Genomic DNA, 113,388 nt, shown 5'->3' with positions numbered 1-113,388 from the left:
GAGCCGTCAGCTGCAGGATGCCGACGGCTGGGCCGACCTGGAGCCGTTCCTGGTGCGGCTGCGGCGGTTCAGCCAGGCACCGCTGCCCACGCCGGAACGCTTCCTCGACGAGGTCGGCAGGCACATCGCCGACGAGATGCCACCGGGGTGGGTGCACAAGCGGCTGCGCAAGGGGTGGGCTGTCGTCCTCGTCGACGGAATCGACGAGCTGCCGGACGAGCGCCGCCGCGAGGTGCGCGAGTGGCTGCGCGAACTCGTCAGCACGTTTCCGAAGGCCCGGTTCGTCGTCACCACCCGGCCGGCGGCGGTGGCCCCCGACTGGCTGCGTGGCGAAGGGTTCACCGAGGTCCGCCTCCAGCCGATGACCCCGCGCGACGTCCGCACGTTCGTCAAGCGCTGGCACGCGGCGGTACCGGCCCTCGAAGACCGCGGGGACGCGTTGATCGCGGCCATCGGCGCCCGGAGCGCGTTGCGGCGGCTCGCCGAGAACCCGCTGATGTGCGCGTTGCTCTGCGCCCTGCACCAGGAGGGCAACGGACGCCTGCCCGACAACCGCATGGAGCTCTACGACGTCGCGCTGCGCATGCTGCTCGACAGCCGCGACATCGAGCGTCGGATCGAAACCACCGTGCGGCTTTCGCTGACCGAAAAGCTCGTGCTGCTGCGAAGTCTGGCTTACTGGCTGGTCCGCAACGGCCACACGGACGTCCCGCTGCCGGACGCCGAAGCCCGCGTCGCGGCGAAGCTGCGCTCGATGGGCCAGATCGACGTCACGCCGCACACGGTGTTCCGCCACCTCCTGGATCGTGGTGGCGTGCTGCGCGAACCGGTCCCGGGCCGGATCGACTTCGTGCACCGCACGTTCCAGGAGTACCTGGCCGCCCAGGCGGCGGTCGAAGAGGACGACATCGGCATCCTGACGGCGAACGCCCACCTCGACGAGTGGCGCGAAGTCGTGGTCCTGGCGGCGGGTCACGCCCATCCCGCGCAGCGCGAACGTCTGCTGGACGGCATCCTCCAGTGGGACGCGGATGAGAAACAGCGGCTGAAGCTGAACCTCGTGGCGTTGGCCTGTCTGGAGACGTCGCCGGTGCTGAGCGAGCGGCTGCGCAACGAGATCGAGGACCGGGCCAGCACCTTGATCCCACCGTCGAACTTCGAGGAGGCGGAGGCGCTGGCGGCAGCGGGCGAGTTCGTCCTCGACCTCCTGGCCGACAGTGCACCCGAGACCCCCGGGGCCGTGGCCGCGACCGTCCGCGCGATCGCGTTGATCGGCGGCCCGGGTGCCTTGGAGCTGCTGACCCGCTACCGCGACGCCCAGGACCAGCCGGTGGTGGACGAGCTGGCCGAGGCCCGGAAACGGTTCGATCCAGCCGAGTTCGCCGAACGCGTGCTGGCCGATCTGCCGATCGGATATCTGTTCGTCGGAGACCCGGCGGACCTGGTCGGCCTGGAACACCTGCGGCACCTCGAATACCTCGACTGCTGGTTCGAAGACGGACACGGCGATCTCAGCTTCGCCCGGAAGCTTCCCCGGCTGAAGGGGCTCGAAGTCGGCGACTCGAGCGGGTTCGACGTGCGGGCACTGGTGGGCACTTCGCTGGAACGCATCACGTTGACCGGCGACCTGTTCCCGGAGTCGACCGACATCGGGCCGCTCGCCGAGATCCCCACCCTGCGTACCATTCTCGCCGAGGTGACGACGCACGGCTGGGCGCGGCTTGCCGAGCTGCCGGACCTGCAGGACCTCAAGCTGAGCTACCTCGAGGACCTCGACCGGTTCGACGAGCTCGCCGCTTTGCCCTTTCTGCCCGGGCTGGCCCTCGACGGCGTTCCGGAGCTGACCGACCTGCGCCCACTGTCCTTTCTGGACCGGCCGTCCGGGCTGAGCTTCCGGAACTGTCCGCGCCTGCGGGACGTGCGCGCCCTCGCCGGCTGGGCCGGCAGCCTGACCCGGCTCGGCTTCGCGAACTGCCCCGAGGTCGAGCTGAGCGTGCTGCCTTCGCTGACCAAGCTCGAAGTCCTGCAGTTCTCGGACACCCCGTTCCCGGACTTCCGGGTCCTGTCCGGTCTCCCGGCGTTGCGGCACCTGGCCCTGACCGGTCCCGAAGAGATCGACCTCACGCCCCTCGCCGGCCGGACCGGCCTCGAGGTGCTCGTGGCCGCGGACGTCCGGCTCGCAGGCGAGGAACTGCTGGGCCCGGGGAGCCGAGTCGACCGGGCCGGGCGGCGGTAGATTCGGGCCGTGATCGACCACATCAGCATCCCCACCGAGGCCGGTTCCTTCGACGCCATCGCCGCCGGGCCCGAAGACGGGCGGCCCGTGCTGCTGCTGCACGGCTTTCCCGAGGCCGCCGTCGAGTGGGAGCACCAGGTCGCCACCCTCGGGGTGCTCGGGTACCGGGCCGTCGCGCCGGACCAGCGGGGCTACTCGCCCGGGGTGCGGCCCGAACGGGCCACCGACTACGCGATCGATCACCTCGTCGGCGACGTCGTCGCCATCACCGAACAGCTGGGCTGGCCGCAGTTCGACCTCGTCGGGCACGACTGGGGCGGGGCTGTCGCCTGGTGGACCGCCGACGCGCACCCCGGACGCCTGCGCAGCCTCACCGTCGTCTCCACGCCGCACCCCGCCGCGCTCGCCGACGCCATGAAGACCGACGAAGACCAGTACCTGCGGACTCAGTACATGACCGAGTGGCGGCAGACCCGCGTCACCGAGCGGCGGATGCTGGAGAACGACGCCCGCGCGCTGCGGGACATGTTCGAGCGGCGCGTCTCGCCGTCCAAGGTCGACGAGTACGTCCGGCGGCTCTCCGAGCCGGGCGCGCTCACCGCGGCCCTCAACTGGTACCGCGGGGGCCGGCCGGGCGGGAAGATCGGCAACATCTCCGTGCCGACGCTGTACATCTGGAGCACCGAGGACGTTTCGTTCGGCTCGACCGCCGCGCTCGACACGGCGAACCGGGTCACCGGGCCCTTCCGGTTCGAAATGGTCGAAGACGTCACGCACTGGCTGCCGGAAGAGGCGCCGGAGATCGTCACCTCACTCATCGTCGAGCACCTCGACGCGCGGTAGCGGTCCGTCACCCGCCCGGGCGGACCGCCCGTAACCCACCCGGCTCGCGGTACGAGGCACGCCCGCCCGTCGTGTTCACTGGGCCGGTGGATATCGCGACCGAACCCGAGACCGAGCAGGTCGTCTTCGTCACCGAGGACGGCGTGCCCACCGGCGAGACCGGCCCGAAGCTGGCCAGTCACCACGAGCACACCCGGTTGCACCTCGCCTTCTCCTGTTACGTCCTGCGACGCAGCGACAACGCCCTGCTGATCACCCAGCGCGCGCTGCACAAGAAGGTCTGGCCGGGGGTCTGGACGAACAGCGTCTGCGGCCACCCCGCTCCCGGCGAGTCCCTCGAAGACGCCGTCCGCCGGCGCGCGGCCTACGAGATCGGGCTGCCGTCGCTGTCCGGGCTGCGCTGCGTGCTGCCGAGCTACCGCTACCGGACGCCGCCGTTCCAGGGGATCGTCGAGAACGAGTTCTGCCCGGTCTTCGCCGCCTGGGCCGACGCCGAGCCCGAGCCGAACCCGGAAGAGGTCGGCGGCTGGCGCTGGGTTTCCTGGCCCGACTACCAGGAGCTACTGAACGACGAGACGGCTAATGTGAGTTACTGGGCCAAAGACCAGTTCTCCCAGCTCAAGGGCATCGAGCCGTTCTCCGGACTCTGACTGCACAACTCCGGAGAGTCACTTCCACAGTCTCGTTTGAGCGAAATTCACCTTCGTCCGCATCCGCGTCTCAAGGGCGGCCTCCGCTGCGACGACAACCAATGCGTGGTGGAGGTGGGCATGGTCGCCGGGGACGAAGGCGTGCTGCGCCGGAGCCCGCAGCCGCCGGACCTGCTGCGCCTCCACGAAGCCGTCGCGACCCTCTTCGCCACCCAGGGCGACTGGCGCCGCGCCTACCAGCACCTCCGCTCCGCGCTGGACATCGCCCGCGACGGCAGCCTGCGTGACGCGCTGACGTCGAGCTACAACCGCCGGTACCTCGACGAGCGCTTGTACGGACCGTTCACCGATCGGCCGCACGCCCGGCCGCGGCCGGCGCTGGGCATCGCGCTCGTCGATCTCGACCGCTTCAAGCGCGTGAACGACACGTACGGTCACCTCGTCGGCGATCGCGTCCTCCGACGGGTGGCCGATCTACTCCAGGAGGGGCTGCCGCCGGAGGGCTTCTGCGCCCGCTACGGCGGCGAGGAGTTCGTGCTGTGGCTGCCGGGTGTCGATGCCCGGCACGCGGTTCGCATCGTCGACGCCGCCCGCGTGCGCGTCGCCCGTCATCCCTGGTCAGAACTCCAGCCGGGACTGCACGTGACCATCAGCGCCGGACTGGCCCACGAGGGGCCCGACGCCCCCACGCCGCCCGAGCGCCAGCTGCGCAGCGCGGACGACCTGCTTTACGCGGCCAAACGGGCTGGACGGAACAAAGTCGCCTATCACGACGCGCAAAGCACGCAGTTAATAACCCACTCTGAGTAACGTAAACGGCCCATTACCCCAGAAAGCTGCGGGCACCCTTCACCCGTTAGGCGACGGCCAGCGGCCGTTCGTCGACTCAAGGTGAAGAAAATTCCGGGAGGGTGTCGTCACGAACGGGGGGTATCCGTACGATAACGAAAACCTCCGGGAGAACGATCACCTCTCGCGGGGGAAGACGGCCAAGTAACGAACCCGCTTTCGATCGTGCGAAAGGAGACCGAGTGCCGGACGAGCACGACAGCCCGGGGACCGGTCGCCGTTCGGACGGTCCCGCACGGCCCCGCACCGGTAGACGCCGGTCGATGGAGGACCAGGGCGGGATCAGCGTCTCGGACGTCGTCGCCAAGTCCACCGGCGTCCGCCCGCTCCCGTCGCGTGAGCCGCAGGACCGCACCGACCAGCCCGGACACCGGGCACGGGCCGCCGAACCGCCCGCTCAGCCGGCTCCGGCGCGGGGCGCACAGCCGCCGCGCTCGCGGGCCGCGCAGCCGCCCGCCGAGAACCCAGTACCCACGGACGCCACTCGTCAACCGCGCCCGCCGCGGCCGCGTCAGCCGCGCCGCACGACCGCCGCCGCCCCGCAGCCCGAGGCGCCGCTCCAGCGCCGCCCGCCGGCCGCGAACCCGGGCCCGCAGCAGACGTCGGCCGCACCGCAGCCGCCCCGGCGGCCCCGCCGTCCCGCGGCCACTCCCGACGGCGCCGCACCCCAGCGCCCCGCGGCCGATGAAGCGCCCCGCCGCCCGGAGAGCGCCGCTCGCCAGCGCCCCGCGGCCGATGGTGCCGCGCCCCGCCCGGACAGCGCCCGTCAGCGCCCGGCGGCCGATGCGGCTCGTCGCCCCGCGGCCGCCCCGGACAGCGCCGCACCCCAGCGCCCCGCGGCCGACGCACCTCGTCGACCTGGGGCCGACGGTGCCGCGGCCCGCCGCGCCGCCGACGCTCCCGCAGCCCGCCGGCTCGCGGCCGAGGGAGCGGCGGTACCCGAGGCCCCCGCACGCAAGCGGCCCACACCGGACTCGCCGACGCCCAAGCGCCCGGCCGCGGCCGGGCCACAGCGACCCGCGCCGGAAGCCGGCGCACCGGCTCCCGAAGCCGCGTCGAGCCGGTCCGCGGGCGACGCCCCGAAGCGCCGCCCGGGCGCGGTGCCGTCCCGCGCCGAGCTCGACCCGCTGACCATGACCGACGAGATGGAAGCGATCGACGAGGCGACGCAGTACCGCCGCAAGATCGACCACACGCTCGCCCGGTTCTCCGCCGCGCACGACGAAGGGAACGCCGAAGAGGCGAAGCGGCGCGAACGCCGTGAACGTCTCTCGCCGGCTTCGCTGATCGAGAGCACGCGGACGGCGCTTCAGCGCGTAGTCACGCCGGTCGGGGCCGACGAGCCCGAGGTGGACGCCGCCGAACTGGCCGCGCAGACCCGGCTGCAGGAGAAGAAGCAGCGGAAGAACGAGCGGGTGGGCCGGTTCGGGCGGGTCGCCGCCGCGGTCCTCGCCGCGCTCGTCTTCCTCGGCGTCGGCGGCGCGTGGGGCGCCCAGACCTACTTCGACGCGAAGTTCACGCAGATCTCGGCACTCGACGAGAACTCGGCCGACATCCAGGACGCCGCGGCGCAGGCCAACGACGAGAACTTCCTCATGGTCGGGTCCGACACCCGCGACGGCGCGGGGGCCGAGGAAGGCGTCGGCACCGCGGACAGCACGCCGGGCGCCCGCTCGGACACCGTGATGGTGGCGCACATCCCGGCCGACCGTAAGCGCGTCGTCGTCACGTCGTTCCCGCGCGACCTCGAGATCGACCGGCCCGACTGCCAGCGCTGGGACCCCGCGCAGAACAAGAACACCGACGAGAAGGTGTCCGGCCAGAAGATCGCGAAGCTCAACACCGCCTACGCGGTCGGCGGGCCGTCGTGCATCACCAAGGTGATCCAGCAGATCACCGGGCTGCGGATCAACCACTTCGTCGGGATCGACTTCAACGGCTTCAAGGAGATGGTCGACGCCGTGCACGGCGTCACGGTCCACAACGAGCTCCCGATCGACGACACCATCCTCGGCAAGGTGCTGCTGGAGACCGGCGACGTGACGATCTCCGGTGACCAGGCGCTGAACTTCGTCCGCGCGCGGCACGTCAAGGGTGACCCGACGTCCGACTACGGCCGGATCAAGCGGCAGCAGGCGTTCATCGGCGCGCTGCTGAAGAAGGTCATGTCGTCCGACGTCGTCCTCGACCCCGGCAAGCTGAGCGACTTCATCACGGCGTTCGCGAAGGCCACCTTCGGCGACAACCTCGGTGTCAAGCAGATGATGACGCTGGCGCAGTCGATGAAGGGCCTCGACCAGTCGAAGATCTCGTTCCTCACCGTGCCGACGGTCGGTCTGCCCAACAGCCGCGGCAACGAGGTTCTCGTCCGCAGCAAGACGAAGGCCCTCTTCGACGCGCTGCGCAACAACACCCAGCTGCCGGACCCGAACGCCGCCATCCCGGCGAGCGAGCAGGCCCCGCCGACCAGCACGTCGAAGTCGTCGTCGAAGACCTCCTCGAAGTCGACCACCAGCAAGAAATCCGGGACCACGGGCTGATCCGCGAGGATCGTTAGTCCGGGTTCACGTGCGGTTCACCCGGCGATGCGGTGTTTGGTCACGGTTGGCCGTAGGGTTGGGCCATGCGTGAGGCTTACCATGTCGAACTCGAACAGCTCGCCGTCAACCTGGCCGGCATGTCGGTCCAGGTCGCCGACGCCATGGAGCGCGCGACCCGGGCGCTGCTGGAGGTCGACCTCAGTCTCGCCGAGCAGGTGATCAGCGACGACGCCAAGGTCGACGACGCCCGCGCCCAGTGCGAGGAGCAGGCGTACGCCCTGCTCGCCCTGCAGGCGCCGGTGGCGACCGATCTGCGCACCGTGCTGGCGGCGATCCACGCCGCCGAAAGCCTGGAGCGGATGGGCGACCTGGCGCTGCACGTGGCGAAGGCCGCCCGGCGCCGTCACCCGGACCCGGTGCTGCCCGACGCGGTGCGGCCGTACTTCGCCGAGATGGGCGAGGTGGCGGTCAAGCTGGCCCGGTCGACCGAGCAGGTCATCAAGACGAAGGACGTCGAAGCGGCGAAGACGCTCGAAACCGACGACGACCAGGTGGACGACATCCACCGTCACCTGTTCACGGTCCTGATGGACCGCGAGTGGCCGCACGGCGTGGCCGCGGCGGTCGACGTGACGCTGCTGGGCCGCTTCTACGAGCGCTACGCCGACCACGCGGTGTCGGTCGCGAAGCGGATGATCTTCGTGGTGACCGGCAAGATGCCGGGCTACGGCTCCGACGACGACATCTGAGCCCTGATACGACGAAAGCCCCCGACTCCGGTCGGGGGCTTTCTTTGCGAGTCAATGAGTTCGACCTGTCCGGAGCGGAACTCCGAGCGCCCCAATGTGGCCTTCGGTGCGTTAGACGCACCGAAGGGCCCCTTGGGTGCGTTGAGCGCAACCAAGGCCACATTGGGGCGCTTCACATCCCCGGGCAACAGCTTTCGAATATCCACTTCGGACACTAAGCCGACACTGTGCCGACAAAAGAAAGAAGGCCTTTCCCGTCGACCCCGAGCACCGGCGGGAAAGGCCTTCCGACACAACGACGACTCAGCCGAAACGGCCGGAAATGTAGTCTTCCGTAGCCTTTTCGTCCGGGTTGGAGAAGATCTTCTCCGTGTCGTTGAGCTCCACCAGCCGGCCCGGCTGCCCCACGCCCGCCAGGTTGAAGAACGCCGTCTGGTCGGAAACCCGCGCCGCCTGCTGCATGTTGTGCGTGACGATGACGATCGTGTAGTCCTTCTTCAGCTCCCCGATCAGGTCCTCGATCGCCAGCGTCGAGATCGGGTCCAGGGCCGAGCACGGCTCGTCCATCAGCAGGACGTCCGGCTGGACCGCGATCGCGCGGGCGATGCAGAGACGCTGCTGCTGCCCGCCCGACAGCCCGCCGCCCGGCTTGTTGAGGCGGTCCTTGACCTCGTTCCACAGGTTCGCGCCGCGCAGGGCGCGCTCGGCGATGTCGTCGAGGGTCTTCTTGCCCTTGGTGCCGCCCAGTTTCAGGCCCGCGACGACGTTGTCCTTGATGGACATCGTCGGGAACGGGTTGGGGCGCTGGAACACCATGCCGATCGTGCGGCGCACCTGGACCGGGTCGACCGCCGAGGCGTAGATGTTCTCGCCGTCCAGCAGGACGTCGCCCTCGACACGGGCGCCGGGGATGACCTCGTGCATGCGGTTCAGCGTGCGGAGCACCGTCGACTTGCCGCAGCCGGACGGGCCGATGAACGCGGTGACGTTGCGCGGCGGCACGGAGAGAGTGACACCGTCCACGGCGTGGAACTTGCCGTAGTAGATGTCCACGTCCTTGACGTCGATTCGCTTTGCCATGGCTTACAGCTCACTTCTTCTTCGGGGCGACAAGGCGCGCGAACACGGTGGCGAGGAGGTTGATGATCGCGATGATGAGCACCAGCGTCAGTGCCGCGCCCCAGATCCGGTCGAAGCCGACCGAGCCGGGGTCCATCGAGTTGGTGACGCGCTCGTTGTTCATCAGCAGCGGGAGCGCCGCCTGCTCGCCGCTGAAGATGTCCCAGTTCGTGTAGGCGGAGTAGCCGACCAGGACCAGCAGCGGCGCGGTCTCGCCCATCACGCGGGCCAGCGCCATCATGATGCCGCCGATGATGCCGGACAGCGCCGTCGGCAGCACGATCTTCACGATCGTCTTCCACTTCGGCACGCCCAGCGCGTACGACGCCTCGCGCAGGTCGTCCGGGACGATCCGCAGCATCTCCTCCGACGAGCGGACGACGACCGGGATCATCAGCAGCACCAGGGCCAGCGACACGGCGAAACCGCTGCGCGGCAAGCCGAACGTGGTGATCCACAGCGCGTAGATGAACAGCGCCGCGACGATCGACGGGACGCCGGAAAGGATGTCGACCATGAAGGTGGTGGCCTTCATGAGCTTGCCCCGGCCGTACTCGACGAGGTAGATCGCGACGAGCATGCCTATCGGCACCGCGATGATCGCGCAGACGAGACCCTGCAGCAGGCTGCCGATGATGGCGTGCAGCACGCCGCCGCCGACCTCGTCGGACAGGTAGTTGCCCAGGTCCTGCGACCACCAGTTGGTGTACGGGATGCGCTTGATGCCGTTCGCGACGACCGTGTACAGCACCCACACCAGCGGGACGACGGCGATCAGGAACGACAGCCAGACCAGCGTGGTCGCCAAGCCGTTCTTGAACTTGCGAGCCAGGCTCACCTGCTGGAACGCCGGTGTCGTCGCGGGAGCTTCGAGCGTGGACGTGGACATGCTCAGTCCCCCTTCTTGCCGATGACGGACCGCGCCGCGAAGTTGACGAGGAACGTGAGCACGAACAGCACCAGGCCGGCCGCGATGTACGCGCCGGCCGAGATCTCGTTGTTGAACTCGCTGTAGTTGGCGGCGATCTTCGACGCGAAGGTGGAACCGCCGTCGAAGAGGCTCCAGTCGAAGTTGCGCCCCTGCGGGATGAGCAGGATGACGGCCAGCGCGATCGTCTCGCCGAGCGCGCGGCCGAGGCCGAGCATCGACGCGCCGATGTAGCCGGCCTTGCCGAACGGCAGCACCGTGGTGCGGATGACCTCCCAGCGCGTGGCGCCCAGCGCCAGCGCGCCTTCGAGGTGCGGGGTCGGCGTGCGCTCGAACACCTCGCGCGAGAGCGACGTGATGATCGGCAGGATCATCACGGCCAGCACGATGCCGGCGGTGAAGATCGTGCCGCGCACGCTCGGCGCGACGTTGCCGGGCGCCAGCAACGGGAACCACGAGAACGTGTCGTTGATCCACTGCGAGAACGGCTCGATCGCCGGGGCGAACACGAGGATGCCCCAGAGGCCGAAGATGATCGACGGCACCGCGGCGAGCAGGTCGATGACGTACGCGAACGACCGCGCGAGCTTCTTCGGCGCGTACTGGGTCAGGAACAGCGCGATGCCCAGCGACACCGGCATCGCGATGACCAGCGCGACCAGCGACGTCGCCACCGTGACCTCGAGGAGGTCGAGGATGCCGAACGACATGTTCGCGGGGTCGTTGGTCGACCAGCCGTGGTTGGTCAGGAAGTTGACGTTGTCGGCCCGCAGCGCCGGGATCGCCTGGATGAGCAGGAAGAGCCCGATCAGGCCGATCAGGGCGACGACGAAGATCCCGGCCCCGGTGGTCAGGTTCTGGAAGATGCGGTCACCGGGCCGCGCCTTCTTCGGTTTTTCACTCGCGGACGGCTCGGGTGCCGCCGGCGAGGCTGGTTGCTCCGAAATCGGACCCTCCGGGGGCGTCGTGGCGGACGACGAACGCCCACCGGGGTCGCCGGTGGGCGTTCGCGTCGAGGATGACTCGCTCATCAGCTAGTTCTGACCAGCCTCTATCAACTCGGGTGTCAGTCGCAACGCGGGTTAGGAGATCGCCTTGACGGCGGCCAGGACCTTGGTCTGCAGCGACTGCGGGATCGGCACGTAACCCTTGGCGGACAGCGGCTGCTGGCCGTCGGTGGCGGCCACCGTCAGGAACGCCTTGACGGCCTTCGAGACATCGGCGTTCGCGTACTTGGAGCAGACGATCTCGTAGGTCGTCAGCAGCAGCGGGTAGGCACCCGGGGTGTTGCTGGCGTAGATGCCGTTGAGGTCGAGCGCGAGGTCGTTCGTGCCGTCCTTGAGGAACTTGGCCGAGTCGAGGGACTTCGCCACGTTCTCCGACGTCAGCTCGACGCCGCCGGAACCGCTGTCGATCAGCGCCGGGGTCAGGCCGTCCTTGGCGAACGCGCCCTCGACGTAGGTGATGGCGCCGTCGGCGGCCTTCACCGCGGTCGCGACACCGTTGGAGCCCTGCGCACCGTTGCCGACGCCACCGTTGAACTTCTTGCCCGCACCCTTGGTCCAGTCGGCCTTCGCCGCCGCGCCCAGGTACTTCTGGAAGTTGTCGGTGGTGCCCGACTCGTCGGCGCGGGAGACGACCTGGATGGCCTTGTCCGGCAGGTTCGCGCTCTCGTTGCCCTTGACCGCCTTGATGGCCGGGTCGTTCCACTTGGTGACGGTGCCGCTGAAGATCTTGGCGATGACCGACGGGGTCAGCGTCAGCTTGTCCACACCGGACAGCTTGTAGGCGACGGCCACCGGGCCGACGACCATCGGGATGTTCCAGGCGGGGCTGGCGCAGCGCTTGGTGGCGCCATCGAGGTCCGCGCCGGTGGCCGGCGAGTCCGAGCCGCCGAAGTCGATCTGGTTGGCGTTGAACTGCTTGACGCCGGCGCCCGAACCACTGGGGTTGTAGTTGACCTGCTGGCCCGAGCACTTCTTGCTGTACTGCTGCGTGAAGATGTCGATGGCGTTCTTCTGGGCCGACGAGCCTTCGGCGGAGAGCGGGCTCTTGCCACCGCACGCCACGTCGGCCGTGCCGGTGGCGGCCGGGGCGGCAGCCGAGTTCGAGCTGCTGCTGTTGGACGCCGCGGGGTCGGAACCACAGGCGGCGAGCACGAGGGCGGCGCTCGCGACGATGCCCACCGCGCTCAGGGGCCGCATGATCTTCACTGCTGTTTCCTCCATCAGGAGCTTGACCGGGTCGTCGCGGCGTACTACCGCGCCGGATCCGGACATTAGGCAGCCCTGGTGGACGGTCGGCCGTGAACAAATGAACGCGAAGTGAACAAGGCCCAGGATGTGAGCAGTGCTACTAGCCCGATAGGGTGCCGTGTCCCGGCCGTGACCTGCGCGTTCGCACACCGTGACGAACCGTTCGCGCGGCGTCCATCGTGGTCACCGACCGTACTGGACGTCGGTTTCGTGACGTGTGAACCCGAGCTTGGTGTAGACGGCGAGCGCCGGGGCGTTGTCGCCCTCGACGTACAGGATGATCTGCCGCAGCCCGCGGCCCGCGAGGTACCGCAGCCCGGCGAGCGTCAGCGCCCGGCCGAGCCCGCCGCCCTGCGCCGCCGGATCGACGCCCACGACGTAGACCTCGCCGACGCGTTCGCCGTCGAAGCGCCCCGGTGTCGCCTCGTGGACCTTCGTCCAGTGGAAGCCGATGACTTCGCCGTCCCGCTCCGCGAGGAAGAAGCCGGCGGGGTCGAACCACGACCGGCGCTCGTCGGCGCGGACGTCGTCGGCGGTCAGCGCGCCCTGCTCGGGGTGCCAGTCGAAGGCCAGCGCGTTGACCCGGACGACGGCGTCCTCGTCTTGGCCGGGCACGAATGTCCGCAGGGAGACGCCTTCGCGCAGCACCGGCTCGGGCCAGTCCGCGCCCTCGACGTCCGTGTGCAGGATCAGCAGCTCGCGCTTGCGCTCCAGGCCGGTCTTCACAGCCAGCTGCAGCGCCGCGGGGTGGTCGCCGTGCGCCCAGACCCGGAAGCCGACCGCGGCGCGCTCGTCGAGGGCCTGAAGGAGCTTCGCGCCGTAGCCGCGGTTGCGGTGGGCGGGGTGCACGAACAGCTCGGCGACCTGGTGGCCGAAGGAGTCGCCCGTGGTGTCGAGGTGGGCGTAGCCGACGACATCGCCCTCGACGCAGGCGACGAGGTGCTCACCGCCGTCGAACTCACCGGGCAGCGGCCCCTCGGGCTCGACCTCGGGCCGGCCGTCGGCTTCGCGTACGGCCAACAGCAGCCCGCGCACGTCCTCGAGCTGCTGCTCGTCCAGTTCCTGGCGCCACTCGCCTTCTCCGCTCACCCCGTGACCGTACCCGCGCGACAAGCAACGCGACGGCTCTCGGAGCGTCCTGGAAGTGTGGCGGCGTCAGTGCGCGAGTTCAGGGGCCTCGGCCGGCACCTCGGCCTGCGCGGGCACGGCCGCCCGCGCCGCGCCGCCCTTGGCGGGCCGCTCGAACTTGTAGCCGACGTTGCGCACGGTGCCGATCATCTGCTCGTGCTCCGGGCCGAGCTTGGCGCGCAGCCGCCGCACGTGGACGTCGACCGTGCGGGTGCCCCCGAAGAAGTCGTAGCCCCAGACCTCCTGCAGCAGCTGGGCGCGGGTGAACACCCGGCCGGCGTGCTGGGCGAGGTACTTGAGCAGCTCGAACTCCTTGTAGGTCAGCTCGAGGGTGCGCTTGCGCAGGCGGGCGGTGTAGGTCGCCTCGTCGATGACCAGCTCGCCGACCCGCAGCTCGGCTTCGACCTGGGCGGAACCGCCGTCGCGGGTCGTGACCAGCCGCAGCCGCGCGTCGACCTCGGCCGGGCCCGCGGTGGGCAGCAGGATGTCGTCGGTGCGCCATTCGGCGCTCACGGCGACGAGCCCGCCCTCGCCGACGACGGCGATGATCGGGGTGGCCGCCTCGTCCTCGCCGGTGCCCTTGAGCAGCCGGCAAAGGCTCTTCGCCGAGGCCAGGTCGCTGCGGGCGTCGAGGACGATCACGTCCCGGTGGCCCGCGTCGAGCAAAGCGGTCACTTCGGGAGCGCGGACGCGTACGGTGTGCGGCAGCAGGTCCAGCGCGGGAAGCACCGAAGTGGCGTCGGCTTCCGCAGTCAGTACCAGAAGGTCCAGGCTCATCAGCCGCACCGCCTTCACAGATCGTCGCCTCAGAGGTGGCGTTCGCCGGTGCTAAGTGAGAATAGCGGCTGAACGGCCGGGCACCTAACCCTTGCTGGATCGATCACACCTGGAGAAACCCCCGGTGTCCCCGACGAACAGGAGTACGGACGCGATGGTGAGCAGGCCCGTGACCCGGGACGACCGACCCGCACCGAGGCCGGACGCGCGGCGCCGCGGACGCCGCGGACGGCGGTGGGTGATCGCTCTCGTCGTTCTGGTGCTGCTGCTGGTCGGCGCCGATTTCGGGGCCGCCGCGTACGCCGAGCACACGATCTCCCAGAAGGTCCGCACGCAGCTGCAGCTGACCGACGACCCCTCGGTGACGATCCACGGCTTCCCGTTCCTCACGCAGGCGCTGGGCGGTGACTACAGTCACATCAGCGTGTCCGCCGCCGGCGTGCCGGTCGGCGACAAGCTCCAGGACGTCGCGCTCAACGCCGAGCTCGAGGACGTCAACGCGCCGCTGTCGGACCTCACGAACGGCAACACGAAGGCGATCACCATCGGCAAGCTGACCGGCTCGGTCACCATCAAGGCCGCCGACCTGGCCCGCATCTCGCCGCTGGACAAGATCAAGGACCTGCGGATCGAGTCGGCGACGACGGACTACGTCGAGAACGGCGACTCCGGCCAGGCCGAGCCCACGCCGACGACCACCACGACGACCGACGGCCAGACCGTCGACGAGTCGAGCACGGGTGTCCGCATTTCGGGACACCTTCAGTTCGCGGGCAAGGATCTGGAAATCTTCTGCTTCGCGATGATCGAGGCCGACGCGAAGGGCGGGGCGATCAACTTCGTCCCGAAGCGGCTGCAGTTCGGGAATGACCAGGAGACCACGGTCGTTCCCCAGGCAGTGCAGAACGCGCTGCTGCCGAACTTCCGGGCGTCGATCACCACGAAGGACCTGCCGCTGTCGGTCACCCCGACCGGCGTGCGGGTGCAGAGCGGATCGGTGACGATCAAGGGTGAGGCGACGAAGGTCTCCTTCGCGGAGCTGAGCAAGTAAGGAGCGGCCGGTGACGGGGCTGTGGGTGCTCGTGGCGGTACTGGTGGCCGGGCTGGCCGCCGGTGCGCTGCTGAAGGCTCGCAACGGCCGCGTGCGGGAAGCCGATCTTTCGAAGACGCTGCCCGCCCGTGAGCTGCCCGGCCCCGTCGCCGACGCCCTCGACCCGGCGTCCGCCGTGACACTGGTCCAGATCTCCACCACCTTCTGCGCGCCGTGCCGGCACGCGAAGGCCGTGCTCGGCCCCCTCGCCGAACGGACCGACGGCCTGCACCACGTCGAGCTCGACGTGACGAACCAGCCGGAGGTCGCGCAGTCCCTCTCCGTGCTCCGGACGCCGACGACGATCGCGCTGACCCCGGACGGCCGGGAGCTACTGCGCGTCGGCGGCGTCCCCAAGGGCCCCGAGCTGCTGGACGCGCTGAGGCCTCATCTCACGACTCGGACGCCCTGACCAGGGCATGTCCCACGTGCCGGGAATCGTCCCAAGGTATGAACGTGGTTCCCACTCTGAGGGAGCTCTGGGTACCCTCGCACCCGTGACCGGGCTGACCACCTTCTTGACGCAGCGACGCGCAGTCGACCTCTGCCGCGTCCGCAGCAGCCTGTGTCGTGCCTGCTCCGACCGGCGCTGAAGCACGTCCGGTCCCATCCCAGCCCTGATGCCGCTGACGCGTGCCGTTCGCACGCACCCCCCTCTGCTCCAGCTGGAGGAATCATGTCCGCCGGACCGGCCGTCGACCCGCGGGGCCCGCGGTTCGCCGCCATCCTGACCACGATCGTGCTCGCGGTCGTCCTGGTCACCCAATGGTGGCCACTGCTGGCGATCCAGACCGTCGTGTTCGCCATCGGCGCGTTCATCGGGCTGAAGCCGGCGCCTTACTCGATCGTGTACCGCGCGCTCGTGGCCCCGCGCCTCGGCCCGACCGACGAGCGGGAGGACGCGGCCCCGCTGCGGTTCGCCCAGTCCGTCGGGTTCGTGTTCGCGCTCGTCGGCACGATCGGCTTCGCGCTCGACGTCACCACGCTCGGCATCGTCGCGACGGCGTTCGCGCTGTTCGCGGCCTTCCTCAACGCGGCCTTCGACTTCTGCCTCGGCTGCGAAATGTTCTTGCTGATCAAACGCTTCAGTCCCGCCCGCGCGTCGTCCTGAAGTCCAACCCCAGAAAGAGAGTTCGCTTCCCATGAGCCGTGAAGACGTCCTGGTCACCACCCAGTGGGCCGAGGAGAACCTGGACACCCCCGGCGTCGTGTTCGCCGAGGTCGACGAGGACACCACCGCGTACGACGGAGGCCACATCCGGGGCGCGGTGAAGTTCGACTGGCGCAAGGACCTGCAGGACGGGGTGCGCCGCGACTTCGTCTCCAAGGAGGGCTTCGAGAAGCTCCTGTCGGAGAAGGGCATCTCGAACGACGACCGCGTGATCCTCTACGGCGGCAACAACAACTGGTTCGCCGCCTACGCGTACTGGTACTTCAAGCTGTACGGCCACCAGAACGTCCAGCTGCTCGACGGCGGGCGCAAGAAGTGGGAGCTCGACGGCCGTGAGCTGAACTCCGACGAGGTCAAGCGCGAGGCCACCAGCTACAAGGCCCAGGACCAGGACCTGTCCCTGCGCGCGTTCCGCGACGAGGTCGTCCAGTCCATCGGCGCGAAGAACTTCGTCGACGTCCGGTCGCCGGACGAGTTCTCCGGCAAGCTGCTCGCCCCGGCGCACCTGCCGCAGGAGCAGTCCCAGGTCCCCGGCCACATCCCGGGCGCGCTGAACGTGCCGTGGGCGAAGGTCGCCAACGAGGACGGCACCTTCAAGACCGAGAGCGAGATCGACGAGCTCTACAAGGAGCAGGGCATCGACGCCGGCAAGGGCACCATCGCCTACTGCCGGATCGGCGAGCGTTCGTCCATCGCGTGGTTCGCGCTGCACGAGCTGCTCGGCCACGAGGACGTGAAGAACTACGACGGTTCGTGGACGGAATACGGCTCGCTGGTCGGCGTGCCGGTCGAGTTGGGAGCCAAGTGATGGCGGTTGACGACAGCTGCGGCGCACCGGTCCAGGAGGCCACGCCGGCGGACTACGACACCAAGGGCCAGGTCGTCCTGGCCGGCAAGGTGACCGGCACGGACGGGCCGGTCGGCGGCGCGTTCGTCCGGCTCCTGGACGGCGGCGGCGACTTCACCGGCGAGGTCGTCTCCTCGGCCGACGGTGACTTCCGCTTCTACGCGGCACCGGGCGCCTGGACGGTGCGCGCGCTGCACCGCACCGGCAACGGCGAAGCCTCCGTCACCGCGGAGGGACCGGGCCTGCACCAGCTGGCCATTTCGGTCGCCTGAGTTTCAAGTCCGTGAAGGCCTCCTTACCGGCTTTAAGAGCCGGGAAGGAGGCCTTCACGGTTTTTCGGCGGCGGCCAGGACGCGCTCCGTGTGGTCCCGTAGTGAGGGGCACGTCTCGATGGGGTGGTCGCGGGGGCAGCGCAGGAAGTGGTTGAGGAACGTTTCGGCGATCGCGAGCTTCCGCCGCTGCTCGGCCAGCTCCGCGATCCGGTCGCGGACCACTGCGCGCCAGTCGCCGTGGTCGGGGCCGCGCAGCACGGCGGCGATCTCGTCCAGGCTGCAGAGACCGGTGTCCTGCAGCATCTTCACGGCGGCGAGCCGGTGCAGCTCGTCCGGGCCGTAGACCCGTTTCCCGCCTCGGCGCGACGCCGGGGAGACGATCCCGCGCTCGTCCCAGTACCGCAACGCGGACACCGCGACGCCCACTGTCGAGGCCGCTTCACCGATGGAAAGCATGCGGTGAGTTGACCTCAAGCCGGGTTGAGGTCGCAAGCTGTTTAGGTGACCCTAACCGCTCCCGCGACCCGCGCGGGCCTGCTCACCGCCGTCTTCCTGGGCAGCTTCATGGCCCTCCTCGATGTCAGCGTGGTGAGCGTCGCGCTGCCGACCATGCAACGGACGCTGGGCACGAGCTTCAGCGGCCTGCAGTGGATCATCGACGGCTACACCGTGGCCCTCACCGCCGTGATCCTCTCCGGCGGCACCCTCGGCGACCGCTACGGCCGCAAGCTCGTCTACCTGACCGGGCTGACGCTGTTCACGGTCGCGTCGGTCGGCTGCGCGCTGGCGCCGACCCTCGAACTGCTGGTCACCGCCCGGATCGTCCAGGGCTTCGCTGCCTCCGCCGTCATCCCGGGCTCGGTCGCCCTGCTCGCGCACGCGTTCCCGGAGCCGGCCGAGCGGGCGCGGATGATGGGCTTGTGGGGCACGGTCGCGGGCTGCGCGCTGGTGCTCGGCCCGCTGATCGGCGGCCCGCTGACGGACGCCTTCGGCTGGCCCGCGATCTTCCTGCTCAACGTGCCGATCGGGCTCGTCGCCGTCGTCATGGGCCGCCGCGGGATCGCCGAGTCCCGCGACCCGGCGCACGGCGCGCTCGACCTGACCGGGCAAATCCTCGGCGCGCTGTGGATCGGCCTGCTGACGTTCGCCGTGATCGAAGCCGGCCGGCTCGGCCTGAGCCCGTCCGTGCTGGTCACCGGGGCCCTCGGGCTCGCCGCGCTGACCGCGTTCCTCGTGGTCGAGCTGCGGGTGCCGCACCCGATGCTGCCGGTGCGGCTGTTCGCCCGGACGCGGTTCTCGGTGGCCATCTTCGCCGCGTGGAGCCTCGGGTTCGCGGCCTATCCGGCGGTGTTCCTGATCGGCGTCTACCTGCAGCAGGCCCGCGGCGCGACGGCGACCGAGGCGGGCGTGCAGATGCTGCCGTACGTGCTGACGAACGTCGCCGCGGCTTTCACCGCCGGACGGCTCTCGGCGCGCTACGGCGCGGAACGGCTGCTGCCGATCAGCTACTTCGTCGCGGCCGTCGGCTCCTTCGCGTTCCTCCTGCTGGACGCCGCGAGCCCGTACTGGCTGGTGGCGCTCGCGTTCGCGCTGGCCGGCGCCGGGGTCGGGCTGTCGGTGACGCCGTCGAACATCGTCGGGCTGGCCGGGCTGCCGGGCAACCGCAGCGGGATCGCGTCGGCGACGGTCAACGCCGCCCGCCAGACCGGCACCGCGCTCGGCGTCGCCGCGCTGGGTGCCCTGCTGGCCCGCGGTTCGACGCTGCCGAGCGGCCTGCACGCGGCGATGGGCGTGGGCGGCGTGGTGCTGCTCGCGGTGACCGTGCTCACCGCGGTGACCCTGCGCCGGGCCGGGTGAGCGGCGGCGGACTATTCTGCTGGGCGTGGAAGCTCTGTTTACGACCTTGCTGGTGCTGGCGGGTGTCGCCATCACGTGGTTCGCCGTGTACGTCGTCTACCGGCTTTACGCGGACCAGCGCTGACCGATGGCCGACAGCGGCGACGACGCCATCGCAGCAGCGGAGATGCGCGCGGAGAGCACCCGCGTGCGCAACCTTCCGCTGTGGGACGACCTGCCCATCCCCAACGACACCGCGAACCTGCGCGAGGGGCCGAACCTCAACGACGCCTGCCTCGCGCTGCTGCCGCTCGTCGGTGTCTGGCGCGGTGAGGGCGAGGTCGACTACCCGACCATCGAAGGCCCGCGCAAGTTCGCGCAGCAGCTGACGATCTCGCACGACGGCCGCCCGTTCCTCGTCCACGAGGCGCGCGCGTGGCTGCTCGACGACGACGGCAACGTCATCCGCCCCGCCGCCCGCGAGTCCGGGTTCTGGCGGCCGCAGGAGGACGACACGCTCGAGCTGCTGCTCACGCACAACACCGGCATCGTCGAGCTGTACTACGGCAAGCCGCGCAACCAGACGTCCTGGGAGCTCGGCACCGACGCGGTGGTCCGCACGTCCACGGCGAAGGACGTCACCGCGGCCCAGCGGCTCTACGGCCTCATCGAAGGATCCCTCGGCTACGTCGAGGAACGCGCCATGATGGGCCAGGAGCTGCAGCCCCACACTTCGGCACTGCTGCGCCGCGTCGTCGGCTGACGCCGTGCGCTGGCGGCGGTGCGGCGAGGACGCCGCCCTGCTCGACTGCGACTCGCTCGAGCAGATGCGGGCCGCCCACGCGACAGTCTGCGCGTCCCGTCCCGACGGCGTCATCGACCTGGTGCCGGGCGCGCGCAGCCTGCTGGTCGTCGGCGGGGTCGCGGCCGTGCGGGCCCTGCTCGACGGCGCCGACCTGACGCACCCGCCCGCCGGTGAGCCGCGCGAAGTCACGCTCGACGTCCGCTACGACGGCGAAGACCTCGACCTGGTCGCCTCGGACGCCGGGGTTTCCCCGGAAGCTGTCGTCGCGCTCCACACGGAAGCCGTCTACACAGTGGCGTTCACCGGCTTCGCGCCCGGATTCGGCTACCTGACCGGACTTCCGGCGCAACTGCAGCAGCCGCGGCTGGAGTCCCCGCGCACCCGCGTCCCGGCCGGTTCGGTGGGATTGGCGGGCGAGTTCACCGGCGTCTACCCGCGCGAATCGCCGGGTGGCTGGCGGCTGCTCGGGCACACGTCGGCGACGCTGTTCGACCCGCACGCCGACCCTCCCGCCCTCTTCGCGCCGGGCGACCGCGTCCGCTTCCGGAGCGTCCGATGAGGGCCCTGGAGGTCTTCGACCCCGGGCGGTACGCGCTGGTCGAAGACCTGGGCCGGCCCGGCTACGCGCACCTCGGCGTGGCTCCTTCGGGCGCGCTGGACGTCTCGTCGCTGCGGCTCGCGAACCGGCTGGTGGGCAACTCCGAGGACGCCGCCGGCGTCGAAGCGCTGCTGGGCGGCCTGTCGGTGCGGTTCACGGCGTCGGCGACGGTGGCGGTGACCGGCCCGGCGGTCGACGTCCGGGTCGACGGCCGCTCCTACGGTTCCCACGTTCCCGTGCCGGTGCGGGCCGGGCAGACGCTGTCGGTCGGCACGCCGTCGACCGGATTGCGCTGCTACCTGGCGGTGTCCGGCGGGATCGCGGTCGAACCGGTGCTGGGCAGCCGCTCGCGCGACGTCCTGTCCGGCATCGGGCCCGCACCGCTGAAGGCCGGAGACGTGCTGCCGCTCGGCGAGCCCGGGATCCCGGCGGGCGCGGACGTCGTCGTCCCCGTCCCGGCACCGGACGAACTCGTGGTCCCGGTGACGCTCGGCCCCCGCGACGACTGGCTCGACGAGCCGGCCGGCGGGCTGTCGGCCTGGTGGACGGTCACGGCCGAATCGAACCGCGTCGGCCTGCGGCTCGACGGGACGCCGTTTCGCCGGGTCACCGAGGGCGAGCTGCCCAGCGAAGGCGTGGTCACCGGGGCGATCCAGGTGCCGCCGAGCGGGCTGCCGGTGGTGTTCCTCGCCGACCACCCGACGACCGGCGGCTACCCCGTCGCGGCCGTCGTCCGGGCCGGCGCGTTGAGCGCGCTGGCGCAGGCCCGGCCGGGCACCCGGGTGCGGTTCCGGATGTCCTGAAAGTCCTGTACCGCCACGCGAGTGAGACCCAGGTCACGCCGTGCACCCGTCCGCGTGAGGCCTGGAACCATGTCGCGCCGCCGCCCGTCCTCATAGGCGTGGAGAAGGTGACGATCAGCGGTGGCACGGGTTTCCTCGACGTGAACACGCGGGTGCGGGCCGAGCTGCCGCAGTCGTTGCGGATCGCGCTGGCCACCGGTCAGCTGCGCCGCCCGCTCGCCACCACGCTCGGCCCGGTCCTCGACCTGCTCGTCGACGGCGACTACCGCGTGAGCGGCCCGGAACGGCTGCCCGACGACCAGCTGCTCACCCCCACCGACGTCTGGCCGCCATCCGACGAAGCCCGCGTCGGCTACTACCGGACCGCCATCCGCACCGGCCACCGCCCGGTCGCGGTCCTGCTGGCCGACGTCGACCGCGAGCTGATCATCGACGGCCACCACAAGATCGCCGCCTACCGCGCCGAAGAGATCGCCCCGGCCGTCGTCCGGATCAGCCTGGGTCAGGCGTACTCGGCCTCGTAGGCCGCCACGAGCTCGCCGTACACCGCCGACGCGTCGGCCAGCCGCTCGCCGTCCAGCGTGTGCACCCGGGTCAGCCTGCGCACGCTCGAAGCCATGAAAACGCCGTCGCCCTCGACGAGGTCGCGCACGGTCAGCGGCTCCACCTTGACCGACCAGCCGGCCTTTTCGGCGCCGCGGAACAGCGCGGCCTGCGTGGTGCCCGGGAGGATGCCGATGCTCGACGGCGGCGTGTAGAGCGTCCGGCCCTTCGCCAGCACCACGGTCGACGTCGGCCCTTCGAACACCGAACCGTCGGCGGCGGTGAAAATCACATCTTCGGCGCCGCGGCGGCGGGCCTCGCGCACCGCGGCCATGTTCATCGCGTACGACAACGGCTTCGCGCCGAGCAGCAGCCAGGGCGCGCGCTCGGCGAGGTCCGGCGGGAAACCGCGGTCGAGGGTGACCGCGGCGACGCCTTCGGCGCGGGCCCGCAAGATCGACGGCGCGACCTCCGAACCGAGCGCGAACCCGGTCGGCACGGCGTCGGGGTCGCCGTCGGAACCCCTGGTGTAGACCAGTTTCAGCGCCATTTCGGCGCTGCCGGACCACCGTTCGAGGACCGCCGCGACAACGCGTTCCCAGGCACTCAGGTCGGGCTCGGGGAGGTCGAGCATGGCGGCCGAACGGGCGAGCCGCTCGAGGTGTGGCCGCAGTTCGCGAGGCTTGCCGTCGACGACCAGGATCGTCTCGAAGACGCCGTCGCCGCGCTGCAGACCGAGGTCGTCGACCTTGATCTGGGCGGTGCCGGGGTCGGCCGGGGTTCCGTCGAGGAAGACGAGCACGCGCATGCCGCCACGGTACTCACCTAGGCTGGGCGGTATGCCGTACCGCTCGCCGCTGCTGGACGTGCCCGGATCCATTCCGCCGCCTGACGACCACCCCGAAGGCGGCGTCCCCTGGCACTGGGGAGACCCGTTCGCGGAGCAGCGCACGGCGTCGCGCGGGGTGGTCGTGATCGACCGGTCGCACCGCGAGTTCATCGCCGTCACCGGGGACGAACGGCTGTCGTGGCTGCACCTGGTGATCTCGCAGCACGTGACCGAGCTCGCCGAGGGAACCGGCACCGAGGCGCTGGTGCTCGACAGCCAGGGCCGCGTCGAGACGCACATGGTGGTGGCGCACCTCGACGGCACCGTCTACCTCGACACCGACCCGGGCACGAGCGTCACCAGCGCGCTGCCCAAGGGCGGGCCCCAGACGCTGATCGAGTACCTCGAAGCCATGAAGTTCTGGTCCAAGGTGGACATCCGCGACGCGACCGGAGAGTTCGCGCTGCTCAGCGTGCTCGGCCCGGACTCCGAGCGCGTGCTGAGCGCGGCCGGCGTCGAAGTCGGCCCGGAGCCGTACGCGGTCGCGGCGCTGCCCGGGGGCGGCTTCGCCCGGCGCATGCCGTGGCCGGGCCGCTCCAGCGTCGACTTGGCGGTGCCGCGCTCCGAACTCGGCACCTGGTGGAAGCGGCTCACCGACGCGGGTGCCCGCGCGGCCGGCAGCTGGGTGTTCGACGCACTGCGCGTCGAGTCGCTGCGGCCGCGGCTGGGCGTCGACACCGACGAGCGCACGATCCCGCACGAGGTGAACTGGGTCGGCTCGGCCGCGCACGTCGCGAAGGGCTGCTACCGCGGCCAGGAGACGGTGTCGAAAGTCCACAACGTGGGCCGTCCGCCGCGGAACCTGCTCCTGCTGCACCTCGACGGTTCGCCCGAAATCCGGCCGGAGCCCGGCGATCCGGTGCTGCTCGACGGCCGGACGGTCGGCCGCGTCGGCACGGTGATCCAGCACCACGAGCTCGGCCCGATCGCGTTGGCGCTGGTCAAGCGCTCGACGCCGGTGGACGCGGAGCTGCTGACCGGCTCCGGCGACGCCCCCGCCGACCTCGTCCAAGCCGCGATCGACCCCGACTCCGTCCCGTCGGAGAAGCCCGCGCCGGGCCGCGCGGCGGCGGCGCAACTTCGTGGCTGAACAAAAGCCCCTGACGGCGAGATCACGCTCAACCGGGATAAACTGCGCTGTGATCGAAGTGCGGCCCGGCGGCAGGCGGCGAATCGACCGCGTGCTCGGCCCGGGGTACCTCAGCGGCCTGGGTGATCTGCCGCTGAAGGTGCTGCGCGAGCGGCGCGACGAAGCCGCGCAGGAAGAGACGGACCTGTCCTACCTGCGCCGTCTCCTGCACGCCCGGATCGACATCGTGCGCGCGGAGCAGGCGCGGCGCAGCTCCGGTGGCGAGTCGAGCATCGTCGACCAGCTGGCCACGATCCTGGCGGACAACGCGCTGGGCCCGGCCGCGGGTTCGGGACGCCACCAGCAGCTCGAGCCGTCGCGCGCCGGCGAGCACCGCCGGCACGCCGAAGCCCTGATCGGCGACACCGACCTCACCGACGTCGAGTCCCTGACGGACGAAAAGCTCGCCTCCGCTTTGGACACCTACGCCAGCGAAGAGCTGTCGGTGTCGTCCTTCCGGCGCGAGGTCCAGGGCGTGATGGACACGTTCAACGCGGAGATCGCGAAGCGCTACCAGCAGGGTTCGGCCACTGTGGACGAGCTGCTGGAGAACGAAGGCGGGCGCGGCGAGTGACGAACCCCGTCCTCGCCGAGGTCGTCCGTTCCGGGTTCGTCGAAAGCGTCCACCGCGGCGCGCTCGTGGTCACCGGCCCCGAAGGCGAGGCGCGCCTTGCCCTCGGCGACGTGGTCTCCCCGGTCTTCCCGCGCTCGTCGAACAAGCCGCTGCAGGCCGTCGGGATGCTGCGGGCGGGCCTGGACTTCACCGGCGAGGATTTGGCGCTGGCGTGCGCGTCGCACTCCGGCGAGCCGGGGCACGTCAAGCGGGTCCTCGAGCTGCTTGCGGCGGCCGGGCTGCACGAGAACGACCTCGCGTGCCCGCCCGACTTCCCGCTGCACGTGCCGAGCATGCGCGACGCCGCCGAGCCGCGGCGCGTGATGATGAACTGTTCGGGCAAGCACACGGCGATGCTGACGACGTGCGTCCGCGCCGGCTGGCCGACGTCCGGGTACGAGTCCCCGGACCACCCGCTGCAGCAGGCGATCGCGTCGACTGTCGAGGACCTGACGGGCGAGCCGATCGCCCACACGGGAGTCGACGGCTGCGGCGCGCCCCTGTTCGCGTTTTCGCTGACGGCGCTGGCCCGCGCGTTCGGCCGCGTGGCGCTCGCCCCATCCGGACCGTCAGAGGCGGTCCGCTCGGCGATGCGGACGCACCCGTGGCTGGTCGCGGGCACCGGCCGCGAGGACACGGAGCTGATGTCCGCCGTGGACGGTCTCATCGCGAAGGGTGGAGCGGAGGGCGTCCACGCGTTCGCCCTCCCGGACGGTTTCGCGGTGGCAATGAAGATCGACGACGGCAACAAGCGAGCGTGCGCACCGCTGGCGGTCGAGGCGTTGCGATACCTGGGTGCGGACGTTTCGGGCCTCGAGGGTCTGGCTCGCGGCTCGGTTCTCGGAGGCGGCCGCCCGGTGGGCGAAGTGCGGGTCCCGGAGCTGCGGGGCTGAACCCCCAGGTCGGCGCGGCTCGACTGCTCGGCGCAGCCCAGCCGTCGAGCGGCGAAGCCGGTCGGCGGCGTCAGTTCGAGCGTTCGCGGGACGCCAGGTCGCCCCAGAACTCGCGCAGGTCGGAGAACAGCTCGGCCAGCTCCTCGACGTTGCCCGAGCGCAGCGCGTCCAGGATGTCGTGCACCTCTTCGGCCGTGTTGTCGGACTCCAGGATCGGGTCCGCGAACAGCTGCACCAGCCCGCCGTAGTCGAGCTCGACCACCGAGTCCGCGTGGAAGTTGTCCAGCCACCGCCGCGTCTCGTACAGCACGCGCCCCGGTCCGGAGTCGCCGAACGTCTGCTCCAGCAGCTCACCGGCCTCGCGCGCGCGGTGCTGCGCGTCGGCGAGAGTCGTGCGCCAGGAGACCTCTCGCTTCGGGTCGTCGCGGCCGCTGCCGAGCACCAGCCGTCGCTCGTTCGGGTCGATCAGCACGAACCACGGCAGCGGGACGGTCCAGGTCGTCGACAGCGTGTGCGCCGCCGACGTGCTCAGGTCCACCATCGCCGACTTCGTCCGCGCGCGGATCGTCTCCTGGGTGAAGCCGCCCTCGTCGAGGACGACGTTCTTCAGCGCCGGGTGCGCGTCGCCGAGGAAGGTGACCAGCGCGGCGGCCGAGCGGGCCCGCAGCTCCAGCGGGCAGACGAACGGCCCGTGCTCGCCCTTGCCGTCCGGCACGTCCTCGGTGGAGAGCACCAGGACATCGGTCAGCAGGCTCGGCGCGGGACGCCCGTCGGCGAGCTCGGCGGGCAGCAGCCGCCGCGGCGCGGCGACCTGTGACTTGAGCCACATGGCCTGCTCGCGCGCCCCCGCGTCCGTCCTCTGCAGCTTGGCCGCCGCGACGGCCGCACGCAGCCGTTCGCCCGGCGGATCGCCGAGGGCGAGCAGCGGTTCGTACACCCGCAAGTAGGCCACGAAGGGACGGAGCACGAGTAGATCGTGGCACGCCTACCTGCGCGGATCGTCACCGACCGGCCGGTAACCGGCGTCCGGCGGACACTGTCACCACCGGCACACCGTGCCACGTCGCATCGAACCCCCCGGACACGGTACGGTGTGAGCAGGAAAGAATTGTCGAGACGATGCGGGGCCGCCGATTCCCCCGGCCGCCCCGCCCCTGTGCGAGGGGGTCGAGCCATGGGGCGCGGCCGGGCTAAGGCCAAGCAGACGAAGGTGGCGCGCGAGCTCAAGTACAGCTCGCACGAGACCGACTTCGATGCTTTGCAGCGCGAGCTGTCGACTGGTTCCTCTAGTGGTCACTATGAGGAGCCCGATAGCAATGATCAAGATCCGTACGACGACGGGTACGACGAGTACCGTCGTTGAGCACGCGTAACCGCGCGAGGGCGTAGCCGGGCACAACTCGGCGACCGCCCTCGTGCGCTGCGTGCTGCCCAAAAACCTGCGGGTGCCAAGCGGATGAAGGAGTGAACCGGTGGTAAGTCGGGTTGGAGTCGTCGGGGCGGGACTGATGGGTTCCGGCATCGCCGAGGTGCACGCGCGGTCCGGATTGGACGTCGTGGTCACCGAGGTGAACCAGCCGGCGCTCGACGCGGGCCAGGCCCGGATCGAGAAGTCGCTCCAGCGCGGCGTCAAGAACGGCAAGCTCTCTCCCGAAGACGCCGACGCGGCGCGGAGCCGCCTCCGCTTCACGACGGACATCGCCGAGTTCGCCGACCGCGAACTGGTCATCGAGGCGATCCTCGAGCAGGAGCAGGCGAAGGTCGACGTCTTCCGTCAGCTGGACAAGATCGTCGAGGCGGAGGACGCGCTGTTCGCGTCCAACACGTCGTCGATCCCGATCATGAAGCTGGGCATGGCGACGAGCCGGCCGCAGCAGGTGGTCGGCATCCACTTCTTCAACCCGGTGCCGGTGCTGCCGCTGGTCGAGCTGGTGCCCTCGCTGCTGACCAGCGAGGAGACGGCCCGCCGCGCGGAGGAGCACGCGACGACGGCGCTGGGCAAGACCGTCATCCGGTCGCAGGACCGCGCCGGGTTCATCGTGAACTCGCTGCTGGTGCCGTACCTGCTCTCGGCGATCCGCATGATCGAGTCGGGCTTCGCGTCGGCGGAGGACATCGACCGCGGCATGGAGCTGGGCACCGCCCACCCGATGGGCCCGCTGCGCCTGTCCGACCTGATCGGGCTGGACACGATCAAAGCCATCGCGGACTCGATGTACGCGGAGTTCAAGGAGCCGCTGTACTCGTCGCCGCCGCTGCTGCTGCGCATGGTGGACGCGGGCCTGCTGGGCAAGAAGACCGGCCGGGGCTTCTACTCCTACGGCTGATCGAAGGTCACGGGCGCGTCGAAGGCCGCCCGCCTCGCGGCGCGCCGCAGCACGGCCAGGACGGCCGGCCCCAGCAGCACGATCGCGACGGCGTTGGTGATCGCGCGGCCGGTGTCCCAGCCGAGGGTCGACGTCAGGACGGTGAACACCGCGAACCGGTGAAGGTTGTCCAGCAGCGGCGCGCCGGCGATGAACCCGAGGTCGCCGGTGGTGCCGGCGAGGAACGGCCACGACCAGAGGCTCATGAGGAGCCCGAAGAAGTAGGCCGCGAAGACGCCGTACGCCACGAGCAGGGCGATTTCGGCTTTCCCGCGCGCTTTCCGCGGCAGCAGCCCGGCGCCGAGCCCGATGAGTGACGACGCGAGCATCTGGAACGGCAGCCACGGCCCGACCCCGGCGGTGAGCAGCGCGCTCGTGAAGAGCGAAGTCGAACCGAGCACGAACCCGAACCCGGGCCCGAACACCCGCCCGGCGAGCACGAGCAGGAAGAACACCAGCTCGATGCCCCCGGTCCCGCCCCCGAGCGGCCGCAGCCCGGCATTGACCGCCGAGAGCACGCCGAGAAGGGCGAGCGCTTTGGCATCGATGCCCCCGCGGGAGAGTTCGGCGAGGACGACGAGGATCAGCACGGGCAGGGTCGCCATGAAGACGAACGGGGCATCCATGCTGTGCGCGGCCGCGCTCGGGTCGGGGTGCGCGAAGAGGGGCCAGCAGAACATGGCGAGGCCGAGGACGCTCGCGGTGCCGAGGACCAGCGCCGGCTGAAGGGTGACGCGGACGGCGCGGGCCGGGCCGAGGAAGTCGGTCATGCCGAGCCCTCCGCAGCTTCGACGCCGCAGTTGAGCGCCCCGGATGCTTCCGGGCACGGCCGCCGATCGAGCAAGCTCCTCATGCCAGCGCTTCCGCTACCTCGTCCACCGTCAGCCACCGCTCCGGCGCCAGGATCTTCGCCACCTGCGGCGCGAACGCCGGCGACGCGACGATCACCTCCTTCGTCGGGCCGTCCGCGACCACCTCTCCCTCGGCCATGACCACCACGCGATGCGCCACCGTGGCCACGAACTCGACGTCGTGGGTGGCCAGCAGCACCGCGTGGCCCTGCGAGGCCAGCTCTCGCAGGGTCGCCGCGAAGCGCCTTTTCGCGTGGTAGTCCAGGCCGCGGGTGGGCTCGTCGAGCAGCACGACCGGCGGGGCCGATGCCAGCTGGACCGCCAGCACCAGCGCCAGTCGCTGCCCTTCCGAGAGATCACCGGGGTGCGCTTCACCGGCGATCCCGGGGGCCAGCCGGTCCAGCAGGGCCCGGGCCGTTCCCGCCGCGACCTCCGATTCGGTGTCGGCCTGTGCGCACTCGGCGTCGACCGAATCGAGGTACAGCAGGTCGGCCGGGGTCTGCGGGACCAGCCCGACGCGCTGACGGGCCACTCGTGGCTTGAGCGACGCGGGATCCGCGCCACCGACGTCGACCTTCCCCGCCGACCTCGGTCCGCTGCCCTGCACCGCCCAGAGAAGCGACGACTTGCCGGAGCCGTTGCGTCCCATCAGCGCGACCACTTCCCCCTGCCCGACACGCAGGTCCACCCCGCGCACCGCCAGGACATCGCCGTAGCTGACCACCACCCCTCTCACATCCAGTGCTCGACCGGTCACCGAGAGAGTAGAACCCACCACCGACAATTTCTGATCAACCAACGAGAGGCGTGCTCGCAGCGGCCCCGCGACCCGCCGCGCGTCCCGCACCGACAACGGCAGCGGCGACCACCCCGCCAGCCGCCCCAGCTCGGCGATCGGCGGCGCGATCGACGACGTCGCCAAGATCTCCGAAGGCGGGCCGGACCGCACCGAACCGTCGCCCGGCAGGTACAGCACCCGGTCCGCGTACTGCGCCACCCGCTCCATCCGGTGCTCCGCGACGACCACCGTCGTCCCGAGGTCGTGCACCAGCCGGGTGATCGCCGCCAGCACGTCCTCGGCCGCCGTCGGGTCCAGTGCCGACGTCGGTTCGTCGAGCACGACGACCGAAGGGTGGGCCGTCAGCACCGAGCCGATCGCGACGCGCTGCTGCTGCCCGCCCGACAGAGTCCGAAGTGGACGGTTGCGCAGCTCCGCGATCCCCAGCAGGTCAAGGGTTTCCTCGACGCGCTTGCGCATGACGTCCGGCGCCACCGCGAGCTGCTCCATCGCGTACGCCAGCTCCTCCTCGACGGTATCCGTCACGAACCCCGAAAGCGGGTCCTGCCCCACGACCCCGACCACCGCGGCCAGCTCACGCGGCGGATGAGACGCGGTGTCCAGCCCGCCCACGAGCACCCGCCCGGCCAGCCGCCCGCCGGTGAAGTGCGGGACGAGCCCGTTGATCGCGCCGAGGAACGTCGACTTGCCGGCCCCGGTCGGCCCCGCGACCAGGCACAGCTCGCCCTCCTCGACCAGCAGCGAGACGTCCGAAAGCACCGGCCGCGAGGCGTCCGGGTAGGTCACCGTGACCCGCGAGAACTCGATCACCGGACGACCTCCGACGAGGGCGGGCGGGGCGCGGCGAACGCCGGCACCACCGCGATGAGCAGGGACACCACGTGGACCAAGGAGACCTCAGGCCACCGCAACGGGCTCAGCGACGGGTACAGGTTCGCCGGATCGACCTGAGCGGAGAGGAAGAGCGAAACGCACGACCCGATCCCGGCCAGCACGACCAGCGTCTCCGGCCACCGCCACGGGTCCGGCCGGTACGCCGTCCGCCGCACGCGCCGCCCGCCGACGACGAACCCCACCACCGCCACCACCAGCCCCGCGGCCAGCAGGGGCACGCCGAGCCACGACGACGTCCCGTCGAGCACGCCGTAGACGCCGACGCACACGCCGACCAGCCCGAACAGAACACAAGCGGCGATCACCGCCCGCACGCCGGGGCTCAGGTACGCCCGGCGCCCGTAGCCCCGGGAGTCCATCGCGGCCGCGAGCCGCAGCGACCGGTCCATCGCGTCCGCCAGCACCGGCACCACGATGCCCTTCACCGCCCGCAGCCCGCGAGTGCGCCCCGCCCGCAGCCGCCGGGCCCGGCGCACGCGCTGCACGCTCTCGACGAGCTGCGGCGCCACCGTCAGGGCCACCGTGACCGCCGTGCCCACCTCGTACAGCGCGCCGGGGACGGCCTTGAGCAGGCGTTTCGGGTTGGCCAGGGCGTTCGCCGCGCCGACGCAGACGACCATCGTCGCCAGCCGCAGGCCGTCGTAGAACCCGCCGAGCAGCGCCTCCGCCGACGTCGGACCGAGCAGGGACAGCCCGGCGGTCAGCGGGATCCGCGGCAGCGCGAGGAGCACGTGCCCGCCGTCCTCGCCGCCGACCAGGATTCGGAACAGCACGCGCGAAGCGACGATCAACGCGCCGACGTACGCGTACAGCCGGAACGCCAGCGCCCAGGGCGCGTCACTCCGCCGGTTCGCGACCACGAACCCCGCGACGGCGATGATCAGGCCGAGCAGCAGCGGGTTCGTCGTCCGGCTGGCGGCGACGGCCAGCGCGAGCGCCCAGACCCACCAGGCGCCGGGGTGCAGCGCCCTACTGCCCACGCTGACGCCGGCGCCGCGACGCGACGAACACACCCGCGCCGGCCAGCAGCAGGATCACGACGCCGCCGATCACGAAGCCCCACGGAAACTCGACGTCACCGGCCTTCGCAACGTCCGGAGCGGCCGTCGCGGCCTGACGCACCGGCGGCACGCGCGGCGGCGTCGGCATGTCGTTCGCCGTCTTCGGCCGCGCGAAGGCCCAGCCCTCGAAGCCACCGGGCACCGGCTTCGAAGTCTGCGCGCCCTCCTGGCTCGACTCCCAGGCGCCGCCCGCCGACGCGTGCCAGTAGCCCCAGTACGCCGTGGCCGAGGGCATTCCGGCGCACGACTCGACGTCCGGGCCCGGCTTGCCGTCGATCCGGCAGGCCACGGCGAGGCCGTACTTCTGCGAACCGGTGATGTCGATCCCGGCCTCCTGCAGCGCCGCGATGCCGTTCGCGGGCGCGCCGGGGGCGCAGCGGACGAGCGGCTGCGGGCCCAGGTCACCGAAGTCGACGACCACCGTGACCCCGCCACCCTCGGCGCACGAGCCCGCGGTCCCCGTCGCCGAAGCGGGCGCGGCCCCGGCGAGGCAGGCGGCCAGCAAGAAGCCGCAGGCAGCGGAGAACCGGGCGAAGCGCGAGGCGATCATGCAGGCACTTTATCCAGGACGGCACCCGCCGAAGGTGCGGTTCCGGCGCGACGAGCGACACACCTAGACTGCGATCCGTGGGACAGCTCATCGCGGACGGACAGCTGCGCGTCGGCCTGATCGGCGCCGGCCCGTGGGCGGCGACCATCCACGCGCCCGGCCTGGCGGATCACCCCGGCACGGCGCTCACCGCGGTCTGGGCCCGGCGCCCCGAGGCCGCGCAAACGCTTGCGGACACGCACTGCGCGGCCACCGCGAGCAGCGTCGAGGAGCTGTTCGAGCAGGTGGACGCGGTCGCGCTGGCGGTTCCGCCGTCGATCCAGGCCGAGCTGGGCGTGCGCGCGGCCGAAGCCGGGAAGCACCTGATCCTGGAGAAGCCGATCGCCGCCGACCTCGCCGGCGCGCGGCGGCTGGCCGACGCCGTCGCGGCCGCCGACGTCGCCGCGCTCGTCGTGCTGACCCTGCGGTACTCGGCGCAGACCCAGGAGTGGCTCGCCGGCCTCGCCCAGGCGGGCGGCTGGGCCGGGGGCGGCGCGCGCTGGCTGTCCGGCGCCCTGCTCGGCAGCCAGTACGCCGCGTCGGAGTGGCGCCAGGAGGACGGCGGCGCGCTGTTCGACGTCGGTCCGCACGCGCTCGACATGCTGGACGCCGCGCTCGGCCCGATCACCGAGGTGGTGGCCGCCCGGCAGAGCCCCGGCGACCTCTGGCACCTGATGCTGGCGCACGAAGACGGCGTGGTCAGCACCGCGACGCTGTCGCTGCGGCTGCCGGTGCAGCCGACCGTCGTCGAGGTCGCCGTCTGGGGACAGCACGGATATCGGACACTCGGGCGCAAACCGGGCTCGGCGCAGGAGTCCTACACCGCGCTGCTGGACGACTTCGCGGCGATGATCGCCAGCGGCACCACGACGCACCCCTGCGACGTCCGCCGTGGTCTGCACCTGCAGATCCTCCTCGAGCAGGCCCGGAAGCTGGCCGAGTAGTACACAGGCCCACATCGCGGGTTTACGTTGTGAAGTAAGGCTTCCTCACAAACTCCCCGAATTCATCCACAGGGTTGTCCACAGCCTCCACTGTGGACGGTTCGCCTCCCGACCGAACCACGGGAACCCCCGCCGCGCCACCGGAAAGATCACCGAATAGTGCGGTCCGCTCGGACTGCCGAGTCGATCTCGTGATGCGAAGGTGATCTTGGGAGGGCCAACGCGCATCGAAGTTTCTTGAGGGGTTCGAGAAGGGAGGCGCATGGAAGCCCTGCTGCGCGCCTTCTGGGGGATGATTCCGGTTTCGGCCATCGCGCTGCCGTACGCGCTGCTCGGCTGGCCACTGCTCGCCGCCCGCCGGCGGCGAAGACTTCCCGCCCGCTACGCGACCGCGACAGCCGGCGTAGACAGCGCGGCCTTCCTCGTCGCTTTTCTGGTGTTGTGCCTGGTCACGATGCCCGTCGGCAGTTCCGGCGTGAGCACGCTCGACCTCGTTCCCGGCGCCGACATCACCGCGGCGTTCGGCGACGACGGGTCACTCTGGCAGGTGATCGGCAACGTCCTGCTGCTGTGCCCCCTCGGGGCGTTGCTGCCCTTGCGGATGCGCCGCCTGCGCACCCTGCTGCGGATCGCGCTGGCCGCGCTGGTCGCGTCCGTGCTGGTGGAAGGTACGCAATATCTGATCCACACCGGCCGGGTGACCTCGACCGACGACGTCCTGCTGAACACGGCGGGCGCCACGCTCGGCGCGGCGCTGAGCCGCCGCGGCTGGCGCGCGCTCGACCTGCCGCCGCCGGTGCCCGTGGCCATCCCGGCGCAACGCCGGACGATCTGCGAGGCCCCGACGCTCAGGATGCGCGTTCCCCGATCGGTCTGGGACACGCGGTACGCGGCCATCGCGCACCGGGAACGTCAGTAAATCCGGTTGCGGGCCATGTCACGATGGCCCGGAAGAGCCCCTTCGAGTCAAGGAATGACCGCCTATGCCTGGCGCCGCCTCCGGCGTCGGCTCCCGCTAGGCCGACGCCCAGCGATCCGCCCGCAAGCCCGTTCTGGGGCTGCGGTCCCTTGGCATGCTCTCGAAAGGCTCAACCCAGCGATGTCCGCTATCCAGACGTATGTCCGCAAGACGGCCCCCCGCGGCCGGCACACCGAGCAGGTCGGCCCCTTCCTGGCCACCTACTCGCCGGGCACGGCCCACCCGATGCTCAACTACGCGATCCCGGACGACGGCGCGAAGCCGACGACGGCCGAGATCGACGCCCTGACCGAGGCGTTCCGGCAGCGGGGCCTGCTCCCGCGGCTGGAGTACTTCACCGACGTCGCCCCCGACCTGGAGAACCTGCTGGTCGGGGCCGGTTACGTGCTGGAGCGGCGGGTCGCGCTGATGACCTGCGTCCCGGCGAGGTTCGCCGACCGCCCCGCCCCGGGCGGTTACGCCATCCGCGAACCGGAGTCCGACGACGACTACCGGGGGATGCGCGCGGCGCAGAACCAGGCGTACGGCGAACCGGCCGGGGAAGTCACCGGCCAAGACCTCGAGAAGGCGAAGAAGAGCAAGGCGGCCGGCGTCGTGTCCGCGCTCGTCGAACACCTGGCCACCGGCGAGGTCGTCGGCGGCGGGGTCGCCCTCGAAATCGTCGACGGCACCACCGAGGTCGCCGGCATCGGCGTGCTCGACAGCCACCGCCGGCGCGGTCTGGCCGGGGCGCTCACGGCGTTCCTGACCAGGGACGCGTTCGCGAAGGGCGCGCAGAGCGCGTTCCTGACCCCCGGTGACGGCGAGATCCAGCGCATCTACGCCCGCGTCGGCTACCAGCCGGCCGGCGAGTGCGTGCACATCTCTCTGAGCTAATCCTCGAAGCGGCCGGAGCGGCCTCGTTTCACGTCGCTCCGGCGCTTCTTCGACGCCAGGCGGCGCTCCTTCGAACCGCGAGACGGCTTCGTCGGGCGCCGCTTGGCGGGCGGTGGCGCCGAGGCGTCCCGCAGGAGGTTCGCCAGGCGGCCGCGCGCCGCTTCCCGGTTCTGCAGCTGCGAGCGGTGTTCGCTGGCCGCGATCGTCAGGACGCCGTCGACCAGCCTCGGGCCGAGCTCGGCCAGGACCCGGTCACGCAGGTGCTCCGGGATCGACGGCGACGCCGCCACGTCGAAGGACAGCTCGACGCGCGAGTCGGTGGTGTTCACGCCTTGCCCGCCCGGGCCGGACGACCGCGAAAAGCGCTCGTTCAACTCGGCTCCCGGGATCGTGAACCGGGAGCCGATCACCACGTCTTCGGCTGCCACACCCTCAAGTGTGACAGCCCCGAGCAAGCACGTTTCAGAAGCGCGGGTGGTCGCCCGAGAGCACCGCGCGCGGGCCGTCGACGTCACCGGCCGGCTGAACGTCGCCCAGGATCCACGCCGGGACGTGCCGCGCGGTCAGCATGGCCAGCGCCCGGTCGACGTCCTCGGCCCCGACGATCGCGACCATGCCGACGCCCATGTTGAAGGTCTTCTCCAGCTCGGCCCGCTCGACCTTGCCGCGCTGGCCGATCAGCGCGAACACCGGCGCCGGCGTCCAGGTGCCGCGCTCGAGCCGGGCGACCAGGCCGCGCGGCATGACGCGGGCCAGGTTCGCCTCCAGGCCACCGCCGGTGATGTGCGCGAACGTCCGGACCTCGGTCTCGGCCGCGAGCGCGAGGCAGTCCTTGGCGTAGATCCGCGTCGGCTCCAGCATCTCCTCGCCGAGGGTGCGGCCGAACTCCTCGACGTGCCCGCCGAGCGGCATCCGCGCGATGTCCAGCAGCACGTGCCGGGCCAGCGAGTAGCCGTTCGAGTGCAGGCCGGACGAGCCGAGCGCGAGCACGACGTCACCCGGGCGGACCTTCTCCGGCGAGAGCAGCTGCGACGCCTCGACGACGCCGACGCCGGTGGCCGACATGTCGTAGTCGTGCTCGCCCATCAGGCCGGGGTGCTCGGCGGTCTCCCCGCCCAGCAGCGCGCAGCCGGCCTGGACGCAGCCCTCGGCGATGCCCCCGACCAGCGCGGCGATCTTCTCCGGGTGCACCTTGCCGACGGCGATGTAGTCCTGCAGGAACAGCGGCTCGGCGCCGGTCACGACGAGGTCGTCGACGACCATGGCGACCAGGTCGATGCCGACCGTGTCGTGCTTGTCCAGCGCCTGCGCGACCGCGATCTTGGTGCCGACGCCGTCGGTCGACGACGCGAGCACCGGCTCCTTCCACTTGTCGAGCTTCAGGGAGAAGAGCCCGGCGAAACCGCCGACGCCACCCATCACCTCGGGGCGCGTGGCCCGCTCGGCGTGCGGTTTGAGCAGCTCGACGGCTTGGTCACCGGCGTCGATGCTGACCCCGGCGGCGGCGTACGTGGCGCTCGTGGACTCGCTCACGGTGGAAGGACTCCCTACTGGAAGGACTGCTTTAGGGACGCCGGACGGCGTCTTCGGCACCGTACCCGGCGGAGCTGACCGGGGTCGCCGCGCCATTGACCGAGTCGAGGCTTTCGAGCAGGTGCTTCCCGATCAGCGCGTCCTCCGGCAGTGCGATCGGGTACTCGCCGGAGAAACACGCCGTGCACAGCCGCGACTTCGGCTGCTCCGTGGCCGCCACCAGGCCGTCCAGGGAAATGTAGCCCAGGGAGTCGGCTCCGATCGAGCGCCGGATGCCGTCGAGGTCGACGCCGTTCGCGACCAGCTCGGCCCGCGACGCGAAGTCGATGCCGTAGAAGCACGGCCAGCGCACCGGCGGCGACGCGATCCGGACGTGCACCTCGAGCGCACCGGCCTCCCGCAGCATCCGGACGAGCGCGCGCTGGGTGTTGCCGCGGACGATCGAGTCGTCCACCACGACCAGGCGCTTGCCGCGGATGACGTCGCGCAGCGGGTTCAGCTTGAGCCGGATGCCCAGCTGGCGGATGGTCTGCGACGGCTGGATGAACGTGCGCCCGACGTAGGCGTTCTTCACCAGGCCGGTGCCGTAGGGGATGCCGGAACCCTGCGCGTAGCCGATCGCGGCCGGGGTGCCCGACTCCGGCACCGGCATGACGAGGTCGCCCTCGACCGGCTGCTCGAGTGCGAGCCGGCGGCCGATCTCGACACGGGTGGCGTGCACGCCACGGCCGGCGATCGTGGTGTCGGGGCGGGCGAGGTAGACGTACTCGAAGACGCAGCCCTTGGGGTCCGGGCTCGCGAACCGGGAGGAGCGCAGGCCCTCGGCGTCGATCGCGATGAGCTCACCCGGCTCGACCTCGCGAACGAAGGACGCGCCGACGATGTCGAGGCCTGCCGTCTCGCTCGAGACGACCCAGCCGCGCTCGAGCCGGCCGAGCACCAACGGATGCACGCCGTGCGGGTCACGCGCCGCGTAAAGCGTGTTCTCGTCGGCGAAGACCAGGCAGAAAGCGCCCTTGAGGGTGGGCAGCAGCTCCATCGCAGCGGCTTCGATGCCCTTGTCGGCGGCGTTCGCCGCGAGCAGGCCGCAGATCAGGTCGGAGTCGCTCGACGAGCCGGTCAGGCCCGCGTGCGGCTTGAGCCCGGCGGCGATGGTGCGCTCCCGCAGCTCGGCCGTGTTGACGAGATTGCCGTTGTGCGCGAAGGAAAGTCCGCTGCCGGTCGCGGTGGTGCGGAAGATCGGCTGGGCGTTCTCCCAGATGGTCGCGCCGGTGGTCGAGTACCGGCAGTGCCCGACGGCGATGTGCCCCTGCAGCGACTGCAGGATCTGCTCGTCGAACACCTGGCTCACCAGGCCGAGGTCCTTGAAGACCACGATCTGCGAGCCGTCGGAGACGGAGATGCCGGCGGCCTCCTGGCCCCGGTGCTGCAGGGCGTAGAGGCCGTAGTAGGTCAGCTTCGCGACTTCTTCCCCGGGAGCCCAGACGCCGAAGACGCCACACTCCTCACGGGGTTCCGGTTCGGGCTGGTCGGACACGAGCTGCGGGTCGGAAACCACCGAAGGTGCTCCCAGGAAGACGTGGTCAGGCCGATTTCAGTGTAGACGGTGCGGACATGAGTCAGGCCCCGCCCGACGTGGTACTGACCACTTCGGACAGGGCCTGAAGCCTTCATGTCTAGCAAGCATCCGGTAGCGAGAGGATCTCCGTGAGCACCTGGGCGCCTTCGCCGCGGCGGCGCCACAGCCAGCGCTCCGGCTCGAAGATGTTCTCTTCGGTACCGGGCATCCGGGTCGCCTCGACGTCGTCCTCGGCGTTGAGCCGGACCACGTCCACCACGTCGTCGTGCACCCGCACGCCGACGACGGCGAGAACCTCGCCGCGCTCGTCGGCGGGGTGGACGAACTGGTAGCCGCGAGCCACCAGTTCCTGCAGTCCGGTTTCGATGTCGAAGACGGGAGCGACGGCCTCAGCCGAGGACATCGTCGAATTCACCGTCCTTCGCACCGGCCAGGAAGGCAGCCATCTCCGCGCGCGTGTAGACGAGCGCCGGACCGGTCGGGAACCGCGAGTTGCGCATCGCGATCTCGCCGCCGGTCAGCGGCGCGACCTCGACGCAGTTGCCCACAGCACCGCTGTAGCTCGCCTTGCGCCACTCGGCCCCGACCAGCCGATCGGCCGGGATGCCGTTCTCGAATCGCTCAGCCATGGTCCCACCTCTCGATGCGGAAAACCTTCGGGGCACTGCATCTGCATGTGCATTTGCCCGCGTATCGGAGGCTAGCACGTGTGCCTGCAACGGTAAATGCACGTGCAGAATTTCTTGCAAAGTTCGCGGACGGTGAAGAATCGCCAGGTCACGCTTCACCTATCGGGTGATAGATAGCAACTCGAACGGGTTAATAGCTACGAGTAGTTACCGCTCATCGGGGCATAGCTGAGGGCCGCCAGCGGGCCGTGGCGACTGTCGGTGACCACTCACCGGGCACACGTGGCCACCGGCGAACCGGTTCACCAGGGGTGTTCTCAGATCTCCGCGCGCCGCTTCGCGAGCAGGGCGCGGCTGCGCTCCGGCGTCTCGGAGTCGACCGCCAGCATGTCCAGCGCGCGGCTGTACTTTTCGATCTCTTCGCGCTTCTCGATGTAGTGCGCGCCGGTGAGGTACTCGACGTACGCGATGTTCGGCAGTTCCGGCTCGCCGAACCGCAGCAGCGAAAACGCGTGCTCCGCGGACAGCCCACTCCGGGAGAACGGCAGAATCTGCACCGACACGTGCGCCATCGCGCTCATCTCCAGCAGGTATTCGATCTGCTGCTTGAGCACCTTCATCCCGCCGATCGGCCGGTGCAGGACGGACTCGTCGAGCACCATCCACACCCGGGGCGCGTCCGGCCGGCTGAACATCTTCTGCCGCCGCATGCGCAGCGCGACCAGCTGGTCGACGCGCTCGTCGGCCATCTCCGGGCGGCCGTGGCTGAAGATCGCCCGCGCGTACCCCTCGATCTGCAGCAGCCCCGAGACGTACAGCGGCTCCCAGATCTGGATCCGGGCCGCGGCTTCTTCGAGGCCGACGAGGTCGGTGAACCAGTTGGGCATCGTGTCGCCGAAGCGCCGCCACCAGCCCGGTTCGTTCGACTGCTTGACCATGTCGAGGAACGTCTGGCGTTCCGTCGACTCCTCGACGCCGTACATCGTCAGCAGGTCGGTGACGTCGCGTTCCTTGAAGCCGACCCGGCCCAGTTCCAGGCGGCTGATCTTCGACTCGGACCCGCGGATGTTGTACCCGGCCTGCTGGCGGGTGATGCCGGCCTCTTCGCGGAGTCGGCGAAGCTGCGAGCCCAGGATCATCCGGCGCGCCGTGGGGCCGATGTTCTGTTCACCTGCGGACGCGTTCACCGCGTTCATTACCGGACCTTCCGCGCTCACGTCACCAGGGGGTTCTAGCCCGACTACCGAAAGTACACGCTAGGCCGTCCTGCGCAAAGAGGTGACCCGGTTTACCGCATGCGTGTGGAGTCCTACTGTACGTAGAGTACGAGACTTTCGACACAGAACTTGCGAGGTTCAAGATGCCCGACGCCGCGACCCGGACCGAACGAGTTCCTGTAGGAGTCGACCCGACCCGAGCGAGCATCGCGCGCGTCTACGACGCCTTCCTGCTGGGTAAGGACAACTACGAGATCGACCGGGAGGTCCTGCACAAGGTGCAGGAGGCCGCGCCGGAGGCACAGGACCTGGCGTTCGAAAACCGCGGTTTCCTTATTCGTGCCTGCCGGTTCCTCGCGAGCCAGACCGGGATCACCCAGTTCCTCGACCTCGGATCCGGCCTGCCGACGGCGGAGAACACCCACCAGGTCGTCCAGCGGATCAACCCGGAGACCAAGGTCGTCTACGTCGACAACGACCCGGTGGTCCTCGCGCACGGCCGCGCGCTGCTCGAAGAGAACGAGCACACCCACTTCGTCGCCGAAGACATCTTCGAGCCGCAGCGGATCCTCCAGAACGAGGTCGTCCGCGAGCACATCGACTTCACGCAGCCGCTCGTGCTGCTGCAGATGGGCACGCTGCACCACTTCAAGGGCGACCACGACCGGCCGGCCGAGATCATGAAGGAGTACGTCGACGCGCTGCCGTCCGGCTCCTTCGTCGGGCTCAGCCACTTCTCCGACCCCGAGAACGAGGACTCCGCGACCGCGCGCCGCATGGAGGACTTCTTCGTGCACAGCCCGATGGGCTCCGGCACGTTCCGGACGCGGAAGGAGATCGAGGCGCTGTTCGCCGGCCTCGAACTGGTCGATCCCGGTGTGACGCTGTGCGCCGACTGGTGGCCGGACGGCCCGCGGCTCAAGGAGCTCAACGTCGCGCAGCGGACCATCTCCGGCGGGGTCGGCCGCAAGCCGTAGCCCTCGCCCTCGCCCCCGCGTCCGTCAGATCCGGATCAGGGGGAGCCAGTGGGAAAGGTCGGCCCGGGTGCCCGATGCGGACACCCGGCCGTCCGCCACGGCCGTGGTCCAGTCCAGCCGGCCGGTAGCCAGTTCGAGCCACGTCCGCGGGTCCGTCTCGATCACGTTCGGCGGAGTGCCGCGGGTGTGCCGCGGGCCGTCCACGCACTGCACCGCCGCGAACGGCGGCACGCGGACCTCGACCGTGCGGCCCGGCGCGTCGGCCGCGAGCGCGCGCAGGCTGAGCCGGACCGCGGCGGCCAGCTCCGGCCGCGCCGGATCGGACGCGTCGCCTTGCAGCCACGGGGAAATCGCCAGCACCGCCGCACGTAACTGTCCGGGGTCGACCGAACGCGAAGAGGCCATGGGCAAACAGTAGAGTGGCGCACCAAGAGTTTTCAGGCACACCCGAGAACGTGGGGATTGACGATGGCGCAGCGGGACGAGGCAGATCGGATGGTTTCGCAGCAGCCCACCGGAAGCGGGGCCGATCGCCCCGGCAAGCACAGCAAGCACAACCGCGCCGCGCGGCGCGGCGGCCAGCAGGCCCGGCGCTCCGGCAAGCACGGCACGCCCGAGATCACCACGGAGATGCGCGCGAACGCCCGCGCCAACCCCGACAGCTGGCTCTACGTCATCGACGAGGCCTTCGACCCGAACGGTCCGGTGCCGTCGTGGGCGGTCGTCGGCGCCTACCCGGTGAACGGCGCGGGCGACGTCGTCGCCGACTTCCACCCGAACGACCGCTACCGGCCCTCGCCCAAGGCGCTCGGCTTCCCGGAGCCGTCGAACGACCTCGAGCAGCTGCTGCAGCTCGTCCGCACCGAGCACCGGCCGCCGTCGGACCTGCCGAAGGTCGTCCTCGACTCGACGCTGTTCGTCTACGCGATGTCGCCGGTGCAGCGCACGGTCATCGGCTTCCACAACACCGACGGCCGGGTCATGGTGCCGGCGTACACGCGCAAGGCCCTGGTGCCGCGCGAGTGGCCGCACGCCCGCGCCGTGGTCGGCCGCGACATCGTCGGCCTGCTCGGCGGTCACCCGGTCGCGATCAACCCGCACGACCTGATCACGGCCGTCGTCCCGGCCGAGCACCTGCTGAAGGCACTGGCCGACGAAACGCGCTGACCTGCGGGTTTAACTCCATCGGGTGACCACCCGAGTCGCCGATCCGGCGACTCGGGTGCATGGTGAGGCTGGAAAAGACTCACGAGACCGGTGGGGAGCATGAGGGTGAACCGTCTTTCGCTGCTACCCCTTGCCGCCGCCGTCCTGCTCGTCGCCGGACAGGCGCCGGCGACGGCCGCGGACATCTACGCCGACGCCGAGGACCACTACGCCGGTTCGCAGATCGCCAAGGTCGAAGGCGTCGACGCGGTGCCCGGCGTGCTGTACGCGACCGACGACCAGCAGCTCGGGCACGACGTCAGCGGCCACCAGGGCCCGGTCGACTGGTCCGGCGCGGCGCGGACGGGCGCGAAGTTCGTCTACGTCAAGGCGACCGAGGGCACCGGGTTCGTCAACCCGCAGTTCGCCCAGCAGTACAACGGGTCCTACGACGCCGGCCTGATCCGCGGCGCCTACCACTTCGCCCGGCCGGACATCTCCGACGGCGCGTCGCAGGCGCGGTACTTCCTCGCCCACGGCGGCGGCTGGTCGGCCGACGGCCGGACCCTGCCCGGCGCGCTCGACGCGGAGTACAACCCGTACGGCGAAACCTGCTACGGCAAGGACGCGGGCGGGATGGTCCGCTGGCTCAGCGACTTCTCCGAGACCTACCGCGCGGCCACCGGCCGGTACCCGACCATCTACACGTCGACGAGCTGGTGGAAGCGCTGCACCGCGAACAACGGCGGTTTCGGCGGCAACCCGTTGTGGATCGCCCGCTACAACACCTTCGTCGGCGAGCTGCCCGCCGGCTGGAGCATCCACACGATCTGGCAGTTCGCCGACCGCGGTTCCCTGCCCGGCGACCAGAACTGGTTCAACGGCCCGGCCGACCGGCTGCACGCACTGGCGCTGGGCTGAACGGCCCACCCATCGAGTAATAGGTGTTAACCAGTCACCAATTGAAGATCGACTTCCCGGGAAAATCACCCACACGTATACCCAATTTCACGGAACTGAGTGACAAACCCCTGGTTCGTCCTCAACAATCGTGCGCGGGCGGCTACCTGCAGTAAGCCGCCTTCAGCGAGGGTATCTGTGAAGGGATTCAACGATGTCCACTTCCCGAAGAGGGCGGTTGTTCGCCGCCCTGGTCGTCCCGGCCACGCTGCTCCTGCTCGGCAGCACGGCCCAGGCGACGACCTTCTCCCCCGAAGTCGACCCCGTGGCCGCGATCAACGCGGACATCGCACAGCACAACCACGAGCTGGGGTCGCAGATCCGGCGCGTCGAGGGCGACAAGTCGACCCCGGACACGCAGAAGGCGGCGCAGCAGCCGCAGCCCGCCCAGGCCATCCCCGGTCAGGTGCTGGCCACCGTCGCCGGCATGGACGTCGCCAGCTACCAGGGCAACGTCGACTGGGCGAACTGGTGGAACCAGGGCAAGCGGTTCGTCTGGACCAAGGCCACGGAGAGCACCAGCTACACGAACCCGTACTTCGCGCAGCAGTACAACGGCTCCTACAACCAGGGCTTCATCCGCGGCGCCTACCACTTCGCGACCCCGAACACCGCGAGCGGCGCGGCGCAGGCGAACTACTTCGTCGCCCACGGCGGCGGCTGGTCCAAGGACGGCAGGACGCTGCCGGGGGCCCTGGACATGGAGTACAACCCGTACGGCGCGACCTGCTACGGGCTGAGCAAGGCGGCGATGACGTCGTGGATCCTCGACTTCCACGACACCTACCACGCCAAGACCGGCCGCTACCCGGCGATCTACACGTCGACGAGCTGGTGGAACCAGTGCGTCAGCGGTGACTTCTCCAGCACCGCCCCGCTGTGGGTCGCGCGGTACGCGTCTTCGGTCGGCACCCTGCCCAACAACTGGAGCGTCTACACCGTCTGGCAGTACACCTCGAGCCCGCTCGACCAGGACACCTTCAACGGTGCCTACGACCGGCTCCAGGCCCTCGCCAACGGCTGACCCGCACCGCCGGCTCCCGGATCGTGTCGACTGTGACAACCGGGGCTCCGCCCCGGGCCGGGGGCTCCGCCACCCGGAACCCCCGAAACGCAGTTTCGCGTCGCCCGGCCCGGGAGCCGGTTTCATGCCGTACCGTCCGAGCTTGCACAATGCTGCTCACCACGTCCTGGGGGAACCACACGGGCCTTGCGGACGTCGGAAGCGCACGAACACCCAGCGCCCGGAAGGCACGAAAGATGACTTACCCGCCTCAGCCGGGCCAGCCCGGTCAGCCCGACCCGTACGGCCAGCAGCCCCAGTCCGGTGGCTTCCAGCCGTACCCGCAGCAGGGTGGGTGGGACCCCAACCAGCAGCAACAGCCTTACCCGACGCAGCAGTACCCGCAGGGCTGGGACCCGAACCAGCAGCAGCAGGGCTACCCGTCGGGCGGGTTCCCGGCGGGCCAGCAGCCGCAGTGGGGTGACCCGAACGCCCAGCAGCAGCAGGCGTGGGGCGACCCGAACGCGCAGCAGCAGTCGGCCTGGGCGGACCCGAACGCGCAGCAGTACGGCCAGCAGGCCTGGGACCCGAACCAGGGCCAGGGCGGCCAGATGGCGGGCTGGGACCAGTCCGGGGGCTACGGCCAGGGCTTCGGCGGGCCGCCGGCGCCGCCGAAGCAGGGCAAGACCGGGCTGTGGATCGCCATCGGCGCCGTGGTCGTCCTGCTCGCCGCCGTGGGGATCACCGGCTTCGTCGCGCCCGGCTTCTTCCTGTCCAAGGACGACAACAACACCGCGGCCCCGCCGGCGACGAGCACCTCCGCCAAGCCGACGACGCCGAAGACGACCCCCCGCAAGTCGACGACGCCGACCACGAAACCGTCGTCGCCGAGCGGTTCGGGCGCGGACGCCAAGGTGGTGCTGCAGGGCTTCATCGACAAGCTGAACGCGGGCGACACCCCCGGCGCGCTCGCGCTGGGCTGCTCTGACTCGAAGGACCTGCTCGACTCGTGGCTCAAGACGTTCCTCAAGCCGCCGCTGCAGCTGCAGCTCGGCGAGGTGCCGGACGACGAGTTCCTCGTCGAGGGCCAGGTCACCGGGACGTCGGCGGGCAAGAACGTCAAGGGCACGCTGAGCGCGACGAACTTCGACGACAAGGGCTTCTGCGTCAGCACCATGCTGGTGTCCTGAGCGGGTGAAGCTGTGGCGATCACCGCTGGCGTGGACGTTCTTCGCGTCGGTGGTCCTGCTGGTGGGGGTCGGCGGCTGGCTGCTGGCCGACCCCGCCACCAGCCGCAGTGACGCGCTGAAGACCGGCGGCCTGGCCGGCGGCGCGATCGTGGCGCTGTACGCGCTGTGGCTGAACGACCGGCGCCGCCGGGTCGAGGAGCGCCGCCAGGACATCGAGCGGCAGCGCCACGAGCTCGAGTCGCAGCGCGCGGAGCAGGACCGCGAACGGGTGGCCGACGAGCGGTTCGCGAAGGCGGTCGAGCTGCTCGGGCACGCGGCCGACCAGGTGCGCGTGGGGGCGCTGCACGCGTTGGCGGGGCTGGCGCGCAGCCGGCCGGAGTACACGCAGACGGTGCTGGACGTGCTGTGTTCCTACTTGCGGCGGCCATTTTTGTACACGCGACCCACGGGTGACGACAAACCGAATCCGGAAGAGGAGCGCGAACTCACGGTCCGGCTCACGGCGCAACGGCTGATCACCGACCTGCTGCCCGGGCGGGACGAAGAAGGCCCGGCGTACGACCTGGATCTCACCAGCGCGACGCTGGAGTACTTCGACCTGTCGGGCAAGCTGATCGGCGGCCTGCTGCTGCGGTACGCGTCCCTGCGCAGCAGCACGAACTTCAGCGGCTGCCGCTTCAAGCGCCGGGTGTACCTCACCGCCGCGGGCACCGAGGACGGCCGGCTGGTGGGCTACTTCCGTTGCCGTGGCGCGGTCTTCGAGAGCCACGCGTGGTTCAGCGGAACGGTGTTCACCGAGGACGCGGAATTCACGGAGACGAAGTTCGCCGGGAAGACCACGTTCAAGGACGCGAAGTTCGCCAAGGACGCGGTGTTCACCGACGTCGTCGCCACCGGCGAGCTCGACCTGCGGCGAACGCGGTTCGAGGGGCAGACCGACTTGCGGTTCGCTTCGCTGCCGGAATCGGTTTCGCTGTACAACACCCGGGTTCGGGCGGAGAAGGACGTTCAGTTGCCGGCGGCTTGGGCGCAAGAGGAACTGCGCGACGGAGACTCGCGGATCGTCTCGAAGGTGGGCAAGTGAAACGCTTCCCACCTTTGGCCGCCGCGTTCCTGCTCAGCGCCGTCGTGTTCGCTGGTGTGCTGGTGTGGCTGCTCGCCGATCGCGGAACCAGCCGGGGCGACGCGCTCAAGACGGCGGGGCTGGCCGGTGGTGCGGTCGCGGCGTTGTACGGGCTGTGGCTGAACGACCGGCGCCGGCGCACCGAAGAGGATCGGCACGAGCTCGAACGCGGCCGGATCACCGACGAGCGGTTCGCGAAGGCCGTCGAGCTGCTCGGGCACCAGGCCGACCAGGTCCGGGTCGGCGCGATCCACGCGCTGGGCGGAGTCGCGCGCACGCGGCCCGACACGTACACGCAGACCGTGCTCGACGTTCTGTGCGCGTACTTGCGGCGCCCGTTCGACCACCCCGAACTCGGCCAGGTCGACGATCCGGCCGCCGCCGAGCGGGAGTTGCAGGCCCGGCGCACTGCCCAGAGGGTGATCCGGTCGCTGCTGCCGGACGCCGGTGCGGCCGGGCCGGCTTACTCGCTCGACCTCTCCGGCGCCCAGCTCGACCGGTTCACCCTGTCGGAAAAGCTGGTGGGCTTGCTGGGCGCACAGCGGACGACAATCGTCCACGGCGCGTCGTTCACGGACACGTCGTTCTCGGGCTCGGTCTTCTTCACCGGGGCGAGCGTGCACGGGCCGGTGAAGTTCGTGCGGACGACGTTCGGTTCCGGGACGGGCTTCCGCGACTTCACGGTGCACGACGAGGTGGTCTTCGCCGACGTCGGCTTCGCGATAGCGCCGGACTTCGCCAAGGCGAACTTTCCCGCCGGGACCGAACTGCCCTGAGCAGCCCCCGTTTTCCACGCTAGCGGAGGGCACCGACAGTTCTCGGTGCCCTCCGTCAGCTGTCCACAGGCGTCAGTTGAACAGGGCCGGGAGCGTCTTCTCCCAGACTTCGCGCAGCTCGTCGAGCGTGAACTCCGTGATGCCCTGCAGCTCCAGCGTTCCCGAGTCCGGGTCCACCACGCCCGTCTTGCGCCACGGGAGGCCGCGCGCGGTGCACATCTCCGTGAACCGGAGCTCCTCCGTGCGCGGGACCGCCACCAGCACCCGGCCCGACGACTCGGAGAACAGCTGGACGAACGGGTCCTGGCCGTCGTCGAGGAACACGCGGGCGCCGCACTGTCCGATCAGGACGGTCTCGACCAGCGTCTGGATCAGGCCGCCGTCCGAAAGGTCGTGCGCCGCCGAGATCATGCCGTCGCGGGAGCCCGCCACCAGGATCTCGCCCAGCAGCTTTTCGCGGGCGAGGTCGACGCGCGGGGGCACGCCGCCGAGGTGGCCGTGGAGCTCGCGGGCCCACGCCGAGCCGTCCAGCTCGTCGTGCGTTTCGCCCAGCAGCAGCAGGGTTTCGCCCGCCTCCGCGCCGATGCCCGTCGGGATGCGGCGGGTCACGTCGTCGATCACGCCGAGGACGCCGATCACCGGCGTCGGCAGGATCGCCGTCGAACCCGTCTGGTTGAAGAAGCTCACGTTGCCGCCGGTGACCGGGATGCCGAGCTCGACGCAGCCGTCCGCGAGACCGTGCACGGCCTGCTCGAACTGCCACATCACGCCCGGGTCGGTCGGGGCGCCGAAGTTCAGGCAGTCCGACACCGCCACCGGCGTCGCGCCGCCCGTCGCCACGTTGCGGTACGCCTCCGCCAGCGCCAGCTGCGCGCCGCGGTACGGGTCGAGGTAGACGAACTTGCTGTTGCAGTCCGTCGCCACGGAAACACCGCGGCCGCTCGACTCGTCGATCCGGATCATGCCCGAGTCGGACGGCTGCGAGAGCACCGAATTACCGCGCACGTACCGGTCGTACTGCGAGGTCACCCATTCCTTCGACGCCTGGTTGGGCGAGGAAATGAGACGAAGCACGTCCGCCCGCAGTTCGTCCGAAGTGGACGGACGCGGCAGCGAAGCCGACGTGTCCGCGACCAGGGCGTCCTGAAAGGACGGACGCTCGATCGGCCGGTCGTACACCGGGCCCTGGTGCGCCACGGTGTGCGCCGGGACGTCGACGACGACCTCGTCGTTCCAGGTGATGACCAGGTGCTCGCCGTCGGTGACCTCGCCGATGTCGGTGGCGATGACGTCCCACTTGCGGCAGACGGCCATGAACGCCTCGACGTTCTCCGGCGAGACGACCGCGCACATGCGCTCCTGCGACTCGCTCGACAGCACCTCCGCCGGCGTCATCCCGGTGGCGCGCAACGGAACCCGGTCGAGGTAGATGTGCATGCCGCCGTCGCCGGCCGCGGCCAGCTCGGACGTCGCGCAGGACAGCCCGGCGCCGCCGAGGTCCTGGATGCCGACCACGAGGTCCGCGGCGAACAGCTCGAGACAGCACTCGATGAGCACCTTCTCGGTGAACGGGTCGCCGACCTGGACGCTCGGCAGCTTCTTGCGGCCGCCCGAGGATTCGTCACCCGAAAAGGTGTCACTCGCCAGGACGGAAACGCCGCCGATGCCGTCGAGGCCGGTGCGCGCGCCGAACAGGATGATCTTGTTGCCGGTGCCGGACGCGAACGCCAGGTGCAGGTCCTCGACGCGCATCGCGCCGACGCACAGCGCGTTCACCAGCGGGTTGCCGGCGTACGACGGGTCGAACACCAGCTCGCCGCCGATGTTCGGCAGGCCGAGGCAGTTGCCGTAGCCGCCGACCCCGGCGACGACGCCGGGCAGCACGCGCTTGGTGTCGGGGGCGTCGGCCGGGCCGAAGCGCAGCGCGTCCGAGACCGCGAGGGGGCGCGCGCCCATGGCCATGATGTCGCGGACGATGCCGCCGACGCCGGTCGCGGCGCCCTGGTACGGCTCCACATAGGACGGGTGGTTGTGGCTCTCCACCTTGAAGGTGACCGCCCAGCCCTCGCCGATGTCGACGACGCCCGCGTTCTCGCCGATGCCGGCCAGCATCTTGGCCTTCATCTCGTCGGTGGCGGTCTCCCCGAAGTACCGCAGGTGCTTCTTGGAGGACTTGTAGGAGCAGTGCTCGCTCCACATCACCGAGTACATGGCCAGCTCGGCGTCGGTGGGCCGGCGGCCGAGGATTTCCCGGATGCGGGCGTACTCGTCGTCGGCGAGCCCGAGCTCGCGATAAGGCTGGCTGTGGTCCGGGGTCGCCCCGGCGCGCTCGGTGGTGTCAACGGTGCTGGTCACGGTGTCCGTGTCAGGGTTCGCCACGGCCGCCAGGATACGGGGCGCACCCGGGCGCTCCGGACGGTGGGCCCGCCGGGATCGGGCGGACGCCGGCGGGTGTGACCGAGCCGACATCGCGGGTGGCCGAATGGCTTCGAGACACCTGGGGACAACTCGGCGACGCCGGGCGCGCCTGGGGACAACTCGGGTGCGCGGGCCCGGAACCGTCGGTCCCCGCGAGTAGCGTTGAAACCGGGGGTCCCCCCGAGAGGGCCGGGGTGCGCGCGCCGGAAAATCGGTCGCCTTCGGGTGGTCATCGGCTTACCGTCGGGAATCGTGCTTTCCGCCACGTATCCCTTTCCGCCGCTGCGGCTGCCCGCACGGCCGAGCGCGAGCCGCTTCCTGCTCGCCGTGTTCCGGGCCCGGCTCGGCACGGTGCTGGGCGCCGCCGCGCTCGGTGTCGTCTGGGCGCTGCCGGGTGCGCTGGTGCCGCTGGTGATCGGCCAGGGCATCGGCGCCGTCAGCGCGCACGACGGCGCCGCCGTCTGGCGCTGGGCGCTGGCCGCCGCCCTGCTCGGGGTGGTGCAGACGCTCACCGGAACCTGGCTGCACTTCCTCAACTACGGCCTCTGGCTGCACGGCGCGGGCTCGACGCAGCGCGCTGTGTCGGCGCACACCACGCGCGTCGGCGCCGGCCTGCGCGAGAAGACGACCACCGGCGACCTGGTCGCGATCTCCACGACCGACATCAACCACATCGGCAACACCGTCGAGATGACCGGCCGGGCGTTCGGCTCGCTGCTGGCGTTCGTCGTGGTCGCGGTGTGGCTGATCTCGACGTCACCGCTGCTCGGCGTGGTCGCGCTGGTCGGCGTGCCGGTCGCGGTGCTGGGCATCGGACCGCTGCTGGCGCCGCTGCAGAAGCGCAAGGCGAAGCAGCGCGAGAAGCGTGGAGACGTCAACGCGCTCGGCGCGGACATCGTGTCGGGCCTGCGGATCCTGCGCGGCATCGGCGGCGAGCGGCGGTTCTTCACCCGCTTCCGCGAGACGAGCCAGCGGGTGCGGCTGGCCGGCATCGAGGTCGGCAAGGCCGAGGCCTGGCTGGCCGCGGCCGAGATCGCGCTGCCCGGCCTGGTCACCGTGGTGATCACCTGGCTGGGCGCGCGGCTGGCCGTCGCGGGCTCGATCGACGTCGGGCAGCTGGTGGCGTTCTACGGCATTTCGGCGTTCCTCATCTGGCCGGTCTCCGCCGCGACGGAGGCGGTCGGGTCGATCACGTCCGGCCTGGTCGCGGCGCGGAAGGTGGTGGCGCTGCTGGCGCTGCACCCGAAGCTGGCCGACCCGGAGACGCCGGTCCGGCTGCCCGCGGGGCCGCTGGAACTGGCCGACACCGAGTCCGGCGTGCGGGCCACGGCCGGGCGGCTGACGGTCGTCGACTTCGGCGCCGGCGGCGAAGCGGTGGCCGACCGGCTGGCGCGGTTCGCCGACCCGGCCGAGGGCGAGGAGGTGCTGGTCGGCGACGTCCGGGCGGACCAGGTCGCGCTCGCGGAGCTGCGTCGGCGGGTCGTCTACGCGCACAACCAGGACATCTGGTTCTCGGGCGTGCTGCGCGAGCAGCTGGCGCCGGCGTGGCCGAGCGGCGTCAGCATCACCGAAGCGCTGTACGCGGCCGACGCCGACGACATCGTCGAGGCGCTGCCCGACGGCGTCGACGAGGTGATCGGCGAGCGCGGGCGCGAGGTGTCCGGCGGCCAGCGGCAGCGGCTGAACCTGGCTCGCGCGCTGGCGGTCGACGCCGACGTGCTGGTGCTGGACGAGCCGACGTCGGCGGTCGACGCGCACACGGAGGCACGCATCACCGAGCGCGTCGCGGCGCTGCGCCGCGGCAAGACGACGGTGGTGTTCAGCCAGAGTCCACTGTGGACACATGTGGCCGACGAGGTTTTCACGGCGAAGGTGGTGACGGTGTGAAACGGCTCCCCACGGCGTCCCGGCGGGACGTCCGGCGCTGGGCGCTGAAGACGGCGGCGGTGCACAAACGCGAGTTCGGGCTGCTGCTCGCCGCGCTGTGCGTGGCGACCCTGATCGGGCTGGCCGGGCCGCAGCTGCTCGGCTCGCTGGTCGACGCCGTCGCGGCCGGCACGACGACGGGCCACGTCGACGTGGTGGCGGCGGTGTTCGTCGGGATCCTGGTGCTGCAGGCCGTGGCGCGGAAGATCGCGCGGATGCGCGGCGCGGTGTTCGGTGAGCTGGTGCTGGCCGAGACGCGCGAGGAGTTCGTCGGGACGGCGCTGCAGCTGCCGCTCGGCACGGTCGAGGCGGCCGGCACCGGCGACCTGCTCAGCCGCGCCACCACCGACCTCGGCCGGATCGACCACGCGGCGCGGTTCGCGGCGCCGGAGATCCTGATCGCGGCGGTGACCGTGGTGTTCACGGTCGTCGCGATGGTGCTGACGTCACCACTGCTTTCGCTGGGGCTGCTGGTGGCGGTGCCGCTGCTGCTGTGCGTGAACATCTGGTACCAGCGAAGGATCCCGGCGCTGATGCAGTGGATGCTCGACCGCTGGGCGGATCTGACGACCAGCGTCCACGAGACGGCGGAGGGCGCGCGCACGGTCGAGGCGCTCGGGCTGACCGAGCGGCGGGTCGGCGCGGCGTACGAGGCGCTGGACCAGAGCATCCTCGGCGAGCGGCGGATGCGGGCGCTGCAGCTGCGGTGGCTGCCGTCGCTGGAGATCAGCTACGTGCTGCCGCTGGCGGTGATGCTGCCGCTCGGGCTGGTCGCGTACGCGCGCGGCTGGGCCGGGCTCGGCGAGATCACCACGATGCTGCTGTACGTGCAGGCGATGTCGGGCCCGCTGAACGAGGCGCTGTTCTGGCTGGAGGACCTGCAGGTCGCGGCGGCCGCGGCGCGCCGGATCCTGGGCATCCACTCGGTGTCCCTCGAGGAGTCGCCGAAGGTGACCGAGGTGCCGCGCGGGCGTGACATCGACGTGCACGGCGTCCGGTTCGCGTACACGGCCGACCGCGAGGTGCTGCACGGCATCGACCTGCGCGTGCCTCGCGGCGAGCGGCTGGCGATCGTCGGCCCGTCCGGCGCGGGCAAGTCGACGCTCGGCCGGCTGCTGGCGGGCATCGCGGCGCCGTCGTCGGGCTCGGTCCGGATCGGCGGCCAGGACGTCTCGGCGCTGGCCGACGACGTCCTGCGCGGCGAGGTCCTGCTGCTGACCCAGGAGCACCACGTGTTCTCGGGGACGCTGCGGCAGAACCTGGCGCTGCCGGCCCGGCGAGCGGGCGGCGACTGGACGGACGACGAGCTGCTGGCGGCGCTGACGTCGGCGGGCGCGTCGGACTGGGTGGCGACGCTGCCGTCCGGGCTCGACACGAAGCTGGGTTCGGGCGAGCACCCGGTGCCGGCGGCGATCGCGCAGCAGCTGGCGCTGGCCCGCGTGGTGCTGGCGGACCCGCACACGCTGGTGCTGGACGAGGCGACGTCGCTGCTGGACACGGGTTCGGCCCGTGACCTGGAGCGGTCTCTGAACAGCGTGCTGGCCGGCCGCACGGTGATCGCGATCGCCCACCGGTTGCACACGGCGGCGGCGGCCGACCGGGTGGCGGTGGTCGAGGGCGGCCGGATCACCGAGCTCGGACCGCACGACGCGCTACTGGCGGCCGGCGGTTCGTACGCACGCCTGGTGGCGGCGGCTTCGTAGTCCGGAATGTCCGGAGTGGGCGATGTGTTGCTCTCCGGGTAGAGGATCTTCTACCTGGGGAGCGACATGTCTTTCGTGATGACGGCGGCCGAACGCGAATCCTTCTTGAGCGGAGTGCACGTCGGGGTGCTGGCGGTGGAGCGCACCGGCCGCGCACCGCTGGCGGTCCCGGTTTGGTACGACTATTCGCCGGGTGGCGAGCTGCTGATCTGGATGGAACGCGACACGGTCAAGGACCGCGCGATCACGGCGGCGGGCCGGCTGAGCCTGGCCACCCAGGACGAGAACCCGCCGTACAGGTATGTGACGGTGGAGGGCCCGGTGATCGCGAACGACAAGCCGCCGACGCGCGAGCAGGCGTTGCGGATCGCCGGGCGGTATTGGCCGGCGGACCAGGCGAAGGCTTATGTCGATTCGGCTCTCGGGGAGCGGTCGGTGCTGGTGCGGGTCCGGCCGGAGAAGTGGCTGTCGAACGACCAGAGCAAGAGCTGATCCGAGTCCGGGGTTGTGGACAACTCGCGTCCGCAACCCCGGAACTGTCGGTGGGCGCCGATAAACTGGATACCGGGGGCCGAGGGCCGCCCTCCGCGTGGCGGGCTCGCGGTTTCGCGCCGGTCGGGTGTCCGCGAATTCCGGGCCCTTGGGCGGGGCGCCAACGGCCGGCGCCCGTGATCAGGAAGCCGACACGCGTGATTGGGCAGCCGACACGCGTGATTGAAGAGACGACACGCGTACCCAGAGGGTCGGCTCGCGTACCCGGAGGGTCGGCTCGCGCACCTGGAAGGTCGGTTCGCGTAGCTGGGTGGACGACACGCGGCCGGGAAGCCCGAAAGCTTCCCGGCCGCGGAAACTCAAGCCTTGATCAGCGCGTCCACCGCGCTGTAGAACATGCCCAGCCCGTCATCCGACGGACCGGTCAAAGCGTCGATCGCGTGCTCCGGGTGCGGCATCAGCCCCACGACCCGGCCGTTCTCGCTGCGAATCCCGGCGATGTCGTTGCGCGACCCGTTCGGGTTCCCGCCGACGTACCGGAACACGACGCGCCCCTCGGCCTCCAGCGAGTCCAAAGTGGACTGCTCGGCCACGTAGCACCCGTCGATGTTCTTCATCGGGATGAGGATCTCGGCGCCCGCCTCGTACCGCGACGTCCACGCCGTGTCGTTGTTCTCCACCCGCAGCCACTGGTCACGGCAGATGAAGTGCAGGCCCTGGTTGCGGATCATCGCGCCGGGCAGCAGCCCCGCCTCGCACAGGATCTGGAACCCGTTGCAGATGCCGAGCACCGGCATGCCCGCACGGGCCGCCTCGATCACCGGCGTCATCACCGGCGCGAACCGGGCGATCACGCCCGCGCGCAGGTAGTCGCCGTACGAAAAGCCACCCGGGACGACCACCGCGTCGACGTCGTGGAGGTTCTCGTCCGCGTGCCACAGGGGCACCGCCTCCGCGTCGGCGTAGCGGACCGCACGGGCCGCGTCGCCGTCGTCGAGCGTGCCCGGGAACGTGATGACGCCGATGCGCGCGCTCACGCGTCGACCCGCTTGATCGTCCACTGCTCGATCACCGGGTTCGCGAGGAAACCCTCGGCGATCTTCTCGAGCGTCGCGTCGTCGACCGTGTCGTCGACCTCGATCTCGAAGTGCTTGCCCTGGCGGATCTCCTTGATCCCGGTGAAGCCGAGGCGGCCGGCGGCGCCGAGCGCGGCCTGCCCCTGCGGGTCGAGGATTTCGGGCTTCGGCATGACGTCGACGACGACTCGGGCCACGGCAGGCTGCTCCTTATTCACGCAGGTCGTGGGTACCCCGCGAGCATAGTTCACCCAGATCCGCAGGCCGCGGGGGCCGCCGGGAAAACTAGACTGGCCGACGGCGCGCCGCTGCGCCATGATGAGTCGTTGACATCGCGCCAACAGCTGTGGAGGCACTGTGGACTCCTACGACTACGTGATCGTCGGCGCCGGGAGCGCCGGGTGCGTGCTGGCGAACCGGCTCACCGAAGATCCGTCGGCCCAGGTCTTGCTGCTCGAAGCGGGCGCGGAGGACACCGCGGACGAAATCCACATCCCCGCCGCGTTCCCGAACCTGTTCAAGACCCGGTGGGACTGGAACTACGAGACCGTCGAGCAGAAGCACACCGGCAAGTCCGCGTACTGGCCGCGCGGCAAGATGCTCGGCGGCTGCTCGTCGATCAACGCGATGATCTACATCCGCGGCAACCGCGCCGACTACGACGGCTGGCGCGATTCCCACGGCGCCGAAGGCTGGGGCTGGGACGACGTCCTCCCGTACTTCAAGCGCGCCGAGGGCAACCAGCGGCTCGGCGGGCCGCTGCACGGCACCGACGGCCCGCTGAACGTCGAGGACCGCCGGTTCACCCACGAGCTGTCGAGCGCCTGGGTCGACTCGGCCGTCGCGTGGGGCCTCAAGCGCACCGAAGACTTCAACGGCGAGAGCCAGGAAGGCGCCGGCGTCTACCAGGTCACCTGCAAGAAGGGCCGCCGCTGGTCGACGGCTGACGCGTACCTGCGCCCGGCGCTCGAGCGGCCGAACCTCACGGTGAAGACGTCTTCGCCGGCCACCCGGATCGTCTTCGAGGGCACGCGCGCGGTCGGTGTGTCCTATTTGGACGACGGCGTCGAGCGCACGGCCCGCGCGTCGACCGAGGTGCTGCTCAGCGGCGGCGCGGTCAACTCGCCGCAGCTGCTGATGGTCTCCGGCGTCGGCCCGGCCGAGCACCTGCGCGAGCACGGCATCGACGTCGTCGCGGCGCTGCCCGGCGTCGGCGAGAACCTGCACGACCACCCCGCGTGCGGGATCATCTGGTCCACGCGCGACACCACCGACCTGGTCGACGCGGCCACGCCGCGCGGTCTCGTCCGCTACCAGCTGACGAAGCGCGGGCCGCTGACGTCGAACATCGGCGAGGCGGGCGCGTTCTTCCCGACCACCGACGAGCTGCCGGCGCCGGACATGCAGATCCACGTCGCGCCGACGCTGTTCTACGACAACGGCATGCGCGAGCCGACGGTCCCCGGGTTCACGTCGGCGGCGACGCTGGTGGACGTCGCGAGCCGCGGCCGGCTGCGGCTGAAGTCGGCGAACCCGGCGTGGAAGCCGGAAATCGACCCGGCGTACTACGCGGAGTCGCGTGATCTGGACACGATGATCGCCGGGCTGCGCGCGCTGATCGAGATCGGTCGCACCGGCCCGTTGAAGCGGTTCCTGGACAAGCCGTTCCTGCCGGCGCGCCACGACCTGAGTGACACCGAGCTGGCCGAGCACATCCGCGAGAACACGCAGACGCTGTACCACCCGGTCGGGACGTGCGCGATGGGCAGTGGTGAGCAGGCGGTCGTCGATCCTCAGCTGCGGGTGCGCGGGATCGAGGGGCTGCGGGTGGTCGATGCTTCGGTGATGCCGGTGGTGCCGCGCGGGAACACCAACGCGCCGACGATCATGGTGGCGGAGAAGGCGGCCGATCTGATCCGGGGGCGTTGACGGGGTTGGGCCGCGGCCCCCGGTATCCAGGTTACCGGGGGCCACCGACAGTTCCGGGGCCGTGGACGCGACTTGTCCACAACCCCGGGCCGGCTCAGCGCTTGCCGTGGAGGATGGTCACCAGCTTGGCCACCATCGCGTCCGTCGAAGGCTTGCGGGTGAACGACGTCAGCGTCAACGGCGCCGTGAAGCGCTGGCGGGCGATCGCCTTCGTGCGGGCGAACTCGCGCAGCCCCTCGGGGCCGTGGATGCGGCCGAAGCCCGAGTCGCCCACGCCGCCGAACGGCAGGGACGCGATGCCCGCGAACGACAGCGGTGCGTTGATCGACGTCATGCCCGTGCGCAGCTTCTCCGCCAGCTCCACGCCGCGCGACTTCGAAAAGACCGTCGATCCCAGGCCGTACTTCGTGCTGTTCGCCTTCTCGACCGCTTCGTCCATGGTGCGGACCTTCGCGATCGTCACCGTCGGGCCGAACGTCTCCTCGGTGACCGCTTCGGAGTCCTCCGGGACGTCGATCAGCACCGTCGGCTGCGCGTAGCGGTCGCCGACCGCCTCCTCGCCGCCGAGGACGGCCTTGCCGCCGCGGGCCAGCGCGTCCTGGATGTGGCGCTTGATCACGCCCAGCTGCGAGGGCATCGTCACCGGGCCGTACTGCGCCGCCTCGTCCGAGCCCGCGCGCACGTCCTTCGACTTCTCGACGACCTTCGCGACGAACTCGTCGTGGACCTTCTCGTGGACGTACACCCGCTCGACGCCGATGCAGGTCTGGCCGGAGTTCGAGAACGCGCCCCAGACCGTCGCGTCGGCCGCCGCGTCGAGGTCGGCGTCCGCGTCGACCAGCACCGGGTCCTTGCCGCCCGCCTCGATGACCACCGGCGTCAGCGTCTCGGCGGCCGCGGCCATGATGCGCTTGCCCGTGGCGGTCGAGCCGGTGAACGCGATCTTGTCGACACCCGCGCCGACCAGCGCCGCGCCCGTCTCCCCGAAGCCCGTGATCAGCTGCAGCACCGGCTGCTCCGGCACGATCTCGGCGAACGCGTCGACCAGCCACTTCCCCACGCCCGGCGTGTACTCGCTGGGCTTGAACACCACGGCGTTGCCCGCCGCGAGCGCGTACGCGATGGAGCCGAGCGGCGTGAAGACCGGGTAGTTCCACGGGCCGATCACGCCGACGACGCCCAGCGGCTGGTACTCGACGGTCGCCGCCTGGTTCGACATCAGCAGCCCGGCCGAGCGCTTCTGCTTGCCGAGGATCTTCTTCGCGTGCTTGCCCGCCCACGCGATGTGCTCGATGGCCAGGACGCTCTCGAGCTGCGCGTCCGCGATCGGCTTGCCGGTCTCGTCGCGGACCACCTGGCACAGCTGCGGGAGCCGGCGCGTCAGCACGCCCTTCCAGCTCTTCAGCCGTTCCGCGCGCCCGGCGAAGCCGAGGTCCGCCCACCACTCGGCAGCGCCGCGCGCTCGCGCCACGGCTGCCTTCACGTCGTCCGCCGAGTGGATCGGGTACGTTCCGACCACCTCGTCGGTCGCCGGGCTCAGCGAGTCGAAGGTCTCGCCGACCGACGTCGGCTTCGGCTGGACGGCAGTCATCGGCGTCTCCCTGGAGGTAGCGGGTCAGCCCAGGCTACGACGTTACTGACATCGTGCCAATAGCTCTCACGGGCTTCGCCACCAGCATTGCACCCGCGATCGCCGCGGCAAAGACACCGAACAACGGTGCGAGCCACAACGGCAGCACGCCGACGGCCAGCGAACCCAGCCCGAAGCCGGCCGATTGGACCGTGAACGACAGCGAGAACCCCGCTGACCTGCGGTTCTTCGGCAGCACACGCTGCAGGTTGACCGAGGTCGCGGCGACCAGCGGACCACCGCACACGCCGACCAGGGCCACTGACGCGATCAACCCCGCCCAGCCCAGGTCGACGGCGAGCACGAGCCCGCCGACGACGAACCCGCCGAGGAACAGCCGCGGATCGCCGATCTTGCCCCGCCACACGTAGAGCGCGCTGCCCACGATGCTCGCCCCGGTCAGTACGGCGATCACCACCGGCGCGGCCGCCTCGGGCGCGCCGAGGCGCTGGACCAGCGGCAACGGCGCGACCTCGATCGTCGACGTCAGCAGCCCGATGGTGAAGGCGCAGCACAGCCAAGGCAGGCAGGCGACGAGCCCCACGGGTGGGACGTCGTGCCCGGATTCCACCTGTTCGCGCTCACCCGCGCGACGCGGTACGAGCAGGGCCGCGGCCACGCAGGCGGCGGCCATCGCGGCCAGCGGCACGAGCGAACCGGCCATGTCGAGCAGCGCGACCAACGCCGGACCGCCGACGAGCACGCCGTCGAGGATCATCGCGTCGACCGAGATCGCCCGGGGAAGCAGCCCGTCGTCGACCGTGTCCGCGAGCAGCGTCCGGAACCCGCCCGACAACGCCCCGCCCGTGATGCCGGGCAGCAGGACGACCGCGAGCAAGACAGCACCGGGTGCGGCCGCCGCGGCGGCGAGCGCGAGCACCGCGAATCCCGCAGCGGTCAGGAGCAGCAGCACCGGCAGGCCACGGGCCGGGCCGACGCGGTCGAGCAGCCGCCCGACCGGCACCGCGCAGACCATTTCGGCGGCGACGTAGACCGACATCAGCACGCCGCCGAGCCGGTAGGAGCCGGTCGTGGCGGTGGTCAGCAGGGTGAACGCGAGCGGCGCCATGGTCGCCGGGAGCCGGGCGAACTGGACGCCCGCCGACCAGCGCCAGTAGGCGCGATGGGTGAACAACGACATGCTCACACGCTCGTTCGTGACTTGGCCAAGGCACACTGATTCGGGTGAGAGCGAATCAGCGATGATCGAGCTGGTCCTGACCGCCGCCGGCGCGCAACGCGTCCGCTTCGCGATCTCGCCGCTGGAGGAGGTACTGGGCGCCGTCCAGACGCTGCTCGGCGTCCGGCGGCACCCGGCGCACCTGCCGTGGCTCGCCGACGCTCCCGACGTGCCCGAGCTGGCCGCGGTCCTGGGCGCGCGGCACTACATCACCGAGTTCCTGAGCCCGCCGCCCGGCGGCCCGGAGACGACGGCGGAGGCGCAGCTGCGCGCGGTCCGGGCGACGCCGCCGCACCAGGTCGCGCTGGAGCTGGGGATGGTCGACGCCGACCTTTCGCTGCTGCCGGACGACCCGGCGGCCGCCCGCGACCTCCTCGCCGACCAGCTCGAGACGGTGTGGACGACCCTGCTGGCGCCGGAGTGGCCTCGCCTGCGTGAGCTGCTGGCGGCGGACATCGCGTTCCGGACGCGGCAGCTGGGTGCCGGCGGGATCGCGTCGATGCTGGCCGGGCTGCACCCGCGCGTGCGGCTGTCGGACACGTCGGTCCTGGTGGACCTCCCCGCCCGCGAACGGCTGGAGATCGATTCGCGCGGGTTGCTGCTGATCCCGGCGGTGTTCGCGTGGCCGAGCGTCGGCGTGGTGACGGTGCCACCGTGGCAGATCTCCCTGCTCTACCCGGCCCGGGGCGTGGCTTCACTGTGGACGTCCGCGACGGAGCCGCCGGAGCCCCTGGTCGAGGTCCTCGGCCGCACGCGAGCGCTGCTGCTGACCACCCTCGACCGCCCCGCGGCGACGACCGAGCTGGCCCGGCGCCACGCTTTGGCGCCGGCGACGGTTTCGGCGCACCTGACGGCGTTGCGCGGGGCGGGGTTGCTGACGTCGGAACGTCGTGGCCATCGGGTGCTGTACCGCCGGACCGAGCTCGGCGACGCCTTGCTCACCGGCAAGATATGAGCCACAGTCGTCGACACATTCTCCACCTGGCCCCAAGCGAAACATGCTTCACTCGTGCACATACAGTGAAGTTAAAATCACCGAAAGAGTTACTAAATCTGTTCGACATCAGTCACACAGGGCGCCCCCGGCGCGCTATAGTCGCGAGTCTTCAGTCAGTTCATACGACTGAAGACTTCCGTGATCTCGAGCTGAGGATGAGAATGATTCACCAAGGTGGCGAAGGCGGAGACACATAGTTCCGCCTGCACGAAGAGCAAGAGGAGGGCCCGTCATCCTGACGGGCTACCTCGCCTTCTTGAGGTCGAGACGCATCCCGACCCGAAGGCGCGGCGGAATGTCTCTGGCCACCAGACTCACCTCGGTCGGCCCGACCCCGTTGCGCTTGACCGCCAGCGCATAGTCGTGTTGACCTCTCACCAACCCGATTACGTCACAAGCGACCTCGTTGCCCTGCGGCAACTGAATCGCATATTCGAGATAGTCGGTAACGCAGGCGAATGTCAACGCGAACTCGTCCGGCTGCCGGTCACGCATCAGCGGGGCACACTTTCCCGGCCACTCTTTCTCGATGACCATGAGGATCTCGTCACCCCTGCGCGCCGGACTCCCGAAATGGGCGATCACTTCCAGCCTGCCATCGTTGAGCCACGTCGAGGTCGTATCCCGCCGGGTGCCGCCGATTCCGTCGACTTCAATCGTTTTTACCGCGACCTTCACCTTGCGGCGCGCCTTTTCGGGCTGATTCCAGCCCGCACCCGTGCGGACAGCGAAGAAATCCAGGAAATCACATTCGACGACCGCTTTGACCGTGATCACCTCGGTGGCGTCGCCGTTGGCTCGCACCTCGGCGCACTCCACCCAGCTGGCGATCCGCCACGAGTGACCGTGCCGCTCCCTGAGCACGCGACAGTAGCGCTCGAGCAGTCGCCGGTCGAGTTCCGTTCGTGACCGCCATTCGACCCGGTTCGCAATCAGCAGGATGTACAACCCGATCACGCCGAGCAGGACGGCCACGATCGCGCCCGCCTTTATCGCGGAATTCCCCAGCAATACGCTGAGCAGCCCGCCGAATGCGAGAATGCCCAGCACGCCTTCCGCCAGGCCGACAATACCGGTGTAGAGGACATAGTCTCGGAGCCAGCCGAGAAAGCTCTTGAGCATCGGGCCGCCCACTCCCTCGCAGCGACGGTGCCGGACGCTCCAGCGTAAACCATTCACCGACACCTCGGCGACATTGCTCCATACGAGTGGACAAATCCGTGACATTTTCGGAAAACACAAACCGAGGGTCACCGAAGACGCGGATTTCTGCTCGGCGGCCGAGGTGCGACCGGCAGGTGGCGACCCTGCGTGTTGGCGAGGTGCCGACGAGCGGGACTAGGCTGGAATCGACCACCTGCGAAGGAGAACATCGATGCGTATCGTCCATTTCGGACACGCCTGCCTGCTGCTGGAGACCGGCTCCGAGCGGATCCTGATCGATCCCGGTGCGTTCTCCACCGGGTTCGAGGGCGAGCGGGAGCTGTCCGCCGTGCTGGTCACGCACCAGCACTTCGACCACCTGGACGTCGACCGGCTGCCGAAGCTCCTCGAAGCCAACCCGGACGCCAAGCTGATCGTCGATGCCGGCTCGGCTCCGGAGGTCGAGAAGCTGGGCGTCCAGTTCGACATCGCCAATGTGGGGGACGCCTTCGCCGTCGGGGGCACCTCGATCAAGGCTGTCGGCGGGGAGCACGCCGTCATCCACGCCGACATCCCGGTGATCCCGAACATCGGCTACGTCTTCGACGACGGCGCCTTCTTCCACCCCGGTGACTCGTTCTTCGTGCCCGAGCAGAAGATCGACGTGCTGGGCCTGCCGACGGGTGCGCCGTGGCTCAAGGCCGGCGAAGCGGTCGACTACCTGCGGGCCGTCGCGCCGCGGGTTGCCGTGCCGATCCACGAAGCCGTGCTGGCCAACCCCGCTCTGCACTACGGCCTGTTCGGCAACCTCGCGCCCGAAGGCACCGAGGTCAAGGTGCTGGACCGGGCTGAGCCCGCGAAGTTCTAGGAGCGGCCCACCCAGGCTTCGACGCCGGCCGGAAGTCGTCGTCGAGCGCCGGGGGCTTCCCGGCGCCGACTGGGTGCTGGAACGCCGCAAGCCCGGCGCCTGGCGGGCCCCGAAGGTTCAGGCCGCGACCGTGCGCAGCGAGCCGTAGGTGGCACCGAACGCGCGGTTCTCCAACGCCACGTCGACGGCGTCGAGCAGGGCCTGGCGGAGGCCGGGGCGGGTGAGGTCCGTGGCGTCCACCCCCAGCCGGACCAGCCCGCCCCGGCGAGCCGCGCGCGCCGATGCCAGTACCAGGGTGAAACAGCGCACCGTTTCCGTGCGGTGCGACTGGCTCGTGAACTCCTGGACGCGCCCCCGGCGCACCTCGCCCGTGACGAGGTCGCGGACCGCGCCGAGGTCCGCGCAGAGCCGGAAGCCGTGCTCCGCCAGCGCCAGCAGCGTGCCCTGGGAGGCGATCCAGCGCGGCGGCGCGAAGCCGTCGACGGCCAGGCCGGCGTTGTCCAGCGCGGCCTTCGCCGCGATCAGCCGGAGCCGTGCCTCGTGCGCCGGCAGCGTCGCGAACTCCGCCTTCTTGCCCAGGTACACCGTGCGGTGCGTGGGCGTGACGGCGTGGTCGTAACCGTGCAGCAGCACGGAATCGCCGGCCCGGGCGCGCGTGCGCACCCACTCCGTCACCGGGCCGCCGCCGGTGCGGGCGGCATACAGCACCGAAAGCGGCACCCGGCGGCGGTCGAGCTCGGCCGCGAGGTCGGCGCACCGGTGCAGCGTGCGCGGGGTGATTCCCGACAGCGAAACCAGCAAGCGAGCTTCCACGCCACCATTGGGACGGACGCGTCTGACGGGCCCGTGAACTGCGCAGAACGGGCGGGCGTCCGTTGCCGGAAGGGTCAGCCGCCCTCGCGCAGGCGCTGCACGGCCACCGCGATCCGGCCGCGCAGGTCCGGGTCGGCGACCTGGCCGCCGTCGACGTCCGCGCGGGACACCGGGATCCGCGCGCACGCCTCGTCGATGATCTTCGCGCCCGCGTACGTCAGCACCTTCCGGAGCGAGTCGTGCGCGTCGCGGCCGCCCGTCGGCGCCGCCACCGAGGACGCGTTGATCCACGCCACCGGCTTGCCGTAGATCTCGCCGCCGCCGACCGTCCAGTCGAGGAGGTTCTTGAACGAGCCCGGCAGACCGCCCGCGTACTCCGGTGTGCAGATCAGGATCGCGTCCGCGTCCTTGATCGCCGCGCGCAGCTCCGAGACGGCCGGGTGCAGCGGGTCGCGGTCGTCATCCGGGTTGAAGTGCGGCAGGTCGCCGAGGCCGGTGTAGGTCGTGCTCGAGGTGAGCGTCGCCACGGTCCCCAGTACCGCCGCATTGCCGGAGCCTGCTCGCAGGCTGCCGCAGATCAGCAGGATCACGCAGCCAGTCTGTCAGGGAACGCCCGGTGATGCGGCGGCACGCCTTGAGATACCGCTCGCGAGTGGCCGTCACCACCTCCGGCGGCAACGGCGGCAGCGCGGACACGCAGTCCCAGCCGGAAGCCGGGTCGACCAGCCAGTCGCGCACGTGCTGCTTGTCGTACGACGGCCGCGGGCGGCCCGGGCGGTGGCCGTGGGAAAGCCAGTACCGCGCGGAATCCGGCGTCAGCAGCTCGTCGGCGAGCACGAGCCCGCCGTCCGCGCCGATGCCGAACTCGAACTTCGTGTCGGCGAGCAGCAGGCCCTGCTCCGCGGCCCGCGCGGCGCCCCGGCGGTACAGCTCGAGCGACGCCTCGCGGACCTCTTCGGCGAGCGCGCGGCCGAGGATCGAAGCGAACGTGTCGAAGTCGATGTTCTCGTCGGGCTCGCCGGGACGTGCCTTGGTGGACGGCGTGAAGATCGGCTCCGGCAGCCGCGCCGACTCCGCCAGGCCCGGCGGCAGCGCGAGGCCGCACACCGCGCCGGAGCGGCGGTAGTCCGCGTAGCCGCGGCCGGTGAGGTGGCCGCGGACGACGGCCTCCACCGGCAGCATGTCGAGCCGTTCGACCAGCAGCGCCCGGCCGCGGAAGGCCTCCGGGATGAGGGGGCCGTCGCAGGCCACCAGGTGGTTCGGGAGGACGTCGGCGAGCTCGCGGAACCAGAACACGCTCATCGCGGTGAGCACCCGGCCCTTGTCCGGGACGTCGGTGGGGAACACGCGCTCGAAGGCGGAAATGCGGTCGGAAGCGACGATGAGCAGGTGGTCGTCCATGGCGTACAGGTCACGGACCTTGCCGGAGGCGAGTCGCTCGGGGATGGGGAGGGGTGTCACGCGCTGAACCCTAACGGGCACCCTCCGCCACCATGGATGATGCTGGCATGGCGTACGACTGGATCTCGGTGACGACCGACTACGGCCTGCGCGACGGCTTCGTGGCGGCCTGCCACGGCGTGATCGCGCGGCTGGCGCCCGCCGTGCGGGTGCTCGACGTGACGCACGAGGTGCCACCCCAGGATGTCCGGCACGGGGCCATGGCATTGGCCCAGACCGTGCCGTTCCTCCCGGAAGCGGTGCACGTCGCCGTCGTCGACCCGGGCGTCGGTACCGCCCGGCTCGGCGTGGTCGTCGTCGCCGACGGCGGACTGCTGGTCGGGCCGGACAACGGCCTCCTGCTGCCGGCCGCGCACGCGCTGGGCGGGGTCCGGGCGGCGTACGAGCTGACCGAGCCGTCGCTGCGGCTGCCGGTCACGTCGGCGACGTTCCACGGCCGCGACGTCTTCGCGCCCGCGGCGGCGCACCTGGCGTTGGGGGTCGCGCCGGCGGACTTCGGCGACCGCGTCGAGGGTCTGGTCGAGCTGCCGGAGCCGTTCGTGGCGGCGTTCCCGGGGAAGCTGGTGTCGGAGGTGCTGACGGTCGACCACTTCGGCAACGTCCAGCTCGCCGCCACCCTGGCCGATCTGGAGCTGTCGGGGTTGTCCGGCGCGGTTTCCGTGCACAGCGAGCGGGTCGCGGTGACCACCGAGATCGGGCGCACCTTCGCCGACGTGCCCGCCGGCGCGAGCGTGCTCTACACCGACTCCGCGGGCCGGCTCGCCGTCGCCGTCAACGGCGGTTCCGCCGCGGCGGTACTGGGACTCGGGCCCGCCCAGGAGTGCACGATCACCTCGTCGCCGACCGTCACCTGACCGTGCCGCAGAACGGCGGCCTTCATGCCGAAGATCACACCGCCGTCCGGGTGCCGCCGGTAGCTCGCGAGCGTGCGGATCGGCTCGGGGCCGGCCTTCTCACCCGTCTCCTGGTCGACCATCGGGACCGTGCAGCGCACGCACTGCCTGGCGTAGCCGAACTTCGCGGTGCCCGCGGTCATCGCGCGGACCTCGTCCTCGGTGTGCGGCTCGGCCCAGCCGGAGACGATGATGTTGGGCCGGAAGCGGTCCATCGGCACGGGCTCCCCGCCGCGTTCGAGGATGCGCGCGTTCAATCCATCCAAAGAGGACTCGCCGGCGACGAGCAGCGCGTGCCCGTCGGCGAAGGCGGCCGTGCCGGGCGTCTCACCGCCCGTGACGCGCTCGTGGTCCGGCGCGACGCCGATCAGGACGGACGGCAGGCCGAGTAGCTCCGAGAACCACTGCGCGGCTTCCTCGCCCTGGTGGACGCCGGTGCCGTGCCAGGAGAACGTCGAGCCCGGGTGCCGCGGGCCGTCGCGCCGGATGTCGAGGACGAGGTCTTCGACGCCCGGCGCGGCGAGTTCGAGCTTGTCGCCATCGACCTTCGGCCGGACCGCGGCCAGCACCGGGTAGCGCCGCTGACTGCGGAAGTCGCCGTCCGGCGCGACGACCTGGAAGACGCGGTCGTGCGCCAGCCCGGCCGGCCCGACCTCGGCGGCCGGCACCGAAGTGCCGGCACAGCCCTTGACCGGGTAGTACGTCAGCCGCGCGATCCTCGCCATGCCCGCAGGCTACCCGGGCACCGGCCGCCGGATCGCGCGGTTTTCAGAGGACCTGGGACAGGAATCGCTGCAGCCGGGGGCCCCGCGGGTCGTCGAAGATCCGCGCCGGTGGCCCCTGCTCCACGATGCGGCCCGCGTCCATGAACGCGACCTCGTCGGCGACGCTGCGCGCGAAACCCATCTCGTGCGTGACCACGATCAGGGTCAGGCCGCGCGAAGCCAGGCCCGCCATGAGGTTCAGCACGCCCTTGACCAGCTCGGGGTCGAGCGCGCTGGTGGCCTCGTCGAAGAGCATCACCTCGGGGTCCATCGCCAGCGCCCGCGCGATCGCGACGCGCTGCTGCTGACCGCCCGAAAGCGCGCTCGGCCGGTACGGCGCCTTGTCCGCGAGGCCGACGTCGGCCAGCCGCGCGCGGGCGATCGCCGACGCCTCCTCCTTGCTCAGCTTCTTCACGCTGCGCAGCGGCAGCACGATGTTGTCCAGCACGCTCCGGTGGCCGAAGAGGTTGAAGTGCTGGAACACCATGCCGACGCGCTGGCGCAGCGCGTCCGGGTCGGCTCGCACCACGGACTCGCCGTCGAGCAAGAGGTCGCCGGAGTCGGGTTCCTGCAGGCGGTTCACGCACCGCAGGAGCGTCGACTTGCCGGAGCCCGACGGCCCGATCACGCAGGTCGTCTTGCCGCTCTCGACCTTCAGGTCGACGCCGCGCAGGACTTCGAGGGTCCCGAAGCTGACGTGGACGTCCCGAAGCTCCACACTGGACGAACGCACCGCCGTCACCACGTGCTGACCCTCCCGCCGGCGCCGAGCTCGACCGGCTCACTCTCGTCCGGTTCGGCGGCGCGCACCTTGCGGCCGGTCCGGAGCTTCTTGTCGATGTAGTTCACCAGGTGCGTCAGCGGCACGGTGATGACCAGGTAGACGAACCCGGCGGCGACCAGCGGCGACAGGTTGCCGGTGTTGGCCGCGAGGTCCTGCCCGATGCGGAACAGCTCGCGCTGCTCGGACAGCAGGCCGAGGAAGTACACCAGGCTGGAGTCCTTGATCAGCGCGATGAACTGGTTCACCAGCGCGGGCAGCACGCGCCGCACGCCCTGCGGGATGACGACCAGCAGCATCGCCTTGCTGTAGCTCATCCCCAGCGCGCGGCTGGCTTCCAGCTGTCCTTTTTCGACACTCTGGATGCCGGACCGGAAGATCTCGCCGATGTAGGCGGCCGCGATCAGGCTCAGCGCCAGGATGCCCAGCGGGTAGGGGTTGGTGCCGACGACGTCCCGCGCGAGCGTGCCGAGCCCCTGGCCGATCACGAGGATCGTCAGGATCGCCGGCAGCCCGCGGAAGACGTCGGTGTACACCCGCGCCGGCCAGCGCAGCCAGACCTTGGTGGACAGGCCCATCACCGCGAGCACCATGCCGAACACGATGCCGATCAGCCCGGACGTGAGCGCGAGGACCAGCGTGTTGAGCAGGCCGGTCTTCAGCAGGTCGGGGAAGACCTGCCAGATGTACTCCCAGTTGAAGAAGGTGTCGAGGAACTGGTCCATCTACTGTCCCGGCCTGAATTCTTCGGGGACCGGCACGGTCGGCAGGAACTGCTGGTGCAGCTTGAGCCACGTGCCGTCGGCGATCGACTTCTTCAAGCCCTCGTTGATCTTGCCGAGCAGCTCCGCGTTGCCCTTCTTCACCGCGAACCCGTGCGGCACGTCGCTGACGAAGCTCTTCACCACGACGAGCTTCGCGTCCGGGTTGTCGGTGACGTTCTTCTCGGCGATGCTCTGGTCGAGGATGTACGCGTCGACCGCGCCGGTCTTCAACGCGGTCAGCGCGGCCGCGTAGTCGGGGAAGCGGACCGCCTGCGCGGTGGGGACCGTGCTGGTCAGCCAGTGATCGCCGACTGTGGCCTGGATGACCGCGACGCGCTTGCCCGCCAGGCCCTTCTCGTCGGTGACCGGCGTGCCCTGCTTGGCCTGGATGCTCATGGTTTCGAAGTCGTAGGCGGCCGAGAAGTCGACCGTCTTCTTGCGCTCTTCGGTCTGCGCGATCGCCGAGCTCGCGATGTCGTAGCGACCGGACGCGACCTGCCCGAGCAGTCCGGAGAAGTCGGTCGCGGCGAACTCCAGCTTCAGGTTCTGCTTGGCCGCGATGTCCTTGAGCAGCTCGTTGTCGAAGCCCGTGTAGGTGCCGTCCTTGAGGAAGATGTTCGGCGGCGCGTCGCTCAGCGTGCCGACGCGCAGGGTCGAGGAAGCGCTGTCCGAACCGCCGCACGCGGTGAGCGCGGCCAGCAGCGTCGCGGCCAGGCCGGTGACGATCAGCTTCTTCACGTCAGACCCCCGGGTTCGTGACGAGCAGGCCGGGCCCGCCCTGCTGGAGTTCCTTGGACAGCGGCGTCGTCTTGTAGAACTGCCCGTAGATGCGGGCGACCGTCCCGTCGGCGATCGCCTTGGCGAGCCCGTCGTTCAGCTTCTTCAGCAGGTCGGTGTTCTTCTTGGCGACGGCGAAGGCCGACGGCGTGTCCTTGTCCTCGGCGGTGTAGCCGAGCTCCAGCGGGACCGCGGGGTTCTGGTCCAGGTACTTCTGGCCGATGTCCTGCGGCACGACCCAGCCGTCGAGGGTGCCGTTCTTCAGCTGCGCGAAACCCGCGTTGTAGTCGGGGAAGCGGACGACCTGGGCGCTGGGCACCTTGCCCGCGAACTCGTCCTGGACCGAGCCCTGGACGACGCCGAGGCGCTTGCCCGGCAACGCGCCGACGTCCTTGAGGTTCGCGCCCTTCGGGGTCACGACCGTGGTGAAGCCGGTGTTGTAGCCGTTGGAGAACGCGACCGTCTTCTTGCGCGCCTCGGTGCTCGAGATCGTCGAGCTGCCGATGTCGAACTTGCCGGTCGCGACGCCGGCCAGCAGGCCGGAGAACTCGGTGCCGACGAACTCGACCTCGAAGCCCTCACGCTTCGCGATGTCGCGCAGCAGTTCGTTGTCGTAGCCGGTGAACCGGCCGTTCTCCAGATAGATCGACGGCGGGGCGTCGCCCAGGGTCCCGACGCGCAGGGTCTGGCCGGCGGCGGAGGAATCCGAGCCGCCGCACGCGGCCAGGGTCAGCGTCAGCGCGCCCGCGGTGACGGCGGCGGCGATTTTCGACAGCGTGGATCTCATCGCTTCTTCCATGGTTGATCGCGCACGGGGCGCGATGAATGCGCGCCAGGCCGCGGGATGGGCGGCCCGGCGCTCCGGGGTTCAGCGATCGAGATTAGGGATTTGGCCCGTTCGTGTGGATTCGTTCCAGTCCGTGGACGGGTGCGTCAGCTCACAGGATCGGCTGCGGCGCGTAGCCCGCCGCCTCGGGGAACCGCTCGAGCACGTGCGTGACGCGCTCGGCGACCTGCGCCACCTGACGCTCGGCCGTGCCGGTGAACGAAATGCGGTCGGCGAGGAGCTTGTCCAGCTCACCGCGGTCGAGCGGGATGCGCTCGTCGGCGGCGAAGCGGTCGAGGAGGTCGTTCTCCGCGAGGCCTTCGCGCATCTCCAGCGCGACGGCGACGGAGTGCTCCTTGATCGCCTCGTGGGCCGTCTCACGTCCGACGCCCGCACGGACCGACGCCATGAGCACCTTCGTCGTGGTGAGGAACGGCAGGTAGCGATCAAGCTCACGCTCGATCACCGCCGGGAAGGCACCGAACTCGGCCAGGACCGTGAGGAAGGTCTCCAGCAGGCCGTCGAGCGCGAAGAAGGCGTCCGGCAGCGCGACGCGGCGGACGACCGAGTCGGAGACGTCACCCTCGTTCCACTGGTCGCCGGCCAGCTCGCCGATCATCGACAGGTACCCGCGCAGCACGACGGCGAGGCCGTTCACGCGCTCGCACGAGCGGGTGTTCATCTTGTGCGGCATGGCGGACGAGCCGACCTGGCCGGGCTTGAAGCCCTCGGTGACCAGCTCGAGGCCGGCCATCAGCCGGATCGTCTTGGCCAGGCTGGACGGCGCCGCCGCGAGCTGGACCACAGTGGACAGCACGTCGAAGTCGAGCGAGCGCGGGTAGACCTGACCGACGCTGACGAACCGCCGGTTGAAGCCGAGGTGCTGCATGACGCGGTCTTCGAGCTGGTCCAAAGTGGACTCGTCGCCGAGCAGGTCGAGCATGTCCTGCGCGGTGCCGACCGGGCCCTTGATGCCGCGCAGCGGGTAGCGCTCGATCAGGTTGTCGAGCCGCTCGAAGGCGACCAGCAGCTCGTCGGCGGCGGTGGCGAACCGCTTGCCGAGGGTGGTGGCCTGCGCGGCGACGTTGTGCGAGCGGCCGGCCATGACGGTGTCGGCGTGTTCGACGGCGAGGGCGGCCAGCCGGGCCAGCACGGCGGCGACGCGGGTCCTGGTGAGTTCGAGCGACCGGAGCAGCTGCAGCTGCTCGACGTTCTCGGTGAGGTCGCGCGAGGTCATCCCCTTGTGGATGTGCTCCTGCCCGGCGAGGTCGCTGAACTCCTCGATGCGCGCCTTGACGTCGTGGCGGGTGACGCGCTCCCGGGCGGCGATCGACTCGAGGTCGACGGTGTCGATGACCCGCTCGTAGTCCTCTACAACGCCGTCGGGCACCTCGACGCCGAGGTCCTTCTGCGCCTTGAGGACGGCGAGCCAGAGCTGCCGCTCCAGGACGACCTTGTACTCCGGCGACCAGAGCGAGACCAGCTCCACCGAGGCGTAGCGGGCGGCGAGCACGTTCGGAATGCGGGGCTTGTCCGTCACGCCCTCACGATACCTGTGCAGGTCAGGGACATCGCAGCACCCGGGTCCAGCGTCGTCAGCGGGCCGAGCACCTCCAGCTCGACGATCCGCGCGGGCGGGTCCAGGTCACCCAGCTCCGCGAGCGGTTCCGGGAGCGGGTGCTCCAGCCAGATCTCCAGCGGCGAGCCTTGGTCCGGGTACCGGCCCGCCGGGTCCACCTCGAAGGACAGCGTCAACGCGCCGTAGGTCACCCAGCCCGCCGTGCCCGGCACGCCCAGCTTGCCGATCACGTCCTGGGGCGGCACGACCAGCCGGTCACCGTCCACTGTGTACTCGGGGGTGCCGGTCCCGGCCACCAGCGCGACGACGTCGGGGCATCGCAGGCCGGCGGTCACCGTTCCGCCGCCGGGCAGCTGGGTCACGTTCCACAGCGCCCACCGGACCGGCCGCTCAGAAGTGTTCTCCGCGCGCAGGTCCAGCCGGTAGCCGTCGTCGAGGATCGTGACCGCGCGGGTCAGCCGCAGCCCGGTCCGCGGGTCCGGGGCGCTGGTCATCGTCACCGTGTCGCCGTCGGCCACGGCGGTGTACGGCCCGGAGTCGAGGACCGGGTCGGGCGGGCCGGGCCACTGGTCCGGGCCGTCCCAGCCCTGCGGGGCGGGCCACGTCTTGTCCCCGCCGTAGTTGACCCAGTCGCCCATGCGGCCGGAGTTCGGGGTGTACTCGCCGCGCAGGTCGTCGCCGAGCAGCGCCGGGTTCCGCCAGAGCAGCTCGACGCCGCGGTGCCGCACCGACAGCAGCCGGCCGCCCAGCTCCGGGACCAGGCCGAGCCGTAGGTCGCCGCGCTCCAGCCAGGTCACCATTCGGCGAGACCGCCGTCGTCGTGCCGCCACACCGGCGAGCGCCAGGTGTGCCCGGCCTCGTCGGCGCGGCGGACGGCCGCTTCGTCGACCTCGATGCCGAGACCCGGCCCGAGCGGGCGGGCCGCGTAGCCGTCCTGGAAGGCGAAGATCGAGGGGTCCACGAGGTACTGGTGCTCCCGGCCCTCGTGGTAGTGCATGCCGACGCTCTGTTCCTGGATCAGGAAGTTCGGCGTCGCGAACGCGACCTGCAGCGACGCGGCCAGCGAGATCGGCCCGAGCGGGCAGTGCGGCGCGAGCGAAGCGCCGTAGATCTCGGCCAGCGCGCCGATCCGCCGCAGCTCGGAGATGCCGCCCGCGTGGGACGGGTCCGGCTGCAGGACCGCGACGCCGGCGTCGAGCACCGGCTTGAACTCCCAGCGCGAGTAGAGCCGCTCGCCGACCGCGATCGGCACCGTCGAGGCCTCGACGATCGAGCGCAGCGCGTCGCCCTGCGTCTCCGGCAGGATCGGCTCCTCGACGAACATCGGCTGGACGTCTTCGAGCAGCTTCACCAGCCGCCGCGCCATCGCGGGCGAGACGCGGCCGTGGAAGTCGATCGCGAGGTCGCGGTGCGGGCCGAGCACCTCCCGCGCTTCCCACGCGCGCGCCACCGCGGCGTCGGCCTCCGCGGGGGACGCGATCGCCGTCAGCGGGCCGGCGACGTTCATCTTCACCGCCGTGAACCCGGCCTCGACCTGCGCGGACACGGCTTCGCGGATGCCGGACGGCCGGTCGCCGCCGACCCAGCTGTAGACCCGGACGCGGTCGCGGACCGGGCCGCCGAGCAGCTCGTGGACCGGCGCGTCGCGGACCTTGCCGGCGATGTCCCAGAGCGCGTGGTCGTAGCCGGCCAGCGCGCTCGAAAGCACCGGTCCGCCGCGGTAGAAGCCGCCGCGGCGCAGCACCTGCCAGTGGTCCTCGATGCGCAGCGGGTCCTGGCCGATCAGCAGCTCGGACATTTCGTGCACCGCCGCGCGCACGGTCTCCGCGCGGCCCTCGACCACGGGCTCGCCCCAGCCGCTGATGCCCTCGTCCGTGCTGACCTTGAGGAACAGCCAGCGCGGCGCGACCAGAAACGTTTCAACCCCGGTGATCTTCACCCGTGTCCCCCATCTACGCGGAATCCTTGGCGGCGGACCAGCCGCCGTCGACGGTCAGCTCGGCCCCGGTGACGAACGACGCGGCGTCCGAAAGCAGGAAGGCGATCACGTCCGCCACCTCCTCGGGCCGGCCGAGGCGCCCGGCCGGCGTCGCCTGGGCACTGCGTTCGCGGTCTTCGGGCGGGATGCGGTCCCATGCCTGGGTGAGCACCGGCCCCGGCAGCACGGAGTTGACGCGCACCTCCGGGGCGTATTCCACCGCCAGCTGCCGGGCCAGCGCGACCAGCGCGCCCTTGCTCGCGGCGTACGCGGGGTGGCCCGGCAACCCGAAGTGCGCGTGCACCGACGACACCAGCACGACCGCGCCGCCCCGGGCCCGCAGCGACGGAAGGCAGGCCTTCACGGCGAGGAACGCGCCGGTCAGGTTGACGTCGAGCTGCCGCCGCCACTCGTCGCGGCCGATCTCGTGCAGCGGCCCGGTGCTGGGCACGTAGGCGTTGCTGACCAGGGCGTCCACCTCGCCGATGGCCGCCCAGGTCGCCTCGTCGGCGACGTCGCCCCGGACCGGGGTGACGCCGTCGGGGAGCTCGGCGATGTCCACGCCGAGCACGCGGTAGCCGTCGTCGAGCAGTTTCCGGGCGGTAGCCGCCCCGATCCCGGACGCCGCACCGGTCACCACCGCTGTCCGCGTGGACATCGCCGTCTCCGTTCTCAGAACTTCGCTACGTGCACATGGTCGTCCGGCCCGCGGGCGGCGAACCACAGCGACGCGCCGTCGGACGCCGCGCCGAGGGTTCCCACGATGCTCCCGCTCGGGTACTCCGGCCGTTTGAACCAGCCCGCCCACGTGCCGGACCAGGCGTTGGCCCACAGCGAGTAGTCGCTCGCGGACGCGGTGAGCGCGACCTTCGCGCCGGCCGCGACGAGCGTCGGGCTGCTGCTGACCGTGCCGCCGATGGACGTCCAGTCCGACCAGGTGTCCCCGGTCTTCGTGCGCGCCCAGACGCTGTCGTCGGCGGTGCGGACCGCGACGACCGTGCCGCTCGTGGACGTCGCCGCGCCGGGCCGGCCGAAGATCGGCTTGCCGCCGGGCGCGCCGAGACCGGACCACTGACCGGCACTGGTCCGCTGCCAGACCTGACCGTCGGAGCCGCGCGCGAAGAGCGTTCCGTCGCTGGTGACCGACGGCGAATCGGTCAGCGTCCCGCCCAGCCGCTTCCAGTCGCCCCAGTGGCCGTACCGGTAAGTGCGCTGGTAGGCGGCGTTGTCGAGGCCGCGGACGTAGACGTCGATGCCGGTGGACGTGGCGACCGCGGCGGGCTGGCCGAGGAACTCGCCACCGACCTGACGCGGCCCGTCGAGGCCCTTGACCTGCAGGGAGCCGCTCTGGTCGCGGAAGAACGTCACGGTCTTGCCGCCGGTGCGGACGATCGCCGGGCTGGCGGACGCCGTGCCGCCGAGGTCGTCACCCGGGACGAGGTCGGTGCCGTGCAGGCGCAGGAACGCGGTGCCGTGCGCGGGCACGGTGACCGTGTACGAGCCGGTCGCGCTGCCGCGGTCGGCGCGAGCACGAAGGTCGCGAATGGACACTCGGCCCTTCAGCCCGGCGTCGGCGAAGTTCAGCGTCATCTGCGTCGGCGTCTCACCGCGGTTGAGCAGCACCACCGCGCGGTCGCCGTCTCGCGACAGGACCTTGCTGTAGGTGTCGGTGCTGCCGTTGTTCGCAACGCGGACGCCCTGGATGCCGAGGCGGTCCTGGTTGACGCCCACGATTTCCGGGTTCTTCAGCGTGCTGATCATCGACGCGGGCAGCGTGCGCGGGTCCGAGCCGAGGATCAGCGGGGAGGCCATCTCCGCCCACATGACGAACTGGGTGGTCGACTCCTCCTCGTTCAGCTCGTAGGTGCCCTGCTCGGTCTTGCGCATCGGGATCAGGTAGTCGGGGTCGTTGTAGTGCCCCGGCCCGTTCGCCTCGGGGTGCGCGGCGTTGGCGTCCATGTTGCGCAGGACGTCGGTCCAGATGCCCTCGTACGGCGTGCCGAACGCGATGTCCGTGCTGGTGCGCCAGGAGTCGGCGACGAGCGGGCCGTAGCTGTAGGCGATGCCGGCGACCTGGTCGGGCCCGTGCGGGGTGCCCCACTCGTCGGTGACCGGGTTGCAGACGTTCAGCACCATCGGGCGGCCCGCCTTGGCCAGGGCCTGGCTGAACTGCGTGAACACGTCGGCGGGCTTGAGGTTCTGGGCGATGCCGCAGAGGAAGTCGACCTTGACGGCGTCGAACTTCCAGTTCGCGAACCGCTTGGTGTCCTGCTCGTAGTGGCCGCCGGAGCCGGCCGCGCAGTTCTTGCCGTCCGAGGCGCCCGCGTCGGTGTAGATGCCGGCTTTCAGACCGCGGGCGTGCAGGTAGTTGACCAAAGTGGACAGTCCACTGGGAAACTTCGCGCTGTCCGCGAGGAGGTTGCCCTGCGCGTCGCGCGGGTCGGGCGCGGTCCAGCCGCCGTCGATCCAGACGTAGCGGTAGCCGGCGTCGCGCAGGCCGCTGGAGACGAGGAAGTCCGCGACGGACTTGACCGACGTCTCGCTGGGCGCGCCCAGGCCGTAGTAGGTGTTCCAGCCCATGTACGGGGTCTTCGCGACCCCGCTGTCGTAGTAGTCGGGAGCGCCTTGGTCCACGGCCGGAGTTGCTTGTGCTGGGATCGCGATCGCGGTGAGCGCGGCGGCGGCCGCTGCTACGACCGCTAGGGATCTCTTCAAGAGCATGTTGCTGGACACCCTTCTCCGATGAAACAGCGTCGAGCGAAGCCTGGAGCAGCATGCCGGGGCGCCTCAGCCTCCGTCAAGAATAAATCCTAAATTAAGATTTCACGCGCTATGCTCTCCTCGATGAACACCGAAGTCGTCACTCTCGGCGAGGCGATGCGGCTGTTGCTCGCCGAGCCCGGCGTCGCGCTGCGGCGCGCGCACACCTTCACCTCGTCGGTCGCCGGCGCCGAGACGAACGTCGCGGTCGGCCTGGCCCGGCTCGGCCACCGCGTCCGCTGGCTGAGCCGCGTCGGCGACGACCCGTCCGGCGCCCACGTGCTCGCGACGCTGCGCGCGGACGACGTCGACGTCTCGCGGGTCGAAGTCGATCCGGACGCGTACACCGGATTCCTGATCCGGGACACCGAGACGGTCGAGTACCACCGAAGCGGCTCCGCTGCTTCGCGCCTTTCAGCTGCGTACGTGCGCGACGCAGGTCTCGACGGCGCTCGGCTCGTACACGTCTCCGGCATCACGGCGATGCTGTCGTCCGACGCGCACGAAGCCGTCGAAGCGCTCTTCGCACTGGCCCGCGCTTCGGGCGCCTGGGTGTCCTTCGACCCGAACGTCCGGCTGAAGCTCGCGAAGCCGGACCGCTGGCGCGAGACCGTCGGGCCGCTGCTGACCAGGGCGGATCTCGTGTTCGCCGGCGAAGACGAGCTCGAGCTGCTCGGGCAGACGCCGGACACGCTGCTCGCGGGCCGGGCGCAGACGGTGGTCGTCAAACAGCGGGACAAGGTCGCCCGCGCCGTGACCGCGGACGGCTCGTGGACGCAGCCGAGCCTGGTCACGCGGGTCGTCGACCCGGTCGGGGCGGGTGACGCGCTGACGTCGGGGTACCTCTCGGCGTGGCTGCGGGGCGCGCCGCCGGAAGAAGCGCTGCGGGCCGGCGCGGCGTGCGCGGCGCTGGTCGTCGGCACGCGAACCGACCTGGAAGGCCTGCCCGGCCAGGGCGAACTCACCAAGGCACTGCACGGCACGGAGGTGGACCGATGACCTATCGCTGGGAGATCACGGCGGACGCGCTGCGCCAGGGCGTCGTCGGGATCGTGCGCACGCACGACGCGGAGTCGGCGGTCTCGGCGGCGCGCGCGGCGCTGGAAGCCGGGCTGCGCTCGATCGAGCTGCCGCTGACGAACCCGGGGGCGCTGGACGCGATCTCGGGCCTGTCCGCGGCCTACCCGGACGCGACGATCGGGGCCGGCACGGTGCTCGACGAGGCGTCGGCGGTGCTGGCCATCCGCGCGGGCGCGCGGTTCCTCGTGTCGCCGTCGGTGGACGCGGCGGTGATCCGCACCGCTCACCGGTACGGCGCGGCGGCGTTCCCTGGCGCGGGTTCGGTGACCGAAATCGTGCGGGCGCTGGAGGAAGGCGCGGACGCGGTGAAGGTGTTCCCGGCGTCGGCGTTGCGTCCGTCGTGGATCTCGGACGTGCGGGCCGCGCTCCCGCAGGCGCCGCTGGTGCCCACCGGCGGCATCGGACCGGCGGACGTGCCAGAGTGGCTGGCGGCGGGCGCGGTGGCGTGCGGAGTCGGCTCGGCGCTGACCCGCGGCACCACCGCGGAGATCTCCGCCCGGGTCGAGACGCTGCTGAGGAGCACGCATGGCTGAGCTGGTCTTCGTCGGGTGCTACACCGGCGACGCGGGGAACGGCACCGGGATCACGACGTTCTCGCGATCGTCCACCGGTGAGCTGACGGAGGTCGCTTCGCTGCCGCTGGAGTCGCCGTCGTGGCTTGTCCGGCACCCGTCGCTTCCGGTGCTGTACGCGGCGAACGAGACCGCTGCCGGTGGCGTGACGGCGCTTTCCGTTTCTCCTTCCGGGGCACTGTCGGTGCTGGGCACGGCTGCCACCGGTGGCGCGCACCCGTGTCACTTGGCGGTGACCCCGGACGGCCGGTTCCTGTTGTGCGCCAACTACACCGGCGGCAGCCTGGCGGTGTTCTCACTGTCCGCTTCAGGGGCCTTGGTCTCCCGGACCGCCTTGGTTCAGCACACCGGCAGCGGCCCCTCCTCGGATCGTCAAGAGGCGGCGCACGTCCACATGGCGGTGCCGTCACCCGACTCGACGGTCGTGAGCGCGGTCGACCTGGGGACGGACGAGATCCGCAGCTACACGCTGTCCTCGTCGGGTTCGCTGGAGCCGCTGGCGGTGTCCGCGCTTCCGCCGGGCACCGGACCGCGGCAGCTGGTCCGCCGCCCGGGCACCGACCTGGCGTACGTGGTCGGCGAACTGGCCGGGACGCTCGTGACGGTCCGCGAAACTTCACCGGGCGCTTTCGACGTGGTGGCCACGACGGCGTCGACGCTGTCGTCGGTGACTCCGAACCTGGTGGCCCACCTGGAACTGGCCGGCGCCCGGATGTACGTGTCGAACCGCGGCCCGGACTGCATCACGGAGTTCGCCCTCGACGACGCGTTGGCGGTCGCCGACCAGCCGTGTGGCGCGAACCCGCGGCACTTCGCCTTGGTGGACGGGACTTGTTACGTGGCGGCCCAGTCGGCGGACGCGATCACGGCGTTCACCCTGACCGCCTCCGGCGACGCGGAGCTGCGGCACTACCCGACGGGCTCGCCGACCTTCGTGCTGCCGGTCTCGCTACCCTGACGGGTGCTTCCTTTCACTCCCGCCCTGGTGGCGGCCGCGCCGGACGACCCGAAGGTGACCGACTGGATCTCGTCGATCTCCGGCAGCGCGAGCGCGCTGATCTCGGTCGGCGCACTGGTCGCGGCGGTCGTGGCGGCCGGCGAAGGTGGCCATCTGGTACCACGTCGACGAGGTCGCCCAGACGATGAAGAGCCGCACTCGCGATACCGCTTTCACAACACGAGTGACCTGCCCGTGTACGACATCGAGGTCACGATCTCCTGTGCGGGCGAGTGGGTCAGGTACTACGCGCCGACCCTGCCGCCGACTTCGGAGCCGCAACCGCTCGCACGGGCCACGAACCTGTTCCGGTTGCTGCTGCGGTTCCTCGCCGAGCGGGACACCGGCGAGGCCGCCTGTCGGAGGACCGGATCGGCCGGTGGGCGCGGACGGCACTGCTCGATCACCCGGTCAGCGTCGAATACTCCTTCTCCGACGGAGAGTCCTACTGGCTGCGCTCAGCGATCGGCTTCCTCCGCAAGCTCGACGAGCGGCCGCCGGTGAACCAGCAACCACGGAACTCCTTCATGAATCCCGACGGAGGATGACCACGTCCGCGTCGTGGTCCGCGGTCCAGTCGAACGGGAGGCCCGCGTACTTCAGGTGCGCTCCCGAGTACCGGGCTCCCGACTCGTCCACATAGGACGCCTCAGCGCTCACCGAAAGGCGCACCCGCGACGACCGGCCGGGTACCAATGGTGCTCCGGTCAGCTGACCGGAGCTCCACGCCAGCACGACCACCGTGTCGCCGTCCTCGGACGTGTACTGCGTGGCCGCCGTGGGAGCCGACGGGCCGTGGAGGACCCGGGCCGTTCCGTGGTGGATCACCGGACGGATCGACTTGTACAGCGCGATCAGCGAAGCCGCCTCCGCGTGCTGGTCCGGAGACCAGCGTGAGAGGTTCGCGCCGATGCCCAGTACCCCCGCCATCGCCGTCACGAAACGGAACCGCAATGACCTGGGGCGCGGGTCGAACACGCCCGGGGAATCCGTCACCCACGAACTCATCAGGTGCGGCGCGTGCATCAGCAGAAACCCGTCCTGGATCGCCAGGCGGTCCAACGGGCCGGTGTTGTCACTCGGCCACACGACGTCAGTTCGGGCCACCGTCGCCAGGTCCGTGCGACCCCCGCCGCCCGCGCAGGCCTCGATCGTCACGTGGGGGTGCGCCGACCGCAGGTGGTCCAGCACCGACAAGTAGCCCGCCACGTGCTCGGCGTCCAGGTCCGCGGACGGTGCGCCCGGGCGGCCGCGCTCAGTGGGCGGCCGGTTCATGTCCCACTTCAGGTACGAGATCGGGTACGTCGACAGCAACGAGTCCAAGGTGGACTTGATGAACGCGACCACATCGGGAAGGCCCAGGTCCAGGAGCAGCTGGTTCCGGATCAACGTCAACGGACGGCCGTCGATGCGGTACACCCAGTCCGGATGCGAAGCGTACAACTGCGACTTCGGGCTGACCGCCTCCGGCTCGACCCACAGGCCGAACTCCAGACCCAGCTCGCGCACCGAGTCGACGAACGCGCCGAACGACTCCTCCGCCGGGGTCCAGTCGCCGAGGCCGCCGGTGTCGTCGTCACGGCCGGTGAACCAGCCGTCGTCCACCACGAACAGCTCGACGCCGAGGTCGGCCGCGCGCTTCGCCAGCTCCAACTGGGCAGCAGACTGGACGTCGAAACCCGTTGCCTCCCAGGAGTTGTAGAGCACCGGACGCGGGCGTCGCCACCGCGAGCCGGCCAGCACGCGGTCGTAGTCGTGCCAGACGGAAGCCAGCCCGGCCAGTCCATCCACACTGGACGCCAGTGCGACGGCCGGAGTCACCAGTGAAGCTCCGGGCTCGAGCAGCACCGGCCCCGGCGAAGGCAGCCGTCCGGCGCGAACGCGGGTCAGCCCGGACGGCTCCACGTCGGCGGAGATCTCCCACGAACCCGGCCATTCCAGGGAAACGCCGAAAGCAGGGCCGCCCGAGGAGTCCTGCACCGCCAGCCACGGGACATGCGCGTGGCCCGGGACGCCGAACCGGCTCTCCATCCGGAACCCGCCCGCGGGCAGCGAAACGGTCCGGCGGGTGAACTCTTGCGACCACTGCCCGGTCAAGTACGTCAGCTGAGCCCCGGACACCGTGGGGACGCACACGCCCGCCGAGCCCATCCGGTCGAACTCCAGCGTCGATGAACCGGCGTTGGTGAACTCGACCCAGCGCGTCAGCACGTCCGTCTCGGGCACCGCCCGGTAGCAGAGCACCGCGCGCAACCCGGCCAGTTCGTCCACAAAGGTCAGACGCAGCTCGGAGTCCTGAGAGGCACCCTCGAACCGCCACCACGAACCGCCGCGCACCGAAACGTCCGCACCCGAGAACGGGCGCAGGCCCAGCGGTGCGTACTCCACCGGCGCCGCGTCGGCCTCGGTGATGAAGTGCACGTCGCCGGCGTTCGTGAACACCGACGGCCCGTCCTCGACACCGTGCGGCCCCCACGCGACGAGCTCGGCCCATCGGGAAGAGGGGTCCAGCGCCACGGTGTACGAAGTGGACTTCATGGACACTGTCCACGTCACTTGATCGCCCCGATCGCCAAACCTGAAATGAAGTGCTTCTGGAACCGCAGGAACACCGCCACCGTCGGCACGGCGGCGATCACCGAGCCCGCCGCGATCACGTTCCAGTTGGACACGTACTGCCCCTGCAGGCCGAGCAGGGCCGGCGTCACCGGCATCACCGCCCCGGTGCGCAGCACGGTGATCGACCACAGCAGGTCGTTGAACGTCCAGGTGAACGCCAGCGCGCCGAGCGCGGCCAGCGCCGGGCGGGTCATCGGCAGGATGATCCGCCAGAAGATCTGCGCGACGCCGGCGCCGTCGATCAGCGCCGCCTGCTGGATCTCGTCCGGGATCGACCGCATGAACCCCTGCAGCACGAACGTGTAGAACCCGAGCCCGAACCCGACCTGCACGACGATCAGCGCCGTCAGCGTGTCGTAGATGCCCAGCAGCTCGGACAGCTTCGCCACCGGCACGAGCAGGATCTGCGGCGGCAGCAGGTTTCCCGCCAGCATCACCAGGATGATCGTGCGGCGGAACGGGATCTGGTACCGGCTCAGCGCGAACGCCGCCGCCGAGCTCAGCAACAGGGCGAGCAGCACCGTCGGGATCGTCACGATCAGGCTGTTGAGCATCGCGTGCCCGCCGCCGCCCTCGCCCCACGCCTGCCCGAACCCGTCGAGCGAGAACGACGCCGGCAGCGCGCCCAGGCCGTTCGACGCGATGTCGGAGAACGTCCGGACGCTCGTCGTCAGCACCAGCACGATCGGCAGCAGCCACAGCACCGACAGCCCGCCCGCGAGCAGGTGGAACCCGAAAGTCCGCGTCCGCCTCACGAGTCCTCCCGGAACGCACGCACGAGGTAGGTCACGATCACGCCGAACGCCAGCACGAAGATCACCACGGCCAGCGCGGACGCGTAGCCGAGCCGCAGTGACTGGAACGCCGTCGCGTACATGTACGTGCTGAGCACCTCGGACGAGTGGTACGGCCCGCCCTTCGTCATCGACCAGATGACGTCGAACGACCGCAGCGAGTCGATGATGATCACCGACAGGACCACGGAGTTGACGCTGCGCAGCTGCGGCCACGTGACGTTGCGGAACTGCTGCCACGCCGTGGCACCGTCCAGCTTGGCCGCTTCGTACAGCGCGGGGTCGATGCCCTTGAGCCCGGCCAGGTACAGCACCATCACGTAGCCGAGCTGCCGCCACAGCGCCGGGACGAGCACCGCGTACAGCGCGGTCTTCGGGTCGGCGAGCCAGGCGTGCTGCCAGCTGCCGAGCCCGATCGCGCCGAGCACCTTGTTGAAAACGCCGTCCGGCTGGTAGATCACCTGCCAGATCAGCGACGTCGCGACCAGCGAAAACACCACCGGCGTGAACAGCGCGGCCCGGTAGAAGCCGACACCGCGGCGTTCCTTCTGCAGCAGCGTCGCCAGCGCCAGCCCTCCGACGGCCGAAAGGCCGCCGAAGAGCACGAGCCAGATCACCGTGTCGAGCGCGGCGGTCTTGAAGATGTCGTCGGAGAACATCTCGGCGAAGTTCCCGAGACCGACGAACGTGGGCGCCGAGACGCCGTCCCAGTTCGTCAGCGCCAGGTAGAACCCCTGCAGGGCGGGCCAGAACACCCAGAACCCCTCGACGACGAGCGGCACCAGGACGAACGCCAGCAGCACGGGCGAGACCCGGCGGCGACGGCGTTTCGCGGCCAGGAACGCCGTGTCGGGCCTCTTCGCGGTCAGTACCGCCATCTCAGGACTGCCAGACCTTCTGCGCGGCGGTCTGCCAGTCGCTCAGGATCGAGTCGAGCTCGTTGGGCTTCTGGATGAACCGGATCAGCGCGGCGTCGGCGGTCGGCTGCAGCGCGTCGGAGGAGTCGCGGTTGAAGAACTGCGTGATCTCCTTGGCGTCGGTGAGCAGCTTCCGTCCCTTTTGGACCAGCGGCGTGCCGTTGTCCTTCGCGGACGGGTTGGTCGGCAGGACCGTGCCGGAGGAGTTCTTGATGTAGAGCTCCTGTGCCTCGGCCGTCGCGGCGTACTTGAACCACTCCTTGACCTCGGCGACGTGCGGGGTGCGCGCGCTGGCGAAGAAACCGTCGGTCGGGCCTTCCTCGGCCACCGGCACCGCCGGGTCGAGGATCGGGAACTGGAAGAAGTCGAGGTCGTCGAGCGCGTCCTTCGGGGCGGCGTCGGCGAAGAACGTGCCGGTCAGGATCATCCCGGTGCGGCCCTGGAGCAGCACGGTCGTGGCGTCCTGGAACGCGATCGCGGTGCCGTTCGGGTCGGTGTAGGGCAGCGCCTGGCGCCACGGGTCGAAGATCTTCTTGACGCGCGGGTCGTCGAAGCGCTGCTTGCCGGACAGCAGCTCGCGGTGGAACGGCGCGCCGTTGATGCGGATGTTCAGGTAGTCGAACCAGGCGGACGCGGTCCACGGCGTGGTGCCGCCGGCGCCCATGCCGATCGGCGCGATCCCCTTGCTCTTCAGGGTTTCGCACAGGGCGAGGAACTCGCTCCAGTTGGTCGGCGGCTGGACGCCCCACTTCGCGAAGTTCGACTTCCGGTAGAAGAAGCCCCACCAGTAGTAGGAAGTCGGGACGAAGACCTGGTGCCCGGCGCCGTCGCCGGACAGCGAACGGAAGGCCGCGCTGTAGTCGCCCATGGTCTGCCAGACGTCGCCGACGTCGAGCAGCAGGCCCTTGCGCGCGTAGCCGGACAGCAGCGAACCCGGGTACCACGTGAAGGTGTCCGGCGGGGTGGCCGCGGTGAGGTAGCTGGGCAGCTGGGTGCGGAAGGTCTCCGACGCCACGGTGTTCACCGTCGCCGTCGCGCCGCCCTTCTCGCCGAACGCCTTGGCCAGCGCTTCGATCGCCTTCTTCGCCTCGGGCGAGGACAGGTTCGACTGGACGGTGACCGCCCCGGCGGCCTGCTTGACCGGGCCGGAGTTCGCGGAAGTGGCGCAGGCGGCGAGGAAGCTGCTGGACCCGATCGCACCCAGGCCGGCGAGGCTCGCGTTGCGCAGGAAACGACGGCGGGACAGGCCTGCACTCGTCATGTCGTGACCCCTTTGTCATGTGCACTGTCGTGGTGCCCGCACGGGCGTGACTGCTGCCAAAGAGTGCAACCGGGCGACGCCGCTGTCAAGATGTATTCATAATTTATGATGACTACGAGGGCAGCGTAGGATGACCTTTCGTCTCCCCGCCACCTGAGAGGGCCCTCCATTGACCGAACACCGGCCACGCGGGTTGCACGGCCAGACCGTGGAGGCACTGGCCAGCCGGATCCTCTCCGACGAGTGGGGCGAGGGCACCGTCCTGGATCTGCCGGCGCTGCGCGAAGAGCTCGACATCAGCCTGACCGCACTGCGCGAGGCGCTGAAGGTGCTGGCCGCGAAGGGGATGATCGACGCCCGGCAGAAGCGCGGCACGTTCGTCCAGCCGCGCGACCGCTGGAACATGCTCGACACCGACGTCATGCGCTGGCAGACCGCGGCCGCCGACGACCCGGGCCTGCTCGACGAGCTCACCGAGGTCCGCACGGTCGTCGAGCCCGCGGCGGCGCGGATCGCGGCCGAGCGGGCGTCCGAAGAGGACCTCGAGTCGCTGCGGGAGGCGCTGGCCGACATGGCCGCGGCCGACGACGCCGAGGCGAGCGTCCAGGCCGACCTCGCGTTCCACCGGCGGCTGATGGGCGCCACCCACAACAACTTCCTGATGCGGATGGAACGGGTCATCGCGATCGGGCTGGCCGAGCGCGACAAGCTGGTGCACGGGGCGTCGGCGGCGGAGGACCCGGTGCCGAGCCACCGGAAGGTCTTCGACGCGATCGTGGCCGGCGACCCGGTCGCGGCCGAGCAGGCGATGCTGGCGCTCGTCACGAAGTCCCGCGACGACTTGGCGAAGGCTCAGCGCAACTCCTGACAAGTGCACGGCGGTAACTCGTCGATTAAGTAGATTGCACTGGAATCATGCTGTCCGGCGTGCCGTAATGGACTCATGAGCAACGACAACGTTCTTGCGGTGATGGTTCAGGCGGCCGAGAAGGCCGGCTCGGCTTTGCTGGCTGCGTACGACCCGGCGAGCCGGCCGGCGGACCGGGCGGCGATGTACGAGCACGGCACCAGCCTCGAGGCGGCCTCGACGGCGATCGTGCGCGAGGCGCTCGACGGCGTCGAGCCCGGAGTGGGCTGGTGGGACGAAGACGAGAGCGGCCGGGTCGTGCCGGCCGGGCGGTGGTGGGTGGTCGACGGCACCGAGGGCGCGGTCAACCACGTGCACGGCCTGCCGGAGTGGGGCGTGACGATCACGCTGGTCACGGACGGGCAGCCGGAGCTGACCGTCTTCCGCCAGCCGATCGGCGACCTGACGTACACGGCGGCACGCGGGCAGGGCGCCTTCCTCAACGGACAGCCGCTGCGCGTCTCGGCCAAGACCGACCTTTCGGCGGCGGCGGTCACGGCGAGCCAGGGTGGCAACGACCGGGCGGTCTACGAACGGTTCGCGGGCGCGTTCGCGGCGATGGCTTCGGAGGCGTTGCTGGTGCGCAACACGATTCCGACGGTGTTCCCGTTGCTGGGCCTCGCCGCCGGGCAGTACGACGTGTTCTGGCAGTACGAACCCGACCTGCCGGGCACCGCTGCCGGTGCTCTCTTGGCCGGGGAGGCGGGCGGGGTCGTCACCGACCTCGCGGGTGCGCCGTGGGACGTCAACTCGCCCGACATCCTGGTCGCGGCACCGGGTCTGCACGCCGCCGCGCTGGAGGTGCTGAAGTGAGCCGGGTGGCGGTGCTCGGCGCTTCGGGCGCGGTGGGCAGTGAGCTGGTGCGGCAGGCGCTTTCGCGCGGGCACTCGGTGGTGGCGATCAGCCGTCACGCGTCGGCCACCGGTGACCGGCTGGTTTCGGTCGCGGCCGATGTCCATGACGCCGCCGGGATCGCGGAATCGTTGCGGGGCAGCGAAATCGTGCTCGACGCATTGGGACTGCGGAAGGGTGATCCGCCCGGCGTGCTGACCGCCGGGGCTCGTGCGGTGGTGGCCGCGGGGCCGTCGCGGGCGGTGTCGGTGGGGGCGTTCGGGACCGGCCCCTCGGCGGGGGCGGCCGGGTGGCTGACGCGGACGCTGGTGGAGCGGTTCATGAAGAGCGAGCTGCCGGACAAGGTCGCGGCGGACGCGGCGATCCTCGGCATGGGCGGGACGGTCGTCCAGGTGGGCCCGATGAAGAGCGGCCCGATCAGCCCGACGCGCCGGGTGGTGGGTCTCGAGTCCGTGCCCCGCCGGTGGTTCCCGGCGATGGTCACGCACGCGACGGTCGCGGCGGCGATGCTCGACGCGGCGGAGAACGGGCCGCGCGGGGAAGTGCTGGTGGCCTTGCCCAAGTGAGCCGGACGCGGCTGGTCCCGCTCGGCCGCGAACGACATGAACGACCCTTTCATGTCGTCTGACGACCTGAACGAGTCGTTCATGTCGTCGGGCGCCGGGGACGCAGCACCTGAGCCGACCCAGCCTGCGCCGGACCCGCCAGCACCTGGGCCAGCGCCGTGCGGCAGTGGCCGCGCAGCCACTCGTGCGCCGGATCCGTGTCATAACGGCTGTGCCAGCTCAAGACCACCGCGGACCCGGGCAGGTCCAGCGGCGGCTCCGTCGCCACCAACCCCAGGTCGGCCCGGGCGAGGGCCGTGGCGCGGTCCGGAACCAGCCCGACCACGTCGCTGTGCGCGATCGCCTGCAGGGCCAGGGCCGCCGTCGGGAGCGACGCCACCACCCGGCGGCGCAGCCCCAGCTCGGCCAGCGCCTTGTCCACGCCGTCGCGCAGCCGGCCCCGGCGCGACACGATCACGTGCTCGGCCGCCGCGAACTCCTCGAGGTCCAGCCGGTGCCCGGTGCGCGTCAGCAGCACCAGGCGGTCCTCGCCGACCACGTCGTGGCTGATCTCCGGCGAGCCCGGCACCGTCGCCCCGACCTCCAGGTCGACGTGCCCGCGCGCCAGGTCGGGCGTGTCCACCGCCGCCTCCGCCAGCAACCGCAGCCCCATCGCGGGCGCCTCGGCCGACGCCGTGCGCAGCAACGCCGGGAACAGCGCCGCGAGCAGTGCGTCGTGCCCCTGGATGGTGAACGTGCGCCGCAACGTCGCCGGGTCCACCGTGCGGGCCGGCGCCAGCACCCGGTTCGCCCGGGCCACCACGGCCCGCACCTCGTCGCGCATCGCCAGCGCGCGGGGCGTCGGGGTCATCGTGCGGCCGGTGCGCACCAGGATGTCGTCACCGGTCGTCGCCCGGATCCGGGCCAGCGTGCGGCTCATCGCGGGCGGCGTGAGGTGCAGCCGGTCGGCGGCCGCCTGCACGGAGTTCTCCTCCAGCAGCGCGTCCAGTGCGGTCAGCAGGTTCAGATCCACCTGCACGACAGTAATGGTCAGGAGCCGTCGAGTGCGTTCTGGAGCATGCGGGTCGCCGCGGCGCGCGGGGCCGGGTCGATCGCGATCAGTGCGTTGACGACGGCGCCGTCGACCAGTGCCACCAGCCGCTCCAGGTCGGCGTCGGTGACGGGTGTGCCCGAGCGGGCGAAAATCTCCGTGAGCAGCTCGTTGAGCTGCACCGACAACGTCCGCATCAGCGGCCGCAGGTACGGCCGGCGGCCGGTCGCGACCAGCCGCTCGTACCGCAGGAGCACCGCTTCCGCGTCGGCCTCCGGGTCGTCGGTCTCCGGCCCGAGCAGCATCTCCAGCACCAGCTCGACGGTCGCCTGGACCCCGCGGTTGCGCGTCGCCAGCTCCTCCAGCCGGCGGCGGCCCGTCTCCAGCTCGGCGTTCGAGTGGTGCTCGACGGCCGCCGTGACCAGGTCTTCCAGCGAGTCGAAGTAGTACGTCGTCGACGCGAGCGGCAGCCCCGCGCGTTCGGCCACCGCCCGGTGCCGGACGGCGTCGAACCCGCCCTCGACGAGCAGCTTCGCGGCGGCCTCGACGAGCGCGGCGCGCCGTCGTTCCCCTTTCGGGGTGGTCGCAGCGGTCATGACCGGTCATTCTGCCAACCGGGCGGACCGGGGCTCAGAAGCGGGGCGCGAGATCGTGCGCGAACGCCTGGACTTGGCTCGCGTACGGCGCCGTCGCCCCGGACGAAGGCACGCTGACCAGCACCAGCGACCCACCGGACGCGGTGGCCACCTGCGCGGTGACCGTGCCGGCCGGCTGGGACTTGAAGACGACGGGAAGGCCCTTCGGGTACACCGCCGCGGACACCTCGCCGCCCGGAACCGGGAACCCGGCCGAGCGCGACCCCGTCGAACAAGCGCCGCCCGGGATAGCCGGGGTACCGGCGACGTGGCCGGGGAGCTCGCCAGCGAGGGCAATGGCGAGCTCCCCGTCCACCTGTTCGCACCCGGAGGCGCCTTCGGCCAAGTGGCCGGTCTTCCCGCCCTGGTCACCTCCCTGCCGAGGTGGTTCGGACGAGAAGTTCGGTGACTCCCCACCGACTTCAGGACGTGCCGGGCTCAAGCCGGGTTGCCCCGACCCCGGCCCGGATTGCGACGACATGACGCCGCTGTCCGCGGACGTCAGCGCCTGAGGGGTACCCCCGGACAGCACTCCGTACGCGCCGAAACCGACGACCACCAGCGCCGCGGCGCTCACCCCGGTGGTGATCCGGTTGCGGCGCCGCACGGTCTGGCGGCGGGATTCGCGGACGACGTCGTCCTGGCCGAACGTCGCCGAGGGCGCGTCGCCGGGCGCGGCGGAGAACAACGAGCGCAGCTCCTGCTCATCCATTGGTCTCCACCTCCCGTTCCAGTACCTGCTTGAGGTTCGCCAGCCCGCGTGCGGTCTGGCTCTTCACGTTGCCTTCGCTGCAGCCCAGTGCCTTCGCCGCACTGGTCACGTCGAGTCCTTCGAAGAACCGCATGACCAGCACCGCGCGCTGCTTGGGCGGCACTTCCTTCAACGCCGCGAGCAGGTCTTCCCTGGTCGCGACGAGCTCGTCGAGGCCCGGCGTGTCGTCGGTCGGCTCCGGCAGCGTCTCGGTCTGCCATTCACGCCGCCACGGACGCCGCGATTCGTCGATCGACGCCCGGACGAGCGTCGTGCGGACGTACGCGTCGGTCGCCGCGCGATCCCTGATCTTCTTCCACCTCCGGTGCAACGCGACGAACGCCGTCTGCGCGAGGTCGTCCGCCCGGTGCCAGTCACCGCAGAGCATGTACGCGGTCCGGCGCACGGCGTCCCGCCTGGCGGCGAAGTACTCCGCGAACTCCTCCTCGTCGCGCTGGTCCACGCGCAGTCGTGCTCCGCTCTGTTTGTCGTTCGGCCGGTAGACGGAATCAGGGGCGTCCACGGTTGCACGGACCAAGTCGGTTCGACCACCCGAGGGCTGATTGATCCCCGTCGGGTGGGTGTGATGTGATCACTCCGTGACCTTCACGCTCGCACCGCTGGACTTCCGTTCCGACACCGTCACCCGTCCGGATGACACGATGCGCGCGGCGATGGCGTCCGCCGAGGTCGGCGACAACGTCCTCGAGCGCGACCCGACCGTCCAGGCGCTGGAGGAACGCGCCGCGCACGTCCTGGGCATGCCGGCCGCCCTGTGGGTGCCGAGCGGGACCATGGCGAACCTCGTCGCGCTGAGCCTCCACCTGCAGCGTGGCGACCGGTTCCTCGCCACGCGCGGCGCGCACGTGCTGTCCAACGAGCTCGGCTCGGCGGCGTGGCTGGCCGGCGGCATGCCGGACATCCTGGAGCACGACGGCGGCCCGGGCCGCCCATCGCCCGACGCCCTCGCGGCCGCGATCGGACAACCCGGGCCGTACTTCACATTACGGACATCGCTGCTCTGCCTCGAGAACACGCACAACGCGGCCGGGGGCGCGGTGACCCCGCCCGACGAGCACGCCCAGCTGCTGTCCGTCGCGAAGGAAGCCGGCGTGGCCGTGCACCTCGACGGCGCCCGGCTCTGGCAGGCCGCGGTCGCGCTGGAGGTGCCGCCCGCCGCGCTGACCGTCGGCGTCGACACCGTGTCGGCCTGCTTCAGCAAGGGCCTCGGCGCGCCGGTCGGCTCGGTCGTCGCGGGCAGCGTCGCGTTCGTCGAGCGGGCCCGCCGGATGCGGCAGATGCTCGGCGGCGGCGTCCGGCAGGGCGGCGTCCTGGCCGCGGCCTGCCTGGTCGCGCTGGACCGCGTCCCCGAGCTGGCGGAGTCGCACGAGAACGCCCGGCGCCTGGCCGAGGGCCTGACCGAGTACGGCTGGGAGACGAACGTCCCCGACACCAACATCGTGCTCGCCCGGGTGCCCGACATCCCGACCGCGCTGGCCTGGCTCGACTCGCTCGGGATCCGGGCCGTGCCGATGGCGGGCAAGATCCGGTTCGTCACGCACCGGGACCTGAGCGCGACCGACGTCGAAGAAGCCTTGCGCCGGATCAAGACCGGCGCGTGACGAGTACTGGGGGCACCGTGAACTGGATCGTGTTCGACTACGGCGACGTGCTGAGCAAGCCGAGCCTGGCCCGCCCGGACCTGGCCGCGGCGATGGGCGCGCCGCTGCCGGAGTTCGAGAAGGCGTACTGGGACTACCGGATTCCCTACGACGCCGGGAGCACGCCGCTCGAGTACTGGCAGACGGTCGGCAAGGCCTTGGGCGTGTCCGTCGACGAAGCGCTGTCGGCCGAGCTGACCCGCATCGACATCGAGGGCTGGGCCCACCTCGAACCGTCTTCGCAGGCGTTGTTCGAAGCGCTCTCCGAGGCCGGCGCGTCGCTGGCGCTGCTGTCGAACGCGCCCGTGGTGTTCGGCGAATGGGTCCGCGCGCAGGACTGGGCCCGCCACTTCCGCGTGACGCTCTTCTCGGGCGACGTCCGGTGCGTCAAGCCGGACGCGAAGATCTTCCGGCTCCTGCTCGACGAGCTCGGCGCGGAGCCGGCCGACTGCCTGTTCTTCGACGACCGTCCGTCCAATGTGGACGGCGCACGGGCGGTCGGGCTCAAGGCGCAGGTGTGGAACGGCGCCGACGCGGCCCAGGCCTGGCTGGACTGATCTCACCCACACCGCACGTCCGCCTACCGGCGGTGATCGGCGTTGGCCTAGGCTGCACGGCACCCCCGACTCCCCGGTAGGCCGCCATGACGAGCGAACGACCGTCGGCCCGCGTCGACTTCGACCGGCCGAGCATCGCCCGCGTCTTCGACGCCCTGATGGGCGGGCAGGACAACTACGAGGCCGACCGCGTGGCGCTGCGGCAGATCCTGGAGATCGCGCCGGAGGCGCCGGCGATGGCGCGGGAAGCGCGGCAGTGGCTCGTCCGCGCCGTGCGGTACCTGACCGAACGGCTCGCCGTCGACCAGTTCCTCGACCTCGGCTCGGGCTTCCCGCGGGTGGAGAACACCCACCAGGTGGCGCAGAAGTACAACCCCGAGGCGCACGTCGTCTACGTCGACAACGACCCGGTCGTGCAGGCGCACGGCCGGGCGTTGCTCGTCGACAACGACTTCACGCACATCGCGGGCAACGACCTGCTGCGGCCGGCCGAGACGCTGGCCGACGTGGGCCGGTTCCTCGACTTCGGCCGCCCCGTCGGGCTCGTGCTGTGCGGGGTCGTCCACCACATCACGGACCTGGAGCAGGCGCGGCAGGTGGTCAAGTCCTACGTCGGCGCGATGGCGCCGGGGTCGTACCTGGTCCTGCTCCACCAGCACAACCCGGACGACGGCTCCGAAGCGGCCGGCGTCGCGACGTCACTGCAGAAGAGGTTCAGCGGCACCGGGCTCGACACGCGCTACCGCACGCGGGCCGAGATCGCGTCGTTCTTCGACGGCCTCGACCTGCTCGAGCCCGGGTTGACGGCGCCGCACCTGTGGTGGCCGGACGGGCCGCGCCTGGCGCCGCTGACGCCGGTCAACTGGACGTCGCTGGGCGGCGTGGCGCGGATCCCGTGAAGCTCAGTAGCGGTTGATGCGCCGGGGGTCCTTCTTGCCGCCGCTGATCGCGCGGTAGCCGGCCGCGCCGAGGAAGGCGATGCCGCCGATGATGGCGATCCACAGGACGGCCTTGAACACGAAGCCGATCACGGCGCCCAGCACCATGAACGCCACCCAGGCGACGATCAGGCCGCCGACGATCTTCCAGAACATGGCTTCCTCCGAAGTGTTCCCGTGGCCCCACCGGCCCGGTGACTCCACTGTGTCAGTTCCGGCGGTGAAACTCCCCTCGGCAGAGCAACGTTCAGGGATGAATCAGGGTTCCCCCTGGCGGAGCCACCCACCCAGCCGGCGGACGCCTTCGTCGATGTCTCCGGCGCTGCCGGCGAAGGAGAACCGGACGTACTTGCCGCCGTCGACCGGGTCGAAGTCGACGCCGGGGGTGATGGCGAGGCCCGTGTCGGCGAGCAGCCGCTGGCACCAGCTCAGGCTGTCCTCGGTATACGCGCTGACGTCGGCGTACGCGTAGAAGGCGCCGTCGGCGGGGGCGAGCTTGTCGAGGCCGATGCGCTTCAGGCCGGCGAAGAGCCGGTCGCGGTTGGCGCGGTAGTGCTCGACGTGCGCGTCGGCCTCCGCGTACGCCTCCGGCGTGAAGGCCGCGAGCGCCGCGTACTGGGAAACCGCGGGCGGGCAGATGGTGAAGTTGCCGGTCAGGACGTCGACCGCGCGGTGGAGGCGCTGCGGCACGAGCATCCAGCCGAGCCGCCAGCCGGTCATCGCGAAGTACTTCGAGAAGCTGCCGAGCACGAGCGGCTCGCGGCCGTACTGCCACGCGCAGTCGAGCTCGGCGCCGTAGGAGATGCCGTGGTAGATCTCGTCGCTGATCAGCTGAACGCCGTGCGACGAGCACCAGCCGGTGATCGCGGCGAGCTCCCCGGGCGGCAGGACGGTCCCGGTCGGGTTGCTGGGGCTGGCGACGATCAGGCCGTCGATCGGGCCGAGCTCGTCGAGCAGGGCGACGGTGGGCTGGAAGTTCGTCTCGGCGGTGGTGGCGAACTCGACGACCTCGCAGCCAAGGACGGACAGCAGGTTGCGGTAGGCGGGGTAGCCGGGCCGGGCCATCGCGACCTTGGCGCCGGGGTCGAAGGCGCTGAGGAAGGCGAGCAGGAAGCCCCCGGACGACCCGGTGGTCATGACGACGTCCCGCGCGGAGACGTCGAGGCGGTATTTTCGCTGGTAGTGCCCGGCGACGGCGTCCCGCAGCTCCGGGATGCCGAGCTGCTCGGTGTAGCCGAGGGTGCTGCTCCGGAGGGCCTTTTCCGCGGCTTCGAGGACGGGCTTCGGCGCGGGCGCGGACGGCTGCCCGGCGGCGAGCGACACGAGATCGCCGTGGCTGCGCTGCCGGGCACCGGCCGCGGAGAGGACGTCCATGACGTGGAAGGGCGGCACACCGGCCCGCAGCGCGGGACCCGCCTCGAGGTCGGCCATGCGGCCAGGCTAGTTCTAGTACCCCTGGTAGGCACCGCCGTGGGCCATGGCCTTGATGCCGGGCACGTTGCCGAGGCCGCCGTAGCGGTCGTAGGAGTACCGGACGCCCGCGATGATGTTGTCGACCGGGTTGTAGATGTTGTCGTGGCCGGGCAGCTTGTGGGCGTTGAACGTCCCGTCGATGCACTGCATGAGCCCCTTGGACGGGTGCCCGGCGGCGGCGTTGGAGTCCCAGTTGTTGATGGCGTTGGGATTCCCGCCCGACTCGTGCTGGATGATCGCCCAGATGTTCGGGATGTCGGCATCGGTGACCGGCACCCCGGCAGCCTGGAGGGCCTTGATGGCTTCCTGGATCCACTGCTGGACGTTGCCCGGGGGCGGCGAGGACGGGGGGCCGCCGCTGGGGCCGAGGCCGCCGCCTCCGCCACCACCACCGCCGCCTCCCCCGCCACCGCCGCCGCCGTGGGACGAGCCGTTGCTGTGGATGCCGCCGGTGCTCTTGGGCGCCGCGGGGGTGCTGCTCGGCAGGGGGACCTGGTCGTAGCCGCCCTCGATCTGCTGGGACATCAGCTTCTGCGAAGCCTTGATCTGCGTGTCCGCTTCGGTCTGCAGGCCGGCCACGTCGCCGTCGAAGCCGGCGGTGATGGTGTGGATGTCGGTCTTCGCCGTCTGCAGGATCTCCGCGGCACTCGGGCTCGGGCCGGGCTTGCCCTCGTCCATCGCCTTCTTCGCGGCGTCCAGCGCGACCTTGATGTCGGTCGCTGCCTTGGTGTTGCGGGTGTTGACCTCGGTCTCGGCGGAGTTCTGCTTGTCCTGGACCTTGCGCTTGATCTCCGCGAGGTTGGTCTGCAGGGTGTCGAGGTCCTTGGCGACGTCTTCCAGGTGGGTCTGCACCTTGGTACCGGCGTCGCGAACCTGGCGGACGTACTTGAAGAACTCATCCGCCGCCGGACCGGCCCACACACCGGCATTGAGCGCGTCAGTCGAATTCTTCAACGACGCGGTGTGATCGCCGGCGTTCTTGCCCGCCTCGCGGAACTGGGTGGCCGCCGCCGAAATCTTGTTCAGATCGACCTTTTCGACCTGATCGACCTTCTGCATGAAGGCCTTCCAGTTGTCCGGATCGCCGGCGCCGACCCCGTTCAATGCCACTCTCGTGCCCCCTGCTCAGATCACTTGTCGACGTGCAGCGTGAGGTCGCTCGCCCCGACCTGGTCGGTTTCGGCGATCAGGCCGGCGGCCTTGCGCATGGCGAACCCCAGCGCCTCCATGTGCTTGCCCGCGGAGTCGAACTGACTGTGCACGCCGTCCTTGAACTTGCCGACCGCGCTGTGCGCGTCGCCTTTGTCGTCCATGCCGCCGAAGGGGCTTTCCTTCTCGTGGTCCAGGCCGGTGACCTTCTGCTTGGACTTCTCGAACTCGTCCTTCAGCTTCTCCACCTGGCCGGCCGCGATGGCCATCGAGTCGGTGTCGTAAACAGGCACGGTCCGTCATCCCCTTCGCAAACTTGTGTCCGCCCGATCAGACGTCGCCATGACCAGGACGGTTCCCGCGCTTACTTTATGACTTCGCGCGGGCCGCGCGTACCGATCTCCGCCAAGTTCCACCCCAGCGGGGCTCAGGCCTCCGCCATCAGTTCGCGGATCCTCGTCGCCAGCAGGACGTTGTCGGCCGGGGTCACCGTCGCCCACTCGCGGCCGTCGCGGTCCGAGGCCACCTGCAGCAGGTAGCGGCCCGCGTCCGTGTCGAAGAACGCCACCACGCGGCCCGCCCGGTGGGCCATTCCGTCACGCCCCACGCGTTCCGCGCCGAACTGGCCTCTGGCCTCCTGGCCCAGCAGCATCCCGGACAGCTCCTGGGCCTGGAACAGCTCCACGCCCCGGTCTTCCAACGACGTGACCAGCGCCTTCGGGTCACCCTTGGCCGCCGCGTCGGCGGAACGCAGGACGTCGTACGGGATGCTCACCGTCTGGCCGATGCCCGGGCCGAGGTCTCCCGCCACCGAGACCGCCGCCTCCGGGAGGCCGTCCTCCGTGGCCGGGATCAGCCAGACCTCGTCGTTGTCCACCACGGCCAGGACCGCCTGGCTGCGGACGCTCACCGCGCGGCCGCGGATCTCGCGCTCGGCCCACACCCACACGTCCACGCCGAAGCTCGGGCGGGCCAGCAGGTGCAGCAGGTCCGCCACCTCGCCCGACACCCGGCGGTTGCGGGCCAGGCGCCGCTCGCTCAGCGACGCCCACGCCGACTCGATCACTTCCCGCCGTTCGGTGCGGGTGGTTCCCTCGCTCGGCACGTCCAGCGCGACGTGCCGGCGCGGTAGTTCCAACGACTCCCAGAGCACGTCGAACTCGCGCGCGGACAGCACCAGCGACACGGTCAGCGCACATCCCCGCCGTGGTCGCCGATCACGTCGGGGGAAACCATCCGCTGGTCGGCGAACAGGTCCTGGTCGTCGACGCCGAAGCGGCGGACGTGCTCGGCGTCGTCCTCCTGCGGGGCCGCCTCGGACAGGAACTTCGACTCGCCGGGCTGCTGCTTCGGGCTGATCTGCTCCGACTTGCGCAGCGCGACGGCCTCCTCCTCGGGCAGCTCGCCGACCGGCAGCGGCCGCACCGGGCCCTTCGCCTCGCCCTTCTCCCGCCGCAGTCGCTCCTTGTCGCCGCTCAGCGCGCCGCCGGCCGCACCCGCGCCGATCGCCGCCGCGCCCGCGCCGATCTCGCCCGGCGTCGCGCCGGGCTTCGCCACGAACCCGCGTTCGGCCGTGAACTGGCCGGGTGGGAGCGGGGCCTGCGGCATCGCGCCGACACTGCGGCCCTTCGCCAGCAGTCCGTCGGGGCCGCGGTTGGCGCCGCTGAACGAGCTGTCGATGCCGGTCGAGCCGCTGGACGAACCGCCGCCGAGCGACTTGATCGGCGACGTCGCCGGTGACGAGCCGGGCGGCAGCGCGCCGGGCGCACCCGGCGGGACGAACTGCTCGCCGCCGCCCCCGGTGGCCAGGCCGGGCGAGAAGTGGGAGGAGTCGCCGGACGCCGGGCCGCGGCCCGGCGCGTTGACCCAGCCGGGGCCGGGCGCCGACGTCGGCGGCTTCGCGCTCGACGGCGTCGTCGACGAAGGCGTCGTGTGCTGCGCGGGCGAGGAGCCGGCACCGGCGCCGGTCTGGCGCGGCGGTTGCGCGGTGGACCGCGACGGCTGCTGCGCCGCGACGCCGTAGACCGGGGTCGGCGGGTCGGCGTGGACCGTGTGCGACACCGGCTGCACCACCGGCGGGTCGACGTGCACCGACCGGACCTTGTCCGAAGCGGGCCGCACGCTGCCGTCCGGCGTCACCGCGACCGAGGCGCCCGCGACGTCCAGCACGCCCGGCGTGACGCCCGGGGCGGCCAGCTTCAGCGACTCGGGGTCGGACAGCGACTGCGTCGTGAGCAGGTTGGTGCCGCTTTCCTGCGCGTACTCGTTCAGCGCCTGCTTCGCCTGTTCCTTGGCGTCGTTCGCGGCCTCGACCTGACGGGCGTGGTCGGTCTCGAAGCCGATCAGGCTGAGCACCAGGCCGTCGGTGAGCGTGTAGCCGCCCGCGCCCTTCCGGACGGTCTCGGCGTCCGGCAGCTTGTACTTGGTCCGGTTGAACGACTCGCCCTGCTCGAACACCATTTCCGCGGCGTGCGCGACCTTCGTCGTCGCGTCCTGGGAGAACCCGGCCTGCTCGGTCAGCACCTGGCTGGCCGCACCGCCGGCCTGGCTCTGCCACTCGACACCCAGCTTGAGCAGCTGGGCGCGCAGCGTCTGGTCGGTGTGGGCGAGCGAAGTCGCGACGGCCTTCAGCGCGTCGACGGCCGTGCCGATGCTGCCGGTGCCGTCACCGTTGACCATCCGCGTGATCTGGTCGGCGATCGCGGTGTTGGTCCAGCCGTCGAACCGGTGGTTCTGGATCCCGGCCGCGAGCTCGGAGAATTCCACGCGCCCTCCCTAGTTGCGTGCTTTCAAGGTCTGCAGCGCGATGTCGGCGGCGTGCGCCGACAGGTCGCACAGCTGCGGCTGCGTGAGCTTGCCGCGGGTGATGGCGAAGGTCTGGACGGCCAGCGTCTGGCCCCTCGCGACGCCGACGAGCGTCTCGCAGTCGGCCGGGTCGCCGGCCGCGCGGTAGTTCGTCAGCGCCGGGTAACCGCCGATGGTCTTCGGTTCGGTGGTCATGCTGTTCTTCTTGCGGGCCCCGGTGATCCACTCGTCCAGGTCCGCCGACACGGCGCGCACGTGGAAGGCGTGCACCGGCTCGGCGCCGTCCGCGTCGAACACGCACGTCGGCCCGTCTTCCGGCGGCGCTTCCCGGGGTGCGCTGGTGATCTTCATGGAGTCGAGCTCCACCTGCGGGAACACCTCGCAGAGGTTGACGCCCTGCAGGGTCAGCTCGGCCGGACGTTGCGGCAGCTGGGCCGCCTTGGCGCTCTGCGAAGCCGCGGTCGCGGCCGTCTCGACCGGGTAGGGGGTGCCGTCGGTACCCGCCGAGCAGCCGGCGAGCGCCGCCGTCGCGAGCACGCCCCCGGTGACGATGCGCACCTTCCGGCTACGCACCGTGCTTGCCGCGGTCACCGAACACTGCCGCCTTCTCCTCGTCGCTGACCTTGTAGTCCTTGGCGGCGTCCCGCAGCTGCGAGACGAGGCGCTTCAGGCCGGCGACGTACTCGCGGACCTGGCCCGCGTAGGAGCGGTCGCCGTCGGCGATCAAGGTGTTCCAGGCGTCGATCGACTGGGTGCTGATGACGTCGGCCGACGGCGCGTCGATCCGCAGCTGCCCGAGCTTGGTCAGCAACTGGTCTTCCAGGGAGTTGGCCTGTTCCTCGACGATCCGGGCGACGTCCAGGAGCTTGTCCGGGTGGACCAGGACGTCCGCGGCCGCCGGCGCCACGGGGACGGCGGAGCTGAGGTCGTACGAGGGTCCTGACATGCGCTCCCCTGACGTCATACGGACAGTGACCGGCCGACTCCCGTCGAGGCTACCAACCCGGGTGTGATAGCAGGCTGAGTTTGGACGAACTTCGTCCGCCGCCGGTTCCCCGCCCGTCGAAATCAGGCGCGCTGCTTGGCCGACGGGGCGCCGACCTCGCCGTTCGCCGCCTTCAGCGCGATGTCCGTGCGGTGGTGCGAGCCCGCGAGGTGGACCTTCTCGACGGTCTCGTACGCGTGCTTGCGCGCCGACTTGAGCGTCTTGCCGGTGCCGACCACCGAGAGCACGCGGCCGCCGGAGGAGACCACGGCGCCGTCGTCGCGACGGCGGGTGCCCGCGTGCAGCACGCCTTCCAGCTCGGCGCCGCCGATGACGTCGCCGGTGCGCGGCTTGCCCGGGTAGCCGTCGGCGGCGATCACGACGGTGACCGCGGCGCCGCCGGCCCACTCCAGCGGCGGGTGCTCGGCGAGCTTCCCGGTGGCGGTGGCGTGCATCAGCCCGGCGATCGGCGTGCGCAGCAGGGCCAGCACGACCTGCGTCTCCGGGTCGCCGAAGCGGCAGTTGAACTCGATGACCTGCGGACCTTCGGAGGTCAGCGCGAGCCCGGCGTACAGCAGGCCGGAGAACGACGCGTCGCGCGCGACGAGCTCGTCGGCGACCGGCTGGACGACCCGCTCCACCAGGTCGTCGACCAGGTTCTCGGGCGCCCAGGGCAGCGGCGCGTAGGCACCCATGCCGCCGGTGTTCGGGCCGGCGTCGTCGTCGCCGACGCGCTTGAAGTCCTGCGCGGGCAGCAGCGGCACGACGGTGTGGCCGTCGACGAAGCAGAACAGCGATGCCTCCGGACCGTCCAAAAAGGACTCCAGGAGGACCGGGTGGCCGCCGTCGAGGAGCATGATCGCGTGCTTGCGCGCGACGTCGTAGTCGGTCGTGACGACGACGCCCTTGCCGGCGGCGAGGCCGTCGTCCTTGACCACCCAGGTCGGGCCGAAGCGGGCGAGCGCGGCGTCGAGGCGGGCCGGGTTGTCGACCACCTCGCTGCGCGCGGTCGGCACGTTCGCCGCGGCCATGACGTCCTTCGCGAACGCCTTCGAGCCTTCGATGCGGGCCGCCGCGGCCGACGGGCCGAAGCAGGCGATGCCCGCCTTACGGACGGCGTCGGCGACGCCGGCGACGAGCGGAACCTCGGGCCCGACCACCACCAGGTCGGCCTGCCAGCTCTTCGCGAGAGCCGCGACCGCTTCCGGGTCGGCCGCCTCGACGCCGAGCTGCTCCGCCATCGCGGCCGTCCCGGCGTTGCCGGGCGCGCAGGCCAGGGCCGTGACCGTGGGGTCGCCGGACGCCGCGAGGATGAGTGCATGCTCACGGGCGCCGGAGCCGATTACCAGTACGCGCACGCCGCACAGCGTATCCGGCGAGGTTCGCGACGGACATTTCGCCGTCCCCCGGGCTCCGGGGCGATGAGGAGTCCACGCGCCGTTTACCGAGGTGTTCGCCTGGATACGTCCGTCGGATGCTTGCGGCGGTGAGGGTTGCGCGGGTAGTCAGGGCACACCCTGTGAAAAGAGGTCACCAGATGAAGCGCAAACGTGTCGGTGTTCTGGCACTCGCCGGACTGGCGTTGCTGAGCGTCACCGGACTGGCCGTCGGGTCGGCGAGCGCGTCCGAAAGCGGGGGGTCCGCCGATGCGGCCGCGCACGGACGGGGCCACGATGACCCCGTGATCATCGGACACCGCGGCGCGCCCGGGTACCGGCCGGAGCACACCCTCGCCTCGTACGAGCTCGCCTACCGGATGGGCGTGAGCTGGGTCGACGTCGACCTCGTGCCAACGAAGGACGGCCAGCTCGTCGCCCGGCACGAGCCGGAGATCAGCGGCACCACCGACGTCGCGAAGCACCCCGAGTTCGCGAACCGCAAGAAGACCCTGGTGATCGACGGCGTCCCGACGACCGGCTGGTTCACCCAGGACTTCACCCTCGCCGAGCTGAAGACGCTGCGGGCGGTCGAGCGGATCCCGGCGAACCGGCCGCACAACACGCTGTACAACGGCCGCTACCAGGTCGTCACCTTCCAGGAGGTGCTCGACCTGACCCGGCGGCTCGGCAAGGAGCTGCACCGGACGCTCGGCACCTACCCCGAGGTCAAGCACTCGACGTTCTTCCAGTCGATCGGCAACCCGATCGAGCCGAAGCTGGTGCCGATCCTCAAGCGCAACGGCCTCGACCGGCCGGACGCGCCGGCGATCATCCAGTCGTTCGAGGTGTCGAACCTGGTCGCGCTGCACAAGCAGGTCCGGACGCCGCTGCTGCAGCTGACGTCGGCTTCGGGCGCTCCGGCGGACTTCGTCGCGAACGGCGACAAGCGGACGTACGCGGACCTCGTCACCCCGCAGGGCCTGCGTGACGTCGCGAAGTACGCGAAGTACCTCGGGCCGGACAAGGGCCAGATCATCCCGCTCGACACGGCCGGGAACCTGACCAAGCCGACCGCGATCGTCGCGGACGCGCACAAGGCGGGCCTGAAGGTGCAGCCGTACACGTTCCGGAACGAAAACCCGTTCCTGCCGGCGAACCTGCGCTCGTCGGCCGAGCCGGACGCCTACGGTGACGTGTTCACCGAGGAGGCGGCGTTCCTCAAGGCGGGTGTCGACGGCTTCTTCGCCGACCAGCCGGACACCGCGCTGGAGTCGCTGCACGCGTTCCTGGGTCACTAATCGCTTTGCCGTGAAGGGCACCTTCAGGGACTCTTTGTCCATGAAGGTGCCCCTCACGACGTTCTCCGGCGTAGTGCTCGTGAACCGCGGTGACGAGACGCTGGTCTCCGAGGCACGCGGGTACGCGCACATCGGCTACGGCGTCGAGAACACCGTCGACACCCGGTTCGCGATCGCCAGCGGTACCAAGGGGTTCACCGCGCTGGTCGTCGTCGGCCTGGTCGCCGAGGGACGGCTGAAGCTGGAGACCACGGCGCGGGAAATCCTCGGCGGCGACCTGCCGCTGATCGACGACCGCGTGACCGTCGAGCACCTGCTGAGGCACACGTCCGGCATCGGCGACTACTGCGATGACGAAAACCCTCCCGAGACCCCGCCCGGTCTCGTCACGTCGGCCGACTACCTCGTCGCGCTCGACGGCTTCCCGCAGCAGTTCCCGCCCGGCGAGCGGTTCCACTACAACAACGGCGCGTTCGCGGTCCTCGGCCTGATCGCCGAACGGGTCGCGGGCACCCCTTTCCCAGATCTCGTCCGGACGCGCGTGACCGAGCCCGCGGGCATGACCGACACGGCGTTCCTCCGGTCGGACGCGCTGCCCGCCCGCACCGCCACCGGCTACCTGGAAGACGGCCGCACCAACGTGTTCAGCCTGCCGGTCGTCGGCTTCGGCGACGGCGGGATCTACAGCTCCGCGCCGGACTTCCGGAAGTTCTGGCCCGCCCTGCTCGACGGCCGGATCGTCCCGCGCGAGTGGGTGGACCGGATGCTGCGTCCGCACGCGGACACCTACGGCCTCGGCTTCTGGCTGCCGCGCCCCGGCGTGGTGCACCTGGACGGCGGTGATCACGGTGTCACGTTCTGGAGCTCGCACGAGCCGTCGACCGGGCTCACCGCGACCCTGATCTCGAACGACCACCGTGGTGGCGGGCCCCTCCTGCGCCGGCTGGACGAGTATTTGACGAAGTCTTGACACCCCTCGCCCACCAGGGCTAACTTCGGCGAACTCAATGGTCTGGCCGCATACCTTTCAAGAGGTGCCTGATGGATGTCTCCGACCAGCAGACCACTCCCGACCACGATGACGACAGCGCGCGACTGCACCAGCTGGGGTACGCGCAGGAGCTCAAGCGGACGATGTCGGGGTTCTCGAACTTCGCCGTCTCGTTCACCATCATCTCCATCCTGTCCGGCTGCCTGACGCTCTACGGGTTCGGCATGAAGACGGGCGGGCCGGCCGCGATGATCTGGGGCTGGCCGCTGGTCGGGATCTTCGTCGTCCTGGTCGGTCTCGGCATGGCCGAGGTCTGCTCCAGCTACCCGACCGCGGGCGGGCTGTACTACTGGGCGGCACGGCTGGCGCGGAAGAACGGCCCCGCGTGGTCGTGGTTCACCGGCTGGTTCAACCTCATCGGGCAGATCGCGGTCACCGCGGGCATCGACTTCGGCGCGGCCCTGTTCCTCAACGCGTTCCTCGACCTGCAGTGGGGCTTCACGGCGACGCCGGGACACACGATCCTGCTGCTCGCGATCATCCTCGTGGTGCACGGTCTGCTGAACACCTTCGGCGTCCGGATCGTGGCGATCCTCAACAACGTCAGCGTGTGGTGGCACCTCATCGGCGTGCTGGTGATCGTCGGCGTGCTGATCTTCGTGCCGGCCAAGCACCAGGACGCGTCGTTCGTCTTCGGCAGTTTCGTGAACCAGACGGGCTGGGGGTCGGCGTTCTACGTCTTCGCGATCGGGTTGCTGGTCGCGCAGTACACGCTGACCGGCTACGACGCGTCGGCGCACATGACCGAGGAGACGAAGAGCGCGGCGACGGCCGGGCCACGCGGCATCGTGATGTCGATCGTCGTCTCGCTCGTCGCGGGCTGGGTCCTGCTGATCGGCCTGACGTTCGCGATCCAGGACTACGACGGCGCGGTCGGTTCGGCCACCGGCGTCCCGCCGGCGCAGATCTTCATCGACGCGACCGGCGCGGTCACCGGCAAGTTCCTGCTGCTGATCTGCATCGGCGCGCAGCTGTTCTGCGGCATGGCCTCGGTGACGGCGAACTCGCGGATGATCTACGCGTTCGCCCGCGACGGCGCGATCCCCGGGTCGAACTTCTGGCACAAGATCAACAAGCGGACGCAGACCCCGACCAACGCCGTCTGGCTGGGCGCGGGCGGCGCGCTGATCCTGGCCCTGCCGTACCTGTGGAGCGCGACGGCCTACGCGGCGGTGACGTCGATCGCCGTGGTGGGGCTGTATGTGGCGTACGTGATCCCGGTGTTCCTGCGGGTCCGCCAGGGCGACGACTTCGAGCGCGGGCCGTGGCACCTCGGCCGCTGGGGCAAGCCGGTGGGCATCATCGCGACGACGTGGGTCGTGCTGATCTTCGTGCTGTTCATGCTGCCGCAGGTGTCCCCGGTGACGGTGGACTCCTTCAACTACACACCGGTCGCGTTCCTGGTGGTGCTCGGCGGCGCGGGCCTGTGGTGGGTGCTCTCGGCCCGGAAGTGGTTCAAGGGCCCGAAGGTCCAGGGCTCGGAAGCCGAACTCGCTGCCGTGGAACGGGAACTCAAGGAACTCGGCTGAAATGCCGTGAGGGGCACCTTCAGGGCTTATCCGTCCCTGAAGGTGCCCCTCACGGCTTTGCGGGTCAGGCGGTGGCTTCCCGGGCGGGGGCGGTCGCCGGGGTTTCGGCCGGCGGCGAATCGCGGCCCGGGCGGACCACTGTGACCGCTGCCGCGCCCAGGGCGCCGACCGCGGCGAACGCGTAGAAGCCCCACGGGTACGCGATTCCGGCCGTCAGCAGGGCGCCGCCGAGGAGCGGGCCGGAGATCGCGCCGATCCGGCCGATGCCGGCCGACCAGCCGAGGCCGGTCGCGCGGATCGCGCCCGGGTAGATCCGGCCGATGTAGGCGTACACCAGCACCTGGGCGCTGAACACGAAGCAGCCGGTCAAGAACACCGCCGCGTACAGCCCGATCGCCGGCAGCTTCACGCTCAGCAAGGCGAGAAAGACCGCGCCCGCGCAGAACCAGACGATCGCCGACGGGCGGATGCCGACGCGGTCGGCGACCCGGCCCGCGACGAGCAGCCCGACGATGCCGCCGACGTTCAGCGTCAGCAGCAGGCTCAGCGCGGCGCCGAGCGGGTAACCGGCCTGGCGCATGATCTCCGGCAGCCAGGTGTTGAGCCCGTACACCAGCAGCAGGCCCATGAACGACGTGACCCAGAACGCGATCGTCGCGCGCAGCAGGCCGCCGCGGAACAGGCCGGCCACCGCGTGCCCGGCCGACCGCTCGGTCTCGCGGACCTGCTGGAACGTCTCGGACTCCGGCAGGAACTTCAGCATCAGCGGGATCAGCACGACCGCGGGGATCGCCCCGGCGACGAACATCGCGCGCCAGCCCAGCGGCGCGATCAGCACGATGCCGAGCAGCGCCGTCAGCACCGCGCCGACGTGGTAGCCGGTCATGACGGTCGTGGTCGCGCTGCCGGACTTGCCGTGGCGCGCGTACTCCGTGACCAGGGTGATGGCCGTCGGCAGGCAGCCGCCGAGCCCGAGCCCGGCGATGAACCGCAGCAGGCCGAAGACGAACGTCGACGGGGCGAAGGCGCACAGCAGCGTGCACAGCGAGAACAGCGTCACGGAGATGATCAGCGACTTCCGGCGGCCGATGACGTCGGTGATGGTGCCGATCGCCAGCCCGCCCAGCATCATCCCGGCCAGGCCGACAGTGGAGACGACCGATGCCGTGCCGGGCGTCAGGCCCCAGACGTGGTCACGGAGCAGCACAGGCAGCACCGAGCCGAGCACGACCAGGTCGAACCCGTCGAGCAGGACGGCGGTCCAGGCCAGGGGCACGACCCAGGAGCGGGTGCCAGGGGACATGGGAGAACCTCCGGATGTGCGTCGGTGCACGGTTTCCGTACAGGTGTGCGGATTGCGCACAAGTATGCATGGGCGTTCTGTCGTAATCCAGGTCACTTCCATTCACCGGAAGCCGAGCACAGGCCCGCGACCTGGGGAAAGATCACGCGCGTGGAGATCCTGACGCTGATGGGCGTGCTCGCCGGTTCGCTCGCGCTGACCGCGTTCGCCCGCCGCTATAACCTGTCCGCGCCGTTGCTGGTGGTGGTCGTCGCGCTCGGGGTCGCGCTGATCCCCGGCGTGCCGCGGCTGGAGCTGGAGCCGGAGCTGATCCTCACGGTCGTGCTGCCGCCGTTGCTCTACTCGACGTCGCTCGAGAGCTCGGTGACGCACTTCAAGAACAGCCTGCGGCCGATCGTCGCGCTCGGCGTGGTGCTGGTCGCGGTGACCGCGGTGGTCGTCGCCGTCGTCGTGCACTTGCTGCTGCCGGACGTGCCGTTCGCGTCGGCGCTGGTCCTCGGCGCGGTGGTGGCGCCGCCGGACGCGGTGACGGCGGTGGCGATCGGGCGCAAACTGGGGCTGCCCCGCCGGCTGATGACCGTGCTGACCGGGGAAAGCCTGGTCAACGACGCCGCCGCGCTGACGCTGTACAAGGTCGCGCTCGCCGCGGTCGCGGGCACCGCCGGCTCGGCCGGGCACGGGTTCGCGGTGTTCGGGGTCGCGACCGTGCTGGGCATCGCGGTCGGCCTGGCGATCGGCGCGGTCGTGGTGCTGCTGCGGCGCCTGCTCGACGACCCGCTGCTGGAGTCGGCGTTCGGGATCATCGTGCCGTTCGGCGCGTACGTCACCGCGGAGCACCTGCACCCGTTCGGCGCCGAGTTCAGCGGGTCGGGCGTGCTCGCCGTCGTCGCCGCCGGGCTGTACCTGGGGAACCGCTCGCTCTACGCGTCACCCGCGACGCGCATGCAGGACAGATCGGTGTGGGCGTCCATCGACGTCCTGCTGGAGGCGCTGGTGTTCGCGCTGATGGGGCTGCAGCTGCCGTTCGTGCTCGACGGCGCCCAGCACGCGGCGCGCGACAACGGGACCCTCGCGCTGGTTGCGGTGGTCGTGCTGCTGGTGACGATGCTGGTGCGGATCCCGGCGGTGTTCGTCTTCGCGTTCCTGCCGCGGACGTTGCGGCTGTTCGGCCGCGGGCGCGCGACCCCGCCGTGGCGGTCGCTGGCGGTGCTCTCGTGGACCGGCATGCGCGGCGTCGTCACGCTGGCCGCGGCCGCCGGTGTGCCCGCCGGCACCCCGGGGCGCGAGGAGATCCAGCTGTTCGCGTTCGCGGTGGCGATCGGGACGGTGCTGGTCCAGGGGCTGACGCTGCCGCCGCTGATCCGGGTGCTGAAGGTGCAGGACCCGTCGGAGGCGTCGCGCGACGAGGCGGAGGAGCTGGCCGCGCGGGAGGTCGCGCAGAAGGCGGCGCACGAACGGCTGCGCGAGATCAGCCGCGACCGGCTCGCGGCGCTGGATCTGCCACCCGAGAAGGTCGAGCGGCTGAAGCAGCGGCTGGAACGGCTGGTCGACACGCGCTACCGCTTCGCGCAGGCGACGATCACGTTGTCGGGCGAGGAACGTTCCGGAAGTCCGCAGGCCCAGTTCGCGAAGGCCCGGCGGGAGCTCCTGATCACCCAGCGCAAGGCGATGCTGGAGGAGAACCGCGCGGGCCGGCTCGACGACGAGATCCTGCGGAAGGTGCTGCGGGAGCTGGATCTGGAGGAGCTGTCGGTGTCGACGACGCTCACGAACCGAGTGAGCTGATGACCTCCCAGGTCCGTCGCCGCTCTTCGCCGGACCGGATGCCGGTCTGCGAGACGAGGACGTCGGTGGCACCGGCGTCGTAGTAGCGCCGGAGCCCTTCGAGGACGGTCTTCTCGTCGCCGATGATGGCGAGGTCGGCCGGATGATCGACACCCTCGGCTTCGAGGATCCGTTGATACGACGGGATCTGCGCGTAGAAACCCATCTGTTCGACGGCGAGGGCACGCACGGCGTCGGGGTCGTCGGTGACGATCGCGGGCACCGCGGCGAGGATCCTCTTGCCCTTGCTCAGGTGGGGGACGATGTGGTCGGAAAGCGCTCTCGGCCCCGCCAGGAACGGCAGGGTGCCGTCGGCCAGCTCATCGGTGACGCGCAGCGCCTGCGGCCCCATCGCCGCGACGATGACCGGCACGTCTCCGCCCACAGTGGACGGTCCCGGCGCTTTCGCGGTCACGGTCTCACCTTCGAAGTCGACGGCCTCCCCGGCGAAGACCTGCTTCAGCACGGTCAGGTACTCGCGCAGGTGCCGGATCGGCGGCGGGTACTCGACGCCGTAGACGGGCCCGAGGAAGCCCTTCGAGCCCAGCCCGATCCCGAGCGTGAACCGGCCACCGGTGGCGGCTTGCGCGGTCTGCGCCGCACTCGCGACGAGAAAAGGATGGCGCGGATAGGTGGGCACGACGGAGGTGCCGACCTCGATGCCGGGAACCTCCCGCCCCGCGAGCGCGGCGACGGTGATGGCGTCTTGGCTGAGGGGGAGCTGCGAGAACCAGACGGACTTCAGGCCGGCCTCGGCGGCTTGGCGGGTCTGGGCGATGAGCTCGTCGACGAGGTTCGGCGCGGACTCGGTGTCGCCGGACGGCAGCGTGACTCCGATGGTCATGACTCCCAAGCTAGCGCCGGTCGCCACCGATTTCCGGCTTCCCAGCGCGTGAGAACCCGGTCAGCGCCGGCGAGCCAGAAGCCGTTTCAGGGAGCGAAGACGGCGTCGCGGCTCGGTGGTCCCGGTCTGCAGGACGAGCTCGAGTACCGCTGCGCGTTGATCAGCGTGGGCCCGCACGTAGCCGGGCGACGCGGCGACGGCGCGCCGGAGATCGTCGGGATCGGCGGTGGCGGTGCGGAACCCGGCGACCCGGGTCACGTCGATCGGGCCTCGGCTGTACTTCTCCACGAAGGGGCTCTCCTGCTGTCCGGCTGCGATGTCTGCCCTCGTTATCGCTCCGTTACCGCCGGCGTTACCGTCTTCGCGTCCCCCGGTCGAGTGCTTCCGGATCGCGGCTACAACCGAGCCGGCACGCACGGTGGACCCCCTCGTCCCTCCGTGCGCACCGGCTCGGACCCCCAGTGGGTCCACGGTGGCAAGGCGGCTGTACAGGATCGGCACATCCGGGGAACATCGACTGGTCACACCACGATCACCGGGAGGGATGTCGTGGAGTTCCTGCTCCTCGGCCCGGTCGAGGTCCGGTCGGGAACCGCGCACCTGCGGTTGTCCTCGCAGCGGCAACGGGCTCTTCTCGCCGCGCTCCTGCTGACGCCCAACGTGGTGGTCTCACCGGCACGGCTGGTGGAGGTGATCTGGGGTGAGGCGGCGCCGCCCTCGGCGATGGCGAACCTGCGAACCCATGTCGCCCAGCTGCGCCGGCAGCTCGCCGAGCTGGAGGACGGCGTGCGGCGGATCCACGCCCGGGCCGGTGGCTACCTGATCGAAGCCCGGCCGGACGAGATCGATCTCGAGCGGTTCGACCACCTCGCCGCGGCCGGCCGGCAAGCGCTCCTCGCCGGCGACGGCAAGGTCGCCGCGGAGACGCTGGGCCACGCCTTGGCGCTGTGGCGTGGACGGCCGCTGGCCAACCTGCCGGCGACCGCGGCCACCGACGGGGAGGCCCATCGGCTGACCGAGGCCCGGCTGACCGTCGTCGAACACCACTGTCGCGCGCGTCTCGACCTGGGCGCCTGCTCGGACGTGGCCGGTGAGCTGCACCGGCTGGTCGTCGACCACCCGCTCCGCGAACGGCTGTGGGCACTGCTGATGCTCGCGCTGGCCGGCGCGGGACAACAGGCGGCGGCGCTCGGCGCCTACGACACGATCCGCAGCCGGCTGGCCGCCGAGCTGGGTGCCGAACCGGGCTCCGACCTGCGTGCGGCCCAGCTGGCCGTGCTGCGGCAGGCCGTTCCCGTCACCTCGTCCGTGAGTCCCGCGCAGCTTCCCCGCGCCGCGGCCGGGTTTCACGGGCGCCACGCCGAACTGCTGGCTCTCGACCGCCTGCTGCCCGCGGGCGATGGTTCCCGGCTCGCGGTCGTCGTCGGGACGGCGGGGGTCGGCAAGTCGGACCTGGCGATCCAGTGGGCGCACCGCGTCCGCGACCGTTTTCCCGACGGGCAGCTCTACGCCGGCCTCCACCGCTCGGCCCGGCCCGGCCCGGTTCTCGGGCGGTTCCTGCGGGCCCTGGGTGTCCCGGCGCGGGAGATCCCGGACGACCTCGACGAAGCCGCGGCACTGTTCCGGTCCGTGCTGGCGTCGAAGGCCGTGCTCTGCGTTCTCGACGACGCCCTCGATGACGAGCACGTCCGCCCGTTGCTGCCCGCCGCACCGCGGTGCATGGTCGTGGCGACCAGCCGCAACCGGCTCGACGGCCTGGTCGCCCTCGACGGCGCGCACCGCCTCGCGCTGGACGTCCTCGGCGCGGCCGACGCGGTGACCGTGCTCGGGGCCGCGATCGGCCCCGACCGCGCGGCCCGGGAACCGGCCGCCACCGCCGAACTGGCCGAAACGTGTGCGCGGCTGCCCCTCGCCCTGCGCATCACCGGCGCCCAGATCCGGCACCGGACCGGCCGCCGGGTGGTCGATCACCTCACCGACCTGCGCGACCACGGCGTGCTGGACGGCCTGACCACCGACGGCGACACGAGCGCCCTCCGCGTCGCCTACGACCTCTCCTACGAAGCCCTCGACGCCGCGACCCGCCGCACGTTCCGGTTGCTGGGCTTGGTGCCCGGCCCGGACACGACTGTGCCGGCGGTCGCCGCCCTGATCGACGCCCCGGCTTCGACGGCGGCCCGGCACCTCGAACGGCTGGCCTTGGCGCACCTCGTCCAGGAGCACGCTCCGGGCCGCTACCGGCTCCACGATCTGCTTCGCCGCTACGCCGTCGAGCGCGCGCACATCGACTGCCTCGACGATGAACGCGACACGGCGACGCTCGCGCTGCTCGACCACTACCTGGCCCGCACCGCCGCGGCCGCCGACATCCTTTACCCCTTCGTCCTGCGCCTGCCGGAGACCAAGCCGCAGCGGAGCGCGTTCGACAGCGCGGAAGACGCCCTGGCTTGGCTGAGCGACGAAGTCCCCAACCTCGTGGCCGCGACCCGCCACGCCCACGCGGGCAAGCACCACCAGTTGACCTGGCAGCTCGTCGACGCCCTGCGCGGGCACTGCATGACCACCTGGCTCGCGGAAGCGCCGGAGCTCGCCCGGATCGGCCTCGAATCCGCCGAAGCCCTCGATCTGCCGGACGTGCGGGCGGCCGCGCACAACAACCTCGCGGCCACTCACGCACTCCGCTACGAGTTCCCGTCCGCCATCGCGCATTTCCAAGCCGCGCTGACGCTCTACCGTGCGGTGCAGGTCCGGCGCGGAGTGACCGGTGTGCTGGGAAACCTGGCCACCGTCCACCTGGACACCGGTGATCTCGACCGAGCCGACGCTCTCTTCGCGGAGGCGGCCGCACTCGATCCGCTGGGTAGCGGGCTCCGCCGGCAAAGTCTCGGCGTCCTCCACGAATATCGCGGCCGGCTGGCCGAGGCGGCGACCGCGCACGCCGAGCGGGCCGCTGAATCGCACAGTCCGCACGATCTCGTCCTGCTCGCCCGCGTTCACGCGAGAGGAGGCGACTACGACGCCGCTTTGCCCGTCGCGGAAGAGGCCGCGAAGCACGCGCGAAGCTCCGGCGATCGGTGCACCGAGGCGTACGCACTCGCGGTGCTCAGCACCGTCCACGCGGGCACCGGCGACCCCGCACAAGCCGTTCGCCTGGCCGGAACCGCGCTCGAGTTCGCGCGCGGCACCGGCGTGCCCGGCGCCGAAATCGCGGGGCACGCCGCCCTCGCGGTGAGCCTCCTGGCCGGCGGGCACCACCAGCGCGCGCTGGTCAGCGGCCACCACGCGCTCCACCTCACCCGCCGGACCGGCACCCGGTTCGACGAATGCGAAGCACTGATCACGATCGGCCGCATCCACCGCGCCGCCGGATCGACGGCGCAGGGCGACCACTACCTCGGTTCGGCCCGGCACCTCGCGAAAACCCACGGCTACCACGGGCTGGCCGAAGCCGCCGCCGAGCCTTCGCTTGCTTGATCGGGCAGGCCCCAGCGGTCATGATCCGCGCTTCGCCGGGCGCCGCAAGCGCTTCCGCATCTCGGGACACCGGCACTCCCAGCGCGTGAGATCCCGTGCGAGCGCTTGCGGAATCGCCCACCCTGGGCGAGATCCCGATCACGATCCCCAGGAGCACCCATGTCGCTGACCGACGTCATCGAAGGCACTCGCAAGGCCGTCGACGCCGACCCGCACAACGCCGCCGTCTCCTTCAGTGTCGACCACACCCTGAAGCCCGGGACCAAAACCGAGGTCCAGGTCAAGGTGCGGGACCACAGCTTCACCGTCGACGAGCCGCCCGCCCTCGGCGGGACCGACCAGGCCGCCAACCCCGTCGAGTTCGCGCTCGCCGCCCTGGGGTCCTGCCAGGTCATCACCTACCAGTTCTGGGCGGCGAAGCGCGGCATTCCGCTCGACTCCGTCAAGGTCACCGTCGACGGCGACCTCGACCTCCACGGCTTCTTCGGCTTCTCCTTCAACACCCGCCCCGGTTTCGGGGACGTGCGCGTGTCCGTCGAGCTGGAAGGGCCGGCGAGCCGGGAGCGCTACGAAGACCTCAAGCGCGAGGTCGACGAGCACTGCCCGGTGCTCGACCTGTTCCGCAACGAGACGCCGGTCAGCACCAAGCTGACCTGAGCGAAACCTCAGACGAACTGGTGCCGGACGATCGTCTGCTCGCGGCCCGGGCCGACGCCGATCGCCGAGATCCGGGCGCCCGACAGGTCTTCCAGGCGCTCGACGTACGCGCGGGCGTTCGCCGGGAGCTCCTCGAACGTGCGGCACGCCGAGATGTCCTCGAACCAGCCCGGGTGCTCTTCGTAGATGGGGATCGCGTGGTGCACGTCGGTCTGCGTCATCGGCATGTCCTGCGTGCGGAAGCCGTCGACCTCGTAGCCGACGCACACCGGCACCTTCTCCAGCCCGGACAGCACGTCCAGCTTGGTGAGGAAGTAGTCGGTGATGCCGTTGACGCGGACCGCGTAGCGCGCGATCACCGCGTCGAACCAGCCCGTGCGGCGCGAGCGGCCGGTGGTGACGCCGAACTCGCCGCCCTGCTTGCGCAGGTACTCGCCGGACTCGTCGTGCAGCTCGGTCGGGAACGGGCCCGAGCCGACGCGGGTGGTGTACGCCTTGAGGATGCCGAGCACGGTGCCGATCCGGCCCGGACCGATGCCGGAGCCCGCGCTCGCGCCGCCGGACGTCGGGTTCGACGACGTCACGAACGGGTAGGTGCCGTGGTCGACGTCGAGCAGCGTGCCCTGTGACCCCTCCAGCAGCACGGTTTCGCCGCGCTCGAGGGCCTGGTTGAGCTGCAGCCGCGTGTCGGCGATGCGGTGCGCGAACTTCTCGCCCGCGGCCAGCACCTCGTCGGCGACCTCGTTCGCGTCGAGGGCCTTGCGGTTGTAGACCTTCACCAGCACCTGGTTCTTGAACTCCAGCGCGGCTTCGACCTTCTGGCGGAAGATCTTCTCGTCGAGCAGGTCCTGCACGCGGACGCCGACGCGGGCGATCTTGTCCTGGTAGCACGGCCCGATGCCGCGGCCGGTGGTGCCGATCTTGCGGCTGCCGAGGTACCGCTCGGTGACTTTGTCGATGGCCACGTGGTACGGCATGATCAGGTGAGCGTCGGCGGAGATCAGCAGCTTGGACGTGTCGACGTCCCGCGCTTCCAGTCCGGACAGCTCTTCCAGCAGCACACCCGGATCGACGACCACGCCGTTGCCGATGACGTTGGTCACGCCGGGGGTGAGGATGCCGGACGGGATGAGGTGCAGGGCGAAGTTCTCGCCGTTCGGCAGGACAACCGTGTGACCGGCGTTGTTGCCACCCTGGTAGCGGACGACCCACTGGACGCGGTCACCCATGAGATCGGTGGCTTTGCCCTTGCCTTCGTCTCCCCATTGGGCACCGATGAGCACGATGGCCGGCATGTGACACTCCAGGTGTTCGACGACTGAGGTTAAGTGTCCCGGACGGACACCGGTGGCGCTGACGAAATGCCGGTGCATGACTGTAACGGAGGTCCTGCGGGTGCGCGGACTAGTGGTGGCCTGTGGCGACGGCGCGGCGGGCTTCGAAGAGGTCGACGACGTCGAGTCGATCCGCGTGTCCAGCCGTCCCGGCAAGGCGGAAATCGACCCCTTGCTGGGCGAACACGATCACCTGGTCGTGTCGGGCACCGACGCGGACCTGGCCGCGGTCGTCGTGCGGCTGCTCCGCAAGGAAGCCCTCTCCGGCGTGTCGATCGGGTTCGTGCCGGCTTCGCCCGATTCGGCCGTCGCCGCGCTCTGGGGCCTGCCGAA

At 70.8% G+C, this 113,388-nt stretch carries 115 protein-coding genes (2 of these 115 only partly in view); 55 read left to right on the top strand and 60 right to left on the bottom strand.

The annotated features are described in order from the left end of the window. The 6 genes from AB0C38_RS04200 to phoU form a co-directional block, all read left to right on the top strand. Positions 1–2,236, top strand: the 3' portion of a protein-coding gene (locus AB0C38_RS04200) for an NACHT domain-containing protein (protein WP_360666159.1). Its footprint begins 827 nt before the window's first position; only the last 2,236 of its 3,063 coding nucleotides appear in the window; the start codon falls outside the window, past its left edge; its stop codon occupies positions 2,234–2,236. A gap of 9 nt (positions 2,237–2,245) precedes the next feature. Beyond that, a complete protein-coding gene (locus AB0C38_RS04195; RefSeq protein ID WP_360666156.1) occupies positions 2,246–3,079 on the top strand; it encodes an alpha/beta hydrolase in 834 nt (277 codons plus the stop codon). A gap of 86 nt (positions 3,080–3,165) precedes the next feature. Next, the gene (gene idi / locus AB0C38_RS04190; protein ID WP_360666153.1) at positions 3,166–3,729 is read left to right on the top strand and encodes an isopentenyl-diphosphate Delta-isomerase; all 564 of its coding nucleotides are present in this window, start codon (positions 3,166–3,168) and stop codon (positions 3,727–3,729) included. A 120-nt stretch (positions 3,730–3,849) separates the two neighbouring features. Next, entirely contained in the window at positions 3,850–4,539 is a 690-nt protein-coding gene (locus AB0C38_RS04185) for a GGDEF domain-containing protein (protein WP_360667494.1), read from the top strand. A gap of 1,139 nt (positions 4,540–5,678) precedes the next feature. After that, on the top strand, positions 5,679–7,118 hold the full coding sequence (locus AB0C38_RS04180) for an LCP family protein (RefSeq protein ID WP_360667491.1): 1,440 nt from the start codon (positions 5,679–5,681) through the stop codon (positions 7,116–7,118). An 83-nt stretch (positions 7,119–7,201) separates the two neighbouring features. Continuing rightward, positions 7,202–7,867: a phosphate signaling complex protein PhoU gene (gene phoU, locus AB0C38_RS04175; protein WP_360666150.1), complete on the top strand. Its 666-nt coding sequence runs from the start codon at positions 7,202–7,204 to the stop codon at positions 7,865–7,867. Between the two features lie 303 nt (positions 7,868–8,170). On the opposite strand, the gene pstB is transcribed toward phoU, so the two are convergent. The 6 genes from pstB to AB0C38_RS04145 all read right to left on the bottom strand — a co-directional run bounded on the left by pstB (position 8,171) and on the right by AB0C38_RS04145 (position 14,074). Continuing rightward, positions 8,171–8,947: a phosphate ABC transporter ATP-binding protein PstB gene (pstB, locus tag AB0C38_RS04170; RefSeq protein WP_103337881.1), complete on the bottom strand. Its 777-nt coding sequence runs from the start codon at positions 8,945–8,947 to the stop codon at positions 8,171–8,173. Positions 8,948–8,957: 10 nt separating this feature from the next. After that, positions 8,958–9,875: a phosphate ABC transporter permease PstA gene (pstA, locus tag AB0C38_RS04165; RefSeq protein ID WP_360666147.1), complete on the bottom strand. Its 918-nt coding sequence runs from the start codon at positions 9,873–9,875 to the stop codon at positions 8,958–8,960. A 2-nt stretch (positions 9,876–9,877) separates the two neighbouring features. After that, on the bottom strand, positions 9,878–10,945 hold the full coding sequence (gene pstC, locus AB0C38_RS04160; protein WP_360666144.1) for a phosphate ABC transporter permease subunit PstC: 1,068 nt from the start codon (positions 10,943–10,945) through the stop codon (positions 9,878–9,880). A 51-nt stretch (positions 10,946–10,996) separates the two neighbouring features. Continuing rightward, a complete protein-coding gene (gene pstS / locus AB0C38_RS04155) occupies positions 10,997–12,127 on the bottom strand; it encodes a phosphate ABC transporter substrate-binding protein PstS (protein ID WP_360666141.1) in 1,131 nt (376 codons plus the stop codon). A gap of 225 nt (positions 12,128–12,352) precedes the next feature. Then, positions 12,353–13,258 (bottom strand): mycothiol synthase, encoded by a 906-nt coding sequence (gene mshD / locus AB0C38_RS04150; RefSeq protein ID WP_360666139.1) that lies wholly within the window; start codon positions 13,256–13,258, stop codon positions 12,353–12,355. 66 nt (positions 13,259–13,324) lie between these two features. Further along, positions 13,325–14,074, bottom strand: a complete 750-nt coding sequence (locus tag AB0C38_RS04145; RefSeq protein ID WP_360666136.1) for a response regulator transcription factor — start codon at positions 14,072–14,074, stop codon at positions 13,325–13,327. A 154-nt stretch (positions 14,075–14,228) separates the two neighbouring features. Here AB0C38_RS04145 and AB0C38_RS04140 point away from each other — a divergent pair, with 154 nt between their 5' ends. The 6 genes from AB0C38_RS04140 (at position 14,229) to AB0C38_RS04115 (ending at position 17,454) form a co-directional block, all read left to right on the top strand. Next, the gene (locus AB0C38_RS04140) at positions 14,229–15,125 is read left to right on the top strand and encodes a DUF2993 domain-containing protein (protein WP_360666133.1); all 897 of its coding nucleotides are present in this window, start codon (positions 14,229–14,231) and stop codon (positions 15,123–15,125) included. 10 nt (positions 15,126–15,135) lie between these two features. After that, complete coding sequence (locus tag AB0C38_RS04135) at positions 15,136–15,576, top strand: thioredoxin family protein (protein ID WP_360666130.1); 441 nt, start codon at positions 15,136–15,138, stop codon at positions 15,574–15,576. Between the two features lie 7 nt (positions 15,577–15,583). Then, positions 15,584–15,757, top strand: coding sequence for a putative leader peptide (locus AB0C38_RS04130; RefSeq protein ID WP_360666127.1), 174 nt, complete (start codon positions 15,584–15,586; stop codon positions 15,755–15,757). Between the two features lie 83 nt (positions 15,758–15,840). Next, a complete protein-coding gene (locus AB0C38_RS04125; RefSeq protein ID WP_360666124.1) occupies positions 15,841–16,275 on the top strand; it encodes a DUF4395 domain-containing protein in 435 nt (144 codons plus the stop codon). A gap of 31 nt (positions 16,276–16,306) precedes the next feature. Then, positions 16,307–17,143: a sulfurtransferase gene (locus AB0C38_RS04120; RefSeq protein WP_360666121.1), complete on the top strand. Its 837-nt coding sequence runs from the start codon at positions 16,307–16,309 to the stop codon at positions 17,141–17,143. Further along, a complete protein-coding gene (locus AB0C38_RS04115) occupies positions 17,143–17,454 on the top strand; it encodes a DUF1416 domain-containing protein (protein ID WP_360666118.1) in 312 nt (103 codons plus the stop codon). Before AB0C38_RS04120 ends, AB0C38_RS04115 begins: the two co-directional genes overlap by 1 nt. Positions 17,455–17,508: 54 nt before the next feature. Here the strand turns inward: AB0C38_RS04115 and AB0C38_RS04110 are convergent, their stop codons facing one another. Then, positions 17,509–17,910: a MerR family transcriptional regulator gene (locus AB0C38_RS04110; protein WP_360666115.1), complete on the bottom strand. Its 402-nt coding sequence runs from the start codon at positions 17,908–17,910 to the stop codon at positions 17,509–17,511. Positions 17,911–17,955: 45 nt separating this feature from the next. On the opposite strand from AB0C38_RS04110, the gene AB0C38_RS04105 reads away from it, so the two are divergent. From AB0C38_RS04105 to AB0C38_RS04085, 5 genes are all read left to right on the top strand, one after another. After that, positions 17,956–19,311 carry a DHA2 family efflux MFS transporter permease subunit gene (locus AB0C38_RS04105; protein ID WP_360666112.1) on the top strand — a complete coding sequence of 452 codons (1,356 nt, stop codon included), beginning with the start codon at positions 17,956–17,958 and terminating at the stop codon, positions 19,309–19,311. 127 nt (positions 19,312–19,438) lie between these two features. Then, positions 19,439–20,053, top strand: coding sequence for an FABP family protein (locus tag AB0C38_RS04100; protein WP_360666109.1), 615 nt, complete (start codon positions 19,439–19,441; stop codon positions 20,051–20,053). Positions 20,054–20,057: 4 nt separating this feature from the next. Continuing rightward, entirely contained in the window at positions 20,058–20,654 is a 597-nt protein-coding gene (gene pxpB / locus AB0C38_RS04095; RefSeq protein ID WP_360666106.1) for a 5-oxoprolinase subunit PxpB, read from the top strand. Continuing rightward, positions 20,651–21,496 (top strand): biotin-dependent carboxyltransferase family protein, encoded by an 846-nt coding sequence (locus tag AB0C38_RS04090; protein WP_360666104.1) that lies wholly within the window; start codon positions 20,651–20,653, stop codon positions 21,494–21,496. The genes pxpB and AB0C38_RS04090 overlap by 4 nt, the downstream gene beginning before the upstream one ends. Before the next feature lie 98 nt (positions 21,497–21,594). After that, positions 21,595–22,020, top strand: coding sequence for a hypothetical protein (locus AB0C38_RS04085; protein ID WP_360666101.1), 426 nt, complete (start codon positions 21,595–21,597; stop codon positions 22,018–22,020). Here AB0C38_RS04085 and AB0C38_RS04080 read toward each other — a convergent pair. Further along, on the bottom strand, positions 21,999–22,847 hold the full coding sequence (locus AB0C38_RS04080) for an aminodeoxychorismate lyase (protein ID WP_360666098.1): 849 nt from the start codon (positions 22,845–22,847) through the stop codon (positions 21,999–22,001). The genes AB0C38_RS04085 and AB0C38_RS04080 overlap by 22 nt on opposite strands. Positions 22,848–22,878: 31 nt before the next feature. On the opposite strand from AB0C38_RS04080, the gene AB0C38_RS04075 reads away from it, so the two are divergent. The 3 genes from AB0C38_RS04075 to AB0C38_RS04065 are packed head-to-tail and all read left to right on the top strand — an operon-like array spanning position 22,879 to position 25,563. Beyond that, positions 22,879–24,018, top strand: coding sequence for a folate-binding protein (locus AB0C38_RS04075; RefSeq protein WP_360666095.1), 1,140 nt, complete (start codon positions 22,879–22,881; stop codon positions 24,016–24,018). 49 nt (positions 24,019–24,067) lie between these two features. Then, positions 24,068–24,631, top strand: coding sequence for an aerial mycelium formation protein (locus AB0C38_RS04070; RefSeq protein ID WP_360666092.1), 564 nt, complete (start codon positions 24,068–24,070; stop codon positions 24,629–24,631). Then, entirely contained in the window at positions 24,628–25,563 is a 936-nt protein-coding gene (locus tag AB0C38_RS04065; RefSeq protein WP_360666089.1) for an asparaginase, read from the top strand. Before AB0C38_RS04070 ends, AB0C38_RS04065 begins: the two co-directional genes overlap by 4 nt. A gap of 70 nt (positions 25,564–25,633) precedes the next feature. Here the strand turns inward: AB0C38_RS04065 and AB0C38_RS04060 are convergent, their stop codons facing one another. Further along, the gene (locus tag AB0C38_RS04060; RefSeq protein WP_360666086.1) at positions 25,634–26,530 is read right to left on the bottom strand and encodes a hypothetical protein; all 897 of its coding nucleotides are present in this window, start codon (positions 26,528–26,530) and stop codon (positions 25,634–25,636) included. A 207-nt stretch (positions 26,531–26,737) separates the two neighbouring features. Here AB0C38_RS04060 and AB0C38_RS04055 point away from each other — a divergent pair, with 207 nt between their 5' ends. Together AB0C38_RS04055 and AB0C38_RS04050 are read left to right on the top strand one after the other, a co-directional pair. After that, a complete protein-coding gene (locus AB0C38_RS04055; RefSeq protein ID WP_247059144.1) occupies positions 26,738–26,926 on the top strand; it encodes a DUF3073 domain-containing protein in 189 nt (62 codons plus the stop codon). 109 nt (positions 26,927–27,035) lie between these two features. Next, a complete protein-coding gene (locus AB0C38_RS04050; RefSeq protein ID WP_360666083.1) occupies positions 27,036–27,890 on the top strand; it encodes a 3-hydroxybutyryl-CoA dehydrogenase in 855 nt (284 codons plus the stop codon). Here the strand turns inward: AB0C38_RS04050 and AB0C38_RS04045 are convergent. The 4 genes from AB0C38_RS04045 to AB0C38_RS04030 all read right to left on the bottom strand — a co-directional run bounded on the left by AB0C38_RS04045 (position 27,881) and on the right by AB0C38_RS04030 (position 32,084). Continuing rightward, on the bottom strand, positions 27,881–28,699 hold the full coding sequence (locus AB0C38_RS04045; protein ID WP_360666081.1) for an ECF transporter S component: 819 nt from the start codon (positions 28,697–28,699) through the stop codon (positions 27,881–27,883). The two genes, AB0C38_RS04050 and AB0C38_RS04045, sit on opposite strands and share 10 nt — an antisense overlap. 79 nt (positions 28,700–28,778) lie before the next feature. Beyond that, on the bottom strand, positions 28,779–30,389 hold the full coding sequence (locus AB0C38_RS04040) for an ATP-binding cassette domain-containing protein (RefSeq protein WP_360666078.1): 1,611 nt from the start codon (positions 30,387–30,389) through the stop codon (positions 28,779–28,781). Further along, entirely contained in the window at positions 30,386–31,453 is a 1,068-nt protein-coding gene (locus AB0C38_RS04035; protein WP_360666076.1) for a CbiQ family ECF transporter T component, read from the bottom strand. Before AB0C38_RS04035 ends, AB0C38_RS04040 begins: the two co-directional genes overlap by 4 nt. Then, a complete protein-coding gene (locus AB0C38_RS04030) occupies positions 31,443–32,084 on the bottom strand; it encodes a hypothetical protein (RefSeq protein ID WP_360666073.1) in 642 nt (213 codons plus the stop codon). The genes AB0C38_RS04035 and AB0C38_RS04030 overlap by 11 nt, the downstream gene beginning before the upstream one ends. A gap of 77 nt (positions 32,085–32,161) precedes the next feature. Between AB0C38_RS04030 and AB0C38_RS04025 the strand changes: the two genes are divergently transcribed. The 3 genes from AB0C38_RS04025 to AB0C38_RS04015 all read left to right on the top strand — a co-directional run bounded on the left by AB0C38_RS04025 (position 32,162) and on the right by AB0C38_RS04015 (position 34,922). Beyond that, a complete protein-coding gene (locus tag AB0C38_RS04025) occupies positions 32,162–33,067 on the top strand; it encodes a Gfo/Idh/MocA family oxidoreductase (protein WP_360666071.1) in 906 nt (301 codons plus the stop codon). Between the two features lie 262 nt (positions 33,068–33,329). Further along, the gene (locus AB0C38_RS04020; RefSeq protein ID WP_360666068.1) at positions 33,330–33,986 is read left to right on the top strand and encodes a VanZ family protein; all 657 of its coding nucleotides are present in this window, start codon (positions 33,330–33,332) and stop codon (positions 33,984–33,986) included. Between the two features lie 180 nt (positions 33,987–34,166). Beyond that, a complete protein-coding gene (locus AB0C38_RS04015) occupies positions 34,167–34,922 on the top strand; it encodes a GNAT family N-acetyltransferase (protein WP_360666065.1) in 756 nt (251 codons plus the stop codon). On the opposite strand, the gene arfB is transcribed toward AB0C38_RS04015, so the two are convergent. From arfB to AB0C38_RS03985, 6 genes are all read right to left on the bottom strand, one after another. Next, positions 34,919–35,335 (bottom strand): alternative ribosome rescue aminoacyl-tRNA hydrolase ArfB, encoded by a 417-nt coding sequence (gene arfB, locus AB0C38_RS04010; protein WP_360667487.1) that lies wholly within the window; start codon positions 35,333–35,335, stop codon positions 34,919–34,921. The two genes, AB0C38_RS04015 and arfB, sit on opposite strands and share 4 nt — an antisense overlap. A gap of 49 nt (positions 35,336–35,384) precedes the next feature. Beyond that, positions 35,385–36,455, bottom strand: a complete 1,071-nt coding sequence (purM, locus tag AB0C38_RS04005; protein WP_086676524.1) for a phosphoribosylformylglycinamidine cyclo-ligase — start codon at positions 36,453–36,455, stop codon at positions 35,385–35,387. 31 nt (positions 36,456–36,486) lie between these two features. Further along, complete coding sequence (gene purF / locus AB0C38_RS04000) at positions 36,487–38,013, bottom strand: amidophosphoribosyltransferase (protein ID WP_360666062.1); 1,527 nt, start codon at positions 38,011–38,013, stop codon at positions 36,487–36,489. Between the two features lie 118 nt (positions 38,014–38,131). Continuing rightward, a complete protein-coding gene (locus AB0C38_RS03995; protein ID WP_360666060.1) occupies positions 38,132–38,437 on the bottom strand; it encodes a hypothetical protein in 306 nt (101 codons plus the stop codon). Next, positions 38,424–38,663 carry a DUF397 domain-containing protein gene (locus AB0C38_RS03990; protein ID WP_360666057.1) on the bottom strand — a complete coding sequence of 80 codons (240 nt, stop codon included), beginning with the start codon at positions 38,661–38,663 and terminating at the stop codon, positions 38,424–38,426. The genes AB0C38_RS03995 and AB0C38_RS03990 overlap by 14 nt, the downstream gene beginning before the upstream one ends. Positions 38,664–38,980: 317 nt before the next feature. Beyond that, complete coding sequence (locus tag AB0C38_RS03985) at positions 38,981–39,859, bottom strand: helix-turn-helix transcriptional regulator (RefSeq protein WP_360666054.1); 879 nt, start codon at positions 39,857–39,859, stop codon at positions 38,981–38,983. Positions 39,860–40,023: 164 nt separating this feature from the next. Here AB0C38_RS03985 and AB0C38_RS03980 point away from each other — a divergent pair, with 164 nt between their 5' ends. Then, positions 40,024–40,857 carry an SAM-dependent methyltransferase gene (locus tag AB0C38_RS03980; RefSeq protein WP_360666051.1) on the top strand — a complete coding sequence of 278 codons (834 nt, stop codon included), beginning with the start codon at positions 40,024–40,026 and terminating at the stop codon, positions 40,855–40,857. 24 nt (positions 40,858–40,881) lie between these two features. Here the strand turns inward: AB0C38_RS03980 and AB0C38_RS03975 are convergent, their stop codons facing one another. Next, the gene (locus AB0C38_RS03975; protein WP_360666048.1) at positions 40,882–41,262 is read right to left on the bottom strand and encodes a sterol carrier family protein; all 381 of its coding nucleotides are present in this window, start codon (positions 41,260–41,262) and stop codon (positions 40,882–40,884) included. Between the two features lie 57 nt (positions 41,263–41,319). Here AB0C38_RS03975 and AB0C38_RS03970 point away from each other — a divergent pair, with 57 nt between their 5' ends. From AB0C38_RS03970 to AB0C38_RS03945, 6 genes are all read left to right on the top strand, one after another. Further along, the gene (locus tag AB0C38_RS03970; RefSeq protein WP_360666045.1) at positions 41,320–42,024 is read left to right on the top strand and encodes a type VII secretion system-associated protein; all 705 of its coding nucleotides are present in this window, start codon (positions 41,320–41,322) and stop codon (positions 42,022–42,024) included. Between the two features lie 99 nt (positions 42,025–42,123). After that, positions 42,124–42,924 carry a lysozyme gene (locus AB0C38_RS03965; RefSeq protein ID WP_360666042.1) on the top strand — a complete coding sequence of 267 codons (801 nt, stop codon included), beginning with the start codon at positions 42,124–42,126 and terminating at the stop codon, positions 42,922–42,924. Between the two features lie 193 nt (positions 42,925–43,117). Next, positions 43,118–43,987 carry a lysozyme gene (locus AB0C38_RS03960; RefSeq protein WP_360666039.1) on the top strand — a complete coding sequence of 290 codons (870 nt, stop codon included), beginning with the start codon at positions 43,118–43,120 and terminating at the stop codon, positions 43,985–43,987. A gap of 236 nt (positions 43,988–44,223) precedes the next feature. Further along, positions 44,224–45,156 (top strand): hypothetical protein, encoded by a 933-nt coding sequence (locus tag AB0C38_RS03955; RefSeq protein WP_360666037.1) that lies wholly within the window; start codon positions 44,224–44,226, stop codon positions 45,154–45,156. Between the two features lie 4 nt (positions 45,157–45,160). Continuing rightward, positions 45,161–46,240 carry a pentapeptide repeat-containing protein gene (locus AB0C38_RS03950; protein ID WP_360666034.1) on the top strand — a complete coding sequence of 360 codons (1,080 nt, stop codon included), beginning with the start codon at positions 45,161–45,163 and terminating at the stop codon, positions 46,238–46,240. Further along, the gene (locus AB0C38_RS03945; RefSeq protein ID WP_360666032.1) at positions 46,237–47,055 is read left to right on the top strand and encodes a pentapeptide repeat-containing protein; all 819 of its coding nucleotides are present in this window, start codon (positions 46,237–46,239) and stop codon (positions 47,053–47,055) included. Before AB0C38_RS03950 ends, AB0C38_RS03945 begins: the two co-directional genes overlap by 4 nt. Before the next feature lie 72 nt (positions 47,056–47,127). Here the strand turns inward: AB0C38_RS03945 and purL are convergent, their stop codons facing one another. After that, positions 47,128–49,410 carry a phosphoribosylformylglycinamidine synthase subunit PurL gene (gene purL / locus AB0C38_RS03940; protein ID WP_360667484.1) on the bottom strand — a complete coding sequence of 761 codons (2,283 nt, stop codon included), beginning with the start codon at positions 49,408–49,410 and terminating at the stop codon, positions 47,128–47,130. Between the two features lie 315 nt (positions 49,411–49,725). Between purL and AB0C38_RS03935 the strand changes: the two genes are divergently transcribed. The 3 genes from AB0C38_RS03935 (at position 49,726) to AB0C38_RS03925 (ending at position 53,594) form a co-directional block, all read left to right on the top strand. After that, complete coding sequence (locus AB0C38_RS03935; RefSeq protein ID WP_360666029.1) at positions 49,726–51,360, top strand: ABC transporter ATP-binding protein; 1,635 nt, start codon at positions 49,726–49,728, stop codon at positions 51,358–51,360. Further along, positions 51,357–53,102 (top strand): ABC transporter ATP-binding protein, encoded by a 1,746-nt coding sequence (locus AB0C38_RS03930; protein ID WP_360666026.1) that lies wholly within the window; start codon positions 51,357–51,359, stop codon positions 53,100–53,102. The genes AB0C38_RS03935 and AB0C38_RS03930 overlap by 4 nt, the downstream gene beginning before the upstream one ends. A 66-nt stretch (positions 53,103–53,168) precedes the next feature. Then, positions 53,169–53,594: a pyridoxamine 5'-phosphate oxidase family protein gene (locus AB0C38_RS03925; protein WP_360666023.1), complete on the top strand. Its 426-nt coding sequence runs from the start codon at positions 53,169–53,171 to the stop codon at positions 53,592–53,594. A gap of 359 nt (positions 53,595–53,953) precedes the next feature. Here AB0C38_RS03925 and purQ read toward each other — a convergent pair whose 3' ends face one another. Next, positions 53,954–54,631, bottom strand: a complete 678-nt coding sequence (gene purQ / locus AB0C38_RS03920) for a phosphoribosylformylglycinamidine synthase subunit PurQ (RefSeq protein WP_360666021.1) — start codon at positions 54,629–54,631, stop codon at positions 53,954–53,956. Beyond that, positions 54,628–54,867, bottom strand: coding sequence for a phosphoribosylformylglycinamidine synthase subunit PurS (gene purS / locus AB0C38_RS03915; protein ID WP_125308766.1), 240 nt, complete (start codon positions 54,865–54,867; stop codon positions 54,628–54,630). The genes purQ and purS overlap by 4 nt, the downstream gene beginning before the upstream one ends. Positions 54,868–55,027: 160 nt before the next feature. On the opposite strand from purS, the gene AB0C38_RS03910 reads away from it, so the two are divergent. Beyond that, positions 55,028–56,599 carry a GMC family oxidoreductase N-terminal domain-containing protein gene (locus AB0C38_RS03910; protein WP_360666018.1) on the top strand — a complete coding sequence of 524 codons (1,572 nt, stop codon included), beginning with the start codon at positions 55,028–55,030 and terminating at the stop codon, positions 56,597–56,599. Positions 56,600–56,693: 94 nt separating this feature from the next. On the opposite strand, the gene AB0C38_RS03905 is transcribed toward AB0C38_RS03910, so the two are convergent. Together AB0C38_RS03905 and AB0C38_RS03900 are read right to left on the bottom strand one after the other, a co-directional pair. Continuing rightward, a complete protein-coding gene (locus tag AB0C38_RS03905) occupies positions 56,694–58,190 on the bottom strand; it encodes an aldehyde dehydrogenase family protein (protein WP_360666015.1) in 1,497 nt (498 codons plus the stop codon). Between the two features lie 34 nt (positions 58,191–58,224). Beyond that, a complete protein-coding gene (locus AB0C38_RS03900; protein WP_360666012.1) occupies positions 58,225–59,370 on the bottom strand; it encodes an MFS transporter in 1,146 nt (381 codons plus the stop codon). Positions 59,371–59,431: 61 nt separating this feature from the next. On the opposite strand from AB0C38_RS03900, the gene AB0C38_RS03895 reads away from it, so the two are divergent. Continuing rightward, positions 59,432–60,364: a DUF5937 family protein gene (locus AB0C38_RS03895; RefSeq protein ID WP_360666009.1), complete on the top strand. Its 933-nt coding sequence runs from the start codon at positions 59,432–59,434 to the stop codon at positions 60,362–60,364. A 285-nt stretch (positions 60,365–60,649) separates the two neighbouring features. Here the strand turns inward: AB0C38_RS03895 and AB0C38_RS03890 are convergent, their stop codons facing one another. Then, the gene (locus AB0C38_RS03890; protein WP_360666007.1) at positions 60,650–61,528 is read right to left on the bottom strand and encodes a hypothetical protein; all 879 of its coding nucleotides are present in this window, start codon (positions 61,526–61,528) and stop codon (positions 60,650–60,652) included. A 253-nt stretch (positions 61,529–61,781) separates the two neighbouring features. Between AB0C38_RS03890 and AB0C38_RS03885 the strand changes: the two genes are divergently transcribed. Continuing rightward, positions 61,782–62,417, top strand: a complete 636-nt coding sequence (locus tag AB0C38_RS03885) for an MBL fold metallo-hydrolase (RefSeq protein WP_360666004.1) — start codon at positions 61,782–61,784, stop codon at positions 62,415–62,417. 117 nt (positions 62,418–62,534) lie between these two features. Here AB0C38_RS03885 and AB0C38_RS03880 read toward each other — a convergent pair whose 3' ends face one another. The 3 genes from AB0C38_RS03880 to AB0C38_RS03870 all read right to left on the bottom strand — a co-directional run bounded on the left by AB0C38_RS03880 (position 62,535) and on the right by AB0C38_RS03870 (position 64,691). Beyond that, complete coding sequence (locus AB0C38_RS03880; protein ID WP_360666001.1) at positions 62,535–63,230, bottom strand: DUF2334 domain-containing protein; 696 nt, start codon at positions 63,228–63,230, stop codon at positions 62,535–62,537. Positions 63,231–63,304: 74 nt separating this feature from the next. After that, complete coding sequence (locus tag AB0C38_RS03875) at positions 63,305–63,766, bottom strand: NADPH-dependent FMN reductase (protein WP_360667481.1); 462 nt, start codon at positions 63,764–63,766, stop codon at positions 63,305–63,307. After that, on the bottom strand, positions 63,690–64,691 hold the full coding sequence (locus AB0C38_RS03870; protein WP_360665998.1) for a phosphoribosylaminoimidazolesuccinocarboxamide synthase: 1,002 nt from the start codon (positions 64,689–64,691) through the stop codon (positions 63,690–63,692). The genes AB0C38_RS03875 and AB0C38_RS03870 overlap by 77 nt, the downstream gene beginning before the upstream one ends. Before the next feature lie 47 nt (positions 64,692–64,738). Here AB0C38_RS03870 and AB0C38_RS03865 point away from each other — a divergent pair, with 47 nt between their 5' ends. After that, positions 64,739–65,545 carry an SAM-dependent chlorinase/fluorinase gene (locus AB0C38_RS03865; protein ID WP_360665996.1) on the top strand — a complete coding sequence of 269 codons (807 nt, stop codon included), beginning with the start codon at positions 64,739–64,741 and terminating at the stop codon, positions 65,543–65,545. On the opposite strand, the gene AB0C38_RS03860 is transcribed toward AB0C38_RS03865, so the two are convergent. From AB0C38_RS03860 to AB0C38_RS03815, 10 genes are all read right to left on the bottom strand, one after another. Beyond that, positions 65,428–66,309: an MOSC N-terminal beta barrel domain-containing protein gene (locus AB0C38_RS03860; protein ID WP_360665993.1), complete on the bottom strand. Its 882-nt coding sequence runs from the start codon at positions 66,307–66,309 to the stop codon at positions 65,428–65,430. The two genes, AB0C38_RS03865 and AB0C38_RS03860, sit on opposite strands and share 118 nt — an antisense overlap. 43 nt (positions 66,310–66,352) lie before the next feature. Continuing rightward, positions 66,353–67,093 (bottom strand): amino acid ABC transporter ATP-binding protein, encoded by a 741-nt coding sequence (locus AB0C38_RS03855; protein ID WP_360665990.1) that lies wholly within the window; start codon positions 67,091–67,093, stop codon positions 66,353–66,355. After that, positions 67,087–67,854, bottom strand: a complete 768-nt coding sequence (locus AB0C38_RS03850; RefSeq protein WP_360665987.1) for an amino acid ABC transporter permease — start codon at positions 67,852–67,854, stop codon at positions 67,087–67,089. Before AB0C38_RS03850 ends, AB0C38_RS03855 begins: the two co-directional genes overlap by 7 nt. Next, complete coding sequence (locus AB0C38_RS03845) at positions 67,855–68,631, bottom strand: ABC transporter substrate-binding protein (RefSeq protein WP_360665985.1); 777 nt, start codon at positions 68,629–68,631, stop codon at positions 67,855–67,857. Position 68,632: 1 nt separating this feature from the next. Then, complete coding sequence (locus tag AB0C38_RS03840; protein ID WP_360665983.1) at positions 68,633–69,457, bottom strand: ABC transporter substrate-binding protein; 825 nt, start codon at positions 69,455–69,457, stop codon at positions 68,633–68,635. A 151-nt stretch (positions 69,458–69,608) separates the two neighbouring features. After that, a complete protein-coding gene (gene purB, locus AB0C38_RS03835; protein WP_360665980.1) occupies positions 69,609–71,036 on the bottom strand; it encodes an adenylosuccinate lyase in 1,428 nt (475 codons plus the stop codon). Continuing rightward, complete coding sequence (locus AB0C38_RS03830; protein ID WP_360665977.1) at positions 71,033–71,875, bottom strand: DUF4380 domain-containing protein; 843 nt, start codon at positions 71,873–71,875, stop codon at positions 71,033–71,035. The genes purB and AB0C38_RS03830 overlap by 4 nt, the downstream gene beginning before the upstream one ends. Further along, positions 71,869–73,014, bottom strand: a complete 1,146-nt coding sequence (gene dgoD, locus AB0C38_RS03825) for a galactonate dehydratase (protein WP_360665974.1) — start codon at positions 73,012–73,014, stop codon at positions 71,869–71,871. The genes AB0C38_RS03830 and dgoD overlap by 7 nt, the downstream gene beginning before the upstream one ends. A gap of 13 nt (positions 73,015–73,027) precedes the next feature. Next, positions 73,028–73,711, bottom strand: a complete 684-nt coding sequence (locus AB0C38_RS03820) for an SDR family oxidoreductase (RefSeq protein WP_360665972.1) — start codon at positions 73,709–73,711, stop codon at positions 73,028–73,030. A 14-nt stretch (positions 73,712–73,725) separates the two neighbouring features. Then, entirely contained in the window at positions 73,726–75,687 is a 1,962-nt protein-coding gene (locus AB0C38_RS03815) for a hypothetical protein (protein ID WP_360665969.1), read from the bottom strand. 210 nt (positions 75,688–75,897) lie between these two features. Here AB0C38_RS03815 and AB0C38_RS03810 point away from each other — a divergent pair, with 210 nt between their 5' ends. Genes AB0C38_RS03810 through AB0C38_RS03800 form a run of 3 tightly spaced genes read left to right on the top strand, consistent with a single transcriptional unit; the run spans position 75,898 to position 78,423 of the window. After that, entirely contained in the window at positions 75,898–76,812 is a 915-nt protein-coding gene (locus tag AB0C38_RS03810) for a sugar kinase (protein ID WP_360665966.1), read from the top strand. Then, complete coding sequence (locus AB0C38_RS03805) at positions 76,809–77,426, top strand: bifunctional 4-hydroxy-2-oxoglutarate aldolase/2-dehydro-3-deoxy-phosphogluconate aldolase (protein WP_360665963.1); 618 nt, start codon at positions 76,809–76,811, stop codon at positions 77,424–77,426. The genes AB0C38_RS03810 and AB0C38_RS03805 overlap by 4 nt, the downstream gene beginning before the upstream one ends. After that, entirely contained in the window at positions 77,419–78,423 is a 1,005-nt protein-coding gene (locus AB0C38_RS03800; RefSeq protein WP_360665960.1) for a beta-propeller fold lactonase family protein, read from the top strand. Before AB0C38_RS03805 ends, AB0C38_RS03800 begins: the two co-directional genes overlap by 8 nt. A gap of 564 nt (positions 78,424–78,987) precedes the next feature. Here AB0C38_RS03800 and AB0C38_RS03795 read toward each other — a convergent pair. From AB0C38_RS03795 to AB0C38_RS03780, 4 genes are read right to left on the bottom strand one after another with little or no spacing between them, the layout of a single operon-like run. Then, complete coding sequence (locus tag AB0C38_RS03795) at positions 78,988–81,000, bottom strand: alpha-galactosidase (protein ID WP_360665957.1); 2,013 nt, start codon at positions 80,998–81,000, stop codon at positions 78,988–78,990. A gap of 14 nt (positions 81,001–81,014) precedes the next feature. Next, positions 81,015–81,836, bottom strand: a complete 822-nt coding sequence (locus tag AB0C38_RS03790; RefSeq protein ID WP_360665954.1) for a carbohydrate ABC transporter permease — start codon at positions 81,834–81,836, stop codon at positions 81,015–81,017. Beyond that, complete coding sequence (locus tag AB0C38_RS03785) at positions 81,833–82,753, bottom strand: sugar ABC transporter permease (RefSeq protein ID WP_360665951.1); 921 nt, start codon at positions 82,751–82,753, stop codon at positions 81,833–81,835. The genes AB0C38_RS03790 and AB0C38_RS03785 overlap by 4 nt, the downstream gene beginning before the upstream one ends. A 1-nt stretch (position 82,754) precedes the next feature. Next, positions 82,755–84,053: an extracellular solute-binding protein gene (locus AB0C38_RS03780; protein ID WP_360665948.1), complete on the bottom strand. Its 1,299-nt coding sequence runs from the start codon at positions 84,051–84,053 to the stop codon at positions 82,755–82,757. A gap of 169 nt (positions 84,054–84,222) precedes the next feature. Here AB0C38_RS03780 and AB0C38_RS03775 point away from each other — a divergent pair, with 169 nt between their 5' ends. From AB0C38_RS03775 to AB0C38_RS03765, 3 genes are all read left to right on the top strand, one after another. Next, entirely contained in the window at positions 84,223–84,921 is a 699-nt protein-coding gene (locus AB0C38_RS03775) for an FCD domain-containing protein (protein ID WP_360665945.1), read from the top strand. Between the two features lie 75 nt (positions 84,922–84,996). Then, a complete protein-coding gene (locus AB0C38_RS03770) occupies positions 84,997–85,773 on the top strand; it encodes an inositol monophosphatase family protein (protein WP_360665943.1) in 777 nt (258 codons plus the stop codon). Next, positions 85,770–86,378, top strand: coding sequence for an NAD(P)H-binding protein (locus AB0C38_RS03765; protein WP_360665940.1), 609 nt, complete (start codon positions 85,770–85,772; stop codon positions 86,376–86,378). Before AB0C38_RS03770 ends, AB0C38_RS03765 begins: the two co-directional genes overlap by 4 nt. Positions 86,379–86,457: 79 nt before the next feature. Here AB0C38_RS03765 and AB0C38_RS03760 read toward each other — a convergent pair whose 3' ends face one another. The 4 genes from AB0C38_RS03760 to AB0C38_RS03745 are packed head-to-tail and all read right to left on the bottom strand — an operon-like array spanning position 86,458 to position 89,257. Then, entirely contained in the window at positions 86,458–87,396 is a 939-nt protein-coding gene (locus AB0C38_RS03760; RefSeq protein WP_360665938.1) for a LysR family transcriptional regulator, read from the bottom strand. Positions 87,397–87,407: 11 nt separating this feature from the next. Then, positions 87,408–88,004, bottom strand: coding sequence for a TetR family transcriptional regulator (locus AB0C38_RS03755; RefSeq protein WP_360665935.1), 597 nt, complete (start codon positions 88,002–88,004; stop codon positions 87,408–87,410). Between the two features lie 34 nt (positions 88,005–88,038). Continuing rightward, on the bottom strand, positions 88,039–88,755 hold the full coding sequence (locus AB0C38_RS03750) for a hypothetical protein (RefSeq protein WP_360665932.1): 717 nt from the start codon (positions 88,753–88,755) through the stop codon (positions 88,039–88,041). Beyond that, positions 88,748–89,257 carry a SigE family RNA polymerase sigma factor gene (locus AB0C38_RS03745; RefSeq protein ID WP_360665929.1) on the bottom strand — a complete coding sequence of 170 codons (510 nt, stop codon included), beginning with the start codon at positions 89,255–89,257 and terminating at the stop codon, positions 88,748–88,750. The genes AB0C38_RS03750 and AB0C38_RS03745 overlap by 8 nt, the downstream gene beginning before the upstream one ends. 136 nt (positions 89,258–89,393) lie before the next feature. Here AB0C38_RS03745 and AB0C38_RS03740 point away from each other — a divergent pair, with 136 nt between their 5' ends. From AB0C38_RS03740 to AB0C38_RS03730, 3 genes are all read left to right on the top strand, one after another. Beyond that, positions 89,394–90,416, top strand: coding sequence for a GntG family PLP-dependent aldolase (locus tag AB0C38_RS03740; RefSeq protein WP_360665926.1), 1,023 nt, complete (start codon positions 89,394–89,396; stop codon positions 90,414–90,416). A gap of 17 nt (positions 90,417–90,433) precedes the next feature. After that, positions 90,434–91,012 (top strand): HAD family phosphatase, encoded by a 579-nt coding sequence (locus AB0C38_RS03735; RefSeq protein ID WP_360665923.1) that lies wholly within the window; start codon positions 90,434–90,436, stop codon positions 91,010–91,012. A gap of 86 nt (positions 91,013–91,098) precedes the next feature. Next, positions 91,099–91,911, top strand: coding sequence for an SAM-dependent methyltransferase (locus AB0C38_RS03730; protein WP_360665920.1), 813 nt, complete (start codon positions 91,099–91,101; stop codon positions 91,909–91,911). A gap of 3 nt (positions 91,912–91,914) precedes the next feature. Here AB0C38_RS03730 and AB0C38_RS03725 read toward each other — a convergent pair whose 3' ends face one another. From AB0C38_RS03725 to purD, 9 genes are all read right to left on the bottom strand, one after another. After that, positions 91,915–92,106, bottom strand: coding sequence for a hypothetical protein (locus AB0C38_RS03725; protein ID WP_155548045.1), 192 nt, complete (start codon positions 92,104–92,106; stop codon positions 91,915–91,917). 102 nt (positions 92,107–92,208) lie between these two features. Then, complete coding sequence (locus AB0C38_RS03720) at positions 92,209–93,381, bottom strand: pyridoxal phosphate-dependent aminotransferase (protein WP_360665917.1); 1,173 nt, start codon at positions 93,379–93,381, stop codon at positions 92,209–92,211. A gap of 15 nt (positions 93,382–93,396) precedes the next feature. Then, positions 93,397–94,533 carry a transglycosylase SLT domain-containing protein gene (locus AB0C38_RS03715; RefSeq protein ID WP_360665914.1) on the bottom strand — a complete coding sequence of 379 codons (1,137 nt, stop codon included), beginning with the start codon at positions 94,531–94,533 and terminating at the stop codon, positions 93,397–93,399. Between the two features lie 20 nt (positions 94,534–94,553). Continuing rightward, positions 94,554–94,865, bottom strand: coding sequence for a hypothetical protein (locus AB0C38_RS03710; RefSeq protein WP_360665911.1), 312 nt, complete (start codon positions 94,863–94,865; stop codon positions 94,554–94,556). Positions 94,866–94,999: 134 nt separating this feature from the next. Beyond that, positions 95,000–95,758 (bottom strand): ESX secretion-associated protein EspG, encoded by a 759-nt coding sequence (locus AB0C38_RS03705; protein ID WP_360665909.1) that lies wholly within the window; start codon positions 95,756–95,758, stop codon positions 95,000–95,002. Between the two features lie 2 nt (positions 95,759–95,760). After that, a complete protein-coding gene (locus AB0C38_RS03700) occupies positions 95,761–97,338 on the bottom strand; it encodes a hypothetical protein (RefSeq protein WP_360665906.1) in 1,578 nt (525 codons plus the stop codon). Positions 97,339–97,347: 9 nt separating this feature from the next. Further along, on the bottom strand, positions 97,348–97,914 hold the full coding sequence (locus tag AB0C38_RS03695) for a DUF3558 domain-containing protein (RefSeq protein ID WP_360667479.1): 567 nt from the start codon (positions 97,912–97,914) through the stop codon (positions 97,348–97,350). Between the two features lie 28 nt (positions 97,915–97,942). Further along, positions 97,943–98,323: a hypothetical protein gene (locus AB0C38_RS03690; RefSeq protein ID WP_360665903.1), complete on the bottom strand. Its 381-nt coding sequence runs from the start codon at positions 98,321–98,323 to the stop codon at positions 97,943–97,945. A 122-nt stretch (positions 98,324–98,445) separates the two neighbouring features. After that, the gene (gene purD / locus AB0C38_RS03685; RefSeq protein ID WP_360665901.1) at positions 98,446–99,720 is read right to left on the bottom strand and encodes a phosphoribosylamine--glycine ligase; all 1,275 of its coding nucleotides are present in this window, start codon (positions 99,718–99,720) and stop codon (positions 98,446–98,448) included. 179 nt (positions 99,721–99,899) lie between these two features. Between purD and AB0C38_RS03680 the strand changes: the two genes are divergently transcribed. The 3 genes from AB0C38_RS03680 (at position 99,900) to AB0C38_RS03670 (ending at position 103,619) form a co-directional block, all read left to right on the top strand. Then, a complete protein-coding gene (locus tag AB0C38_RS03680) occupies positions 99,900–101,039 on the top strand; it encodes a glycerophosphodiester phosphodiesterase (protein WP_360665897.1) in 1,140 nt (379 codons plus the stop codon). Positions 101,040–101,079: 40 nt separating this feature from the next. Continuing rightward, a complete protein-coding gene (locus AB0C38_RS03675) occupies positions 101,080–102,009 on the top strand; it encodes a serine hydrolase domain-containing protein (protein WP_360665895.1) in 930 nt (309 codons plus the stop codon). A 71-nt stretch (positions 102,010–102,080) separates the two neighbouring features. Then, positions 102,081–103,619: an amino acid permease gene (locus AB0C38_RS03670; RefSeq protein ID WP_360665892.1), complete on the top strand. Its 1,539-nt coding sequence runs from the start codon at positions 102,081–102,083 to the stop codon at positions 103,617–103,619. Positions 103,620–103,683: 64 nt separating this feature from the next. On the opposite strand, the gene AB0C38_RS03665 is transcribed toward AB0C38_RS03670, so the two are convergent. After that, entirely contained in the window at positions 103,684–104,922 is a 1,239-nt protein-coding gene (locus tag AB0C38_RS03665; RefSeq protein WP_360665889.1) for an aromatic acid/H+ symport family MFS transporter, read from the bottom strand. A 150-nt stretch (positions 104,923–105,072) separates the two neighbouring features. Here AB0C38_RS03665 and AB0C38_RS03660 point away from each other — a divergent pair, with 150 nt between their 5' ends. Continuing rightward, on the top strand, positions 105,073–106,707 hold the full coding sequence (locus AB0C38_RS03660) for a Na+/H+ antiporter (RefSeq protein WP_360665886.1): 1,635 nt from the start codon (positions 105,073–105,075) through the stop codon (positions 106,705–106,707). Here the strand turns inward: AB0C38_RS03660 and AB0C38_RS03655 are convergent. Both AB0C38_RS03655 and AB0C38_RS03650 read right to left on the bottom strand, forming a co-directional pair. Next, positions 106,688–107,590, bottom strand: a complete 903-nt coding sequence (locus AB0C38_RS03655; protein WP_360665884.1) for a TIGR03564 family F420-dependent LLM class oxidoreductase — start codon at positions 107,588–107,590, stop codon at positions 106,688–106,690. The genes AB0C38_RS03660 and AB0C38_RS03655 overlap by 20 nt on opposite strands. 60 nt (positions 107,591–107,650) lie before the next feature. Then, the gene (locus tag AB0C38_RS03650; protein ID WP_360665881.1) at positions 107,651–107,878 is read right to left on the bottom strand and encodes a hypothetical protein; all 228 of its coding nucleotides are present in this window, start codon (positions 107,876–107,878) and stop codon (positions 107,651–107,653) included. A 261-nt stretch (positions 107,879–108,139) separates the two neighbouring features. Between AB0C38_RS03650 and AB0C38_RS03645 the strand changes: the two genes are divergently transcribed. Both AB0C38_RS03645 and AB0C38_RS03640 read left to right on the top strand, forming a co-directional pair. After that, entirely contained in the window at positions 108,140–111,064 is a 2,925-nt protein-coding gene (locus tag AB0C38_RS03645; protein ID WP_360665878.1) for a BTAD domain-containing putative transcriptional regulator, read from the top strand. A gap of 159 nt (positions 111,065–111,223) precedes the next feature. Then, positions 111,224–111,721, top strand: coding sequence for an OsmC family protein (locus AB0C38_RS03640; protein WP_360665875.1), 498 nt, complete (start codon positions 111,224–111,226; stop codon positions 111,719–111,721). Positions 111,722–111,729: 8 nt separating this feature from the next. On the opposite strand, the gene AB0C38_RS03635 is transcribed toward AB0C38_RS03640, so the two are convergent. Further along, entirely contained in the window at positions 111,730–113,016 is a 1,287-nt protein-coding gene (locus AB0C38_RS03635) for an adenylosuccinate synthase (protein WP_360665873.1), read from the bottom strand. A gap of 112 nt (positions 113,017–113,128) precedes the next feature. Here AB0C38_RS03635 and AB0C38_RS03630 point away from each other — a divergent pair, with 112 nt between their 5' ends. Then, positions 113,129–113,388, top strand: the start of a protein-coding gene (locus AB0C38_RS03630; RefSeq protein ID WP_360667476.1) for a hypothetical protein. 385 nt of this gene lie beyond the right edge of the window; the window shows 260 of its 645 coding nt (coding positions 1–260); the start codon lies at positions 113,129–113,131; the stop codon falls past the right edge of the window.

It is taken from the genome of Amycolatopsis sp. NPDC048633, from assembly GCF_040650695.1.
In the GTDB taxonomy this organism is placed as follows: Bacteria; Actinomycetota; Actinomycetes; order Mycobacteriales; family Pseudonocardiaceae; genus Amycolatopsis.
The sequence above is the reverse complement of the archived record's forward strand: the minus strand, read 5'-3'. Positions and strand labels throughout refer to the sequence as shown.

Bases quoted from the DNA above. Each gene is read 5' to 3' on its own strand.
- AB0C38_RS04185 (WP_360667494.1), top strand. From the start codon at position 3,850: ATGGTCGCCGGGGACGAAGGCGTGCTGCGCCGGAGCCCGCAGCCGCCG.
- phoU (WP_360666150.1), top strand. From the start codon at position 7,202: ATGCGTGAGGCTTACCATGTCGAACTCGAACAGCTCGCCGTCAACCTG.
- pstB (WP_103337881.1), bottom strand. From the start codon at position 8,947: ATGGCAAAGCGAATCGACGTCAAGGACGTGGACATCTACTACGGCAAG.
- pstA (WP_360666147.1), bottom strand. From the start codon at position 9,875: ATGTCCACGTCCACGCTCGAAGCTCCCGCGACGACACCGGCGTTCCAG.
- pstC (WP_360666144.1), bottom strand. From the start codon at position 10,945: ATGAGCGAGTCATCCTCGACGCGAACGCCCACCGGCGACCCCGGTGGG.
- AB0C38_RS04145 (WP_360666136.1), bottom strand. From the start codon at position 14,074: ATGAGCCTGGACCTTCTGGTACTGACTGCGGAAGCCGACGCCACTTCG.
- AB0C38_RS04140 (WP_360666133.1), top strand. From the start codon at position 14,229: ATGGTGAGCAGGCCCGTGACCCGGGACGACCGACCCGCACCGAGGCCG.
- AB0C38_RS04130 (WP_360666127.1), top strand. From the start codon at position 15,584: ATGTCCCACGTGCCGGGAATCGTCCCAAGGTATGAACGTGGTTCCCAC.
- AB0C38_RS04125 (WP_360666124.1), top strand. From the start codon at position 15,841: ATGTCCGCCGGACCGGCCGTCGACCCGCGGGGCCCGCGGTTCGCCGCC.
- AB0C38_RS04120 (WP_360666121.1), top strand. From the start codon at position 16,307: ATGAGCCGTGAAGACGTCCTGGTCACCACCCAGTGGGCCGAGGAGAAC.
- AB0C38_RS04115 (WP_360666118.1), top strand. From the start codon at position 17,143: ATGGCGGTTGACGACAGCTGCGGCGCACCGGTCCAGGAGGCCACGCCG.
- AB0C38_RS04110 (WP_360666115.1), bottom strand. From the start codon at position 17,910: ATGCTTTCCATCGGTGAAGCGGCCTCGACAGTGGGCGTCGCGGTGTCC.
- AB0C38_RS04100 (WP_360666109.1), top strand. From the start codon at position 19,439: ATGGCCGACAGCGGCGACGACGCCATCGCAGCAGCGGAGATGCGCGCG.
- AB0C38_RS04090 (WP_360666104.1), top strand. From the start codon at position 20,651: ATGAGGGCCCTGGAGGTCTTCGACCCCGGGCGGTACGCGCTGGTCGAA.
- AB0C38_RS04080 (WP_360666098.1), bottom strand. From the start codon at position 22,847: ATGCGCGTGCTCGTCTTCCTCGACGGAACCCCGGCCGACCCCGGCACC.
- AB0C38_RS04075 (WP_360666095.1), top strand. From the start codon at position 22,879: ATGCCGTACCGCTCGCCGCTGCTGGACGTGCCCGGATCCATTCCGCCG.
- AB0C38_RS04055 (WP_247059144.1), top strand. From the start codon at position 26,738: ATGGGGCGCGGCCGGGCTAAGGCCAAGCAGACGAAGGTGGCGCGCGAG.
- AB0C38_RS04045 (WP_360666081.1), bottom strand. From the start codon at position 28,699: ATGACCGACTTCCTCGGCCCGGCCCGCGCCGTCCGCGTCACCCTTCAG.
- AB0C38_RS04030 (WP_360666073.1), bottom strand. From the start codon at position 32,084: ATGATCGCCTCGCGCTTCGCCCGGTTCTCCGCTGCCTGCGGCTTCTTG.
- AB0C38_RS04020 (WP_360666068.1), top strand. From the start codon at position 33,330: ATGGAAGCCCTGCTGCGCGCCTTCTGGGGGATGATTCCGGTTTCGGCC.
- AB0C38_RS04015 (WP_360666065.1), top strand. From the start codon at position 34,167: ATGTCCGCTATCCAGACGTATGTCCGCAAGACGGCCCCCCGCGGCCGG.
- AB0C38_RS03995 (WP_360666060.1), bottom strand. From the start codon at position 38,437: ATGTCCTCGGCTGAGGCCGTCGCTCCCGTCTTCGACATCGAAACCGGA.
- AB0C38_RS03990 (WP_360666057.1), bottom strand. From the start codon at position 38,663: ATGGCTGAGCGATTCGAGAACGGCATCCCGGCCGATCGGCTGGTCGGG.
- AB0C38_RS03985 (WP_360666054.1), bottom strand. From the start codon at position 39,859: ATGAACGCGGTGAACGCGTCCGCAGGTGAACAGAACATCGGCCCCACG.
- AB0C38_RS03980 (WP_360666051.1), top strand. From the start codon at position 40,024: ATGCCCGACGCCGCGACCCGGACCGAACGAGTTCCTGTAGGAGTCGAC.
- AB0C38_RS03975 (WP_360666048.1), bottom strand. From the start codon at position 41,262: ATGGCCTCTTCGCGTTCGGTCGACCCCGGACAGTTACGTGCGGCGGTG.
- AB0C38_RS03965 (WP_360666042.1), top strand. From the start codon at position 42,124: ATGAGGGTGAACCGTCTTTCGCTGCTACCCCTTGCCGCCGCCGTCCTG.
- AB0C38_RS03960 (WP_360666039.1), top strand. From the start codon at position 43,118: ATGTCCACTTCCCGAAGAGGGCGGTTGTTCGCCGCCCTGGTCGTCCCG.
- AB0C38_RS03955 (WP_360666037.1), top strand. From the start codon at position 44,224: ATGACTTACCCGCCTCAGCCGGGCCAGCCCGGTCAGCCCGACCCGTAC.
- AB0C38_RS03925 (WP_360666023.1), top strand. From the start codon at position 53,169: ATGTCTTTCGTGATGACGGCGGCCGAACGCGAATCCTTCTTGAGCGGA.
- AB0C38_RS03905 (WP_360666015.1), bottom strand. From the start codon at position 58,190: ATGACTGCCGTCCAGCCGAAGCCGACGTCGGTCGGCGAGACCTTCGAC.
- AB0C38_RS03900 (WP_360666012.1), bottom strand. From the start codon at position 59,370: ATGTCGTTGTTCACCCATCGCGCCTACTGGCGCTGGTCGGCGGGCGTC.
- AB0C38_RS03895 (WP_360666009.1), top strand. From the start codon at position 59,432: ATGATCGAGCTGGTCCTGACCGCCGCCGGCGCGCAACGCGTCCGCTTC.
- AB0C38_RS03890 (WP_360666007.1), bottom strand. From the start codon at position 61,528: ATGCTCAAGAGCTTTCTCGGCTGGCTCCGAGACTATGTCCTCTACACC.
- AB0C38_RS03885 (WP_360666004.1), top strand. From the start codon at position 61,782: ATGCGTATCGTCCATTTCGGACACGCCTGCCTGCTGCTGGAGACCGGC.
- AB0C38_RS03865 (WP_360665996.1), top strand. From the start codon at position 64,739: ATGGCGTACGACTGGATCTCGGTGACGACCGACTACGGCCTGCGCGAC.
- AB0C38_RS03860 (WP_360665993.1), bottom strand. From the start codon at position 66,309: ATGGCGAGGATCGCGCGGCTGACGTACTACCCGGTCAAGGGCTGTGCC.
- AB0C38_RS03850 (WP_360665987.1), bottom strand. From the start codon at position 67,854: ATGGACCAGTTCCTCGACACCTTCTTCAACTGGGAGTACATCTGGCAG.
- AB0C38_RS03840 (WP_360665983.1), bottom strand. From the start codon at position 69,457: ATGAGATCCACGCTGTCGAAAATCGCCGCCGCCGTCACCGCGGGCGCG.
- AB0C38_RS03830 (WP_360665977.1), bottom strand. From the start codon at position 71,875: ATGGTGACCTGGCTGGAGCGCGGCGACCTACGGCTCGGCCTGGTCCCG.
- AB0C38_RS03820 (WP_360665972.1), bottom strand. From the start codon at position 73,711: ATGTCCACGCGGACAGCGGTGGTGACCGGTGCGGCGTCCGGGATCGGG.
- AB0C38_RS03810 (WP_360665966.1), top strand. From the start codon at position 75,898: ATGAACACCGAAGTCGTCACTCTCGGCGAGGCGATGCGGCTGTTGCTC.
- AB0C38_RS03805 (WP_360665963.1), top strand. From the start codon at position 76,809: ATGACCTATCGCTGGGAGATCACGGCGGACGCGCTGCGCCAGGGCGTC.
- AB0C38_RS03800 (WP_360665960.1), top strand. From the start codon at position 77,419: ATGGCTGAGCTGGTCTTCGTCGGGTGCTACACCGGCGACGCGGGGAAC.
- AB0C38_RS03795 (WP_360665957.1), bottom strand. From the start codon at position 81,000: ATGAAGTCCACTTCGTACACCGTGGCGCTGGACCCCTCTTCCCGATGG.
- AB0C38_RS03785 (WP_360665951.1), bottom strand. From the start codon at position 82,753: ATGGCGGTACTGACCGCGAAGAGGCCCGACACGGCGTTCCTGGCCGCG.
- AB0C38_RS03780 (WP_360665948.1), bottom strand. From the start codon at position 84,053: ATGACGAGTGCAGGCCTGTCCCGCCGTCGTTTCCTGCGCAACGCGAGC.
- AB0C38_RS03770 (WP_360665943.1), top strand. From the start codon at position 84,997: ATGAGCAACGACAACGTTCTTGCGGTGATGGTTCAGGCGGCCGAGAAG.
- AB0C38_RS03755 (WP_360665935.1), bottom strand. From the start codon at position 88,004: ATGACCGCTGCGACCACCCCGAAAGGGGAACGACGGCGCGCCGCGCTC.
- AB0C38_RS03750 (WP_360665932.1), bottom strand. From the start codon at position 88,755: ATGGATGAGCAGGAGCTGCGCTCGTTGTTCTCCGCCGCGCCCGGCGAC.
- AB0C38_RS03730 (WP_360665920.1), top strand. From the start codon at position 91,099: ATGACGAGCGAACGACCGTCGGCCCGCGTCGACTTCGACCGGCCGAGC.
- AB0C38_RS03725 (WP_155548045.1), bottom strand. From the start codon at position 92,106: ATGTTCTGGAAGATCGTCGGCGGCCTGATCGTCGCCTGGGTGGCGTTC.
- AB0C38_RS03720 (WP_360665917.1), bottom strand. From the start codon at position 93,381: ATGGCCGACCTCGAGGCGGGTCCCGCGCTGCGGGCCGGTGTGCCGCCC.
- AB0C38_RS03690 (WP_360665903.1), bottom strand. From the start codon at position 98,323: ATGTCAGGACCCTCGTACGACCTCAGCTCCGCCGTCCCCGTGGCGCCG.
- AB0C38_RS03680 (WP_360665897.1), top strand. From the start codon at position 99,900: ATGAAGCGCAAACGTGTCGGTGTTCTGGCACTCGCCGGACTGGCGTTG.
- AB0C38_RS03675 (WP_360665895.1), top strand. From the start codon at position 101,080: ATGAAGGTGCCCCTCACGACGTTCTCCGGCGTAGTGCTCGTGAACCGC.
- AB0C38_RS03670 (WP_360665892.1), top strand. From the start codon at position 102,081: ATGGATGTCTCCGACCAGCAGACCACTCCCGACCACGATGACGACAGC.
- AB0C38_RS03665 (WP_360665889.1), bottom strand. From the start codon at position 104,922: ATGTCCCCTGGCACCCGCTCCTGGGTCGTGCCCCTGGCCTGGACCGCC.
- AB0C38_RS03655 (WP_360665884.1), bottom strand. From the start codon at position 107,590: ATGACCATCGGAGTCACGCTGCCGTCCGGCGACACCGAGTCCGCGCCG.
- AB0C38_RS03640 (WP_360665875.1), top strand. From the start codon at position 111,224: ATGTCGCTGACCGACGTCATCGAAGGCACTCGCAAGGCCGTCGACGCC.
- AB0C38_RS03635 (WP_360665873.1), bottom strand. From the start codon at position 113,016: ATGCCGGCCATCGTGCTCATCGGTGCCCAATGGGGAGACGAAGGCAAG.